This is a genomic window from Methanoplanus limicola DSM 2279, assembly GCF_000243255.1.
Classification (GTDB): Archaea; Halobacteriota; Methanomicrobia; order Methanomicrobiales; family Methanomicrobiaceae; genus Methanoplanus; species Methanoplanus limicola.
Genome location: NZ_CM001436.1, coordinates 2897175 through 3012517, shown reverse-complemented (window position 1 = coordinate 3012517; position 115343 = coordinate 2897175). Strand labels below are relative to the sequence as shown.

Genomic DNA, 115343 nt, shown 5'->3' with positions numbered 1-115343 from the left:
GGCACCACGATTGTCATGTCAACCCATGACATGCTCCAGGGCCAGAGACTTTCAGACAGAATCGGTGTTATGATGGATGGAAGATTCCTCCAGATTGCAGCTCCGGATGAGATATTTTCAAGACCTGGCAATGAGAATGTTGCACGTTTTATTGGAATAAATAATGTCTTTTACGGGACTGTCAGGGAAAAATACGGCGACGGGGTCAATGGCATCTTAAAATCCGGAAATGTGAGTCTTATCGTTAAAAGTGAATTTAAATTCGGTGACAGGGTAGCATTCTGCATCAGGCCTGAAGAGATCACTGTTCATAATCACAGGGCAGAACCTGTAAAGGGCAGGAATATACTGGCCGGGAAAATTTCCGGCATTCACCGGCAGGGAAGAATGATGTACGCTGATATTGATGCCGGGATAAGAATCAGTGCCATGGTAACCTGGGAACAGTATGAGGGCAGTGGATTTGAAGAAGGAGATGAAGTTATGATCTCATTTAAACCGAGGTCCGTTTTTGTTATGGGTAAGGTGTGAATATGCCCCATTTATCCCACTGTAACATTGTTTCAAAAAATTTTGAATAAAAAGTATATAATTGGTAAACAATCTAAAATTTACATCATGAAAAAGTTTATGGGATTTTTTCTGGTTGCTGCACTGATATGTGCAACAGTCATGATGTGTGGATGCACAGGCACAGGAGATAACACTCCGGCCGTGACACCCACAGAGGCATCAACGGCACAGGCAACTGCGCAGCCAACCGCTGCACAGGAGACATCTGAAAAGAGTACTCTTAAGGTATTCCATGCCGGAAGTCTGGCAAGCCCTATGGAGCAGATGGAAGCGGCTTACGAGGCTGAATATACTGATGTTGATGTGCAGCTCTACTCCGGCGGCAGCACAAAGCTTGCAAAGGAGATAGTCGAGCTTGGAAAGGTAGCTGATGTCTATGCATCTGCTGACTATTCATTAATTCCGGGCCTGATGGTCCCTGACTATGCAGACTGGTATGTTACATTTGCAAAGAACAGAATGGTTCTCTGTTATACGGACAAGAGCAAATATGCAGATGAAGTAACTGCTGACAACTGGTATGAGATTCTCGGAAAGGACGATGTCGCATGGGCATTCTCAGATCCAAACCTTGACCCGTGCGGTTACAGGTCACTTATGGTAATTCAGCTTGCTGAGGTAAACTACAATGACGATATGATCTTTGACAACCTTGTCGGAGCGAGAAGCGGCATTTCACACTCATTTGAAGACGGAGTGGCCACTATCCATGCAAAAGATCCGGCACCTGTTTATCCGCTCTCAATAGATGAGAAGAGTGTAAACCTCATTGCAGGACTTGAGGCAGGAAACCTTGACTATGCATGGGAATACATGAGCGTTGCAGAACAGAATGCAGATTCCGGTGTTAAATACATTGAACTTCCGGAAGCAATCGATCTCTCATCCATCAGCTATGCAGATGCATATGCAAAGGTTCAGATCGAGACCGAAGGCGGAATGATGGTAGGAAAGCCTATTGTATATGGTGCTACTGTTCCAACAACCGCAGATCAGCCTGAAAACGGAGATAAATTCGTTGCTATGCTCATCGGTGAGACCGGACAGAAGATCATGAAAGATGCAGGACAGCCTCCGATTGTTCCTGCAACAGGATTCCTTGATATTCCTTCCTCACTTTCAGCACTTGTTGAAATGAGCAGCTAAACCAAATTCTTTTTTTATCATGTCTGCGAAATTTCCCCGCCCGGACAGTTGCATAATCTCTTTCTCACTCATCGGCGGGCTTGTTGTATTCCTGACAGTTCTCTCCCTTCTCAATATCTCCCTTGCACAGCTGGGTGATATTCCGTATCTCATCTCCGTTGCTTCTGAGTCAAAGGTGATTGACTCTGTCCTTCTCACCCTTGGTGCAGGTCTGAATACGGTAATACTGCTGCTGATTTTTGGAACACCGCTTGCATATGTCCTTGCAAGAGTAAACTTCAGGGGCAAAGGATTTATTGAAGGCCTTGTTGATCTCCCGATAATGCTTCCCCATACGGTTGCAGGGATTCTTGTATATATTCTCTTTATGAGGAGGGGAATTATCGGTGAGCCTCTCGGAACGCTTGGCTTTGTCTTTGAGGATGCATACCCGGGAATTGTTGCTGCCATGTTCTTTGTCTCCTCGCCGTATTCAGTACTTTAAACTTAGACGATCATTAATATGTTCGAACCTACAATATTAAATTTAAAATACTCTCTTAAATTGCCCAAATCACAGTATTGGTCCTAAATTCCCCGTTTTTTTGCACAGAGGTCACAAGGCACATTTTGTAAACCTATTTTGATTAACATCACTCATCCCCATTTAGGCCTCATTAAATTCTTCCATTTCTCATCGAGATCAATCTGAAAAGAGTATCTTTGAATTGAAATTGTATTGTTTCCAGTGAAAAAGTTACAAAATTATAGATAGCTACCGCTAAATCGGTCGCAGCTGCATATTCCGTTCATTGAGATGTCAGAATGTCAGCTTATAGCAATTTCATCAATCCTTAATATACGAAAATGAGTCATACTTTCTTCAAATATGATGGCAAGATAATGATTTAAGGGGAATTTGTCCCTGTCTATTACTTTTGGTCCTCTCTGAATCTTTGCAAATCGCTTCCATTTTGTTAAAACCCAAAAATTCTGAATTATGCATGCAATTAGATAATAAAAAAATCTCACCACATGATCTTTGGTGGATGTTCTTACTTTGAATTTATTATTAATGACATATGTTGATTCAATGGCAAATCTATGCCTGTATCGCTCACTAATTGATTGTGGGGAAGTATTAATTTTGTACACAACAAAAGCACGATGAAGAGCACCTTTTTTACCCTTTTTACCTTTCATGTAAATGACACGATCAACAATTTTCACCTTACATTTTAGCTTATTCTTCGATTTGGCGTTTATAACATATTCAAATGATTTTGATTTCTTTCCCTTCAGCTGCCTTTTGAGTTCATCACTGTTCTTCTTAACAGGCACTATGTGAGGAATTTCAGATTCCTTAAGGTAACTGAAGATTTCAGCAGAGTAAAACTCACGGTCAAGCATCAGAGATTTGATCTTGAATCCATATCCATAAATTAAATCAACACAATTCTTTATTGCGGTGAGGTTAGTGGAATCTCTAAACAAAGGAATAACCTGAAGTATAAGGTGCTTATCCATATTTACAACCGAGAATGTCAGGTATCCAACAAAATAATTTGTCGATGCCTTTCTTTTTCCACCTACAATTGGAGATTTAGGATTTTCTTTATCCTTTTTCCCATAATATGGAATTAGCGTTATATCAATTGCAAAATCATACTTCTGACCTTTCTTAAGGATTCCTTTTCCCGCTTTTAAAAGCATTTTTGGAGTATTTAGTGTCAATTCCTCCATATTAAGGCCATGAAGTTTTTTTAGACAAGTCGTATGGGACGGTAGTCCTTCCGTCATTTTTGCAAAACCGGATATTGAGTTATTAGAACATGCCGTAGCGATAGCTCCCCGAATCAACGTTAGACTATCATAGTTTCTGCCACCTGTTAAGGTTACATTCCCCTCAACAAGAGCGCATATCGGTTCAAGGTTTCCAAGCTTATTTTCTTTATTAAGCTCTGATTTGCCTATATTTTGACAATTATTTGCCATATGAGGGGTTTTTGAGAGTATATAAACCCCACCATAAATCAGGCGTACGTCAAAAAAATAAGGTAAATTCTGGCTAAATTCTAAAAGAATTTGGCGATATTGGGGTAAACGCGCAGTATTACGCGCAGTAGTCCATGCGGTTTGTCATTAAAATAGAGAAGTACTTAACTTTCTCAAGTTGGGCAGAAATACTCTGAGCAAAAAATGGGGTTTTTCAGGAAATGTTTAAAGTACTGGTATTACATAAACACAGTCCGGGAGGGTTTTGAAAAGGTGCCCGTACATCTTGAGAATGTGGCCCGGACACTTGGGGCAACGAGATTTGCAGCATTCAGGAAGATTGTCCTTCCGTTAAGTGTAAGGCACATCTTCAGCGGCAGTGTTCTTGCCTGGGGCCGGGCGATAGGGGAGTTTGCAGCAGTAATAATGATAGCATATTATCCGATGATAATCTCAACGCTCATATATTACCGGTTCACAACAAGCGGCTTAAAGGAGAGCAGCACTATTGCATTTATTATAATTGTAATCTGCTTTGTTGTCTTTGCAACACTCAGACTGCTGATAAAACGCTTGGAGGGGTATGATGAGAGAGTCTGAGAGAATGAAGAGGAAAATATCATGATAGAATTTGATAATGTAAACCTCTCACTTGGCAGTTTCAGCCTCTATGATGTCTCAATGAAGATCAATAAAGGCGAATATTTCTTTATAATCGGACCTTCAGGTGCAGGTAAGACAATTCTTCTTGAGACCATAGCCGGACTTCACCTGCCCGATTCAGGAAGGGTTCTGATAAGGGGTGAGGATGTCTTCTTAAAACCTCCGGAGAAGAGGGATATCGCTCTTGTATATCAGGACTATTCCCTCTTCCCGCATATGACCATCTTTGACAATGTCGCTTTCGGGCTCAGGATGGCGAAGAAGAGTAAGGCAGAGGTTAAGGAATCCGTTGATAAAATGCTGAAGCATTTTGGAATCAGCCACCTCAGTAAAAGAAAACCTCTTACCATGAGCGGCGGTGAACAGCAGAGGGTTGCCCTTGCACGGGCACTTATTGTAAATCCTGAAATTCTGCTCCTGGATGAACCGCTCTCTGCAATGGACCCTGTGAACCGTGACCGGTTTATTAAAGACCTTGACAGCATTCACAAAGAGTTTGGAATAACCATAGTTCAGGTGACACATTCAAGAGAGGAGGCGATAGCCCTTGCAGACAGAATTGCAGTTATTGCCGACGGGAGGCTTGAGCAGACCGGAAGTCTGGCTGAGGTATTTAATACGCCTGCTTCTCCTGTTGTTGCCAGAATGGCTGGTATTGACAATATATTTGACGGAATTATTACAGATTTAGGCGGTGACGGCACCTGCACAATTGACATTGAAGGCGTCAGCTTAAGGGCCTCGTATTCAGGATATGTGGGTAATGATGTAAATCTCTACATTCACTCATCCGATATAATCCTGAGCGGGGAGATGCCTCAGAATTCCGGATGTAATATTTTAGAAGGTAAAATTGAGGGAATATTTCAGAGAAATAATTATTTCAGGATAGTTATTGACTGCGGCATATCTGTTTATTCCTCCCTCTCTCCAAGAGAAATGGCCACGAGAAGTTTAAAACCGGGAATGGAGGTTTACCTGACCTTCAGTCCGGATGACATTCATATTACATCTGCCAGAAAATCTTAAAGAAATCTTTACTTTTTTCTTTCGTAAATACTTCGGATGATTTATCGCAGATATTTTTCAAATCTTTGTATCTGACTGCTTAATACCTTTCTTTCTGTATATCTCAATATACGCAAGCAGCATTCCGGTGATGAACGCAACGGTCATTCCGGCAAATGGTGCAAGAATTGCTGTTATTGCAGTCACCATCACGGAGTCTGTATTTGCCGATGCCTTCAGAAGCGGAATTGCGGCAAAGATTAACAGTCCTCCAAATATCCCTAAAGGAATTATGCCAAGCATCTCGGGCTTTGCAAAAAAAAGTGCCATGGCAAGGAAAATTACTCCGGCAATTATATTGCTGCCTCCCGTTCTTGCACCGAAGCGGTGCATTGCCGCCATTCCTCCTGCCCCGTGGCACATTGGAAATCCTCCCAGAGGGCAGGATATCAGATTCATAAAACCTATCGTTTTTGATAAATTATCCGGATTAATATCCTTCTTAAAGAGATCGTGTGCCAGCAGCGATGTTGCAAGAATTGCATTGGTAAGAGTAAGCGGGATCTGGGGTATGACAAGATTCCATGATGAGAATGCAAAGTCGTTTACATCCGGAATTATTATCTGCGGAAGTGTAATAAAGCTCATTTCCGGAATTCCGGCTGTCAGGATTCCTGCTGCAATTCCGATTCCGACCACTATCAGTGCCGAGAGATCAGGAAATGCGGTCTTCATTGTTATAAGGAGGAATATGAGAATTATAATGACTGAAACTGCTGAATAGAAGATATCGTTTACAACAAAATTCAGGGATGTTTTAAGGAGCAGAAGTGCAAGCCCTGCCTGAATTCCCCTGATTACGTTTTTTGGAATCCATTTCTGTACCTTTGACATTCCCCTCAGATATCCTGTTGCAATGAATATTATTCCGATTATTATTCCTGATGCCGCAATCTCAGGAGATGTCAGCCCTTCGGCAATAACTATTGCACCTATAGCCTTCATCGGTTCGACAGGCACGGGAAGCCGGTATAATATCCCGACCAGAGTGTACCAGACGGCGAAAAAGAGTAATATTGTGCCGAGATTTATGTCAGTTACTACTGCAACACCGAATATTATCGGCAGAATTGTGCCGAAGTCACCAACAGAGCCTGCTGCCTCGTTCAGATTAAATCTGATCCCTTTGATTTTATTCAGCAATATTTCTCCTCCCGGATCTGTACCCTGTGTATTTTTTCATTTTTCATTCATCCGCGATAAATATTATTTGTTCTAATTTAACATTTTGTGGTTTAGTGCGTGGAGTTTGTTATTCACTAATGCCAGTCTTTAGGTTTTTAGTTTATTATGGTATATTTTTTTAATTTTTATTTTTATAATGTTAATTTGGTTAACTTAACCTAATTAATTTTAAAAAAATTGTAACAATGTATTTATTATGGTGTTTTTTTAGAAATTTATTGATGAGAAAGGGTTTAATCCGGTATTCAGCAATTGCACTTTTAATTGCTGTTATTATGGTCTGTGGCTGTACATCAGGTGAAGCGAAGGATAACAGGGCAGATACTGGATCTGCTTCGGAAGAGTCACTGATAGTTTACTGCGGTGCAGGACTCCGTGTTCCAATGGAGACCGCTGCGGAGGTATTTGAGGAGAAGGACGGTATAAAGATCAAATATTCATATGGGGGTGCGGCACAGCTGCTCTCACAGATGGAACTTTTAGGAGAAGGAGACCTCTACATGCCGGGTGCAAAGGCATACCTTGACTCCGCGGCAGAGAAGGGCTTTATCTCGGATACCAGAGATGTCGTGTACCATGTTATAGCAATAGCAGTGGAGAAAGGCAATCCTAAGAATATTACATGCCTTAAAGACCTGACCCGTGATGGCGTAAGGGTTGGTATCGGTGAACCTGACGGCCCTGCGGTCGGAAAAGCTGCAAAGAAGATCTTTGAGAAGAATGAAATGTGGGAGAGTGTCCAGGACAATATTGTTGTCCAGTCCGGCACTGTCAATGAACTGCTTGTATTCCTTAAGATGGATCAGGCTGATGCGGTTGTAATCTGGGAAGATCTTTTAAATCCGGAAGATATGGAAATTGTCAATATTCCGGTTAAGGAGGGTTTTGTAAAGGTTGTACCTATTGCAACGCTTGAGTTCAGTGAACATCCTGAGAATGCGGTAAAGTTCATGGAATTTGTATCGTCTGATGAAGGAAAAGAGATTTTCACTAATGCTGGTTTTGATACATACCCCTGTGAAAAGTATGCGGGAGTCCAGTAATTTACTTTTTTGTCAGTGTGGATATCAGGTCAGATTATTTACTGTGTTAATTGAATTTGGTTAATTGTGTGGTGCGTGTAAAAGATTTTTAAAGTTTTAATGGAGAAATTAATTATGAAAAGAGAGCTATTATTGGTTTTTACTGTTTTTGCAGCCTTTGCACTGATTCTTGGTGCAGGCTGTGTCTCCGGAAATTCCGGAGATGAGAAGGATGTGGGGGCACAGGCCTCCGGTGGCGAAGGAGTATCTGAAGAGTCACTTATTGTTTACTGCGGCGCCGGTCTTCGTGAGCCGATGGACAATATAGCAGCGGATTTTGAAGAGCAGGAGAATGTTAAGATTAAGTTTACCTATGGTGGATCTGCCCAGCTCCTCTCACAGATTGAACTCCTGCAGGAAGGGGATGCCTACATGCCGGGTGCAAGATCCTACATACAGTCTGCTATAGACAAGGGTTTTGTATCTGATAGCAATGATGTTGTCTATCATGTAATGACAATAGCAGTTCCAAAGGGCAACCCTAAGAATATTACATGCCTTGAGGATCTCACAAATGAAGGTGTCAGAGTTGGAATTGGCGAACCTGACGGCCCTGCGGTTGGAAGTGCGGCCAAGAAGCTCCTTGACAAGAATGGTCTGTGGGAGGACATTCAGGACAATATCGTTGTTCAGTCGGGAACAGTAAATGAACTGCTTGTCTATCTTAATATGGGTCAGACAGATGCTGTAATCATCTGGGAAGACCTTTTGAATGAAGAGAATATGGAGAAGGTTGATATTCCTGTAAGTTCCGGTTTCGTAAAAGTTGTTCCGGTTGGAATGCTGACATTTACAGAGAAAGAGGATACAGCAAAGAAATTTATTGATTTCGTATCTTCAGATGCCGGGAAGGCCTACTTTGAGGAAGCAGGTTTTGACACTTATCCATGTGATAAGTATTCAGAACTTTAAATTAAAATTAAATTAAACTATTTTTTGGTGCTATTATGGCTTTAGAAGAGGATATTAAAAAAGTTAAGGAGATGGAGATCTGCTACCGCCCAATCGGCGTCATTCATTCGGAGCACACAGTCCAGGAAGACACTCCTATTCAGGGAATATTCAATCCTTCAAAGGGTTATATCGAAGTTTTTGACGAATATACTCCCGGATTAAAGGACATTGAGAGTTTTTCACACCTGATACTGCTTTATCACTTTGACAGATCCACCGGATGTGAGATTGTCCGAAAACCATTCCTTGATGAGGAGAAGGAGAGGGGAATATTCTCTATACGGCATTTTAACAGGCCTAATCCTGTAGGATTTTCAATTGTGGATCTTCTCTCAGTAGAGGGCAACAGGCTTGAGATCGGTGCTGTGGATATACTTGACGGCACACCCCTTATTGACATAAAGCCCTATGTATATCAGTTTGATCACCGCGATGAGGTAAAGAACGGGTGGGTTGATGCATCACACACTGATGAAATCGGTGAGTGGAATGCCACTCCAAAAGGCCTCAGAGATAAGCAGAGGACAAATATTTGAAGAATATCACACGCTGGGATGCTGTAAAGGTATTTTCCATCTCAGCCGCTCTTATTTTAACTGCATTTATTGTTTCTCTGCTGATTCTGATTGTAACTCATCCTAATCCCGGATGCGTTCTGGAATCCCTGATGACTGAGGAGATCCAGTTTGCAATATACCTGAGTCTTGCAACCTCTATAGCATCAACCCTGTTGTGTATTCTTATCGGAGTGCCGGCAGCATACGGGCTTGCGAGGTATAATTTCTTCGGGAAGAGTTTTGTCAATATGATTCTTGACCTTCCACTTGCACTGCCTCCGCTTGTTGCCGGTGTGGGACTGCTGCTCTTCTTCGGGACAACAGCATTCGGCGATGCACTTGAGAGTATAGGGCTTGTATTTGTCTTCACACCGCTTGGAATTGTAATAGCACAGTTCTTTGTAAATCTCCCGTTTATGCTCAGGATTATGAGATCCACATTTGAGGGGATCAGTCCCAGGTATGAGTATGTCGCCCGGACGCTTGGGTGCACCAATGCTGAGAGCATAATCCGGGTTACAATTCCTATGGCTGCAAACGGTTTTTTTGCCGGTGCAGTGATTACATGGGCGAAGGGAATAGGTGAATTCGGTGCCGCACTCATGCTTGCCGGCGCTACAAGGCTCAAGACTGAGACACTTCCGATCTCTCTGTTTCTGAATATGTCATGCGGAGATCTTGAGATGGCTATATCTGCGGCAATCATACTGATAGCAATCTCGATTGTCTCACTGTATGTTTTTGAGATCTATGGTGGATCTGCAAAACTATAAGGGGTTTTAATGATGCTTAAACTTGAAAATATATCAAAAAACCTCGGTGAATTCCGTATCGACAATGCAAATCTTGAGGTCATAAAAGGCGAATACATGGTTATAATCGGCCCTACTGGTGCAGGTAAGACAATTCTTCTTGAAACCGTTGCAGGCATATATCCGCCGGACTCCGGCAGGGTGATTATGAGTGGCCGGGATATTACCGATGTGCAGCCAAAGGACAGAAATATTGCAATGGTCTATCAGGACTTTGTTTTATTTCCGCATCTTACTGTGGCGGCGAATATCGGATTTGGTCTTAAGAGCAGGAAGGTGCCACGCCCTGAGATTGAGGAGAAGGTGAAGGATATAGCGTCTGTTATGGGCATAGATCACCTTCTTCACCGTTATCCGGGAACACTCAGCGGAGGGGAGAAACAGAGGACTGCAATCTGCCGTGCAATACTTATGGAACCTGATATTCTTCTTCTGGATGAACCCCTTAGTGCTCTTGATACCCGGACGAGGGAGAACCTGAGGAGTGAATTAAAGAAGCTCCATAAGATGTTTAATACTACCTTTATTCATATTACTCACAATTATGAGGAGGTATTCTCACTTGCAGACAGGGTTGTCATCATGAATGATGGTGAAATACTCCAGATTGGTGACCCTGATGAGGTCTTCAGAAAACCAAAATCAGAGTTTATTGCATCTTTTGTTGGTTTTGAGAATATTTATCCCTGTAAATGGTTAAAAGATGGCAGTTCTGCGTCTGTGAACATTGACGGTGTGGATTTGATCTCGGAGTCGCATGAGTCTTCGATCACAGGTAACGATGTCACTGCAATCCTCAGGATGGAGGATGTTATTGTCACATCTGAATTACCCGGCGGGGGAGAACCATGCAATATGCTTAAAGGAATTATAGAAGAGATCCGTGACAGCGGGGGTTTTGTAAGGATTACCATCGACGCGGGAATAAAGCTTAAGGCTGTTATGATGAAGAGGGATTTTTTAAGAATGGATCTCTCTGCCGGCGATTCGGCATATGCAGTATTTTCATATGAAGCCCTTCATATCATTCCCTGTGATAAATAAGGAATGAATTCATAACCAAAAGTAGAGGTTAATCTACGGATTATAATGGCTCAACGGAATAATTGGTGAGAGCTTTCAGAATATCAGGATTTATAAATTCACCACATTTTTCCGAAAATTTCTCAGTCATAAGCCTGATCAGAATTTTTGTGCCTTTATCTGTCGTCCATATGCCGACTCTCTCTTCCCTTGTAAGAATCCCTGATTCTTCCATACCGGAGAGTGCCGGAAGCACATAGTAATGAGGCACGTGCAGTCTCTCTGCTACCTCCCTTGTGGTTGGTAATTTTAATTTTATCTCCTTATATTCTGTTTTTATTTGAATTGTTCTTTTATCTGCTATAATTTCTGCTGAGGCATTTAATATTACTTCACTGTTGATATCCGACATAAAAAAAGGGTTTTAGTGTTTCATGCTGCCGTGCTCTGAATCCTCCATAGGTTCCAGGTACACAATTTCAGCACCAATTTCCTTTGCCATCTGTTCGATTTCGGCTTTCCTGTAGTGGCTTGCAAGGAATTTTACTTTTGGATTGTCTTCGCCTACAAGTGCCATAATTCTGAATCTTGGCTGTTTGACGCCTTCACCAACTTTCTGTCTCTCGCGGACATAGATTTTCATTTTTTTACCTCCTTTATCAGCTGATATATCAGCTGGTTTACAGAACATTACTTATCTTTTGTAGTATATTAATATTTGTATCACATGAGTAAGAGAAAGGAGATTAAAAACAAACTCCAGGGTGAGACCCTGGTACGCAAGGGTCTGATGCATGAGAGATCCGGGGTTGAAACTATCAGGATTACACCTGAGCTCAATGTCATTAAAATCGGGGGGCATGGTACGATTGACTTTGGCAAAGAGGTAGTTATACCAATTGTTGAAGAACTCGGTGAACTCTCGCGTGAGCACCAGATGCTTGTTGTTACCGGAGGGGGAGTAAGGGTCAGGCATATCATGGACATTGGCATTGATCTTGGGATGCCCACCGGAATTTTAGCTGAGCTTTCCGGAACGATAAGCGAACAGAATGCTCTTATGCTCTCTGTTCTTATGGCAAAGTATAATGCAGTTAAAATAAGCAATGATGATCTTCTGGACATCCCAATGCTTTTAAGTCTTGGACAGGTTCCGGTTATGAGGGGAACGCCAATTTACAGTTTCTATGAAACCCCTTCCGCGGTTGGGCCGATTCCAAGCCACAGAACCGATACAGGTGCTTTCCTTGCTGCTGAGGTAATGGGAGCAAAGAACTGCATTCTTGTCAAGAATGTTGACGGGCTTTTTGATAAAAATCCACTTATGTACGATGATGCGGAGCTGATTGAAGACATCAGGGCAGAAGAAGTCCTTGAGATGAATCTTGAAGATCTCGTGCTTGAAGAGGCTGTAGTCGATATGCTCCGGTATTCCAAGAATCTCCATGAGGTAAAGATAATAAACGGTCATGTAAGGGGCAATATAACAAAAGTTCTGAACGGCGAGAAGGTTGGAACAGTAATCCGGCAGTGATCCTGAATTTCCGGAATCCAGATGGGTGGATTTGTCTCTCCTGAATTCCGGACTTATTTTTAGCTATAAAAATTTTTTAGGGATATGTGAATTTTTGAATGCGGTTCTCTCCATCATGCAGTTCTGATTTTATTCTGTCAATCGCATTCTGAACCGCCGCAAAACCTTCTACTCTGTGTTCTGCCGCGACAGCGATGTATGTGATGTCATCGCCGGCATTTATTCTGCCGGAATTGTGGTGAATGCGGGCACCTAGTATCCCTTTTCTGCTTTTAATATCCTCAGTCACACCTGAGATTATTCTTTTAAGTTTATCTGTATCGTTAAATTCAAGGAAGGGTGTTTTTTCTTCTCCGGTAATCTCCCTGACAATTCCGTTGAATGTAATTATGCAGCCTGTTTTCGGGAGTTCGGTATTTTCCTTTAAATCCCTGATAATTCCCTGCATAGTGAAGAAGTCATCAAATCTGTCAAGGGATTTTACAATCTCTGATACATCCGGATTTTTGAGTATACAGTTTTCCGCGTTGAGTTCTCCCAGGCAGACCTTTCTGAAACTGAACTTTTTAAAGCCCTCAATGACCGCATATTTTATTCCTGCATCAGAATAATGTCCGAGTATTTTATACAGGTCATTTTCACCAGAGTATGTTACTGATTTATTACTGTCTATTCCTGCAACAAACTTTGCTCCGTTCTCAAAATGCCCGGTCATATCCTTTCCGGGATTTAAGTCGTAGGTGTGGTGTCCGAGATGCTTTATGACGCCTGTCTTTCCGGGGTATTTATCCTCAAGAATTTTTACAAGTTTTTTTATCAGTACTGTTTTTCCTGAATTGGAATATCCCGCGATGTGAATTATTTTCATCTGTTCATTACTGTATGTCTGCCGGAATAAAAAATGAATTACCTGATTATTGTCATTACTGCTTTGTCTGCTGAAGAAACTGCTTGAAAATCCTGTATTTTCTGCTTATTTTCCTGGAATAATGGATATATGGTTATTTTTTTTATGAGCGCATGGTGTTTTTCAGTTTAACGCTTTTCATTGTCATAAAGAGTATTACTATATAGCATAAATAGTACCACTTACCCTCAAATCTCAATGATATAGATTTTATTAATTAAAATTTAGTTGATCTGGATTGTATTTTTTAAAAATTATATTGGTAATTATTAGGAATGCTTATATCCGGAGATATGTTAATGTACGATTGTCCCATGCGGGGACGTGCAGTAGTGAATATCATCAATTTCCGGCGGGTAACAATCCGTCGTTGTTCAGTGAAAGTAATGCATTGCACTTATAGGGTATAGGAGGAAAAATATGGCAAAATATTCCGACACAATTGATCTTTATTCAGACGATGGTAAACTTCTGAAGAGTGGCGTTGAGTTAAATAAGATAAGTCCGCTTGTAAATCCGGCAACTCTTAAGCTCATCGACCTGACAAAGAGAAGCATTGCAGTTAACCTCGGTGGTATCGAGGCAGCTCTTAAATCCGGTAAACTCGGAAAGGGCGGCAAGATTCTCGGACGTGAACTTGATCTGCCAATTATGGCAAACAAGGACGCAGTCATTGCAAAAATTAAGGAATACGTGGATGTTGAAGGCGAAGAGACAACAATCCGCGAATTCAAGGGCGGAAACCTGCTTCTTGTTGAAGTACCAAAGGCACGCCTGAATGCAGCATCCACATACGATGCATCAATCACAGCAGTTGCAGCAGCAACAACATACGCAATTGTCGATGAATTCGGCGTTGATATGTTCGATGCATCAGCTGTCAAGGCAGCAACATTCGGTGCATACCCACACACAATGGATATGGAAGGTGCACTTGTATCATCAGTTCTTGCAAACCCGCAGAACAATGAAGGTCTTGGTTTCTCACTCCGTAACATCGGTGTAAACCACTTCGTTATGATGACAGGAAGAAATGCAATGCAGGGTGCAGCACTTGCATCAACCCTTGAGACAGCAGGAGAGTTCGAGATGGGCGGTGCAATCGGTCCGTTCGAGCGCCACATGCTTCTCCAGTACGCATACCAGGGTCTTAACGCAAACAACCTTGTATATGACCTCGTAAAGGAGAATGGTCAGACAGGAACAGTAGGAACTGTTGTCCAGTCACTTGTCGAGAAGGCAATTGAGGACAAAGTCATCGTCCCGGGAAAGAAGGGCGGATACTTCCAGTTCTATGACACAAAGGATCCAATGCTGTGGAATGCATATGCAGCAGCAGGTACACTTGCAGCAACCATGGTCAACTGTGGTGCAGGACGTTTCGCACAGGCAGTTTCATCAACACTGCTCTACTTCAACGACCTGCTCGAGCACGAGACCGGTCTCCCATCAACCGATTTCGGTCGTGTAATGGGTACAGCTGTCGGTTTCTCATTCTTCAGCCACTCAATCTACGGTGGTGGAGGTCCAGGTATCTTCAACGGAAACCACGTTGTCACACGCCACGCAAACGGCTGTGCAATCCCATGTGTAGTTGCAGCATGTGCACTTGATGCAGGTACACAGATGTTCACCGCAGAGGGAACATCAGCAGTTATGGGCGAAACATACGGTCAGATCCCTGAGTTCAACAAACCAATGGATCAGATCGCAAACGGAGTCTGAATAGATCACATTTAGGTTTGGAATGACTGAAAGCCAGAAAGTATATCCACAATGCAGGGTAGTCCCTCTCCGCATGCTGTCGCCTGATACCACTGAAATCTTTCTTGATAAGGTGGTAAAGGTCAAAGGAATCAGAAGGATGACCATAAACGGTCCTTCTCTTCCAAAAACCGTTCCTTACGGTCCTGCACGCGGAAAACCCAATCCCAACACCAACCGGAGAACAATTCAGGTCGGCGACTCTGAGGTTGAACTCAGGGTGCAGGCAGGAATGTTTGTCTTTGAACTTGAGGATGAAGGTGTAACTGAGAATATCAGGGCTGTCTGTGATGAAGTATTCACAAAGTTCCCATATCAGCTTCAGGTCGGAAAATATATGAAAACATCTCCGACACTGTCTGATTACTGTAAATATGGTCCTGATGCTGACGAAAAGATGGTCGGACTTTCCGACCCGAGGAAAGACGGGCCGGTAATTATACAGGGTTTAAAATAAATGCCTATAGGTCGTGTTACCCAGATTGTTGACTGCCGCGAAAGTATGGGTATGGGCAAAGGTGGCGGCCTTGCCCAGAGAGGTACGATATCCGAGTGCCGCCATCCGGATGTAATAGTCGTTGGCATGTCTCCGGGAAGGCGACACGTAACAAAACCTGTCTGCGATATAACATCAGGCCTTAGAAGAGAGGGTGTTGAGTTTTCGGTCAGCACTCTTGTCTTAAACGCCGGAAGCGGCGTACCCCCGGATGCCCCGGCGATAGCCGGTTCGGTTCTGGGGGCATATTTCGGCCTGAATTCTAAGGAGATTGCACAGATTGAGCAGCATAAGGTCGCAATTCTTCATCACGGCAATGTGAGATCTCATGTCGTGGAGAAGGTTCGCTTTATTCTCGAGAGATGTGATACTGATGCAATTGTTGTATCTCAGGCGCCTGTAGATTATGAAGACCTCGCAAAAGCAGGTGTAAAAACCGCTTATGTGATGCCGTCACCTGAAATGGTGAAGACAAAAGGCAGGGTCGTCCGCATCGTCAGCGGAGTTACAAGGGGACAGACTCCCACAAGGGAGAAACTGGCAGAAGTTATTTCGGCTGTAATGAAATCAATGAAACAATAATTTAAAGGTGAAATTAATATGGCATATACACCACAGTATGGGCCAGGAACATCTATTGTCGCTGAAAACAGGCGCAAGCAGATGAACCCTGCAGTCCAGCTTGAGAAGGTTCGTGAGGTTACTGACGAAGATATTGTTCTTATCCTTGGTCACCGTGCACCAGGATCAGCATACCCGACAGCACACCCACCACTTGCAGAGCAGCAGGAACCAGACTGCCCAATCAGAAAGATTGTTGCACCAACAGAGGGTGCAAAGGCAGGAGACCGCGTACGTTACATTCAGTTTGCTGACTCAATGTTTAACGCACCATCACAGCCATACCAGCGCACATACTCAGAGTGCTACCGCTTCCGTGGCATTGACCCGGGTACACTCTCAGGACGTCAGATTGTAGAGTGCCGTGAGCGTGACCTTGAACAGTACTCAAAACTCCTCATGGAGACAGAGATGTTTGACCCGGCACTTGTAAGCTGCCGTGGTGCAACAGTTCACGGACACTCACTGCGTCTTGCAGAAGATGGTCTTATGTTTGATATGCTCCAGCGCTGTATCTTAAAAGATGGCTCTGTCAAGTACGTCAAAGACCAGATTGGAGAGCCACTCGACCGTGAAGTCGATGTCGGCAAGCCAATGGACGAGGAATGGCTTAAAGCACACTCAACAATCTTCCACTCACTTGTTGGTGTCGCATACCGTGATGATGCAGAATATGTTGAATATATTCAGCGTATCCATGCACTTAGAACAAAATACGGCTTTATGCCAAAGGAGGAGTGATTTAGATGGGTAAAATTGAGAGATCACAGAAACTTTTCCTTGATGCACTTAAACAGAAGTTCCAGGGAGAAGACGTAGAATCAGTAAAGACAACATTCTACAACTTTGACGGTGTCCGCCAGTCCCCACGTAAGCGTGAGTTCATGGAAGCAACAAAGGCTGTCGAAGCAAAGCGTGGAATGGCCATGTATGATCCAGAGCACTGCCACCTTGGTGGTCTGCCAATGGGTCAGAGACAGCTCATGACCTACGAAGTATCCGGTACAGGAACATTCGTAGAGGGTGATGATCTTCACTTCGTCAACAACGCTGCAATGCAGCAGTTCTGGGATAACATCCGCAGGACAGTTATTGTCGGAATGGACCTTGCACACGCAACACTCCAGAAGCGTCTCGGAAAGGAAGTTACTCCTGAGACAATCAACGAGTACCTCCACATCTTAAACCACGCAATGCCTGGTGCAGCAGTTGTTCAGGAACACATGGTTGAGACACACCCTGGTCTTGTCGATGACTGTTACGTAAAGGTATTCACCGGTGACGATGAGATGGCTGACGACATTGAGCCACAGTTCCTCATTAACGTTGAGAAGCTCTTCCCTGCTGAGCAGGCAGAAGTTCTCAAGGCAGAGGTCGGCAAGTCAATGTACCAGGCAATCCACATCCCGACAATTGTCTCAAGGACATGCGACGGTGGTACAACCTCCAGATGGTCAGCAATGCAGATCGGAATGTCATTCATCGCAGCATACAGAATGTGTGCAGGTGAAGCAGCAGTCGCAGATCTTTCATTCGCAGCAAAACACGCCGGTGTTGTTCAGATGGCATCCCACCTTCCTGCACGCCGTGCACGTGGTCCAAACGAGCCTGGTGGAATTAAGTTCGGTCTCTTCTCTGATATCATCCAGACAAACCGTACCCATCCAAACGACCCTGCAAAGGCATCCCTTGAGGTAGTCGGTGCAGGTACAATGCTCTTCGACCAGATCTGGCTCGGATCATACATGTCCGGCGGTGTCGGATTTACACAGTATGCAACAGCAGCATACACTGATAACATCCTCGATGAATTCACATACTATGGTATGGACTACATAAAGGACAAATACGGCGTAGACTACACCAACCCTGACCCCGCAAAGCTTGTCAAGCCAACACAGGAAGTTGTAAACGATATCGCATCCGAGGTTAACCTCAATGCAATGGAACAGTACGAACAGTTCCCAACCATGATGGAAGATCACTTCGGTGGTTCACAGCGTGCCGGTGTTATGGCAGCAGCATGTGGTCTGTCCACATCCATCGCAACCGGAAACTCAAACGCAGGTCTGAACGGATGGTACCTTTCAATGCTCATGCACAAGGAAGGATGGTCACGTCTCGGATTCTTCGGATACGATCTTCAGGACCAGTGCGGTTCAGCAAACTCACTCTCAATGGAACCAGACCGTGGTCTCATTGGAGAACTGCGTGGACCAAACTATCCAAACTATGCAATGAACGTCGGTCACCAGGGAGAGTATGCAGCTATTGTAGGTGCAGCTCACTACGGACGCAAAGATGCATTCTGTTTCAACCCGCTTGTTAAGATCTGTTTTGCAGATCCATCACTCGGTTTCGACTTCGCAGAGCCACGTAAGGAATTCGCAAAGGGAGCAATCCGCGAGTTCATGCCAGCCGGCGAGCGCTCACTGATCATACCTGCAAGGTAAGATCACCCCGAATATTTTTTTAATTTATTTTTATTCCGGTTATTTCCGGAATTAATTATATTGTTATTATTTCATGGAATTTTCAGATTATTTTATAATGCATAACCTTACTTTAGGAATAACCGGAATGAAATGGAGATTATTTCTAAGCGTGGATTCTGATCGCACTACATAATCTTTAAGCAAACTTTCCGGATAATTCCTGAAAGTTTTGTATAAGTCTATAATTTTCAATCTTTGCAAGGGTGTTCTATGCCTGTGTATTCCGGATTTTTAAATTGTCTTTCTCTTTGCGCTCTTTTATCTGTGTGGCTGGATATTATTCCGGTTTTAATTTACCTGAATTTAATCACATAATATTTTATCTCCCGGGACGGTTTTGGATTGTAAAAAAAGCGCAGATTTTTTTGTAAAATGGGGTTGTATGAGCATAAATTTCTGCTCAAATAACTTTGAATTAAAACAAAAAAGTCAGGTGTATTCTTTTATTTTCCTCAAATACTCATATTTTGCTTATTTTTTCCGGCAATTCTTTCGAAACCTTTAATTAAATACTAAACGACTTTAATTTGAATCCAAAAGGGTTTCGTGTATACGTGTATCTCTGGTGCATGTGGCACTCAGGAGGATGCCTGAATGGAAGAGTTACTGTTTGGTATCGGCATTAGTGCCGTTGCAGGCGCTCTGGCCACCGTTTCCGGTGCTGCGGAAGATACTGAGTCTGATATCGGTTCACAGGGTGACCCGAATTCACAGGTTCAGCTCGCTCCGCAGATGGGATATATTCACCGTATATATAGTAAAGCTATATCCGGTGAACCCCCAGCATACGGACTTTGGTGCGCTCTTGGAGCAGGCCTTGCTTGGGCTTTGATGGCGATAAATTATAATCCGGTACTTGCGATAGTCTTAGGATCAGCTATAGCTGTATTTGTACAGGGTGTGTATGCAACTACAGCATATCTGGGAAGGACTGCAAGTCTGGCAAAGTTTGAACAGCCGGTTTACATCGACCTTATTAAGTCGGTTACAACCGTGACTATGGCGCATGCATTCGTTGCTATCTTTACATGCGTATCAATGTGTTTCCTTATGGTAAACGCACTTGGACATCCGTTCCCGCTTCCATTGCTGGGACTTGTCTGGGGTATCGCTCTCGGTGCAGCAGGTTCTGCAACCGGAAATCCGTTCTACGGAAAAGAGCGCCAGTACCAGACACAGGCCTTTGGAGCAGGTGTACCTATCTCAGCATCCGGTAACATTGTCCGGTATGCAGAGGCAGGACAGCGCAGTTCGCTTGACAACGGCTGGTTTACATCTAAGATGGGCGGCCCGGCATCGGGTGTCTGTTTCGGACTTATTGTGTTCCTTGAACTGTGGCGTACAATCTTCTTTGAAGAATTCGCAGCAGGGTGGGGTGCAGTAATTGCCGGTATCGTGCTTATTCTGATCTTTATGATCATTGACAGATTTGTCGAGACATGGGCACGCAAGACCTATGGACCATACACTGAAGAGAAATCCGAGGAGGCCTCATCATGAGCGCACTTGGCGGAGGTTCCGGTGGTGGAGAGGGAATTAATCCTGTAGGAACAGTAGTCGGTATTGTACTTCTGCTTCTCTCAGTCGGAATAATTTTCATTGTATCACCAGGGATGGCACTGATGTCTCTTATCGGAGTTATTATCGGCGGTCTTCTCATCGGTTTTGGTGTCCACTTTGTTCCTGTCGGAGGAGCTCCGGCAGCTATGGGTCAGTCACCCGGTATTGCAACCGGTGTTACCATGCTTGCAGCCGGTGCAGGTCTTGCAGGCCTCTTTGGCGGAGCATGGGCGGCAGAGCTTGGTTTAGGCGTTGCTCTTGCCGGTGGTGCAATAGGCGGCGGTCTTATGATGGCTATCACATGTCTGATGGTCAATGTAGTCTACGTCTATGCAATGGGTATTCCAGCCGCATCCGGTAAGGTTGCAAAGGACCCAATCACAGGAGACACTTTTGAAGCATACAAGTCACAGGGAACTGAAGGACACGGTCTTCCGTTCATTTCATACGTCGGTGGTGTCATCGGCGGTGCTCTCGGTGGTCTTGGCGGAACACTCATCTATCTCGAACTTCTCGCAGTCTATGAGGAATTCCTTCCAACTGCGCTCAATGCGCCTGCTGAGCAGATTCTTCCGCTCGCAGTAAGTATGGCAGGAGTTTTTGCAATCGGTATGTTCCTTGTAAATGCTGTAATTGCAGCATACAATATTACAGGTACAATCGAAGGTCCTCATGACCCTAAGTTTAAGAGATTCCCGCGTGCAGTCATTGGATGCGCAGTTGCTTCAGCAGTCTGTGGTCTTCTGGCAATTCTGGTAGCAGTAATGTGAGGTATGAAGTATGTCAGTAGAAATTACAGCCAGTGAAGGTGGAATGCCGCACAACAAGGTCATGATGATCGGTCTTGTCGGTGCAGTAGTCTGTCTTTATCTTACATACCTGAATCAGATGGCCGGAACAGAGATGTTTTCATTCTTTGGCGGAATCGCAGCAGTACTTGCACTATGGTGGGGTACAGACACTATCAAGCACCTTTGCAGTTATGGTCTTGGTACTGGTGTCCCTTCAGCAGGTATGATTGCACTTGGTTCAGGTGTAATAGCAATGGTACTCAGTACAAAACTGAGCGCAATGGGATTTGTATCATCTCCGCTTATCATCCCTGTCGGATGTGTAATAGTTGCAGCAATTCTTGGTGCAGTTCTCGGATACATTGCAAATAATATTGTGAATATGAATATTCCTGTGATGGTTGTATCACTCGCCGAACTCTGTATTGTCGGTGCTATCACAGTTCTTGGCCTTTCAGCAATGGCTGGCGGAAGTTTTGTCTTTGCAGATCTTATCACAGGCTCAAAGGAATTCTTCGGTGTTGCAGTCCCTGACTATCAGGCATCTGTAATTGGCGGAGGAGTCATTGCAGTAATATTCATGCTCGGTGGTATTGCAGTTCAGCATGCATTCAATGCATGTCTCGGACCTAATGAATCACAGGACAGGACACTTATGCTTGCAGCGGAGTGTGGATTTTTAAGCATGATTGCTGTGTCAATTATGTCTTTTGCATTCATCTCAATGACGGCAGCAGTTGTTTCATTTATCGTTTCCGTAATCGGATGGGTTTATACATACAACCAGTATCTTGTCCTTTCAAAGCGTGATGCATTCATGTGGCTTGATGCACAGCCTATTCGTGAGAAGAAGGAGGCCTGAAAATGGGATACGTACAAGTTCTCCCTGAATATGGTCTTGTTGCGGACCCCATTATAGGTCTTGTGACTACCGCAGGCGCATCACTCGGACCGGTTATTGATGAGGTTGAGAGACTTGAGAAGATCACAGATGATGTGGTTAACATGCTCTCCGGAGAAGGTTCATTCCTTTCGTCTTTCCCGAACAGGGAAAAGTCCCTTATCTATGCCGGTGGTGTGACTGCAATGTGGTACGGTATAGCAGTTGGATTATTTATTGCAGGTGTGGTTGCACTTGCATTGCTCTGAGGTGAAAAAAAATGGCAGATAAAAGAGCTCCGGCATCCGGATGGCCAAAAATCCAGGGTGACTATCATGCAGGCAACGCAGAAAGCCCTGTAGCTGTAGTTACTGTTGGATCACACCTTGATGAGCAGGGTATCTGTGACGCAGGCGCTGCAATATGTGGTTCCTGTAAGACAGAGAACCTCGGTCTTGAGAAGATCGTTGCAAATGTGGTTGCAAACCCGAACATAAGGTTCATGGTTACCTGCGGTACTGAGGTTAAGGGTCACCTTTCCGGTCAGTGTCTCCACGCTCTTCATGCAAACGGTCTTGAAGGCGGAAAGATTGTCGGTGCAAAAGGTGCTATTCCTTTCATTGAAAACCTCACTGATGAGTCTATCCAGCGCTTCCGTGACCAGATTGAGATGGTTGACATCATGGAATCTGAAGACATGGGTGCAATCAAAGCCAAGATCGATGAGCTTACAGCCAGAGATCCGGGCGCATTTGATGGTGAACCTATTGTCCTTGAAGTCAAGGAAGATGATGGCGGTGCAGCCGGCGGAGAAGGTGGCGTAGAGACACCAATGACCGCAGAGCTTGCTCTCATTCATGCAAGACTCAAGACAATCCAGATGATGGTCACAGACATTGGATACCGCAACCGCTTTGCAGCGGGTGTCTATTCAGGTAAGGTTGAAGGACTCATGATCGGTCTGATCGTGTCATTTGCCCTGCTGGGCTTCCTTTTAATGGGGTGATATAAATGTCAGATGAAGAAAATTCAGGTCCGGCAACAATCAGAATGGCGGCAATTAAGGACATGATGGAAGATATTGAATTCAAGGCTCAGGTACTTGCCAGAACCAACAAACTCGAGTCAAGTATTATGACTTCCGGAGGAGTTGGTTTTGGTGTGGGTCTTATCATTTCACTTGTTCTTGTACTTGTACCGGTATTTCTGATGGGAGGCATTTAAGATGGCTGACAAGAAATCTCCTGCTTCAGGATGGCCAAAGATCCAGGGTGATTATCACGCTGGTGATGCGGAAAGTCCTGTTGTTGTGGTAACTGTCGGTTCACATCTTGATGAACAGGCCGTCTGTGATGCAGGTGCTGCAATGTGCGGTTCCTGTAAGACAGAGAACCTCGGTCTTGAAAAGATCGTTGCAAATGTAATTGCAAACCCTAATATCAGGTTTATTATCACCTGTGGAACTGAGGTTAAGGGTCACCTTTCCGGCCAGTGCCTTATTGCGCTTCACGCAAATGGTCTTGAAGGCGGAAAGATTGTCGGTGCAAAGGGAGCTATCCCGTTCATCGAGAACCTTACTGATGAAGGGGTCCAGCGTTTCCGTGAGCAGGTCGAGATAGTCGACATCATGGAATCTGAGGACATGGGTACAATCAAAGCAAAAATTGAAGAGCTGAAAGGAAGAGATCCTGGCGCATTCGACGGCGACCCGATAGTTATCGAGGTCAAAGAGGATGGTGCCGGCGGAGACGGTGCACTTGCTGCAACCGCAAATCCACAGTTCCTTGAAGTCGAATCACGCCTCAATGAGATTGAGAAGAGGCTTGAGTTCGCAGACGCGGAAATTGCACAGCGTGTAGGCCGTAAAGTCGGAAGGGATATCGGTATCCTCTACGGTCTTGTCGCAGGTTTGATTGTATTCATGATGTTGCTGGTATTACTCCCGAAACTTATGGCAATGATATAAGGAGGAGTGACAAAAATGTTCAAATTCGAGAAAGAGCAGACGGTACACGACTTTAATGGTACCAAGATCGGCGGGCAGCCCGGAGAATATCCGAGGGTGCTCGGCGCTTCCATCTTTTATAACAAGCACGAGACAGTTATTGATGATGAGAAGGGAATAATTGACAAGGATCGTGCAGAGGCTCTCTGGAACAGGTGTCTTGAACTCTCTGATATTACAGGAGTTCCACACTTTATCCAGATCATCTCTGAGACATCGGAAGCATTTGAGAGCTATTTCAGCTGGTTTGATTCAGTTGACAACAAGACCGCGTTCTTAATGGATTCTTCAAATCCTCCGGCACTTGCACATGCATGTGAGTATGTAACAGAAGTCGGTCTTGCAGACCGTGCAATCTACAACTCCATCAACGGTTCAATCGGCCCTGAGAATATCGAGGCTTTAAAGAACAGTGATGTCAATGCAGCTATTGTTCTTGCATTCAACCCTGGTGACCCAACCGTCAGGGGACGTGAGGCAGTACTTGCAGAGGGTGGCGTTGCAGGTCAGGAAAAATCCATGCTTCAGATTGCAGAAGAGTGCGGAATTACACGCCCTATTCTTGATACCGCAGCAACACCGCTCGGTATTGGTTCAGGCGGTTCATTCCGTGAGATTCTTGCATGCAAGGCAATCCATGGTCTCCCAACCGGCGGTGCATACCACAACATGACAGTGTCATGGACATGGCTTAAGCGCTGGAGAAAGAATGTTCTTGCTGAGCAGTATGTCGGCAAAGATCTTCTTATGGAACAGATGTCACACCACCACTTTGGCGGATTCGAGGGTATCAGGCAGACTGCATGGGCAGCACCTGACATTGGCTGTAACATTATGGCTGCAACCCTTGGTGCAGATCTTATCATGTACGGACCTATCGAGAACTGTGAAGGTGCATCCACTGCAATCGCATTCTCAGATATCGTACTTGCTGAGGCAGCCAAGGAGTTTGGCCTTGAGCCACAGGTGGATACACATCCACTCTTCCATCTGGTATAAAACCCTAAAAAATATTTTTTTAGTTTTTGAAAATCAGATAATTAATTATCTGAATTCCAAAAAATTTGTATCCGGAATTTTGATGAGCCGGGTGCAGCTGTTTTTTCTGATTGCTAATATTGTGCATCTGCTTAATTTTATTTGATCATTTCCCGACAGTAATGTGTATCTTTTAATTGTCTCCGGGGCTATTATCTCATCTGAAGGAAGAAAATTCCGAAATCTGGTGGGAGGTCTTCATCACATATGAAGGGAAAGATGCGTGGAATCCGGAGTAATAACTTATCTGAATCAAAGGAAAAAGAAGAGATTGGAGTATTCCGGAGAAGAAGTTCTTTCAGGAAAAAGCTGATTCTTGCGGACAGAAAATTTTCATGGCTTTTATTTGTAATGACATTTCTTGCGTTTGTCACCGGATATCTGCTCACAAGAACCGAAAGTCAGCCTGTTCCAACAGTTGTTCATGTGATTCTCTCAGTTTTATTTGCAGTACTGCTTCTGTATCATGTTTATGTATATACTTTCCTTGTAAAATATAACTGGAAAAAGGGCTTTAATTCTCTTTTAGTGCGAAAAATATCAGGGATTTCTTTTATTATCCTGGTATTGAGAGTGTCGGGTATAATTATTTTAATCTCAGGTTTATTTGTATTTATAAGCGGATTTGACTATTATTTTGTTTTGAAGGAACCATTCAGCCTTTCAAATCATGTTATTGCTGACAATATTTTTTATATAGCATTTTCCGTTCATATGGCTGCGGGCCTAAAACTGTTACTGCACAGAAAGAAAAAATCCTCCTTTGTTCAGAACCTCTCTTCATTTCTGTTCCTGGCGGCTCTTCTTCTTGCAGCGTTTGCGTTTGAATCCGGTTTTGTGTATAATCTGACTGAAGAGCCGGGTAATTCTGTTCAGATCGACGGGGTTGTTTACAGTGTCGATTCTCTCTTAATGTCACAGTCAAGGCCTGACATCTTTCAGGAGGGTAAGTATTCCATGTTTGATGCTCTTGTAATGGTTTCTGACAAGAAAGGGCTTGATCTGAAGTATCATTATGACCCGGAGATGGAGACAAATGTAATAGATTCTCTTAAAGGGAGCAGGAACTGGTGGTATGAGGGATATTATGACGGCGGTTATACATCTGTCCCTTTTGGAGAGATAAATTACCAGAGAATGGATGAGTACCCGTGGAAGGAGGGTGCAATTCTTAGAATGGTGAGGGTAAGTCCGGATGAACTGGAGGAGAGATATGAGGTTTTCAGAACCGAAATTATGCGAAAGGATGAGAACGGGGGCAGGGTTATCATTCCGCGGGTTATCATTGAGGGAAGGACGAATATCTATAATTATGGTTCAGTTGAGGTTTATGCCCATAATCTCAGGAATGACACCTTCAGGGACGGTGTTGTGACAGCGATTGATGCTGTTATGACACTTGGTGATCTGGGATATCTCAGTTATACGCTGAAATGGTATGACAGCATAGGAACGGCGGAGGTTGTAAGGAGCTACTTTGTCGAGAGCATTGACAGAGATTCCGGGTATAACAGGTGCGGGTTTGTGTACGAATGCGGTGAACCCGGATATGAGTTCTTTAAAGGGAATCATATCCATATTCCGTCTGACTGGAGGGTACTTAAGTCTCCCGAATACCTGAAGTATTTCTGGATCTGCATATAATCCCGGGGCTGAATTCGCTTTTTTATCTGATTATATGGGGTATTGTATCCTCTTTGTCCTCCGGATTTCTGCTGAATACAACAACGGATGAATTTCTGTCACCGATGTTTGTTATACTGTGGGCAACAAACGGCTCTATGTGGATTAATCTGCATTCTCCGGATTTATCATCAGCATCCAGAATAATGTCAGCTCTCATCTTTTCTCTCTCCTCTTTAATTTTATCCCCAATCTTATTTTCTTCCGTAATTTTACCGGTACTTACTTTTCTTACAGTTTCTTCTTCTACTTCTTCTCTTTCTTTGTCAATCCATTCGAGAGAGAGAATAATCTTTCCGGAGGTGATGGCAATCCATTCCTCCTTTTTTCTGTGGTAATGGTTGGCCCTCGACCTTCCCGGACTGACTGAAACAATATATGTATGAATGCCGGTGAAAGGTTCGTCATCATATATATCTGAGACAAGTTCACAGAGCCACCCGTCTTCCCTCGCGTGTTTTTGCCTCCTTAGGCATATGCCGTCTGTTAAAAAATCGTCTGTCAAGAGACCATCCTGTATACTTTATGCTGCTTATTATTCTTTAATTCCATGAATTTCATTATTATTGGGTTATTTTTTAGTATTTAAAAGAATATCTGCGTATTTCTGAATGTTGCAGTTAATCCCTCCGGATGTGTTTTTCCTGCCAAAATTCCGGATTAAAAAAGAATTGTTTATATAGATCCGGATACAGATATTATAGAGCACCACGGTGTTAAAGCAGGGCTCGTGGTCTAGCTGGTTTATGACGTCGCCTTGACACGGCGGAGGTCTTGAGTTCGAATCTCAACGAGCCCACTAACATTTCTGTTTTTGATTTTTCTTTCAGTTCTAAAATTGTACATCCCCTGATCTCTTTTATCTTTCTGTTCTGCATTCCGGACTGTCGGATGCCTGAATTTATATGCACCGAAAATTCTCTACATTTCTGAAGTTAATTGCACACATTTCCTGTTTTAGATTATGTAAGTCTTATTTCCAATCCGGTATAAGAGAAATACATGGATGGAAAGTTCGGGTTTTTTCTTATTATGTGCCTCTTCCTGATGATCACCGCCTGTGGGTGTATCTCAGAAAAGACAGCCGATAATACATATGCTAAATCTCCGGACGCCGGCCTGAAAACTATAGGCGGCCTGTACAGGTTTGACTTATCAAATACGATTTCAACGCCATTATTTTCAGACGAAGGTTCTGTTATCCGGATTTTTCACCCGGAGGATATTATGAATCTGGGGTATTATGTCAGCAGCAACTTCAGCCTCGGCCTTGTAACTATACCTCCGGGAAAAGGAACACCGCCACACAGGCTTATGAATACATCTGAGATGATCTTTGTTACCGGAGGAACTGCGCTCATAAAAACTCCCGGTTCTGCTACTGAGGTGAATACCGGAGATGCGGTACTTATCAGGGAAGGCACACTCCAGTCGGTTTACAACAATAAATCCGGAGATCTTGTCTATCTGACATCAACAGAACCGGTATATGATCCTCAAAATGAGGTCCTGGAAACAGAACTGCCCGTTGAAGCCCGGAATGATGAAAAGGACTCTTCCGGAGGTGCTGGCGGGATTATAGTTACCGATCTCTCTGAAGGAATAGAATGGGACTATGACTCCGGAACACTCATATACACCATATTTAATGCAGAACTAATGGCAGACAGGCACCCTGACCTCCCTGTGGATTACAGCCTTGCATATGCAGAATTAATTCCGGGCGGAAGAATTGATGAGAATACACTTTTAGGTGCATCAGAACTGATATATGTCGTAAGCGGAAGCATCTGCCTGAATAGTTCCGGAGGCATTGAAATATGCGCAGATGAAGGTCAGGCTGTATATGTCCCGTCAGACTGCCCGAAGTCATACCGTAATTCCGGGAATAAAAACGCAGTAATCCTTTCATATGTAGATCCTTCATGGAAACCGGAGATCACAGTTATGCGGTGAGATCATCCATATATAATATCCATTAAAAAGGCTTTTTTGATAATGCCTTCATATATATTTCAGATATGAGGTTTAATCCCGCCAATCGGGATAGACCACGAATATACAATTAATCTGTGATCAAATGAAGATACTTTTTGTAATCTGCGGTGAGGGTCTCGGCCATGCCTCCCGTTCATCAAGACTTGCACGCTACCTGAAAGGATTCGGGCATGAATGTCATCTTGCTTCATATGGCAAAGCCTATGAATTTATAAAAAATCAGGGTGAGTTCCACGTCATAGAGACCTTCAGGGAAGTTGAGCTTGACGGTGAAAACGGGTATTTCAGCCTTTCAAAGACATTATGGTCCTCAAAAAGTGTACCAATTGCTCTCGCACGTTCTTTAAGGCATGTCAGAAAACTGATCATCGACAATTCCATTGACCTTGTCATCTCTGACACAATGTATGCGGCCCTGACTGCTGCAAGGCTTGAGAGGGTGCATTCGCTCTTCATCACAAACCAGAACCGGTTTGCAACCGCATCTGACAACAATTCAACATACTGGAGCGTCCTTGGCAGGATCATTGAGAAATATCTTGAAATCCCTGACAGCGTTATTGTTCCGGATTTTGCACCGCCGCATACCATCTCCGGTTACAACCTTGAGATCGAAGAGGAGGATAAAGACCGCTATAAATTCGTCGGTCCTCTAATGGACATTGAGCTTTCGGATTACAGCTTCTCAAACGGAACAATATTTGCTTCATTCGGCGGAGAGCCGTTTAAGATTCCGATGTACAGTATCTTAAAGGAAATTGCGGAGGAGAGGCCCTTTCAGACCTTTGAAGTATTTTCCACTTCCGACGGTCTTCCTGAGGAATCTGATAACTTCAAAACATTCGGTTATGTATCTGACATCTATGAACACCTCTCAAAGGCAAGAATCGCAATAGTTCACGGCGGCCTGACAACCCTTCACGAGGCTCTTTTATTCAGAAAACCCTGTGTGATGATAATCGATCCTTACCACCCGGAACAGTGGAATAACGCCCGTAAGATTGAGGAGATTGGGGCAGGAATCATCATCGAGGGCAATAAACTCACAAAAGAAAGGCTTAATGAGGCAATAGACCGGGCGCTTGGCATGACTGCCCCTAACTACAGCTCAATCTTTGCTGAACAGGACGGTAAGCACAACATCCACGTCCTCATTGCAAATATGGAAAAGAGGGGCTGATGGCATATTTATCTCCTGCCGGTTCTCAATAATAACATGCTGCCGGATATATTTACTTATCCGGCATAGGATAATGGTTCTCTATGAATAAGGATTCCGGATATTTACTAATTACAATAGCATCACTGACGGCTGTATCGCTTCTGATAATTATGCTCGCAGGTTTCATCTACCCCGGAGGTTTTCATATTCTGGGCATAACTCCGCAGAGCACATATGAATACACCGTCTCGATAGATACTGGCGGGGCAGTGGCTGAAGACGTTGAGTTATTCATACCTCTCCCTTCACTGAGTGACAGATCTCCTGTTGGTGCGGCAATACTTGAAGGTAAAGGGACAGGTATTCCTGCCGGATGGGATATCGAACTCTTCGGCTCCAAAGGTAGTACTATGCTTAAGATAACGGCTGATGAGTTAAGAACAACTGATTTTGGAATAAAAGTTTCTGCCGGAAGTCTGATTGATACAGAAAATCCGGTAGGTTCTGCATATACCCTTTTACCGAAAGAGGATATTGAGGTCTTTGGATCCGCAATAAAATACAATACTTACATCTATGCAGAATGCAGCTCCGGTTCAGATGCCAGGATTGACATTGGGATTGAGCTTACCGGAAAGAATAGCTGGGACTTCTTCTCTGAAAAGTCCAATTCTTTCACCGATACTGTAAGCCTGAGCCTGAACCCGCCTGTGAAAGGATGGTACCCGTCATCCGGAGATCTGGTGGCCGGAATCGGTGACTATAAAATAATCTAACCCTTTAATTATGTCCATTTTACCTGATGACGGATATCTTATAATAGTTCACGGGCCTGAACCCTTTGACCGGGGTGATGTATCGCAGATAATCTCCCTTATTGGAGATTATCCGGTGAGAGTTGTCGTTGCCGGAGTTATGGCCGGCACAGCAGCGGAAGAGTCAGGGCTTGAATATGAGTGGCCGGGTAAGAAACCTTCTGAAATTCTGGATGGCATATCAGAAAAACCAGGTGTATTTCTTCTCAACCGTGCAAAATGTGAAACCTCAGGGAGAGTATTTGGCGAAATAATATCCGGCCGTCTCGGAGGCAGGGGTTTTATCCAGGCCGAGTGCACGCCGGGAATTGTATATATTTGGGGCGGCGGCGATGAAGAGACTGCCGGGCGGCTCTCATCCCTGACCGGATTTCCGGTAATGAAAAGAGAACCGTTAACACCTGCCCCTGTGGATTCAGTTTCCGGTAATACAGTTTATACGGAAAGGCCTCTCTCCGGCTCCGATAATCTGCATCCGGAGAAAATTCCGGAGGAGAGGGTCATTCGCGGGCTTCTTCCCGGAGAACCCGTATTTTTGAACGGAACTGTGATCGGCCGTGCAACCCGTACTGAGGCTGTGATCAGTTATGACGGCAGAGAACTGACGGCAGTATCGGGCATTGAGTTCAAAGCGCATGGTATCGAAAAGCTAAAGCCTGAACCCGGTTTCAGGCTTGGGGATGCATGGGTAAAGAGCGGGCCTGTCCGCACCAAAAAGCCGCTAAAAGGCGGTACAGGAAGAAGTTTTGGCAAAATTATTCTGATTGATCACGATGCCGCAGCTCTGTACAGAATGATCAGGGACGGGGAAATCTGCGGTGTGATTACAGTCGGGGACGACACAACGGCAGTATGCGGGAATATATGCTCATATCCTGGAATTCCGGTTATCGGCATCACTGACGGTGACTCAGACGGGATCATCGGGCATAACTATCCGGAAAATTCAGTTATATTCAGGTGCAGGGGTATGCGTGATGACGATGCCGGCAGATACCTTGGCAGAAAACTGGACCTTGAAAGGGAATATTCATGGGACGAACTCTGCTCTCTTGTTGCCGGACTTCTGGGTAATTTTGCCGATATAGTCGTGGATGAGAGATAATTTGGGAACTCAGGTATGCAATCAGCGAATCTCTGCATAAAGTGCAAGGGCAAAGGTCTCTGCGGCCTCTCGAAATGTCCTGTAATGAGCCGTTTTTATGCCCGGAGAGATACAAAACCTGTCAAAGAGTATATGGGTGAAAGCCCGTCTGTCTTTGTAGGTTCAAAGAATTATCCCGATGTCTCCGGAGGCCCTCTGCTCTCGCGTGAGAATGACAACCCTGAGCACTGGGTCTCCGGCAATTACTCAATAGATGACATTGTCAGGATAAGATCCGGGACAATCAGGGGTAATTCCGGTGAGAAAAACCTCAGCGGTTCAATTCAGGAGATCGCCCTCTCGTCAAGGCCGGTTGATGTTGAGGTGGCTTTTGTAAAACCTGTCCGTTTTGATCTCCGCTTTGATGGTGTTTTGGCCCCTGTAGGACTTTCAGGTGTTGTATCTGATATGTCTGTCATTGACAACGCTCTTGTCCCCCGGGTTGTTGACAGAATTACCTCGGATACTGACCTGAAGGCTAATGACGCCATCGCTGAACTGTACAGGGGTGGCACTGATCTGCATTATATCCAGAATCTTCTCTCGTCAGGACTTTTAGGGGTTAAGAGGCGTATCGTTCCGACAAGATGGAGCATAACCGCAGTTGATGATACCATCTCCGGAGTTCTCAAAAAGAATATTTCCGGTTACCTGCCCCTCGAAGAGATCAGGGTTTTTAACGGGTGCATTCATGGCAATAATATGGCGGTTATGCTCATTCCCGGTGACTGGCGCTATGAGATGACTGAAATATGGGAGAAGAGCAGTCTCTGGTCAGGGAGTGAATCTGCAACAATAGTCTCCGACTCTGAAGGGAAAAAGAGAAAACAGGGCTATTCCCCGATTGCAGGGGCCTACTACTCTGCCCGCCTCGCTGTGCTTGAATATCTTGAGTCGGTCAGAAGGTCTGCCCGCGTTATAGCTGTAAGGAGAGTTACGGGGGAGTACTGGGCGCCGCTTGGCACATGGGTTATACGTGAGGCTGCAAGGAAGGCAATGAAGGGGAATTATATGACTCCGGCGGATCTCAGTGAAGGTATAAACATTATCAGCAGTTTATCCGGCGGCGATAAATGGCTCCCTTACAGCAGTCTTATTCCTGAGATTAAGACCCAGAAGACACTTTTTGATTTCTGACCGGAAATTTCCGGCGAATTCCTGTGGTAACTTTTTTGCTATATGCTGGCGGAATTAAAAAAAGGTTATTTTCTGGAGATAACGGCCATTGCCGCAAGTACGCCTATCAGGCAGATTATTCCTGCAATCCCTGACTGTGGTGTCGCTGTCGGGGTTGCCTCTGCTGCTGTGGTCTCCTGAACCGGTGCAGCAGCAACCGGGTTTACCTCTAATATATAGGTGGATACTGCCTGAGGGCCGCCCATCATCATAGGTGCATCAGGGTTGCATGTGGATGATAAACCCTCGCCTTTTACAAACTTTATGTAGAGTTCAAAAGTCTTTGGTTCATCGGTCACATCTGCAAAATGTCCCGGAAGAAGAGTGGACTCTGACAGGATATTCCCGTCTTTTGAGACTGTAACTGCAGCTGATGATGCTGTGCATGTTGTGCCGCTGCATTCCGCACAGTTGGGGTCAGGCTCTGCTGTCACTGCAAATCCGTCTGCAAGCGGTTTGAATATCATCCTGTCAATGTCACCGACTATTGCACTGATCTCTGCATCTCCTGAGATTTTGTCTATCTTTGCAATGCCGAGGTAATCACCGCCTGTGCCGCCAAGAATTATATACCTGACCGGATCTCCGGTTTCAAAGATCTCAAAGGCTTTTGAATCCGGAGCATTGCCTGTTACTTCGGTCTCGGTTGCCGGTATCCATTGTTCGTTTGGTGTTGAACCTGTGTAGGATATGGTGAACTGATACTGGGAACTTATATTGATGGTTCCGGCACTTTTGTCCATTGAGGTTATGGTGCCCATCCCGTTGACTTCCTGAATTACAGCTGATGCGTTGCCTGTAAGGCAGAACAATGCAACTGCTGCGACCAGAAATGCCTTTATTAAGCTGCTTTTAATCATGAGAATTTCTCCTGAATTAAAATAGAGGTGATTTGGTATTAATATACCCCGTTATGTTCCGGGTAATTATTTTATGCCACGTTTGTCATTCTGTACTGTGAATCTTTCGTTGATGGAAGAGATCGTCTCGATCTCATCTATACCTTTGTCATCACGCACTCTGATAAACCTCGGAAAACGCAGGGCATAGCCTGATTCATAATTGACACTCTTCTGAATCTCGGCATATCCTACTTCAAATACAATCTCCGGCTCAAACCTGACGAACTTGCCTGATTCTGAGATGACACTCTCTTTAAGGCTGTCATAAATTAAAGCCAGCATCTCATCAGAAATTCCGGTTGCGACCTTTGATACCGGATACAGTTCGTCGTTCTCATCCCGACACGCAAGGAGGAATGAACCAAAGAGGCCTGCGCGCTTACCTTCGCCCCATTCAGCACCGATTACAGCAAGGTCGATCGTATCAACCTCCGGCTTTATCTTAATCCACTCCCTGACCCTCTGCCCCGGAGTGTAGGCGGCTGAGAGCGACTTGACCATTATGCCTTCATGCCCTTCGTCAAGTGCATCTCTGTAAAATTCCTCTACTTCTGCAATGTCACCGGATACAATCTGCGGAGCGATATATTCCCTCACATTCTCCTCAAGAATCCTTCTTCTCCCGGTGAACGGTTTCTCTATTAAGGATTCGTTGTCAAGCAGAAGAATGTCAAAGACGTTTGGAATCAGACGGATATTTTCAACATGGGCCTCGATATCATGTCTGCGTCTGAATCTTTTAAGGACATACTGAAACGGCATCGGTTTTCCGTCTTTAACTGCAATGATCTCTCCGTCAAGGATGACATCATGCTCTGTACAGTTCATCAGGAGTTCTGATATGTCAGGCATTGCATCGGTGACCTCCTCAAGTTTTCTGGAGTAGATCTTAAATTCATCCCCTCTTTTATGAAACTGAAACCTTGTCCCGTCATATTTGAACTCGGCGGCAATACTGCCCTGCTCCCGGATCATCTCAGCGATGGTGCCCTGCTTTGCAAGCATCATCTTTACAGGACGGAAGAGTTCAATCTTAACCTCCTCAAGCGCCTTTTCTCCTCTCTTTGCAAGAAGGGCGACCTCTCCAAGGTCGTTCACCGCCTGGTATGCGTGTTCAACGAGCGCTGCCGGAACAGAAAATGCCTTTGCAACGGCCTCCCTGACATTTCCGTCACCAACCCCTATTCTCATCTCACCAAGCATAATTCTTGCAAGATAACGCCCTTCAATCGGTTTTGCATTGGCAAAAAGGCGCTTTACAAATTTCAGTTTCTCCTTCTGGGACCTGGAGCCTTTTACCTCTGAAATGGCTTTGAAATCAGAAAAAACACCTGAAAGTTCGAGTGTGTCACTGAAAAATGAGGTCTGCTCTTTCTTTGCAAGAAGGTTTTCTACCGCTTTTCCTACATCCCCTCCGGTGTTTATTTTCCTGATGACATAGTCCCTGTTTTTTCCGATGACATATGCCACCGATTCATAGACGTGGTTCGGGCCGATGCCGATCTTATCCTGACTGTAATCCGGAAAAACCCTTCCTGTGATAAACCTGAGAAACACAGGCATGTCCTCATCTGAAAGGCCTGGCAGTTTTTCTGCGATGAGATCTATCATCTCAAGCCTTCCGGAAATTGATTCAAGGGTGTCGCAGAATTCTGAAAAATCAATGAAATTCATGGCAATTTATTTAATTCAGTTTTATTGTCTCTGCCGGGCAGTGCTGGTGGGAAATTCCTATGCCTGCATTGCAGGAGTTCTCTTCAGCTGCATTTTGTGCCAATTCAAGGGCAATTTCCGGTTTGTTGTTCTCCTCTGAGAGGTGGGCAAGGATGATATTTCCTGAATCGCGGCAGTATTTCTTTATGCATTCCGCAGCGGCGGTATTTGAGAGATGGCCTCTCTTTGCATCGGCTATTCTTGCCTTTAAAAATGCAGGATACGGGCCGTTTTTAAGCATCTCCGGGCAGTGGTTGCTCTCAAGGACAAGTGCATCGGCAGTACTGAGATATCCGCCTATTCTTGCGTCAGTCTTTCCTGTATCTGTGCATAGTGCGAAGGTGAGATCGCCGTATTTTATCCGGTATCCGCATGGATCCATTGCGTCATGGAAGGTGGAGAAGGCCTCGATCTCAAAATCGCTCACTGATTTTATTTCCCCGGTTTTTATTGTCTCGTAATCCAGTTTTTTATCCGACTTTCTCTTCTCATCATACTCCCACAGTGTGCCCTGTGTCCCTATTACGGGAATGCTGAGTTTCCTCGATAACACATCGACTCCTTTTATGTGGTCCGAATGTTCATGAGTCACAATAATTGCTTCAATCAGGTCTCTGTTGCAGCCGGACTCCTCAAGCCTCTTAAATGTCTCTTTTGCACTCAGCCCGGCATCGACCAGAATCGCCCCGGAATCTCCCTCTATATATGTACAGTTCCCTTTGCTTCCGCTCGCAAGGACGGTGATCTTCATTCCTCTATTACTTTGTCACAGGATTACAAAACTGATCTCATTCCGGAACAATTTCCTGTTCTTCCCTGTATGAATGGTATTATGTCTCTTTTCTCCACTGAACCGTGGTTATTCATTCTTATCTATCCCCAGTCTGACCAGTTCCACAAGAACAGGGGCTATGGTCCCTGAATGTATGCACCTTTTCACAAGTGCGGCAAGCTTTTTGTTGTAGTGGATATGTGCCATCTGAAATCCCGACAGAAAACCAAAGCACAATGTTACAACTCCCAGAAAGATAAAGCCTATACTGTCCATTTTTTCCTCCTCAGGCAATCTCCTGCATTTCATCTATAATCGGTTCAAACGAGTCGTCATCCCTGCACCTCTCTATTGCGGATTTGAAGCGTCTGCTGAAGTAATAAGACATTATGTAATACCCTGCGATGAATCCCACAATAAAGAAGATAATCACTGCGGCCAGTCCTATAATTATATCTTCCATATCTGCCTCTTCTGATTAGACTGACAATCTGTATTCAAATATTATAAATACCAATGTTCATATCAGTGAAACCGGCAAAAGTTCCCGGACTTTCTGATCTGGTCCCTGACATTCCTCAGAATTCCGGGTGTATCCCGGATAAGATAAGGTTCAGGCCGGGAGCAAACATTTACAGTGTTCTCTCCTTTGATAAGACATCTGTACAGTTTTCACTGCCTATTCTGGTAAAACCGGGTTTTATTCCGGAATTTTACGGATTCAGTCCTGAGGGTTATGACGGTTTTACAGCATCAGTAATTGAGCATATCAAGAGATCTGTTCCAAAAGACGAAAGACTGAGGGCACTTGGCGGCCTTGATACAGTTCATCCTGCTCATTATTCTGTCAATACTGAACCTGTGACAGTCATAAAGACCAGCCATGGTTCTGGCCAGAGGCTCTGGATGGCCGGTGCGGATAATTTTACGGATGAAAAAGGGCTTCATCTGACTGTACGCGGTGCTCTGCCGGCAGCGGTTCCGGGCAGTGACCGTGCCCTCAGGCAGTCGTCCGGATATTCCGGAGATCTTAAAGAGACTGTGGCCTCGCTGGTGGACGGCCTGCCTGATGCTGTAGCCGGAATTCCGGTAGAGAAAGCTGAAGAAGCCGTCAGTATCTCGGTTGACCAGAAGAAGGCCCGTTCACTGCTCGCTGATCTCGGTCTTGTCTCATTCATTGCTGACGGTTCGCTCCCGGCGAGGCATTTTTCAGATCACAGGTCAAATTTCCGGCTTGCAGGCCCGAAATACGGCGTTAATATCGCTTTCAGGTGCCCAAAAAACCTCTCTCCCATAGAGATTGAATATAAAGAATCAGGTTATACCCTTTCAGGGCTTGGCATAAAGAAGAGTGAGGTTTTTGCAGTTGTAGGTTCAAATGCCGAAGGCAAGTCAACATTCCTTCAGGGCATTATCTCAGGGACTGACGACCATCTCCCGGGAGACGGGAGGGAGGGAATAGTTACGGTCGGGCGTGGAAGTTTTGTTGAGACCGGAGGCAGGGATATAAGCGGGTCTGATATAAGCCTCTTTTTTAAGTCGCTGCCGCCCGGAATTTCGGGCACTCCAAAGCGTGTCTCCGGCACGGGAAGCGGATCTATGGTTATGGCAGCAGGTTTTTCAGAGGCCCTTTCAAAGCAGTCACCGTATATTCTCTTTGATGAGGACAGGTCGGCAACAAATCTTCTTGTGCCAAACTGCATCCAGTGTGAGGATGTCAGTACCCTGACTGATCTCTTAAGGGAGAGAAGGGAAATCTTCTCCGGCACCTCGCTGATATTTGCAGCGGCCACCATGGACCTTCTGATTGCACATTCTGACAGGATAATGAGATTCAATAACCATCGTGCGGACGGAATTTTGGTTGATGAATACAGGAAGAGGCTGCACCGGCATATGACTGAGATCGCTTCATCTCTGATAAATCCCTGACGGTACCGGGCTTAAGAAATACATTCCTTTTGGAGATTTTCTGCAAAGGTTAATTGATTCTGCAAACCAAAAATTCTGCTGGATATGTTAAAAGAGCTTGATGCAGATTCGTGGGTCAGTGAGCGCCGGAGCAGTCTTGATGATGTCAGTGCCCCTGTAAGGGATATTATTGAGAATGTACGGAATAACGGTGACTCTGCCCTTTATGAATATGCAAAAAAATTCGATAAGATAGATCTTGAAGATATATGTGTAAGCCGGGAGGAGATCGACTCTGCATACGAAGAGGCTGATGGCAGGCTTGTTGAATTCCTGATTGAGGCAGAGGCAAGAATCTCGGAATTTCATGAACTTCAGAAGAGGGAGGATCTCTGGCTTAGGGAGGTTCAGCCCGGAATTGTGCTCGGTGTTAAGACAACACCTCTTGAGAGGATCGGCTGCTATGTACCGGGAGGAAGAGCATCTTATCCGTCAACCGCACTTATGACAGCCGTGCCGGCAAGGGTTGCAGGAGTCTCTGAGATCTGCGCATGCACGCCTCCGCCGGGAAATCCCCTAACAATTGTTGCCTTTGATATTGCAGGTGTTGATGAGATCTACAGGGTTGGCGGAGCACAGGCTATAGCTGCAATGGCGCTCGGCACCGAGAGTATTAAACCTGTACAGAAGATTGTGGGGCCGGGCAATACCTTTGTGACAGCTGCAAAGATGATGCTTCGTGATTATGCAGAGATTGACTTTCCGGCAGGGCCGTCTGAGATCGGCATAATTGCGGATGACTCGGCAGTGCCTGAATTCCTGGCAGCTGATATACTTGCACAGGCGGAGCATGACCCGAATTCGGCCTGTGTATTGATCACCACAGACAGAGGTACTGCTGAGGCTACCATTGCAGAATTAAAAGCAAAAGCGGGTATATCTCCACGAAAAGAGATAATTTTTGCGGCTCTTGAAAATTCAGGATATATTATTGCAGACGATCTGGCAGATGCGGTCTCACTCTCCGATATGATTGCACCTGAGCATCTCTCTATTCAGGTACGCGATCCCATGTCTGTGTTAAACCGTGTCAGGAATGCCGGTTCTATCTTTGTCGGTCCGAATACTCCGGTTGCATGCGGGGATTATGCATCAGGCACAAACCATGTTCTGCCGACAGCTGGGTATGCCAGAGTTTATTCCGGGCTTAATGTCTCGCATTTCTGCAAGACCTCCACAGTTCAGATGATTGACAGGGAAGGCCTTACGGAAATCAGTGATATTGTGATCAATCTTGCAGAGGCGGAAGGCCTTCATGCCCATGCCGATTCAGTCCGTGAGCGTTTAAAGCTCCGGAAATAAAAATAATCTGTATGCCGAAAGTCAGATAATGATCTGACACAATTATATCTTTTAAATGGCTGGAGTTTTGAATTATGGCTGAAAGATCCGGAGACTGGTTTTCACAGGCAGAGCGTGATCTGGGGATGGCATCGGAAGCGCTGAAATCCGGCTATTTTGAATGGACATGCTTTATATCCCAGCAGGCAGCAGAAAAAGCAGTAAAGGCGGTCTTTCAGAGATACAACAAAAACGCATGGGGTCTCTCAGTTTCTGATCTATTCAGGGCACTGAATGAGGAGAGAGATATTCCGAAAAATATTGTCAGGAGTGCCCGGCTTTTAGACAGGTTTTATATTCCGGCAAGGTATCCTGATGGGTTTGAGAGTGGAATTCCGGCAGACTATTTCGATGAGGTGGACGCAGAAGATGCAGTCAGTTGTGCAGAAGAGATCATACGGTTCTGTGGAGATATTCTCTCTGAATCATGTTCTGATTGAAAAAAGGCTACAGGAGAGAGTTGATCTCCTCTCTAAAGATGCTGATGTCAGAAAAATTGTGCTTTTTGGTTCATTTGCAACCGGAAGAGCAGTACCGGGAAGTGACCTTGATATTCTTATTGTACTGAAGAAAAGTGATAAGAAGCTAATTCCCAGAATTGAAGATTATCAGGAGATTTTTTCAGATATGGGCATAGCGGTGGACATATTTCCTTATACAGAAGATGAGCTTGATAATCCGGTTGCCAAAAACGCCCTTAAAGACGGAAAAATACTATATCAGGTCTGATGCTGACGTCAGTTTATTTCTTTCAGTCAGGGTCTGAAACTATAGTCCGGCTAAAAAATATTTTGTTGTATATTCTTTCAAAAAAGGTAATCGTCCTTCTCTCGTTTTTTCTCCTCAAGGTATTCAAGTGACTCACTGAAATCGTCATCTGATCCTTCTTCCTCTTCTTCTCTGACTGCTGAATTTCCGTAAATGTCATTCCCCCTGCTCTTTGGTTCTCTCTCTGGCTGATATTCTCTCTCATTGTCCGGTTCATCTGCATAATCAGCATAACCGGTATCTTCAGCTTCAGCACCGGTACTGATTTCATCCGGAATTTTGGCAGGGAATGGTGCAGGGTATTCTTCCTTATGCATTGTGCCTGAATATACAGGCATCTTCGATTCCCTGTTATTCTCCTGTATCTTTATTACTGCCGCACCGACATCTCCGATAATCTCTGAGATTTTCCTGCGGTCGTAAAATATTACTCCTTTTGAGAGAATGGAGCTGCTTTTATCGCCCGGAATTTCATTAATTCTCACTTCAAACCTGCCCCTGGAGAAGACTGTCGGGATAATAATCAGTATTATTCCTATGACGGCAGGAAGGACATATACCGGGAGTACAGGCGGCGTTATCTTTTCAATGAGTGCATATGCGGAAGAATATGGCCTTAAATACAGGTACGCTGCACCGGCAATGAATAACAGGCCTGCAATTATTCCCGGAAGAGATGCTGCACCCAGTGTCTTTGATTCTATGCTTTTTACATCATGGATGTTCATCTCTGCGGCAAGGGAAATTTTCCCCTCTTTTGCTGCACTTCTGTTCTGTGCGAAGAGAATCAGCCTTTTATTTGTCAGGGCTAAATATGAGGCGGCTTTTTGAGGATATGCCATTCTGAACGGGCCGTACTGGCGTACAGTAACTTCCCTTTCAGACATTTCAATAAAATCTGATACCGAAGACATTACAGAAGGAAATTACGGCAGACTGAATTAAATCATTTTCTGATCACCGGTTATGCACAGGTCTATGTAAAAAAATGTGACGGATATTTTTTTCTGTGAAAATCAGCGCACTATATTGTAATGGGGTTTTGTGTATTCAGTATTGTCCCTGAGCATGACCTCGTTTATTTTTATGCTCAGATCTTTCAGACTGCTCATAACTATCAGTTCATCTGAGACTGTGTACAGTACATCGTCCATGTACAGTGACCTTCTGACAACCTCCGGGCCGCTCCGGTAATATGAATTAATTTCAGAATCACCCTGCTTTACCTTTCCTTTCAGGATAAAACCACTTTCAGGGGATATTCCGAATACATACGCCCCGTTGAATATCTCCCTTGTATATGACTTCTCATAGTTCCCGTACATACTCTCATCTATCGGGACATCTGCAATCTCCCATACAGGGAGGACGAGGATATTCTTCTCTTTATCAAAGAGGAGTGCTTTATGGTCCCTTAAAGCCTCTGAATCAGAACCATAATCACCGATCTCAACGCTGTCGGTCAGTGCCGGACTGTTGACATCCGTTACATCGAATAATGCAACCTTCAGTCCTGTTGCACTTACACCTCCCCACTCGTTCTTTTCAGCGGATTTTCCTATGCCGATAATATGGTCTTCATCATAGGGGTGGAGATAGTCTGAATATCCGGGTATCTTCAGTTCGCCCAGAATTCCGGGCTTATCCGGGTTTGACAGGTCGATTACAAAGAATGGGTCCATCTCCTTAAATGTTACAAGGTACAGCCTGTCTCCTGCAAACCTTGCTGAGTATATCCTCTCATCAGGTGCAATGTATTCAAGTCTGCCTCTTATCTCCAGTTCGGGGTTTAAGACATAGACAGAGTTGTACATGCTGATCTCTCCTCCGCCGTAGTTGTTTACTGTGGCAGCCACCCTGAGGTTGTCGTTGTATTCATCCAGTGACCACTGGTTTAAAAGCCTGCCCGCCACTGTTCCGGTGGACTTATATTCAATGTCTCCCTTTCCGATTGAAAACCTGTGTATGACACTTTCAGGGCCGTTGCTCCCGGTTTCACCGTCTGCGAGCATGCCGCGGTAGTATGGTGTATTCTTTATATAGCTCAGGTAGATGTTCTTAGCTGAGACATACATCGTATCGTCCCATCCAAGAAGGAAGGATTCCGTATCTGCAACTTCACTGCCGGAAGTATCGAAGGATGTTATGGTGTACATCACAAAGCTGCTGTACGGAACCGGGGGGCACCAGATCTCCGGTCTGGATACAGCTGTACTGTCCACTTTGACAACCGGCATTTTAGAGTCATACCTGTTTACAGGCTTTTTTGTTACCGCGTAAATCCATCCGTCTGTCATACGCGCATCGCTGTAGCTTCCGGGCATTGTTATCTCATGTAAAATTTCCGGTGCAGAACGGTCTGATATGTCGAAGATGTATGCCTTTGCTGCATCCTCTGTCACAGGTACCGGGACGGAACTGCCCTCAGGCGTTATCCATTCCTCTTCATAACCGTCTGCAAAGACCACAAGACGGTCACCTTTTAGGAAGAGATCGGCAGTCCTGTATCCGGGGATTTTTGTCTCCGATAATATGCCTGATTTTTCTGCCGGATATGCATCAACTATTGTCAGAAGGCTGTCTTTTAGAATGTAGATGTACTTCCCGTCATTTTTGAGGTAATCAGCTTCATCAACCCCTCTGACCTGTACATTTGTCTCCGAGTAAACGGATGCGCCGCTTCCGCCCGCAACTGTGCCGGGCAGGCTCTGAGCGACTGCCGGCGGCACTGTATCCTGCACTGCGTATTTTATCATCGAATCTCCTGAATCCATTCTGCCTGATGATAAGGATTCTTCGGCCATTACGTCATCAGCAAAGAAGACCCTATCTGGATATTCGTATCTGCTGTATGAATAATCCTGGCTGTATTCTTCAAGATATTTTTTCAGTCCGTCTTCATCTGTAACTCTGATGAGGCCGTTCTCATCATCACCGTATGGCCCCGGATAGAAGAGAAGGACATATGCAAATATTCCTGCTACTGCAATTATGCCTGCAATGAGAAGTATCATCACAATTTTAAATCCCGTTTTCTTTTCCATAATTCTGTCTCACTCCTGCACTGATCTGTTGAGGTATCTTATGGATCTTTCCGGTAATTAATCTGGCTTTGACTTCGAAAATTCCGGAAGTTATGGGGGTCAGGTTCTCTTTTTGGGCGTAAAAAGCAGGATATTTTTAATTAAAAAAGGCTTGACTGACCTTTATTTGGTTTATTGTCATCCGGTTCTTCTTTATTGTGCGCCGGACTCTTATCGTCCGGTTTTATTGTTCTCCCTGTAACTGAATCTCTTTTTTTATGAAATCTGTAGAGGTTTGAATTCACAGGCTTGCACCACCCGAATTCACCCTCTTTAATATCTTTGAGCGTTGAACTGACCTCATTTAACATGGCACTGATATTGTCGGCATGGTGGACAGTCCACGCCTCGGTGCTCTGCGGCAGTACATCTCCGTATGTGCCGTGATGTGACTGGATTATATGCAGGAGATGGTAAAATGCGTCTTCATCTGTGTACGTCCTGAATTTTGATATTCTCTCTATTGCGGGGCTGATATGCCCGATCAGTGAATATGCGGGGCATGGCTTATATGAGATGCCTGACTTCTCAAATGTATCTGCCTTTCCTATATCGTGAATGAGCGCTCCGGCGATGACGATGTCCCTGTCGATATCAATTCCGGGCAGCGAGTCTGTAATTCCGGCTGCTATCTCCACAACCTCGAGGGTGTGGTGGGCAAGTCCTCCATAGTAGGCGTGGTGGTTCTTCTTCGCCGCCGGTTTTTCATAAAAGCCATCTGACGTTTTTATGGCTTCTCTGACTATCTTTCTTATCCCGCTGTCCTTTATGCCGGAGATATGCTTTTCAAGCTTTTTCTTTGTCTCATCCGGATCCACGGGCGAATAGATATAGTCCCTGATATTAAGGTTATTTTCGTTCTCCGTGTATGCCAGAAATTCTATGCCGGAATTTACATGAATCTCCATTGCACCGTTATATTCCCTCACTTCCCCGGCAATCCTGTAGATATTTCCCTCAACAATCAGTTCGTAATATCTTTCTATCTCTTCCTCACTGCTGCCCCTGTTGCCCCAGATCTTGCAGTCTCTGGTTCCTGTCCTGTCTGATATTGTGCATGTTATAAAAAGTCCGCCGGTTTTTGATTTAATGGACGGATTTTCGATGAGGAAAAGTGAATCTATCTTCTGTCCAACCGTTATCTCTTCAATATAGATATTTTTCATTGCTGATCTTTTCCTTTTTATCCGGATTTATTTCTGGTGCAGATCAGTCTGGGTAACTAATTTTATGGAGATAATCCAAGCCTCATCTTAAAGAGCCTTATAATCATTCCCGCACCGTCTGCCCGTCCGACTGAAGTCTCCTCCCGGTTCTCCCAGACAATGGGGACTTCTTTTATGCTGTATCCCTTCTTCTTAAGCCACCAGAGCAGTTCTGCATCATATTCAAATCCTTTTGTCTTCATATCAGGCAGAACATCATTCAGTGCTTCTCTTCTGAATACCTTGGCGCCGCACTGTGTGTCACTGAAACTTATATTCAGAATCAGTCTTATTGCAATATTGAAAAGGCGGCTCTGAATTCTTCTCGAAAGTGGCTGCTTTACAACAACATCCGAATCTTTCATCCACCTCGATCCAATTGCACAGTCGTAATCTGAGAGATATGAAAAGAGCCGGATCATCTCACTTTCGGAGGTAGAACCATCGGCATCTGTAAATCCGACATACTGCGTCTCTGAGTTCAGGATTCCGGCAGTTATGCCCCCGCCTTTTCCAAGCCTTTCGTTGTACTCGAGGCAGATGATCTCCGGTGATCTCTCTTTTCTCCTCTCTGAAAAACTCCTGATAACATCAGGTGTCCTGTCAGTTCCGTCACAGACAAAGATTATCGTGCCTTTGAAAGATGATAATGAATTAAGAAAAGGCATAATCCTCTTCTCTTCATTGTATGCCGGAACAATGATTGTGCATTCTTTGGCCTTAATATTCTGCATAAGTTTTCTTTCAACTCAGCAGCCGAGTTTTTCAATAATTGCTTCGGCAAATTCCTTTGAGGCTGTCGGATGGTTTGCTGTTATTATATTCATATCTAAGACTACCGGAATTTTGAGGTAGTTTGCCCCGCCTTCTTCGATGAGCTTTAATGATGCAGGTGACTCAAAGACTGTTGCCTGACGGCCCTTCAGGAGTCCTGCGCGTGCCAGAATCACCGGTGCAAGGCATATTGCGGCAACAACCTTCCCTGATTTTCCAAACTCTTCAGTGAGGGTTTTCAGGTTGTCATCCGACCAGAGGAAATCACTCGCACCAAGTCCGCCTGTAATTACAAGTCCGTCGTAATCTCCCTCTTTTGCGTCCTTAATCGCAAGTCCTGCCTCAATGATTCCCCCCATCATACCTTCGCATTCCCCGGCCTTCGTTGATGCTACATCATACTCAATTCCGGCCTCCTCAAACATTTTTGCAGGTGTTTCAAATTCCTCTTCCCTGTATCTCTTAGGTGCTACCACCATCAGCAATTTCATACAGGAAATGTGAGGCTTAAAAAAGTATAATATTACTGATGTTTCTCCAGGTGCTGCCTGAGCATTGTGTCAGGTTTGCATCTGTCGGCAATCTCAAGTGCCCTCTGCCTCAGTTCATTGTGTTCAGTCCTGCACGCCTCCGGTACATCGGCCTTTCTCAGTATCTGTGAGGTGTTTTCGGTTATCTGAATCAGTTCGGTTGCGATAACTGAATTGAGCCACAGCAGATCTTTAAGCATCTGTCTCTCTTCGTCATTCATAATTTTCATATAATCCTGTCCGGGAAATAAATTTCCGGTTTGTTATTTTATTGGAATCAACCGAAAATGCCATTTTATCCGGGAATATAATGATCCGGGAGAGATGGTTTACTATATGTCATATATTGAAGATATTAAATCAAAAGGCAGTGCTGCAAATCCGTATTTTGGCCTGATGGGTATAAATGTGCAGGATTTTGGCAGCGGGGAGGCGAAACTTGCCATGGAAGTCAGGGAAGATATGTTAAACGGTGCAGGGTGGCTTCAGGGTGGAGTATATGTCTCACTGGCAGATGAGGCAATGGCGCTTGCGATATTCACCGAACTTGAGGAAGGAAAAGGCATTGCCACTGTATCTGAGTCCACAGATTATTACAAAGGCCTGAACAGCGGAGTTCTGACTGCGAAGGCCAGAATTATTAAGCGGACAAGGAAAATTATCTTTGCTGAGGGTGTAACATGCTCTGAAGATGGCAGTACAGTATATTCAAGGACTTCAGCTTCTTTTCTGATTACGGGCTAATATCTGACAATACTCTGTTATTTTTTCCGGATTCATTCCTGCGGGTACATGGATTATTTCATGAATATTGTGACATTTTTATGATTCTATCTGCCCGGAAATTCTTATTTCAGATGGGTTCATCAACGAATTTATCTGTAAAAAAAATCATATCTATGAGTAGATTTAATCCGGAAATCTGATGATTCAGATTCCGGTTTGCAGTAATTATTTATGGACATATTGTGGACATTTCGTTTCTGCTAATATTTATGGAGAGGGTCATTTGAAGTATATAATTGTAACCGGCGGAGTTATGAGCGGTCTTGGTAAGGGTATCACTACCGCATCGATAGGAAGAATCCTTAAAAACAGGGGCTACAGGGTTACTGCGGTCAAGATAGACCCTTACCTGAACATTGACGCAGGAACTATGAATCCGGCGCAGCACGGAGAGGTTTTTGTTCTTAAGGACGGTGGAGAGGCCGATCTTGATCTTGGCAACTATGAGCGTTTCCTTGACATAAGTCTGACATCTGATCATAATATCACAACCGGAAAGGTGTACCAGACTGTTATAGAGAAAGAGAGACGCGGTGATTATCTCGGCGGAACAGTTCAGATAATTCCTCATATAACCAATCAGATCAAGGAGTTCATCACAGGTGCAGCTTTCAATTCCCTTGAGGACGGAGCGACTGCCGATGTATGCCTGGTAGAGGTCGGCGGAACTGTAGGTGACATTGAGAGCATGCCTTTCCTTGAGGCTGTCCGTCAGATGCACGGTGAAATCCCTAAAGATGATATTGCACTTGTCCATGTCACCCTTGTACCTGTTGACAATATGGGCGACCATAAGACAAAGCCAACCCAGCATTCAGTAAAGATGCTGAGAGAACTTGGTATTCACCCGGACATCATAGTCGGAAGAAGCGATGTTGTGATGGGTGTCGGAACCAAGAAGAAGATCTCACAGTTCTGTGATGTATCACACCGTGCTGTCATCTCTGCTGCGACAGCAGCCGATATCTATGAAGTGCCGATGGAGATGGAGAAGGAAGGCCTTGCAGATGTCTTAAGGGATCTTTTGGCACTTGAGAAGAGGGAGGCGGACAATGAATGGTACAGGGTTGTCAGCAGGGAGTACACCAACCGCGCGTCAGTTGCAATCGTCAGCAAATACGGCATTGAGGATGTTTACCTGAGCATAAAAGAGGCACTGCGCCATGCAGGAAGGCATCTCTCAACCGAGGTGGACATCCACTGGATTGATGCAGAGTCATATGATGAGAGTGAGCTTGCCGAGATGGACGGAATATTAATCCCCGGAGGATTTGGTAACCGTGGTATTGAAGGAAAGATCAACGCCATCAGGTTTGCAAGGGAGAATAATATCCCATTCCTCGGACTCTGCCTTGGTTTCCAGATGGCAGTCATAGAGTTCTCAAGAGATGTCCTCGGCTGGGAAGGTGCAGGTTCTGAGGAGATGGGAGCTGAAAAGAATGTCATTGCAATTCTTCCTGAACAGGAGGACGTAACCGATCTTGGCGGCACTATGAGGCTTGGCGACTGTGATGTCGATCTGATGCCCGGAACTATGATTGAAAGTCTTTACGGCAGCAGAAAGATCACCGAGAGGCACAGGCACAGGTATGAGGTGAACCCTGAATATATCGATGAGATCGAGAGTGCCGGCCTGAAATTCACCGGAAGATCCGGCAACAGAATGGAAGCCTGTGAACTTCCGGGCAGCGATGCCTTCTTCCTGGCAACACAGTTCCACCCGGAATTCCGGTCAACTCCGACAAGACCCTCACCGCCGTACCTTGGATTTGTTGATGCATGCAAAAATTACAGGATGAAAGAGGAGTAAAAGGTCTTCCTGAAAATAACCTGAATAGAAAAATACCGGAGAATAATTATGGTAAATACAGAAAAATTCATTGAAAGTGCAATAAAGGAAATCCGTGAGAAAGCAGACGGAAAAAAAGTTGTGATGGCGCTATCCGGGGGGGTAGATTCATCGGTATGTGCTGAGCTTGCAAGGCGTGCAATCGGTGAAAACCTCATCTCGATATATGTCGATACCGGACTTATGAGAAAAGGGGAGACTGAGAGAATTAAGACTCTCTTCTCTGATCTCAATCTCGATGTGGTCGATGCCGGGGATGAATTTATCAATGCCCTTAGGGGTGTCAGTGATCCTGAGGTTAAGAGAAAGATCATTGGTGAGAAGTTCATCAGGATCTTTGAGCGCGAGGCTAAGAAGACAGAGGCTGAATATCTTCTTCAGGGCACGATATATCCTGATGTCATTGAGAGTGAGGGCGGTATTAAGAGTCACCACAATGTAGGAGGACTGCCATATGATATTGCATTTGAGGGCCTCATCGAACCTCTGATTGATCTCTATAAAGACGAAGTCCGGGATGTTGCAGGTGCCCTTGGGCTTCCTCTTGAAATTCAGCACAGGATGCCCTTCCCGGGGCCCGGCCTTGCAGTGCGCTGTGTAGGTGAGATTACTGAAGAGAAGATTGAGATTGTACGGGAGGCAAACGCAATTGCCGAGGAGGAACTTGTTGAGAAGTTCAGGCCCTGGCAGTGCCTTGCAGCAGTAATCGGTCTTGGAACCGGTGTTAAAGGTGACGTAAGGCTTCATGGATGGATTGTCTCAGTAAGGGCTGTATATTCAAGGGATGCCATGACAGCAGACCCTGTGGAGGTGCCCTGGGAGACACTGCATCGTATTGCAAGCAGGATCACATCCGAAATTCCGGGCGTGTCAAGGGTTGTCTATGATATCACTCCAAAACCGCCCGCAACGATTGAATACGAGTAAATATGTGGATTATATCCGCTATTTTCTCTCTTTATGTGCGGGGTTGATGTCCGGAATGTTATCCGGACTTCGGTTTCAATTAATAGCCCTGTCAAAATTTAACTGATGTTTAACCAAAATTTAATCCATATCTGATGTGAATTGGAATGAACACCGGAACAGATAATATTCCGGGATTTAAAATATATCTATATAATTATTCAGTCGTGATCATGAATGACAAATAATCCGGACTCAAAGGAACTCGACAGCCGCTACTTTATGCAGGCATTTAAGCGCAATCTGAAGATCGTTAAAGGTAGTGGCTCATATGTCTGGGATGATGAAGGGAAAAAATACCTTGACTGTGTTGCAGGCATTGCCGTATGCAGTACGGGGCACTGCCACCCGAAGGTTGTCGAGGCGATATGCAGTCAGGCAAAGGAGCTGATTCATGTCTCCAATCTATATTATGTCCCCAATCAGGGCGAACTTGCAGAAAAGCTTGTGGAGATCTCCGGGCTTAAAGGCGGGCGTGTGTTTATGGCAAACTCCGGCGCTGAGGCTAATGAGGCAGCCTTAAAGCTTGCACGAATCAGAACCGGCAGGAGTAAGTTCATCTCATTTAAGGATGGTTTTCACGGAAGAACCTGCGCTTCACTTGCAGTGACCCACAAGCCGGCTATACGTGAACCCTTCGGGCCTCTTCAGCCGTACTGCGACTTTGTGGATTATGGCGATCTTGAAGCCTTAAAAGAACTGGCAGGCAGGGATACTGCGGGTATTTTTGTCGAATGCATCCAGGGCGAGGCAGGAGTTATTCCGGCACCTGAAGGTTTCCTTAAGGGAATCAGGGAGATCTGTGATGATACCGGTGCTCTTATGATTACGGATGAGGTCCAGACCGGAATGGGAAGGACCGGCAGCTGGTTTGCGTACCAGAATGCCGGAGTAAACCCGGATATTGTCACCATTGCAAAGGGCATTGCCAGCGGATTTCCGATGGGTGCTATAGTTGCACGTGAGGGCCTCTCCTTTAATCCGGGTGAGCATGGCAGCACCTTTGCCGGCGGACCGGTAGCATGCGCAGCAGCTCTTGCAACCATAGGTGTAATCGAGGAGATCCTTCCCCGGATTCCGGAGAAGTCGGAGCGGTTCAGAAACAGCCTCTCCGCTTTGAACCCCCGTGTTGAAGGGCTTATGATTGGCATATCGGCCGGTGAGGACAAATGCCCGGGAGTGCAGCAGAGGTGCCAGGAGAAGGGCGTTCTTGTCAACTGTGCAGGACATGGCAATCTAAGGCTTGTTCCGCCGCTGACAATATCTGACAGTGAGATCGATATTGCTGCTGAGGCGATTAATGCGTCATTTGATTAGGGAAGTTTATTCTGAAGGCGGATATGTCTTTGCAACAAAAGCGGCAGATATAGCCCGCAGTGCCGGTTATGAAAATCCTGCAAAGCTTGCCAGCAATGAAAATCCATATCCTCCTTCTCCTCTTGCGATAAAAAAAGCCAATGCGGCTCTTGAGGGGTGCAACCGTTATCCTGATGAGAAGATGAGGGAGCTAAAGGATGCACTTGTCAGGAGGCATGGTGATTACACATTCGTAACCGGGGTTGGTATGGATGGCGTAATAGAGACCACTTTAAGGGCACTCATAGATCCGGGTGACAGGGTGTCGGTCTCAGTTCCGACATTCTCTTTTTATGGTCTTGCAGTGAAGGCGCAGGGCGGTGAGTCTGTCGGTATCGGGAGAGAGGATGATTTTACGGTTGATCCTGGGTTATTCATCCGGAAATCTGAGGGCTGCAAGGTCTCATTTTTATGCACTCCGAATAACCCGTCCGGAACAGTGACACCTCCTGAAACAGTTGAGGAGATCCTTGAGGGTATTGACGGACTGCTCTTCTTAGACAATGCCTATGTGGACTTCTGTGATACTGACTACCGCTATCTGATGAAGAAATATGACAACCTCATAATCGGAATGACGATGTCAAAGGCATATGGTCTTGCAGGTATGCGGGTCGGCTATGCCTTCATCCCGGAATGGTTTGAGGAGTACTATAACAGGGCGCAGACACCTTTTGTGATTAACTCCGTATCGGCGGCAGCGGCAACCGGTGCCCTTGAAGATCCAGCATATATTGAGGGTTATGTATCATCTGTAAAGATGTGGCAGAAGAGGTTTGAGACCGAATCTAAGTTTAATTCAGTGCCGGGCGGTGCAAACTTTGTTATGTTTGATGTCTCTCCATACAAAGGCGATGAGATGGTTGAGATGCTTGCAGGGAAGGGAGTTGTTGTCAGATCGTGCACCAGTTTTCCGGGACTGGGTGATAACTACATTCGTGTCAGTATAGGGAAAGACTGGGAGTGTGAGAGGTTTTTGGAGGTGTTTAACTCGCTATGATGGCAGCTGTTACCGGGACTCCGGGAACGGGCAAGTCAACCGTTGCAGATATTCTCAGGAAACGCGGGTATTCTGTCATTCGGCAGAATGATACCATTAAACCCTATATCATTGAGAGAGACTCTGAGAGGGATGCAGATGTCATTGATGAGGATAAGTGGTATGAGGAGTTTGGAAAACCCGATGCGGTCGTTGAAGGGCATCTGACACATATTCTTGATGCAGACCGTATTGTTATTTTAAGGCTCAGGCCGGATATCCTTTCAGAACGGCTGAAGTCCCGTGGGTATCCGGATGAGAAGATTCGTGAGAACCTTGAAGCCGAATGCCTGGATACAGTATTAATCGAAACACTTGATATACATCCGGAAGAACATATTCTTGAGATTGACTGTACTTTTCTGACGCCTGAAGAGACAGTGGATATTATTGAAGAGTTTCTGGCCGGAAAAAGGGGTTATTCCTTTGGGAATACTGACTGGTCGGATTATATAGGTACACTGTTATGACACTTGACAGCTTCAGACCAAAGGTGAAGGGAATTATTGAACCTGTGGCGAGGGTATCTGTCCGTATCGGCCTGAGGCCGGATACGTGCACAGTTATCGCTTTCATTGCTTCAGTGGTTGCCGGATATGCCTTTTATCTCTCGGCTGTATTTGCGGGTGTGATATTTGTCTTCCTGAATGCCTTTTTTGATGCGATTGACGGTGCTATTGCCCGTGAGATGCATATTGCAAGCCTTAAAGGGGATTTCCTTGATCATGTCCTTGACAGGTATGCTGATATTGTGATGATCTGCGGAATCTTCGCAGGCAGTCTTGCGCCCTGGACGGTGGGCGTTTTTGCGCTTACAGGCGTAATTATGTCATCATATCTGGGCACTCAGGCACAGGCTGTTGGTGCGGGCCGTTTTTATGGTGGAATTTTAGGACGGGCTGACAGGCTGGTTCTTACAATAGCAGCCGGGATAATATTTATTGCATTTCCGGGTTATATTGCCGGCCTGAATGCCTTTGGCTGGCTGATGGTGATATTCGGTCTGCTTGGGCATTTTACAGCTATTCAGCGTTTTGTTCATGTCTGGAATAATATCTGATATATTCCTCAGGTGAATTTTACTTCATTTACTTTTTTGTAAATATAACATAATTTTAATATGATCCGGATAGATCTTTAAATCAGGCAAAGGTGTTTCGGATGGGGTTTTGTTAAATGAAAAAAATAGCTATAGCTGCGCTTGGGGAAGGGACATTTAAGGATGAAGTCTCCCCCGTATTCGGGAGGTCACCGGTTTTCTGTCTTGCTACTGTATTATCCGGAGATCTGGTCAGTTTTGAGTCGGTAAAAAATTCTGCCGGTGATATTCCCTGTAGTGCAGGTGCTGTATCGGCGAAGGTTCTGGCAGATCTTGGGGTTGACTGTGTGATTGCCGGAGGTTTTGGTCCCCAGTCATGCGGTGTCTTCAGGGAGTGCGGGGTCGTTCCATATGCTGCCAGTGGCTGCAGGATTTCTGAGGCCCTTGAGAGATACCTTGCCGGTGATCTCCCGTCATATGATTATTCAGCTGTTGCAGGGGATTTGTCCGGCAGAAATAATGTTTCAGGCTTTTATTTTGGGCGCAGGGGCGTGAAGCCTACTCAAAGGTCGCATGTGTGTGGCAGATGCGGCTATATTGCCGGAGAAAGGATGGAAAGAGGGGATAAGTGTCCTAACTGTGGTTTTATGTCTTTTTAATCTGTTCTTTATCTTCAGCTTTTCCTGCTGAGTATGTTCAGGATATTTTCAATGTAGTAAAGTTCTCCTTCAATTCCGGTTATTGGTGCGTTGTGGAGTGATATCTTCTCCCTTGAAGGGAATGTTATTCCGAAGAATCCGGCGTCCGGGTATTTTACAGATTCAAATGATGATCCAATGATGAGATCAGGTTTTTCGTGATTAAGAATCTCTGTGATGACTTTAAGGTCATTGACATGACCTTTTCTGTATCTATTGCTCTCCTGATCTTCATATTCCAGGATATTATCCAGTCTGTGCTCTCCGGGTGACGGAATATTCCTGTGTCCGGTGCAGAGGATCTCAGCGTCCAGATAATCCTGAAGTATTTCTTCTGTATATTCTGCATAGGCTGCTGTGGCAAATATTGCAGTTGAGGGCGGATCGTTTTTCCTTAAGAAGCGGTCACAGGCTTTGATGATATTCTCTTCTGCGCTCCCGGCTTCTTCCAGTACTTTATCTGTATTACTCTGCGGTATCAGCTCTCCGAGTGCTTCAAAAGCCCTGGTGGTATTCTTTATCCCAAGCACTGAAAAATTGTGTCCGGCGCCTGATACTGCATAATCCGGGTTTGCTGTAATGCTGAGTTCAGAGGGATTTTTTACTGAATCATAAATGTCAGATGAGAGCACAGCCGCAGCCGGGACCTCTGCAAGTGAGAGTAGCCTTCTGCATTCGTTTAAATTTCCGGTATGAAACGGCTCAATGGAACATATGCCGTCTATGTTAACACCTTCTCTGCCGGTGTCTGGTGTTATTCCTATGGATTCTGCCGATTTTTTATACCCGTAATCAAAATCGCCGCAGTATCCCGGAAGGTCAATGAAGAGGGTGTTATAGTTGCTGAGAAAGCCGGTTATGTCATCTCCTGTCAGTGACGGTACACACGTGTTGATGACTGCGAATTTATCGTATATGCCGGAGAGGCCATCTATTATCTCTTTTATGCGCTCTTCTGTGCCGAATATAATTTCATCCTGCACCAGAAATGTGCTGCTTAAGGGATCAGGTATCGCGAGTTCGGCAAAGTAGTAGCATCCGCTTGAACCGTTTATGACTACCCCCAAATCTTTGATTCCGGCAAGGAAGGATGCCGCACCTACCATGGCGCATGGCCAGAGGGGATTGAAACATGCGTTATGGCCGGCATTGTTATTATTCTGCATTCCTGAGAAACCTCCTCCACTGATGAAGCATTCTTTTAATTCCTGTACTCCCAACCGGGGCTGAGAATGGTATCGGGATTTCAGTGCCGTCATCGTCAACTTTTATTCCGAAATATTCTGACATCTCACTTAGGATGTCGTAATCTGCATTCTGAAAGCCGAATGAATCAAAATTGATAGTTTTGCCCTTTATGTCACTGAACTCTTCTGTTATTGACTGCTGGTATTTTTCTTCTGCCCTCAGGGCATATTCGGGGTCTATTTCCAGGTGTTCTGCTATTTTTTTTATGAACTCAATGGTGCCTTTAAATCCGGCAGGGAATTCTTCTATATATTTTAGCCCGGTCTTTTGGGTGAAATGATCTGTTATGTTGTCCGGAAATTTTTCTCGGAATATGTTTAAGTCTGCGCGTTTCATATTCCGGATATCATCTACTGTTGTGTGCCTTGCAAGGCGTATGTTTATTCTGACACTCAGGAGTTTTAAGAGTCTTTTCAATTCTTCATAGTTCTCGTCTATGTCAGATTCGAGGTTTTTCTCTCCGATTATGTTCACAGACGGAATTTTGGGTTTGCTCTGTTTTTTGAGAACGGCGCTTTCATCTTCGGCAATCAGGGCGGATACTGCGAGAAGTGCCTCTTCAAATCCGCTGGTGAATGATCCGCCGAGGAATCCTGCTGTATTCACCGGAATTACAGGGACTGTAGTGAATTCCCGGCATACATCTTCTATAGAGTCGCCTATTGTTGCTGAGACGCAGGTGCCGATGACAAATACTGCCTTTGGGTTGTATGCCAGTGCTTTTTCTATGGTGTCAGAGAGTTTTTTTTCACCGCCGAATATTATATCGTTCTCTCCCAGTTCACTTGAGAGCATGAACGGAACATCATAATATCCGTTGTACATCAGGGCTGAGTAGAAGAATGCTGATGACTGGTGGGTGCAGCCCGCCGGGCCGTGGATTATTGTTATTGCGTCATCAACAAATGCAGTTATTGAGAGTGCACCCTGTATTGTGCAGCCTTCATGCCTTGATATATCTGAGTGCGAGGGCTTCAAGTTCATCCATCTCAAGGGGGGTAGGTGTTTTGTCTGCCGCAGGTCTGTTATTGATTATTTTATCTGCAAGTTCTCTGTACACTTCTGCCTGTTCTGATTCCGGCGCATATTCAAGAACTGTTCGTTTGTTTACCTCGGAGACTCTGACGGTTTTGCTTCTTGGTATGAAGGCTATCATCTCGGAGTTTATGCTTCTGGCAAATTCTTCCACCAGTTCTCTCTCGCCCTCTATGTTGGCTGAGTTGCAGATGACCCCGGCGAGTCTGCACCGGTTCTTTGACCTCTTTGAGAGCCTTGCAATTGCCTTGCAGATGTTGTTGGCGGCGTAGAGAGCCATGAAGTCTCCGGAGGTTACAAGATATACCTCCTGAGCGTAACCCTCACGCATGGGCATTGCAAAGCCGCCACAGACGACATCTCCTAAGACGTCATATACGATTATGTCGCCATAGAGTGCTTCGAGTTTTTCAAGGAGCTGGAAGGTGGCTATGATGCCGCGTCCGGCACAGCCGATTCCGGGTTCAGGGCCGCCGGCTTCTACGCAGCGGATGTTGTTGTAGCCTTTGTAGACTATCTCTTCTGTGGTGAGGTTATTTTCGCCGTTTTCCCGGATGAGATCGAGAACGGTTGGTATCCATTCCCCGCGCATGAGCATCCGGGTGCTGTCGTGTTTTGGGTCGCAGCCTATCTGGAGGATGTCGAGGTTTTTTTCAGATAAAGCGGCGGAGAGGTTTGCTGAGGTTGTTGATTTTCCTATTCCGCCTTTGCCGTACAGGGCGATCTGTTTCATTGTATAGTGGTTTGTTTTGAAAGGGAAATATGGTTGTTGATATTATATTTTTTTGGGTGTGTCAATGTTGGTTTATTTCTCCACAATTTTGTTGTTCAATAATAGATGATGGCAGAATCTGTGAAAGTACTGTGTTTCAACTCACATGGTTAGTTCTTGGGAGAGTTCATCTGAGTAGTTTCCCTGCGATTAGACTTATTCTTTTTTTCTATTTTTAATGACTTTTGCGGGGATGCCTCCTACAATAGAATAGGCAGGTACATTTTTTGTAACAACTGCACCTGCTGCAACAATACTTCCTTCTTCAATTGTAACATCTTTGGTTATAGTTACATTAGAACAAATCCATACATTATCTTTTATTTCTATCTTACCTGATATGTGTCCTTGTTCATTTATGTTAACATTAATATTTTCATGGTTGTGATCTGCAGCGCGGATAACAACATTAGGCCCAATTAAAACATTGTTACCTATACTTATACTTCCATTGGGGCATGGATCTATGGTAACATTATAGTTGAATGAGCAATTGTTTCCAATAGAAACTTGTTTAGGGCAATAAATTTTTAATAGTGGTGCTGATCTGAAAAATCCACATTTTTTGAGTTTCTTTTTGTAATATGCGCATCTGATGTCAGAAAAAAGTTCGGTATCTGGGGATAAAGTAATAATGTGTCTTAGTACTTCTGAAAAAAAATCAGTTATCATTTATCATCTCCATGAAATTTTCTTAATATCTTCTTTGAGCAGCTTAAATTTCAATTTTTTCTGGTGTGTCTGTTCCATTTTAAATTGGTTTGTTTTAGGAGGGAAATATGGTTGTGGAATTTATGGGTTTTTAGGTGGGTTGAGTCTGGTGTGCTCGTTTTGGTGTTTATGTGTTTTTAACAGGTATGCTTTATCCGGCATCTGATTAAAATAACATTATTTGCATATATTTAATACAGGTTTGTCCTTTAATGTCTGTAATCAGTGATTCTATAAAGATAATGCGTTACTTATTCAGCCCCTTTAAAAAGCTGATTGTTATATATCTTATTTTGGTTCTTATTCTGAGTGCTCTTGAGGTTTTCCGTATCTCACTTGTATATCCGATAATTAATTATGGTCTTGGGGTTGAGAACCAGCCAAAACTTCTGGATGCATTTTATGATTTTTTACTGCCGGAATCTGTTAATCCGTTTATTGCATCGGCTTTTCTGTTGCTGATTACTACTGTGCTGATTGCCGGCGTGTATGCAGTTGCTGCATATGGTGGCGCGTATCTGTTCTCAACTGTTCGTGATTCTATAGACAGAAGGGTGTTTTATACAATTCAGAGCCGGCCTTATAGTTATTTTGCCGGCAAGAAGCAGGGAGATCTTCTGTATGTCGGGCAGGGGGCGGTTAATGAGGGGAGTCAGGCTGTCAATATGTTTGTGGAGTTTATAAAAAGTATAATGCTCTCCATAATGTATCTGGTATTTCTGTTTTACTTATCCTTCTGGCTCACTGTTGGTGTAATTATTCTTGGTGTGTTGTATGCTTTTGTTATTAAGAAGCATCTGTTTTCTCGTGTTTACCGGAATTCCGGTGAAGTTAATATAGCTTCTATGCAGAAGTCTGTTGTTTATCAGGAATTTATCTCCGGAATAAAGACGATTTTTATTACAGGTTCTATTAGTTCATGGCGGGAGAAATATGAAACTGCTATAAGCAGACTCTTTAAAGCCAATCTTAATGTTAATGCCTTGAGCAAGGTTCCAATGATTTCAAATGATTTCATAATGTTTGCAATCATTGCGCTTGGTGCAATATTACTGTATGTCTTTACTGGGGGGGATTTTATTGCTTATATTGGGATATTTGGAACTTTTATGCTTGGACTTTATAGACTTGTTCCTGCTCTTACTCAGGTGCAGAGTAGTCTGACAGGTATTGTGAGGTATCTTCCGGCACTTGAACTTATCCGGGATATTTTAGAAACTCATGAATCTAAAGATCCTATGGAATCCAATGTTTCAGAACGCCCCGGTAATAATGAATTCAGTTTTAATGACAGGATTGAATTCCGGAATGTTTCGTTTAGATATGGTGATAGTTCTGAGGAAACTATTAAGGCTCTCTCTTTTGAGGTGAAGAAGAATACGAAGGTTGCAATCGTTGGAAGTTCCGGTTCGGGTAAGACAACAACTGCAAATCTGCTGGCACTTCTGTATAGTCCAACATCCGGTGGAATCTATATCGATGGTGTTAATCTGAATGAATTTGATCCCAAAAGTTATCTGATTAGTCTTGGATATATTGGACAGGAGACATTTGTTTATCATGATACCATTAAGGAAAATATCAGGTTTGGTCTTGATTGCAGTAATGAAGAGGTAATCCGGGCTGCAAAACTTGCTGATGCTCATGAATTTATAATGGCTACTAAGGATGGTTATGACACAATAATTGGTGATCAGGGGATAAAGTTATCTGGCGGGCAAAGGCAGAGGGTTGCAATTGCAAGGATTATTCTCAGGAATCCGGAAATTCTGCTTCTGGACGAGGCTACAAGTTCATTGGATAATATTTCAGAGCAGAGGATAATGGAATCTGTGAACAAACTTTCAGAGAATATGACAGTTATAACTATTGCTCATCGTTTATCCACAATTCATGATGCTGATGTTATTTTTGTGATGAAAAATGGAGTTTTGGTTGAGAAAGGTAATCACGAGGAACTGATTGCGCTGGGTGGGGAGTACAAGAGACTTTATATGAGTCAGAAAAGGGATTGATTTGGGTTTAATTTTTGGTGATATTACAATTATTTGTAATTGTATTTTGTGAATGATTTGTGGATAGTATATTATCCTATTCAGTTTTTAGGTGAAATTATGGGTTGTGAGGGTAAAAATAGGATTATTTTGATATATAGTACTCATTTCAAGTTGAATAAGGTTCAAATTAGCTATTTTAGTGATAATGAGAGTTATTGGCTATACTTTGGCAGGGATTATTTAAAGTTTAAAGAATATGAGTTTTATTTTAAGGATAAATTTGAATTAATCGAAATTTCAGAGAAACTCGACAGAATATCAGATCGAATTCGTGATGATTTTAATCACTATATTGATGATGTTAACCGGAATAATAATGATATATTTGAATGGTGGTTTACGCCGTTATCCTCAAGAAATATTTATCTGAGTGAAGTATTTCAAAATGTCTGTTATTTAGAGCTTGTAAAGGAAGTTTGTAGTAATTATCCGGGTAAAAAAATAGTAATTGTTGTTGAGTCATATTCTACTGGTGTACTCATTGAAAAATGGGCTGATGATGAAAATATTTCAGTTATATCAATATCAAGGCCATATCGTGGTAAATTCTATTTCTTATGGCAGGCATTTGCTGAAATAGGGAAATCTATATTAAAGGCGTTTATTAACTTCACTTTTGCAAAAATATCTAAAATAAGTTTTAAAAGTAACAGTAAGAAGAATAAAAATATAAGTTCTTTCTTAGATGGTAAAACTGCTTTAATAGATTTGTTTGTATATGAATCCAATTTTGCTGAAGACGGTTCTTTTAATGATCGTTATTTCCCAGGATTAGAATCCTATCTAAAAAAAAATGGATATAACGTGATTTATCACCCAACTTTGACTGAAACAAAATTGAATAAGTTAAATCTGTACAAAAAAATCCGGGCAAATGATAGATTTTTTATTATTAAAGAAGATTATTTAACTATTTTTGATTATTTAATGTCTTTAAATATGGCTGTTAAAGCAGTAACTTTTAATGAAAAATTACCTTATTTTAGAGATATTGATATTTCATTTGCAGATTCCTGTGATAATAAATGGGTCTGTTTTGATGGAATATTTAAGAGTATCTTAGTATATTATTTATTTTTAAGATTAGGAGATGTATCCAGGGGTAAAATTGAACGAATAATCTGTTGGCATGAGAATCAGTTGCAGGATAAAGCACTTTGTCTGGCAGTTAATAATGTATCTCAAGTTATAAAAATTATAGGAGTTCAGCATTTTATACATTTCTCAAATTATCTGGGATTATATCCACTTGATTCTGAATACGAATCTGGATTGCTACCTGATATTATTCTCACCACGGGGGTTAGAGAGAGCATTAAAGTTAGGAAGTACCTGACTCATGTTCCTGTAAAGACAAGTCTGGCATTGAGGTATTCATACTTATTCAGAATTCATAATCAGAATATGCCTATACCTGGTAGCATTCTTCTTTTGCTTCCTGGAGATAAGAATGACGCATTTGAAATACTGATAAATGTTTGTGATATTCTGGACGGATTAAATGGTGTATTAAATGTCTATTTAAAATCTCATCCAGATCACGGGAAAAAAATTATATTGGCTTTCTTGGATATCCTAAATGCTAAAGGCATGTCGGGGAAATTTGAATTTAAAGAAGAGAAAAATGAAGTTCTTCTTAAATCAGCAGCAGTTGTAATCTCAACAGCATCTAGTTCGATTGTTGAAGCTGCTGTCCTTGGTATTCCTACAATTCTGCTGGCCAAATACTCTGCGCTGAATTTAAATCCGTTTGAATATTCTGATTTGAGTTTTGTATCCATCTGTTATGATAGTGATGAATTCAGAAAATCACTGAATAAATACTTACGGTTGTCAACAAAGGAAAGAGAAAAATTACTGATTTTTGGGGAGGATATGAAGAAAAAATTCTTCAATCCGGAAGATGCGGAAGAAATGAGTTATTTTATAATATGATCTTGATGGATTTTTTATCTGGATTCCTTGGTATCATTTCTTTTTTGCAACAGCCATCATATGTGAACTTAGTCCAGCTTCTTGGAGGAAAGTCTGGAAGTTATCCTTTATCTCCTGGTCAGATTCAATTAATTTTCTGATAAATGGATCCTTTATATCTGATAATTGCTTGGATACTATATCAACATCGAGTTTTCCAGGTGTTGTGATCTCACATACCTCAAAACCATTTCTCTCCAAAAGAATTGAAAGGGATTTTTTTGTGAAAAAATTTAAATGGTGAGGTGGATGAATGCTGCTTGATTTATCCTGCAGTACTTGGAGATCAAACCCATCCCATGTAAGAGTTGTGATTATCAAAAGCCCCTCCGGTGAGATAATCTCACTACATTTTTGGATAAATAATTCCGGATTATGAAGGTGCTCCAGCAATTCAAATGATATGGCACAGCTTATATCCATACCTTCAAAATCACTATTATAAACATTTTCTATAAATTTTGGAACTGTTTTAAGTCCTTTTTCTATACATATCCTATTTAGAGAATCTGAGGGTTCGATCGCCACAACAGTTGTACCTTCATCGGCCAGCAACTGTAGTTCCTCACAAAAAACACCATATCCTGCCCCGATGTCAATAATGGATGTATTATTTGTATCACCCAAATATTTGTCCAAATACCTTTTAACAAGTTTTGCCTTGGGTTTTATGATAAGCTCTCTTCTGCTGGATTCTGTTTCTTTGTAAAAATTTGTGGCCCAATACTTGACGGATGGAGAATTACTGTAGTAATCACTGAAGGATTCGGGTGTAGGTCTTGGATTTACATATAATGTTTTGCATTTATCGCATTCCTCATAATCAAAGCCATATTTACGAAATTTGAACCTACTATTTTCTCCCTTGCAGGCGGGGCAGGATACATAGTAAAATGGCTTAGTCAAAAAATAATTATTAACATCTTTTTTGGCAAGAGCAAGGTATTCATCAAATATTTTTCTAGGTCTAATATCCTCTTCTTTCATTAGTTACTTATATCGATCCAAATTATTTTATTTGTTTTGTTAGGTTTAATACGTTATTCTTTCTTGTCCTGTTTTTTGATGAGTTTTGATGAGAATAATTCTAAGGAAAAAGAGATTGATTGATTGGAGAGTTCTATAACAGTTTAAAGAGCTCATTTAACATTTCATTGCCTTCAGGATTATCATTTTCTGCAATTCTGATCTTATCCCAGTATTTCTCAGGTAACCTAAGATAAAGTGGAAATGTCCTGACTAAACCTTTTAGCATCATTTTATGCTCTTTAGAAAAATTTAGGATTGAAGTCTCGTTAAGAGTGCCCTCTGTTACTATAAATTCATCGTCTATAAGGCCTTCATTAACGCAAATTTCATGCAGGAAGCAACCGTGATACGGTTCAAAAAGAAATATGTTGATATCCAGTTTTGGATGTATATCCAGTAATTTTCTGTTTGTATTTATCGTATCAAAAATAAGCTCTCTGTTTTCATTTGGAAATCCAAATATATTGTTTATTGAGGCTCCGATCTCTAGTTCACTTAGTATGCTGATTTTTTCGTAAAAGTCCTCATTGCGGTATCTTCTCCTGAGGAAATTTTTTCTGAAATTTTCGTTTCCGTGCTCCAACCCCATTGTCATCCAGAAAAGTCCTACCCTCTTAAGTTCGGAAAGTCTGTCTTTGTTTATTGTTTCAATTCTGGTTTGTATCCAGAAGGGAAGTCTTATTTTTTCATATTCATTGATAAACATCTCAAAATCGGCATCAGTGAGATCAAGGAAGTTTTCACTGGAGAAGTAAATGAATTCAGGTGAATATTTGTTTACTTGGTAATGAATCTGCTTGATAACCTTCTCCATATCCATGTTTCTGTTATATTTGTCATTTACATTCTCCCTGTAAATCTTCCTGAGTCTAGGGGCCGCACAATATGTGCAATTATAAAAACACCCGCGTGATGTTTCAATGTTTATCATCTTATAAAAATGGCCTTGCATTGGTTTATAAAAAAGTCTTTCATCGAATTCGCTGAAATCCGGAAAAGGGAGGGTATTCACGTCATGAAGTTTCAACTGGCTATTTTTAATTATTCGATCCTTTTTTCGTATCCAGAGCCCATTAATATTATCATAGCTTTTTCCTATGGCTATTCTGTTTGCCAGTTCTGAAAGAGAACTTTCACCCTCACCGATGCTGATAATATCAAAGAGACTGTCTTCAATCAACAGTTCGGGGGCCAATGTAGGTAATATACCTCCTGCAATAAGGGGAATTTCAGGGAATTCTTCCTTAATATAACCTGCTAGAATTCTGCTTTGTGTGTAATTCGGCTCTAGTATTGAAAATCCTATAATGTCCGGGGAGTAATCCTTGATTAATGAGTATAGGTCATCTTTTATTGTTGTTTTATTATCTTTTATTGCATCATCATTGGCAATTTGTTTTGAAATTTTCCTTTTTGCGCGAGTCACGTTTTGATCCTTTTCAAAAGAATTATCATCAGCAATTTCAGGGTAAAAACTGGTTTCAAATATTTTTACAGAATGACCTGCCTCCTTTAGAACGGCTGACAAGGAGGCAATCCCTACGGGGAGTCCTGTTACTCTGTAATATGTTGGGTATATGAACAGGATTTTACATTTTTTCATATTAATATATTAATGCTTTTGACCTTAATTATTTAGTGTATAGTATGTCCTCATATAAGTCACTTTTAGCGTGAAGTCATCAATATTTCATTTTTGAGTATTACTCCCCAATAATCCCACACCCCACAACAGATCGGAACCTTTATATACTTTCGCGCGCCGCTTCGCGGAACCTGGAAATATGAATCATCAGCAAAAAGATGATAACAATTCCCTGAGGAATTGGCAGGAGAAATTACTCCCTCCTGAAGTTATTATGGAAAAAGCACGCAGTACCGGATTTATTAAGAGGATGAAGAAATTAGATCCGACATATCTCTTATACGTCCTTATTTTTGGGATCAGTAGTCACTGTAAACCTACACTTGAAGAAATTCATCGTGACTATCAAGACCTGGGTGGGAAATCTGCAGGGACAAAAGAGATTAGATATCAGAGTTTTCACAATCGTTTTGACAGTAATATGGCTCTTTTCTTACGAGCGATGCTGGATCACTATATCAATATAACCTTTGCAGATTCACCTGCAAGATTAAAGGGTCCGGTTGGGATCCTGAAAGATGTCTTGATACAGGACAGCAGCATCATTCGACTGAGCAAAAAACTTGCAGAGGAATTTCCACCGGCAAGATCACGAAGTGAAGCTGCTGGATTGAAAATTCATGCAGTATATAGTGCTGTATCACATTCACTTAAATCCTTTGAAATTACTGATGAAAAAACGCATGACTACAAGAAAATCAGGATTGATGGGAACATAAAAGACGTTCTTTTCCTTTTTGATTTAGGCTATTATTCGCATTATGTTTTGGCAAACATCAATGAAAGAGGAGGATTTTTTGTTAGTCGGGTCAAGAATTCAGCCAAACCAAAATTAAAAGAAATTGTATCAGAATCTAAGATTTTTGATAGTTTTTTTGAAAAAGGAATGAATTTAGGTGACTTTCTTGATAGAATTCCAAAAAGCGGTGAAATTGAGCTAATATGCACCTTTACCGGAAGAGATAAAGAAAAACCATGGGGCAAAAAAAGAATTAATGCAGATTTCAGAGTCGTCTGTTTCTGGGATGAAAATGACAAGATTTGGCATAATTATGTAACAAACTTACCTGGTGATGCTTACAAAAAGGACGAGATTTATCAGCTATATCGGTATCGATGGATAATTGAGCTGTTATTCAAGGAGATGAAAAGTGACTATGATCTTGGGAAATTTCTTTTAGCCAGGGAACCGCTTGCTCTGATCCATGTCTATTCTATGTTAATAAGGCTTGTTTTGAGCAGAAATCTGTACAAAAAAATGGTAGCATCACTTGATGAAGATGAAAAACCTCGTTATGGTCCATTGTTATGGTCTAAAGTTTTTGCAGAGAAAGCTCACGAGTTCCTGAGTATCATTGATCAGAGTATCTTTGGAAAAGAGAGTGTTGGTGAAAGATGGAAAAAACTTGGAAGATTCATTGCGGCGACTTGCATGTAGCCGACATAAAGGATACGACCGAATTTCACTCAAATATGTTGGCTTTTAAAGAGTAGAAGTCAATCCAACAATATTTGAGTCGTTAGCCTTAGCGATAGCTGTATTCAAAAATTCTAAAAATACGTTTAATATGCCATTATTTTACATTTGACATAATACAGCTTAGAAAATGGCTTGAGATAGCAACATTTTACCTCTTATTTCCTAATCTGCGCGAAGTATCTTCTTTTAGAATTTCTAAATCCTGTTAATTTAATCGGAAAATGTTACTAATTAATACGTACACTCAAAAATGTATGCAATTTTTCAGTCCAGATCCCTTAAACTGACTTATATGAGTATGTCCTGTTAACCCAATTTCCACTTGGATAGACTCAAGAAGAATCTCAATGCCGGAAAAAGGCAAATTTATTCTAATGAGTGCAGTTGAATTTGGTCATTATAATGGTTGATTTTATATTTGTTGTTATGAGTATTTCCTGAATAATTCGTCATCTTTCATTATCTCTTCAACATGCATCAGGTCTTCTATTGTATCAACACTATATGTTTCGTAAGGAGTTTTCACCATTTTGACTTTATAGCCATGTTCAATTGCCCTCAGCATATCAACTGATTCTATAATTTCCAGAGGAGTTGGAGATAGTTTAGTATATTTGAAGAGGAAATCCCTTCTGAAAGGAATGATGCAGACCTGTTTGAGGCCGACAAAATCGCTGGATCCCTTTTTCCTAGAAGGTATCGGTTCCCTTGAAAAATACAGTGCGAAACCATCTAGGTCAACAACTACCTTGACTTCGTTGGGATCTTCAAAGTCCTTCTCATTATTTATGTCAGCCATTAGATTGGAACATACGATTGCTGAATCGCTTAACAATGGTTCTAGGGCCTGATCGATCATTTCAGGAAAGATCAGGGGTTCATCTCCCTGAATATTTACAATAATGTCTGCTTCAATATTCTCTACTGCTTGAGCAATCCGGTCTGTACACCTCTCATGGCAGTTTGATGTCATTATTGCCTTTCCGCCAAATTCTCTAACTGTTTCGTATATCTCTTGGTCGCATGTGGCTACATAAAGATCATCAAGTGTAAGGCTCATAGCTGATCTCCTGTATACATGCTCAATCATTGGTTTTCCACATATTGGTACAAGTGGTTTTCCCTGAAATCTTGAAGAACCCATCCTTGCTGGGATAATTCCTACAATCTTCATTTTATATCTCCTTTATGAAATCTATTTCTGAGAATAAATCTCCTTTGATCTTTAAGAGATCTCTCCTTGCATAATCTGCGATGAATAATGAATCAAGGCTGTATGCCAGGAAACAGTAACCCTCTTTGATCTTGTCAAATACCATCTCTGGTTCCAGCGGAACAACATGAAATCCAGCGGCAATAGTATCTTTCTTCTCTATAACAGTCTTGATCTTTTCCATAGCCTGAAGGTAACGGGGATGCTCAAATTCCCCGGGTACACCAAGTGATGCGGAGAGATCATAGGGGCCGACAATAAAACCGTCAACACCCTTAACTGCAATTATTTCCTCCAGATTTTCAACGCCCAGAATATTCTCTATTTGGATGATGACTATGCTGTTTTCATCATTCCATTTTTTATATTTTTCAAAATCTAGACCATAACCCTGGGCTCGTGCAAGACCCACTCCTCTGTTCCCATTTGGTGGGTATTTAACTGCATTTACTGCATTCTTTGCTTCCTGAACGCTGTTTACTTGTGGGACAATAACACCGTGTGATCCAGCATCCATTACTCTCTTAATCAGGTTTGGATCATTGGATCCAACTCTTACTAGGGGTACGCATCTCGATAGTTCTATTGTCTGGATAAGGTTTTGTGCTTCTGCAAGAGTTATGGCACTATGCTCCATATCGATTGTTAACCAGTCAAATCCTCCCAATGATAATATTTCAGCAATTGAAGAGTGACCGATCGTAATCCATGACCCAATAGTAACTTCTTTGGATTTGATTTTTTTCTTAAGCGTAGTAATAGATTTCACCTCTAATTAATCTTTTTCACCTTTTAAATCTTTATCTACGGCTTTCAGGCATTCCAAAATACCCTCTGATATATCTACATATGTAGGCAGGTTTATCCTGATTGGGACATCAGATTCATAAGAATAAGGTGTTACAACGTAATGGCTGTTGTTAGCCGTTTTTTCATATTTTATCGAGATATCTTTTCCTATGATCTCCTCGATCATCTTGAAAAGTTCTTTTACCATCATTCTCTGGTGTCCTGCTAGCATTACAACCGTGTTGGCGAATTGCTGTTCTCGTGCAATTCTGACAGATTCTCTTGATGCATCTAATATGTTGATGTATTCACGCAGTGAATCCGGAGAGCTGGTGTATGTATACTTTCCGGTTAACAGAAGTTGCTTGCATAGGCCGTATATGAAATTCCAATGGTTTGCTTCTGTTCCGTAAAGACTTCCGTATCTTAGAATAGTATATTCGAGTCCAAACTCTTCATAATATGTTTTACAAAGTGATTCTCCCGCTTTTTTGGAGACACTATAAAAAGAACCGTGGTTTCCTGCGGAATATACTGAGCTTGCAAATAAGAACCTTTTGACACCACATTCTCTTGCAGCCTGAAGACATCTTGTAGTTCCTAAAACATTAATCTCCATTGTTTTTTCAGGGATATTTCTGACAATATTTATGTCCGCAATTGCAGCCGTATGAAATACCAGATCGCATCCTTCCATTGCTTTTTTCAGTCCTGATTTATCAAGAATATCTCCTTTTACGTAAGTTAAGAGATTATTATCATTATTATTCTCTCTATTATTATTGCTGTAATTTTCCTCCTGTTCCTCTATTATATCGTATGTTACTGTTTCTATATTCTGTTTTAGCAGTTCATTAACAATATGTCTCCCCAGAAATCCTTTGCCGCCGGTTACGAGTGCTTTCATGGATTAATTCCTTTAAATGCATTTATTAAATTTTCAATTGCTTCTTTTTCCATTTCTTCGCGTGATTCTTTCGTATTGGAAGCAACATGCGGAGTTAGTATAATCTGAGGATAATTTTGTATCTGATCCTCTATTATAGTATCATATACGTCAAGACCTGCACCTGTAATAATTCCTTTATCAATTGCGTCAAGGAATGCTTTTTCATCAATCAGTGAACTTCTTGCGGTATTGATTAATATTGCACCTTTTTTGAAGTGCTCAAAAGATTTTTTGTCTAATATTGGCGATTTGTCATCTTTGGGCGGCATATGTAAAGTAACAATGTCGGATTTTTCAAGCAGTTCATCTATTGAGGAGTAATTTATCCAGCCATTGTAAGTTTCTTTCTCCTTAAGATAAGGATCATAGTAGCCAATTTCACATCCGAAGGCTGAAAGAAGTTTTCCAACCGTACGACCAATTCTTCCAAGACCAATAATTCCAATGGTTTTTCCGGAGAGCAGTTTTCCGATAAAGGTGTTTGCACTGATTCTATTGTCTTTGAGATTATAGGTCACAATATTTTTGCAAATATCAAGGATTAATGCAATTGTATGTTCGGCAACTGCCTGGGTTGGAGCATTTGGGGTATTGCATATTATTATATTTTTATCTGAAGCTGTATTGAGGTCAATATTGTCAAGGCCAACACCTACACGTGATATTACTTTTAACTTATCTGTTGAGTTTAAAACATTTTTATTGTATGGCTCAGTTCCGGCAATAGCAACTTCGGCTTCCTTAATTGCACTGATAACTTCTTCTTCTGAAAGTCTTTTATTAGTAATATTTATGTAATTCAAGTCAAAATTCTCTTTAATTTTATTGAATAAACAATAAGAAGAATCAATGTTTCTTATTGTAATTGCGATTTTTGGCTTCATGGTAACAATAATATTCTATAATTTTCAATAGGCAATAATATGTAATATCGCTTTTCATCAAGTTAATTCTTTTAAATAACAAATGTTAATCAGGTTTTATTATAGCTGTAAATGTGTATGGTTTGATTTTGTCTACTCTTTCCAATTTAAAACCCGCTTTATCATATAATTTCTTGATGTTCGTTCCGCTTCTCTGATATCCATGGAATTTTCCAAAATATTTGTTGTCTTTTGAATAATTTGTAATTAGATTTCTTTTTAATGCACCACCAATTATCTTTGGGTAACTAATTATGGGGATTGATGTTCTAAAATCAATAATTTCTTGGACTCCTTCATTTTTTAATTGAATCAATAGTTTAATGAATTCTGAATCATCCATTACATAAGCTGAATTTTGGAAATAGGCTATATCAAAGATTGTGTTGTATTTGTTGGAAAGGTATTTAATATTGTCCGTGAAGAAGTCAAAATTCTCTGAAAAAATATTTTTAAAGTATCTTTGAGATAATGATATGTGCACTTGATTAAAATCTGTAGCAAAAATATTACACTCATCTGAAGTAGAATAACTTAGTAGATGTTCAATGACACAACTTCCTGAACCAAGAGATAATATGTTGTTATAATTATTATCCTCTATTCTCTGAACGAGATAAGGTATTGTGCACAATTTAATTGATTGTTTTGATAAAAAATTATATAATAATGATTCATAACTATTTATTTCGTAATATCCTTCCATATTGGATACGTTATTTATTTCCTCTTTTGAAAATCTTTCATTTAAGATATTTGAATTCAAGTATTCTGATTTGTGTTCAAGTGTATACATTTTAAATTTCATCTAAATTCTCTTTAATTGATTATTATTATGACTTAATAATGATTCTTGATGTAAATAAAAAGATTGATTTAATATAGTGTGTTCAATAATATATGGATATTATCCCTGTATCACGTCCTTCCTTGGGGGATGATGAGCTAAATGCAATAAAACCTGTTTTCGAAAGTGGATGGCTGGGAATGGGTTCACTGGTCTATGACTTTGAAGAAAAGCTAAAAGATTTTATTTCTGCTAAAAACGTAGTGTGTACAAATACCGGAACTACCGCGCTTCATCTTGCGCTTGAGAGTATTGGTATTTCAAAAGGAGATGAGGTTTTAGTTCCATCATTTACGTTTATATCAACTATTCAGGCAATATCAGCAACCGGAGCAAAACCGGTTTTTTGTGATGTCAGAAGAGAAGATCTGAATATTGATCCCAGTGAAATTAAGAATAAAATTACTGAAAAAACAAAAGTTATTATGCCTGTTCATTATCGTGGTTTACCATGTGATATGAATATTATAAATAAAATTGCATCTGAAAATAATCTGAGGGTTATTGAAGATGCTGCACATGCATTTGGTTCTTCTTATGATGGGAAAAAAATAGGTTCTTTTTCAGATATTGCATGTTTCAGTTTTGATCCGATTAAAAATATTACCTGTGGTGAAGGCGGAGCCGTTGTTTTTCAGGATGATAATTTATTGGAAATAATCCAGCAGAAAAGAATTCTTGGTATTGATAAGGATACCTGGAGCAGGTATAAAAATGAGAGGAGCTGGTTTTATGATGTGGTGACACAGGGATACCGCTATCATATGAGCAATATAAATGCAGCTATTGGTCTAGTTCAGATTGAGAAATTTAAAAAGATGAATGAAAGAAAAATATTTGCTGCAAAGAGATATGATGCTGCATTTTCAAATATCAAAGGAATTACAATATTGAGAAATGATAACTATAATGATATTGGTTTATTTACTTATGTAATGCTCATTGATAATAACCGTGACAAACTTATGGAGTATCTCAATAGTAAGGGTGTTGGTTGTGGTGTTCATTATATTCCGAGTCATCTGTTTTCGTACTATAAATCTGATAATGTAGATCTCCCTGTAACAGAAGAAATTTATGAAAAAATTATTACTCTTCCATTGTTTCCTGATATTACTGGTGGGAATATTCAACGAGTAATTGATGTTGTCTGTGAAGGTATGAAGATATTAAACAAATAATATGGCTCCTAAAGTAAGTGTAATAATTCCTGTATATAATGGTCAGCAATATATCGGGAAAACAATTGAGAGTGTTATAAATCAGTCTTTCAAAGAGTGGGAAATAATCGTTGTAAATGATGGTTCTACTGACAGAAGTTCTGATATTTTACATGATTATATTTTAAAACTTGGAAATAAAATCAGAGTTTATAATACTGCTAATGGAGGGGTAAGCAATGCCAGAAACCTTGGAATAAAACTTTCTGAATCTGATTATATTTCCTTTTTAGATCAGGATGATTGCTTTGAAAAGACCAAATTAGAGAAGCAGTGTAGTTTTTTAATTAAAAATCCGGATGTCTGCCTTGTTTATTCTAATTATTCAATAATTGATAATAATGATAATATTACTAAAAATAAGATTTTTGAAGATTCCGCATTAAAAAAGGGTTTTATTTTTGATGATCTTCTTTATTTTAATTTTATTGGAATATCTACTGTTATGGTTCGCCGCTCAGTAATGAACAGGGTCGGAGGTTTTAATTCTGATTACAGATTATGTGAGGATTTAGAATTATTACTCCGGATTTCTAAAATCTGTCAGATTGACTACATTAATGAATCTTTACTATATTATCGCGATCACTATCAGAGTTTTACCTATAAAAAAATTGATCAGATGATTGCTGAATTATGGAACATACATTCTTTTTGGAGAAATAAGGGAGAAAATATTTTTTTAAAGCATCCTTTAAGAGTTTTAGTATTATATCTAAAAATGTTTAATTTGAAATTAAAATCTCTAATTCATAAGGGCTGACTAAAGCCATATATACTTATTTCTTAAGTACCAGTCTATTGTTTTTTGGATGCCTTCTTCAAAAGTATATTTTGTATTCCAATTCAAATCTTTTATTTTATCGCAGTTTACAGAATATCTAAAGTCATGGCCGGGTCTGTCTTTAACAAACTGAATAAGATTTTCAGGTTTATTTAGACTCTTTAAAATAATTTTGGCAATATCGATATTCCGCTTTTCACACCCACCTCCAATATTATATGCTTCACCTTCTTTTCCTTTTTCAAAGGCAGTGAGGATCCCTCTACAATTATCCTCTACATATATCCAGTCCCTGATATTTTTTCCGTTTCCGTATATTGGGAGTGGTTCATTCTTCAGTGCTTTTAGAATCAATACCGGTATTAATTTTTCGGGATATTGGTGTGGGCCATAATTATTTGAACTTCTTGTAATTATTGTTGGGAGACTGTAAGTTTTATTGTAGGCTGAAACAAGCATCTCGGCACCAGCCTTGCTTGCTGAATACGGGGATGATGGATTAAAAGTATCTGTTTCAATAAAAGAACCAGCGTTTATACTGCCATAAACTTCGTCTGTGCTGATCTGAACAAATCTATCTATGTCGTTTTTTAATGCATAATCCAGAAGTGTATTTGTACCTAAAATATCTGTAATTACAAAATTATTTGAGTTTTCAATTGATCTGTCAACATGAGTTTCTGCTGCAAAGTTGAATATTATATCGCACTTTCCTGCTTTTAAAATATCATTAGGATTGCAGATGTCCCCATGTATGAATTCAATTTTCTCTCTAATATTTTTAAGATAATTTATATTTCCTGCGTAAGTGAGTTTATCAAGTACAGCTATCTCTTCATCTGGATATTGGTTTACGAGGAGTTCAACAAAATTTGATCCAATAAAACCAGCACCCCCGGTCACTAACATTCTCATAAAATGTCACCCGTGGATTTTTCCGGAATCCATTATCCATTTGTATGGGATGTCAGGAGCGTCCGGAGGAAGGCGGTATTCATCAGGTTTTTCATAGTTGTAAGGTTCTGTCGGAATACTGATAATTAATGCTTCATCATTTGAGATACATTTCCAGCCGTGATACACGCCCGGTGGAATAGCAATTAGCATAGGATTGAAATCGCCTATATGGAATTCGTTAACTTCTCTATAAGTATCTGAATTTTCCCTTGTGTCATATAGAACAACTTTAATCTGTCCCTTTACACAACATACAAAATCTGTCTGAATTTTATGGTAGTGCCAGGCCTTTACAACACCCGGATTATTGGTTGTCAGGTATACCTGACCAAAATTGTCAAATATTTTTTCGTCATTGCGCATGATTTCCATTAGTCTTCCTCTTTCATCAGGAAGAAATTTTAGGTTTTTTGTGTTTACTCCGTCGATCATAATATTACCTGTGAATTGTCTCCAATCATTAGAGATATTTCGTCTGATTGTTTATTGTTTTTATTAATGCTGACTGATTTACCAATTAAACTTTTAGATATTCTATTTATATCTATAATTTTTGCGTTCTCCATTACTATTGAATCTTCAACATTTGTATTTTCAATTGTAGAATTATCTCCTATGCTGGTATAAGGCCCTATTATGGAATTATTGATTGTACAGTTTTTTCCTATAATCATCGGTCCAAATAACTTTGAATTACCTTTAACTATGGAATTATCGCCAATTATTACTTCACCTGCTTTGGTACTGTCAATTATTTCTCCTTTGATATTTGTTTTGATTGTATCCAGAACCAGCCTATTTGCATCAATAATGTCTTCAGGCATTCCGGTATCTTTCCACCATCCTGTAACTCTTTTATACCGGACCGTATAATCCTGTTCTATCAACCAGTGGAGGGCGTCTGTAATTTCAAGTTCTCCTCTCCATGATGGTGTAATATTTTCTATTGCATCATATATCTTTGGTGTTAATCCGTAAATCCCTACTATTGAAAGATTTGTTGGTGGGTTTTTTGGTTTTTCAAGGAGTTTTACAATGACTTTGTTTTGTTCATCCACAAGAGCAACTCCATACTGTGTAGGATCTTCAACCTCTGTAAGGAGAATGCTGGCATCAACATTGGATTTAACGAAATCTTCTACGAATTCTTTGCTTCCCTCTTTTAGAAGATTATCTCCAAGGTACATTACAAAATTTTCATTTCCGGTAAAATCCTTTGCAATTTTCACTGCATGGGCAAGTCCTCTTGGAGCATCCTGATAAATGTATGATATTTTTGCATCCCATTTTACTGAAGAAACAGTTTCAATTATTTGTTCTTTATTTGGTCCAACAATTATTGCAATATCATTTATGCCCGAATCTATAAGGTCTTCAATGACGTAGAATAATATTGGTTTATTTGCAATAGGAATTAGCTGTTTTTGCTGGGAGTGGGTAAGTGGTCTTAGTCTTACTCCATGACCTCCAGAGAGAATTAGGCCTTTCATTAAATTATATTTGATAATATGAGATATAAGTATATGAGTTGGGAACTTTTTAAGTGAAGAAGATAACTTCTATATGTTATCCATTCTAAATATCAGAGGGATAATGGTTGAAAATAATATTAAGTTTTTGAATAATACCTCAAAATCTATTCGTAAAAAAGTTATTGAAATGACTGCTTATGTGGGTGGTGGTCATTATTCAAGTTCGCTATGCTGTGTTGATATTCTGATTTCATTATATTTTAATGAAATGAATGTAGATCCAAGTAATCCGTCAGATCCCGACCGAGACAGATTTATTTTAAGTAAAGGCCATGCTGCTCCGGGATTGTATGCCACTCTTGCAGAAAAAGGTTATTTTCATTCTGATGAGTTGTTAACATTAAGGCAATTAAACAGCAGATTACAGGGCCATCCTGTCAAAAGTTATAATTTGCCAGGATTAGACAGTTCTTCCGGTTCTCTTGGACAGGGAATTTCCGTTGCTGTGGGAATTGCCCTTGCAGGCAAGATGAATAATAAAAAGTACCGTGTTTTTGTATTGTTGGGGGATGGTGAGTGTCAGGAAGGTCAGGTGTGGGAGGCAGCAATGTCTGCGGCTCATTATGAATTAGATAACCTTGTTGTAATTATTGACAATAACAAATTGCAATCGACAGGATCAATTGATGATATAATGTCCTTAGGAGATATTAGTTCATGCTGGAAGTCACTGGGTTGGAATATAATTGAGATAAATGGGCATAATTTTGATGAACTTCTTAATGCTTATAAATTTGCAAATGAATCAAAGAATAAACCAACACTTATAGTTGCCAATACTGTAAAGGGTTGTGGTATTCCGTTTATTGAGGATAAAATTGAATATCACACCAAACCTTTGACAGAAGAAGAACTACAAGAAGGCATTTTGTATCTGGAGGGACGGTACTAATGTACGATCTAAATAATTGTAATAATAATCGAGATGCCTTTGGTAATAAACTATGTGAACTTGGTAAATTAAATGAGGAGATTGTTGTTCTGGATGCCGATTTATGTTCTTCAACTAAAACAGATATTTTCCGGGATAAATTTCCCGATAGATTCATAAATGTTGGTATTGCTGAGCAAAATATGCTGGATATTGCTGCCGGGATGTCTCTTTGTGGAAAAATACCCTTTGTAACAACATTTTCAATATTTGGATGCGGAAGAGGATGGGAGCAGATCAGAAACACCATTGCACTTGATAAATTAAATGTGAAAATGGTTATGACTCATTCTGGTCTTAGTCTTGGTGGGGACGGGGTTACACATCAGTCACTTGAGGATATTGCCATTATGAGGGCAATTCCAAATATGCATGTAATTATACCCGCAGATCCAGCAGAAACCCGATCTGTAATTGAATTTGCTGTAGATTATAACGGTCCGGTTTATGTCCGATTATCACGCAGAAAATCTCCTAAGATCTTTGACGATGATTACAAATATAATCCAAAAGAATATCCAATCCTAAAAGACGGAACTGATATTTCCATATTTACAACAGGTAATATGATAAGAAAAGCTCTTATTGCAGCAAAAAAGCTTGAAAATGAGGGAATTTCGGCAAAAGTAATCAATGTTCATACAATTAAGCCACTAAATAAAGAACAGATTATTGATATCGCCAAAGAAACAGGGCACGTAATCTCATTAGAGGAACATAATGTTATAGGTGGTTTGGGATCTGCTATAGCCGAAGTCTTAATTCAGAACTACCCAGTTCCAATGAAGATTCTTGGAGTTAATGATATGTACGGAACTTCGGGGAAAGTTGATGAGCTATTTGTACATTTTAATCTTACATCAGAGACGGTTATTGAATCAGCAAATGAACTGCTTAAATTTAGGTGATATAAAATGAAATTTTTTCTTGATACAGCAAATTTGAATGAAATCGAAAAATATTCTCATATCATAGACGGAGTTACAACAAACCCAAGTCTTCTTGCAAAAGAGATGAAAAGTTCCAGCCAGAATGATTTACTCAAAAAAATCTGCGACACCGTAAAAGGACCTGTCAGCCTTGAAGTCATCAGTCAAAATTGTGATGAAATGATAAAAGAGGCATTAGAACTATCTTCCATTGCAGATAATGTTGTTGTTAAAGTTCCGATGACACCTGATGGATTAAAAGCAACCAAAAAACTGAGTGAAATGTGTGTCAAAACAAATGTCACCCTTATTTTTTCTTCAAATCAAGCTCTTCTGGCTGCCAAGGCCGGTGCAACTTACGTGAGCATTTTTGTCGGAAGACTGGATGATATTGGATATTCTGGTATTAATATAGTAAAAGAAACTGCCAAAATCCTGGAAAATTACAATTTTGATTCAGAGATAATTACTGCCAGTATCAGAAACCCGATGCATGTTCTTGATGCAGCATTATCGGGTTCTCATGTTGCTACAGTTCCGCCAAATGTATTAACATTAATGTTTAACCACAATCTTACGGATGCGGGACTCCAGAAATTTATGGATGACTGGAGATCTGTAAAAAATAATTCTAATAATGATTTGTGATTACTATGGATAAAAGAATAATAAATCACATATTGGAACATAAAAAAGTAATTGATTCAATTATTTCTGATAATGTACTATTGGAGAATATAAAACAATCATCTGCTCACATAAAAAATTGTTACACTGGCAATGGTTGTGTATATCTATTTGGGTGTGGTGGTTCTGCTGCAGATTCACAGCATATTGCAGCTGAATTTATAAATAAATTAAATTTCTGGAGGAGAAGTCTTCCTGCACAGGCCCTCACAACTGATACTTCTATTCTTACTGCAATTGGGAATGACAGTAGTTTCGATGAAATATTTTCACGTCAGGTAGAAGCCTATGTCAATAAAAATGACGTAGTTATTGGGATTAGTACAAGTGGAAGGTCAAAATCTGTAATTATTGGATTAGAAAAAGCAAAAGATCAAGGGGCAGTCACGATATTATTTACTGGGTCTAATACTGATTATACCTCTGATCTGGCTGATATTGTTCTTAATATACCTTCAAATGTGACTCCTATGATTCAGGAAGCACATATAATGGTTGCACATATTATCTGTGAAATTGTGGAGGATGACTTATTTGAAAGATGAAATTCTAAGTAAATTAAAGAAAATTCAATTGCTTGTTCTTGATTTTGATGGGGTTCTTACAGACAATAGAGTATTTGTAGATAAAAACGGGGTTGAATCAGTAGCATGTAATAGAAGTGACAGTTTGGGTATTGAATTATTGAGAGAATCAAAAAATATTGATACTATTGTAATATCAAAAGAAAAAAATGCTGTAGTTAAAGCTAGATGTTCAAAACTATCAATTGAATGTTATTCGGGCATCAATGATAAACTGGAACTTTTAGAACGTATCTCAAACGATAAGAATATTTCACTAATTAATATTGCTTATATTGGGAATGATTCTAATGATGTTTCATGCATGGAAAATGTAGGAATAAGTGTGGCAGTTAATGATTCTCATGAAACAGCAATCAGCGTTGCAGATATTCTTCTGAATAAAAAGGGAGGATATGGTGCAGTAAGAGAATTTATTGATATGCTATTAGCTCAATAAATAAGTAAAAGAATTCTCAAAGGTTTTGAATATGTCAGTATATATTATTGCAGAAGTAGGAATTAATCATAATGGTGACGTTGAAATCGCAAAAAAACTAATTGATGCTGCGGTCGAAACAGGTTGTGACGCAGTTAAATTCCAGAAACGTACAATAGAAACAGTATATTCCGAAGATGTACTTAATTCAGCAAGAGAAAGTCCCTGGGGAACAACCCAGCGTGAACAGAAGGAAGGTCTTGAGTTTAGTAAAGAAGAATATGATGAAATTGACATTTATTGTAAGCAAAAAGGAATAGACTGGCTTGCATCAGCATGGGACATAGATAGCCAGTTGTTTCTGAGACAGTACAATCATAAATTCAATAAAGTAGCATCCGCAATGCTTACAAATATTCCTTTGATTGAGAAAATCGCTGAAGAGAAGAAGATGACATTTATCTCAACAGGGATGAGCACCTTTGATGACATTGATAATGCTGTAGATATATTTAAAAATAATAACTGTCCTTTTACTCTTCTTCACTGTGTTTCAACATATCCTTCAGCTGATGATGAAATCAATTTGTCTATAATGAATATTTTAAATGATAAATATGGGTGTCCTGTTGGATACAGCGGACATGAAGCTGATATTCTTCCGTCAATTATTGCTGCTGCTCTTGGCGCAAGCGTAATAGAACGACATATTACACTCGATAAATCTATGTATGGCAGTGATCAGGCAGCATCAATTATAAAGGAAGAATTAAGAGAAATGAACCAGTCAATAAGACGTATTCCTGCTATTATGGGAAGTACAGATAAAAAAGTCTCAGAACGTGAAGCAGGTGTTGCTAAAAAACTGAGATATTTTGAAGATAACTAAATTTTAACAAAAAAATACAGGAGCTCAAAATGGAATGTATTCTTTGTAAGAACAAAGATTTATCAATAATTTCACAACGTTTAAGGGGTGGGCCGGGAATTGTCTATTATTGTGATAAGTGTAAAATTGGAATCCTTAAAGAAAGAAAAGATGATTCTAAATTATTTTATGATGAGGAATATAGAAAACGTTTTGGTCCGGATATCGAAACTACTTCTAATTATGATGATATTTTTAATTCATATGTAAATTATCAAGAAAATCGACTTAAATTATTAAAACCTCTTATTAATTCTAATATGAGGTTATTGGAAGTTGGATGCTCAACAGGTCATTTTATTTACAATATAAAACCTTTCCTGAAAGATGTAATTGGGGTTGATTATGATTCCCGTGCAGCTGAATTTGCAAGTAAAGTTTGTAATTGTAAAACCTATGGTTGTGATTTAAAAGATTCAGGTTTGGAAAAAAAATCTTTTGATATTGTTTGCGCGCTGCAGACTCTGGAACATGTTGATGAGCCAATTGAGTTTTTAAAACTGCTTAAATCCTATATTAAACCAAAAGGTAAAATAGTGATAGAAGTCCCTAATTTGTTAGATCCACTATTGTCATTGTTCAATAATGAACAATATCATAATTTTTACTTCCATGAAGCTCATACATTTTATTTCACTCCGGATTCATTTATGCAAGTCATGAGGGCCGCAGGATATAATGGAGATATTTTATTTTTCCAGGACTATAATTTTTTAAATCACCTAAACTGGATATTATTGGGTAAACCTCAGAAAAGTTGCCATATGGGATTAAGTGAACCAAAATTTCCAATTGTGGATACAGTTGATAGCTCTATAAAAGATGAATTGAATCTTCTCATTAGTAATTTTGATAAAGATTATAAGAACATTCTTGCAAAATATGGGGTGACCGATAATATGATGTTTATTGGGGAACCTATTTAATTATTTTAGATTTATGTGTTGGTTTGTATGTTTGCATGGCAATTATTGTAATGTACATTAGTTATAATTGATAATTAATTTAGATAAATAATAAAATGAATAAATTGTGATTTCTGTGAAAATTGTTAATGAAGTGTGGGCTGTAATCCCAGCAAGAGGTGGCTCTAAAGGTATTCCTAAAAAAAATTTAATTGATTTGAATGGTTTCCCTTTAATAGCATATTCAATAATGTCTGGGATAAATTGTAATGAAATAACCCGGACAATTGTTTCTACTGATTCTTATGAGATTGCTAATGTTGCAAAAAAATATGGTGCTGATATTCCTTTCCTAAGGCCAAATGAAATTTCAACAGACACTTCCCAGGATATTTATTTTATTCTGCATCTCCTTAACTGGTATATAGAAAATGAAGGTATAATTCCAAAATATCTTGTAAATCTGAGGCCTACAACTCCACTCAGAAATCCGGGTAAGCTGTGTGAAGCAATTAATTTAATTAAGAATGATAAAGATGCAACTTCGTTGCGTTCAGTTCATGAATTATCTGAACCACCTCAGAAAATGATGAAATTTAATGGGAAATATCTTGATGGTTTTTTCCCGGATGACCCGCGCCCGGAATATTATAATTTACCAAGACAATTTTTTCCAAAGGCATATCATCCAAATGGATATATAGATATTTATTTGCCTAATTTAGTTCTTGATAATTATTCACTCTATGGGGATAAGGTTCTGGGTTATATTACAGAATATGTTGAAGAGATAGATACCATTCAGAATTATGAGAATCTTAAGTATCATCTTAAACAAATCAAATATGATCTCTAAAAATTTATGAATAATTAATGCTAGAGCTGATAATATGGCAGAATATATGTTTAACCAAAATCCTGTGGATGTTTCTGAAGTGGATACAAAATATCGTCAGATAAAAACAAAATTACCTGTTCCTGATTCAATTGTTTTATTGGAGGTACTAGATAAATATGAATGCAGATCTATGCATGGTCAATATCCAATTATCTGGGATAAAGCCAAAGATTTTCAGGTATATGATAAATATGGTAATTGCTGGATAGATTTTACTTCAACAATATTTGTTGCAAATGCAGGGCACTCTAATCCTGCCATTAAGGCTAAAATTAAAGAAGTTATGGATTCTGATCTACTTCACAGTTATACCTATATTACGGAAATCAGAATTAATTATCTGAAAAAGTTAATCGAATTTGTTCCAGAGTATCTTGAAAAAGCATTTCTTCTCTCTTCAGGCACTGAAGCAACAGAGTGCGCATTAAAATTAATTCGAATGCACGGAGCGAAAATTGGAAAAAGAAAAGGCGGAGTTGTCTCTTTTAATGGGAGTATGCATGGAAGGACACTGGGTGCCCAGATGCTTGGTGGAAATCCTGAATCCAGAAGCTGGATAGGCTATGAAGATCCAAACATTCACAGGCTTCCTTTTCCATATCCTTGGTTAGCAGAATCTATAGGTGATGAAGATAATTTTTGGAAGTCTAAATTTCATGAAGATATTAAGAGCCTTATAACTGCGGGAGTTGATCCTAAAAAGGATCTCGCTGGTTTTATAATTGAATCATATATTGGGTGGGGAGCTATTCTTTTACCTAAGAGTTATATTCAGGAATTAGTCAAATATGCAGGAGAAAACAAAATACTGGTTGTTTTTGATGAAATTCAGGGCGGATTTGGCAGAACTGGGAAACTTTTTACCTACCAACATTATGAAGTTGAACCTGATATGATCTGTTGTGGTAAAGGAATAAGTTCATCACTTCCACTTTCTGCTGTTATTGGCAGAAAAGAAATTATGGACATTCCGGAGATTGGATCTATGAGTAGTACCCATTCTGCAAATCCTCTCTGCTGTGCTGCGGGTTTGGCGAATATAGAAGTAATTGAATCAATGAATCTCATTGCTGAAGCTAAAAGAAAGGGAATCCTCTTATTTGAAAGATTAAATCAGATTAAAGCAAAGTATCCTGATTATATTTCATATGTTCTTGGTGATGGGCTTATAGCTGGTGTAATTTTTATCAATCCGGAAACCGGCGAACCGGATTCAGAGATTGCAAGTCGAATAGCTGAAAAAGCAATGCAGAAAGGATTACTACTGGTTCATACTGGAAGAGAATCAATAAAAATTGGTCCACCACTTACAATTACTGATGATGCACTTTATGAAGGTTTGGATGTATTTGAAGAATCAATTTTTGAGATTATTTATGAGTAATTATTATGATTAAAAATATCAGACATTTTGGGATAGTAACTAGAGATATAAATAAATCACTACAATTTTATCAGAAATATCTGGGATTTACTCTCTCTAAAAAAACTGAAGAAAAGGGAGATTACATTTCAAAGGTTCTTGGTATTTCTGGTGCTGATATAATTACTGTTAAATTATCAGTAAAAGGAGGAGATGTCCTAATTGAATTGATTCAATTTATACATCCACATGATCGAAGTGAGAATAGAGTAAAAATTAATGGAATTGGCCCTACACATATTGCATTTACTGTAGATGATATAAAATCACTTTATTATGAATTGTCCGGAAGCAATGTTGAATTTATAAGTGAACCTGAATTATCATCAAATGGTGATGCCATAGTTGCATTCTGTAGAGATCCTGATGGGACATTTATTGAGTTTGTAGAATTAATATAAATTTTATGTGGTGAATATTTTTGAATAAAATTGGCATTATGCAGGGGCGCCTCTCATCACCAGTAGATGGAAAAATACAATCTTTTCCTGTTCATTCGTGGAGAGAAGAGTTTTTCCTTGCAAAAGAGGCAGGACTGGATTTAATTGAATGGATCTATGAAAAGGAAACTCAAACTGTAAATCCAATTATTAATTATGATGGAATAAAGGAAATAAAGAAGCATATGCGTGAAACATCAGTCGATGTCAGATCAATATGTGCAGATTATTTTATGAGTGAATTTTTGATTAATTCTCAATCAAAACCGATATTAAACAATATTAATCATTTAAAATGGTTAATCAAAAGAGGAGATAAGCTCTCTATTGATTATATAATCCTTCCTTTTGTTGATTCATCCAGATTAAAGTCACAGGAAGACATCAATATTCTAATTCAGATTTTAGAAGAAATTATTCCTCTTACTGAAGAGTTTGGAATTGAATTACATTTGGAAACAGATTTGCCACCAGATATACTTAATGGAATTTTTGGGAAGATTAACCACCCACTTATAAGATTAAATTATGATATTGGAAACAGTGCGTCTCTTGGATATGATCCAAATTTAGAATTAAATTTGTTATCACAATGGGTGTCAAGTATTCATGTAAAGGACAGATTACTACATGGAACCACGGTTCCACTTGGAAGTGGTTCAGCAGATCTGCCATTGTGTTTTGAATTATTAAAGAAAATTCACTATTCCAGAAATTTTATACTTCAGGCTGCACGTCAGAATGAAATGTCTGAGATAGAACTTGCTATGAAAAATAAAGAATATGTGATTCATTTACTCTCCGGTGCAGGATTTAAAATTTGAAACATATATTTAGTTCTGAGGACAAACAATTATGGTAATAAATACATAATTTACGACATGTCTAATTTGATCGGAAAAATTGCATTAGTTTCTGGTTCCAGCAAAGGAATAGGAAAAGCTATTGCTAAAAAACTTCTTGAAGAAGGCGCTATTGTTTATATAACAGGAAGAAATGGTAAAGATCTAAATGATACTTTTTTAGAATTTCAGAGTATTTCATCTGAAAGGATAAATCAATTTTGTGGGGATTTAACAGATATTGACAATATTAAAAAACTTATGCAGGTTATAATCAAGAAAAATGGTAGACTGGACATACTTGTTGCAAATATTGGGTCCGGTCGTTTTTCTTCAGGTTGGGACATTTCCGATGAAGAATGGGAAAAGTGCATGGAATTAAATTTATTTTCATCCATCAAAATAACCAGAGAGGCCATAAAAATCATGGAAAAGAATGGGTCCGGAAATATAATTATTATGTCGTCTATTGCGGGTTGTGAGAGTATTTCTGCACCAATTACATATTCTACTGCAAAAGCTGGATTATTGGCTTATATGAAAAGTACTTCACATACAATTGGTTCATCAGGTATTAGAATAAATGCAATCTCTCCAGGAAATATATATTTTAAAGGCGGAACATGGTACAATAAAATGCAAGAAGATGAAGAAAAAACTATTCAATACATCAGTGACAATGTTCCGCTTCATAAATTTGGAATTCCGGAAGACATTGCTGAAGTGGTATGCTTTCTGGTTTCTGAAAAGTCTCAGTTCATTACTGGTGCTAATTTTGTTATTGATGGTGGACAGACAAGGTGTTTATGAGGTAACAAAATGATTACAAATACAATCAATAATTTCAAGTTAGATGGTAAAATTGCGGTTATAACTGGTGGGGCCGGATTTCTTGGAGAAAAACATGCCGAAGCAATACTTGAAGGAGGAGGTATACCAGTTTTAGTAGATATTAATGAATCTGCCGCTAAGAAAAAAGCGGAAATGTTATCCAAAAAATATGATTCAGAAGTTCACTGGTTTATTACAGATATCACAAAAAAAGAAAGTATAATCAATCTAAATGATTCAATTATCTCTGAAGTTGGATATGTGGATATTCTTATAAATAATGCTGCAAATGATCCCAAAGTTGATGCAGGAAAAAATCCGGGATGGAGCAGATTTGAGAATTTTCCTGAAGAAAACTGGGATTTGGATTTTGCAGTTGGATTAAAAGGTGCATTCTTTTGTTGTCAGGTAATAGGGCAAGAAATGGCAAAACGAAAACAGGGGGTTATTTTAAATATTTCCTCAGACTTAGGAATCATTGCACCAGATCAAAGTATTTATTCCATTAATGGATTATCTCAGGATTTACAACCAGTAAAACCGGTTACATATTCGGTAGTCAAACATGGTTTAATTGGTCTGACTAAATATCTTGCCACTTATTGGGCAAGGGATGGTGTACGTGTCAATTCACTGTGTCCTGGTGGAATATATAATAAGCAGCCGGAAAGTTTTACTGAAAAAGTTGAAAGATTAATTCCGATGGGCAGAATGGCGAATGCCGATGAATATAAATCAGCAGTAATATTCATGGTTTCTGATGCGTCCACTTATATGACTGGTTCAACTATAATTGTTGATGGTGGAAGAACATGTTGGTAGGATTTAGGCTGTCTGGTTTTTACTAAATGGGATTTTCATGTTTTTGGTTACTACGGCTGATCAACGATTCTGGAATACTGATGAAGATATATTATTCCTTGGAGAATGGTGTAAAATATATGACCAGAAAGATGTATGGTCAAAATTAAATTCCAAAGTTCTTCCATATCATTGGGATGATAGGAATATATTATATGATGACTATTTATATCTGGATTCTATATATGAGAGATATCTAGACTGTTTAGCAAAAAATTTGAATGAACTACATAATACAAATTATTCATTAAATTACTGGCGTATTGTTGTAGGACCATGGTTATACTATTTTATAGAAATATTATATGATAGATATCTTTCATTAAAAACAGCATATGAAAGTGGACTTGTAACAAATACATGGATATGTAAAAAAGATACGAATAATTGGATACCTGATGATTTTGAAATGTTCCAAAACTGGTTTTGCTTTGATAAATATAATTTTTATTTGTATAGTCGAATTGTAGAAACTCTTAATTTAATCTCTTATGAAAAGTTAGATGTTAAAATTGAGCCAGATAATAATATCATTTGCTCAAGTAGTGAAAATAAAATAAAAAAATTAGCAAAGAGAATAAATGTAATATATAATGATTTTTTTTCGGAAGGATTTAATAAAATTGTATTTGTGGATAGTTATCTAAGTAATTTAGATATTATAAAATTACAAATTTTGCTAAGACAAATTCCCTGTCTATATGAATCTGGCAATATTTACATGAATTCATCTACATTAAATTCTAAATTGAGAAGAAAAATTAAATTTAATAGTTGTAAATCAGAATTTGAGTTGCTGTTAAATAAATTAATTCCTGAGAATATGTTAAAAGCATTTATTGAGAGTTATAAGAGTTTTCACGAAATGTCTCTCGAAGTATATCCAAAGGATCCAGAAATAATTTTCACTGCTAATGCCTATTTAAGGACAAGTTTTTGCTTTTGGGCTGGATATTCTAAAGAGAAAGGTGCTAAAGTAGTAGGTACTCAACATGGTGGACATTATGGGAATGGTCTCTGGTCAGCATCTGAAGATCATCAGATAAAGATTTGTGATAGATATTATTCATGGGGTTGGGAAGTAAAGGGGGAAAAAAAAGTAATCCCATTACCAACAGGCAAATTTAATATTTTTAAATGTAATGTTAAACCAAATAGATATGGAACTATACTTTGGATCGGTATGACCGTTCCACGTTATTCTTATTTCATGTACAGTGCATCGGTTGGTCCGCATATGTTAAATTATATTGAAGATCAATTTAAGTTTTACAATTTTTTATCAGATCAAGTTCATGATATCATTTACTTGCGTTTATATCCATATGATTTTGGGTGGAATGAAAAGAATCGTTGGGTTGATAAATATTCAAATATTAAAATAATGGGTGGTAATATGTCTTTTGTAGAATCTCTAAATAAAAGTCGTCTGGCAATATGCACTTATAACGCAACAACATATCTTGAAACATTTGTTGCTAATTTTCCAACCATAGTATTCTGGGATCCATATTACTGGGAATTACGACCATCTGCTCAGAAATATTTTGATCAGTTGCGAGAAGTCGGTATTTTTCATGAAACCCCTGAATCGGCAGCTAAAATGGTAAATGAAATATACAAAGATCCATTATCCTGGTGGAATAAACCTGAAGTGCAGGAAGCAAAAGATGAATTCTGCTATCAATTTGCAAGAACATCAGATGACTGGATGAAACAGTGGAAGAATGAGTTTAAAAAAGTCCTTAAAGAGATTAATATGGAATCAAAGTAGGAAATATTTTGTTTGAATTTTAGTAATGGTACCATGATCCTAACTTTCATCGCAGACGCCCGGACAATCCACACTCAAAGATGGGTTGAATACTTCGCAAAAAACAAAGATAACGAAGTACACCTGATTACATACGACCCTGCACCGGAGAACTTTATCAAAGAAAACCCGGAAATTACCGAGCACATAATCCCCGGAAAATTCAACAACCTCTACCTGGACTTCTGGCCGCGCCATCTAAAAATCCAGAAACTAGTAACAAAAATAAATCCGGATTTAATCCACGCGCACTTCATCACAAAGTACGGCTTTCACCTCCCGTCCGGAAAAAAATACCCTACAGTAGTATCTGCATGGGGCGACGATATACTCATTCTGCCACCTCAAAGCAGAATTATTCACCAATTTACAAAAAAAATACTGAATCGGGTAGATCTGATATATGGCGTTTCCCACGACATCAACAGACATATCATAGAGGACTTCAGAATTCCAGAGGATAAAATCAAATACCTCCCCTTTGGCATTGACACTAAAATGTTCTCGCCCTCTGAAAATTCCGGAAAATTCGATGAAGATCACACAGTCATCTTCTCAAACCGTGGTTTTTATCCGGTATATGACATGCCAACCCTCGTAGAAGGCTTTGAAAAGGCATACAAGATTAACAAAAATCTCAGGTTATATCTCAAGGGTGACGGCCCGGAACTGCCTAAAATAAAAGATCTCGTCAAAACTAAAAACCTCTCAGATGCTGTAAACTTCCTGCAAAGAACAGAATATTCACAGGTTCCGGTTGATCTAAACAAAGCAGATATATTTGTAACAACAGCAGTATCAGACGGAACACCTGTATCACTACTCGAAACAATGTCAACAGAAACTCCGGTGATTGCAACAAACATTGGCGGAGTTCCGGAATGGATAACCGACGGCGAAAACGGAATACTCGTCCCGCCAAAAGATCCGGATGCCCTCTCCAGGAAGATCCTCCTCCTTGCAGGAGATAAATCCCTCAGAAACCGGCTTGGCAAAAAAGCACGCAAAACAGTTCTTGAGCGCGGGGACTGGTGGAAGCTAATGGCAGAAGCCGAATCGGATTACAGAACCTTAATTGATAAATATAATCAATAATTTAAGGATATCAAATGAACTGGCAGGGAAAAAAGGTACTTGTGACCGGCGCAGGGGGTTTTATCGGAAGCCACCTTGTCGATAAACTGGTCGCACTCGGAGCAGATGTCACTGCATTTGTTCATTACAATGCGCGCAACGACTGGGGAATGCTGGAAGAGAACTATTCTGAGAACGATGACAGAATTTCGGTAATCTCAGGCGACATTGCGGACGGGTTTGCCGTTGATGATGCAGTAGCCGGAAATGACTATGTATTCCATCTTGCCGCGCTGATTGGAATCCCGTATTCCTATGTCGCGCCCGAATCATATGTCAATACAAACATCAAAGGCACGCTCAATATCATGCAGGCATGCAGACAACATGATGTCAGCAGAATAATTCATACCTCAACAAGTGAGGCCTATGGCACTGCAATTTATACTCCGATAGATGAGAAACATCCCCTTCAGGGCCAGTCTCCGTATTCTGCAACAAAAATAGGCGCTGACAAAATTGCGGAGAGCTACTTCTGTTCATTTGAACTGCCTGTTTCTACGATAAGACCTTTCAACACATTCGGACCGCGCCAGTCAGCCCGTGCTGTAATTCCGACAATAATATCCCAGGCACTTAAATCAGACAAAATACACTTAGGTTCACTCACCCCTGTGCGTGATATGAACTTTGTATATGACACTGTAAACGGATTTGTTAAGATGGCTGAATCAGACAATGCCATCGGAATGACCATCAATGTCGGCAGCGGAAGGGGCGCTACAATCGGTGAGATTGCAGATATAATTCTTCAGAAGATAAATCCGGATGCTGAAATCATCTGCAAAGAGGAGAGAGTCCGTCCGGAGAACAGCGAAGTTATGGAACTTATCTGCGGCAATAAACTTGCAAAGGAAGTATTTGGCTGGACTCCGGAATACACTCTTGAAGAGGGTCTTGAGATCACAATTGAATGGATAAGGAAGAATCTTGCATGCTACAAAACTTCCCGGTATATAATATGAGGATCTAAGATGCAGGCAGTTATACTTGCGGGCGGGAAGGGCAGGCGACTTAGGCCATATACAACCGTTCTTCCAAAACCTCTCATGCCGATTGGTGATTATCCAATTCTGGAGGTAATTCTCAGGCAGCTTGAGTCATCCGGATTTAATGATGTAATTATCTCAACCGGATATCTCCACGAGATAATCCGGGCATATCTTGAATCTGCAACAGATCTGAATCTCAGTGTCAGGTACAGCCACGAAAAGGAGCCACTTGGGACTATTGCGCCTCTGCACCTGATAGAAGATCTTGATGATAATTTTCTGGTGATGAACGGAGACATACTGACTGATCTGAACTATTCACACTTCATGAATTACCATAAAGAGAAGGGCGGACTTGGCACTGTTGCAACTTACAGGCGTGATGTCAATATTGATTTTGGTGTATTGAAGCATGATAACAGTTTCAGGATCAATGAATTCATTGAAAAACCGACATATCACTTTGAGGTAAGTATGGGCATCTATGCCTTCAGAAAGGAGATGCTTGAATTTGTTCCAAAAAACAAACCCTTTGGCTTTGACAACCTGATGCACTCATTTATACAGAATCAATCTCCGGTATTCAGCTATCCATATGATGGTTACTGGCTTGATATCGGACGTCCGGATGACTACGAAAAGTCAATAGAAGAGTTTGAGAAATACAAGGATAAATTCCTGCCATGAATAGCCTCATGAAGGTATTGATCACAGGTGCATCCGGCTTTACCGGAAGATATCTGATTAAGCATATATCTGAAAAATGTGCATCAGCAAAGAACAGACCGGAAATATATGGTCTGTATAATTCATCCAAGCCAAAATCCTCTGAAAGTTGCAGATTCATAAAGGCTGATATCTGCAATGTTTCAGAAATCGAAGATCTGATCTCGTCAGTAAAACCCGATTATATCATACATCTTGCAGGTGAACGCAGAGGCAGTTATGAAGAGCAGTTCAGACTGAATGCAGTCGGAACAGTCAACCTTCTTGAAGCTGTAAGGAAGCACTGTAACAAATCCCGGATTCTTGTGGTAAGTTCATCTGCCGTCTATGGCTATGCCGGAGAAATGCCAATATCAGAAGATAATCCCCTTCGTCCTGTTGGTGCCTACGGTGTCAGCAAAGCTGCGGGTGAGATGGCGGCCCTTTCATTTACAAGACAGTACGGGATGAATATTACGGTGGCACGCCCGTTTAATCTCTTTGGTCCGGGGCAGAATGAGGATTTCGTCACCGGAAAAATAGTGAAATATACTGGAGAGATCATTGCCGGCCTGCGGGAATCCTTTGACCTATATTCCCTTGATTCCGGGCGTGACTTTGTGGATGTCCGTGATGCTGTGAGGGCCTACTGGGATATAATCTCATCACCTGTATTTGAAGAAAAATGTCGGGGTGAGGTGTTCAATATTGGTTCGGGTGATGCTTTTACAGTCAGGGATGTTATTGTTGCACTTGAAATAATAACTTCTCATAAAATTACAGTTAATCTGCCTTCAGAGATATTACCGGAAATAGTGCCCACGCAAAAAAGTGACATCACTAAAATAAAAAATACAGTTGGATGGGTTCCGGAGTATAACTTTGAGAAAACTCTTACTGATATGCTGAAAGAATATTGACGGGTTCTCAGATGACCCCCATATCAATGAGCCTGTCCGGCAGGTAATCTTTCGTTAAAAATATCAGATATTCCGTCTTACTTCTTCATAATCCTCGCGCGATAACTTCACCTGTTTCAGTATCACTTTGGTAAGACCAATGCCAAGCTTTTCATTATCATGCACAGGCACCACAGTTCTTCTTCCGTCCGGGTGAATATATCTGATGTGGACTGCCGGACTGGTGAACTCTGATATATCCCAGCCGTTCCAGAATCCTGCACATCTGCTTTCCGGTAACCGGAAGAAGTCTGCTCATGCCTTAACCTTAATCTCAACCTGCTGAAGCCCGATAAATTTCATCGGCATAATATCTGCCAGATCTTCCCCGGCATCAATACAGGCATGAATTGCTTCCTCTATTCTCTCCATCGCCTGTGCTATGGTGTTTCCCTGTGTGTAGCAGCCTGGAATGTCCGGAACCTTTGCCACATATATTCCGTCCTCATCCTGCTCAATAAGAACGGTTAAATTCAGGAGATTATCTTTCATTTCAATCACCAGTATTATGGTGTATTTAGATATTAATCGAAGATAATAATGTCTGTATGAGACAATATTTCATATTACCCCCATCTCACTCAGCCTGTCCGGCAGATAATCCTTCGTCACAAAGTCAAGCCCCCGGCTCGCAAAAGCCTGCTGTTCTGACTTCAGTCCAAGCTTAAGCTGCAGATTTATCTCCTTTCTCCAGTATTCAGTGTCAAACCTTGGATCAGTAAGCTCTGCTTTCAGGGCAGCAATATCCCCTTCCGTAAGCTTGTCTGCCGGAAGGTCATAATTGCTTATATCAGAAGGCTGAACGCCGATAAACTGCGCCCCCGGAGTTGCAAGAATCTCTGACATATGCGCCGCCTTAATTGAACCATATGCAATACTTGCAAAGATCCTGTATGACCAGGGATCACCGTCAGTGAATATAACCACCGGAAGTCCAAGCTCTGAATTAAGCCTCTTTAAGACCCTTCTTGTAGAGCGGGCCGGCTGACCCTTAAGATGAACCAGAACTGCATTATGCTCTTCATCGAAACCGTTCTCCATAAGACGGGCATACATACCTCCGGTCTCCATCGCAATAACAAATTTGGCATCATGATCTATGAGTTCAAGGTTGTTGACATTGTTCGGAATCGGGTAGCCTGCCTCGCCGACATCCTCCTGGCAGTGAATAATCTTCTCCCCGCGCCTCGTCTGCTCCTTTATTCTGAGTGGGCCATATATAGCTGCACCGTCCTCCTCGGGCCGGAGATGAAATGCCTCCCTTGAAAGTTCAGTTATAATTTCAAGGTCTTCAACAAGCATATTACTTTCATCCTGCGCGGAGAACTTTGCCCTCTTCCATCCTTCAGAGATGTAATACATCTCTCTCAGGGTGGATGACCGGTTATCAGCAATCTGATTCTTTAAAAATCCGACTACATGAGCCATCTTCAGGAGGTGTAGCGCGCTCTTGGCCGATGATGCCGACCTCACAGTTTCACGGTTCCCGTACTTCCAGACCTCAGAATTTTCATCGTACTCAATATTCTTCTTGGTCCTTGTCGGAAGCGAGATGTATGGTATTGTTGCAGAGGAGATCTGGTCATACCATTTCCCTGCAATATTTTTAAGCCGCTTTGTTGCCTCTTCATCAAGTTCTTTCTTAAGCATCAAGATCCACCACCACGAGTTTCTTCCCGTCCACTCCGCGTACATCAAGTGTCCCGCTGCCTGTACCGGTATATGTAGCCTTCCATGCAGATTCCGGTTCAATCTCCGCCTTCCACAGTTTATTGTATTCGCTGCCGATAACATCGGTAAAATCGGTCTTTGGCTCTGCATCTGCTGCACTGTCCTCAGACATATTGTAAACAGTTACAGAAACCGGGCTTCTTGTGTGGTTGCTTACCGTTATTTCAACGATCCCGCCGATTGTCTGCTTCTTTGCAACGACCTTTCTCATAATCTGCGCTTCAAGAGGTGATACGTCAGGTACGGGCTTTTCAACAATTTCAGACACTTTGGCAGCAATGTCTGGCAGCAGTGAGCAGACAGCACGCGCTCTCTCTTCCTCCTGTTTGTTCTTATCCCTCCTGCTCAGGAAGTTCTTAAGCTCCCTGCCAAGGTCCTGCATTACAAGGACAATCTCTTTTTCGATCTCATCAATGGCAGCAACTGCATCCTTGCTCTCAGATGTGAACGGGACATTCGTTGATGCCACATGAACAAGAATCATCACCGGCCCTGTGGGAATCCCCTGTTGTGGGAGATTATATGACTTCCAGTTCACCTGTGATACGGCGTTTGTAATTGCACATGCACCCTGCTGATAGAGGAGTGGTACACGGTTTGCAAACCTCATAAGGGTTGCAGAACCTTCGGATTCAAGTTTTCCGCCGTATCCTATGGCTGCCTCAATGATAAACGGATTTCCGGAATAGACCTGGCTTTTTCTCGTCCTTGATTTAACAAAGTCAAGTTCAAACTCCTTGTCTATCCCCTTTATGATCATCTCCTCACCTATAGGTGAGAGGCACTGGGACGCAGGGGGCGGAGGCACACTTACGGTCTGCATCGCCGATAGGAGGCTTTTTAATTCCTCAATCTTCAGCCCGGAAGTCTTCCTGCTGTTTTTCAGCCCGGAAATTCCGATTATCTCATCGGCATTCTTCTCTCCTACACGGGAAAATCCGTCGATCAGAAATTCTTTGAGTTTTTTGTCACTGAGTGCCGCCATTCTCTTTAAGAGGCCAAGTTCAATGCCGTGAGGGTGAGGCGCAATGGCCTTTGGTGCGACAATAATCTCATCGCTCGCCCTCTCAAAATTGTGCAGATCGCCGTCAATATCCGCCCTTATTCTTGCATGCGGGTTTACAACTGATGTGTATCTGAGATAGTCCAGAAGCCTTTTTTTGGCGGCAAGGGAGCTTTTGAATTCGATCTCAATTCTTGTCCCGTGCATCCTGTCCCATACAATCTCCTCCTGTTTAACAATCTCAGGTTCATTCGTCTCTGTCTTAATGAGAAGTTCAAATCTGTGTGCAGGACTTTTATGCCCTGTTCTTGAAGTGACCACAGCCGGAATTCCGGTGGTCAGCTGCGCGTAGAGCACTGCTGCGGATATTCCTATACCCTGCTGACCCCTTGACTGCCGGATCTGGTGAAAGCGTGATCCATAGAGCAGCTTCCCAAAGACAAAAGGCACCTGGGCAGGTGTAATGCCCGGGCCATTGTCCTCCACAATAATCCGGAAGACATCCCTGTCAGTCTTCTTAACTGCAACATAAATGTCCGGGAGGATCTCCGCCTCCTCACATGCATCGAGTGAGTTGTCAACCGCTTCTTTGATGGTTGTAATTATTCCCCTTGTCGGAGAGTCAAAACCAAGAAGATGTTTGTTCTTCTCAAAGAATTCTGCAACACTTATGCTGCGCTGTTTAGATGCTAACTCTTCGGCGAGATCCAATGTCTAAACCACCTCTGATACAGCATCCACGGGTGATATCTCCTTCTGCTCCCCGGAAGTGAGATCTTTTAAGGTTATAAGTCCTGATTCGCATTCCCTTGCGCCAATCAGGGCTACATATGATGCAGTCTTTGCCGCGTATTTCATCTGTGCGCCTATTCCTCTCTCAAGGAGATTAATTTCTGCGCGTATTCCTGCCTTTCTGAATATTCCGGCAACCTCAAATGCCCTTGAGGCAGCTTCCGGTGTGTAGGCAACCGCTACTACCGGTTTTCTCTCTATAGCAACTTCACCGAGTGAGACCATCACCCTGTCAAAACCTATCCCGAATCCGCAGGATGCAACGTCCTCTCCACCAAAGAGGTGGGCAAGCCTGTACGAACCCCCGCCGATAATCTGGTTTTCGGCACCGAGATTGTCGGCAAATCCTTCAAAGACCATGCCTGTGTAATAGTCAAGGCCCCTCACAATGCCCAGATTCAGCCTGTAACTCATTCCTGTATGGTCAAGGATATTTAGAATATCTGCCATTCTCTTCGATTCAGGAAAGTCGCCGCAGATATCCATTGCCTCTTTTAAGGTTGAGCATTCGACAAGATTTTTCAGTTTATCATACAGTTCAGGTCTTCCGGCAGAATTCAGATATTCTGTTAGTCCATCAAAATTCTTCTTATCCAGAAGGGCCATAACCTTCTTTCTGTCGTCTTCGGCAAGATCTGAGAGAATATGTTTCATCGGTGAGAGATGTCCGACATGCATCTCAAAATTAACTCCTGTGGAACTCAGTATCTCATAGGCCAGCAGGATCATCTCGGCATCTGCCGCCGCTGTGTCTGCACCTATTAACTCCGCACCAAACTGCCAGAACTGCCGGTATCTTCCTTTCTGTGGCCTTTCATACCTGTAGCAGTCGGAGAGGTAACACCATCGTACAGGTTTTGACAGGACTTTTCCTTCACTGACATACATCCTGAGTACTGCGGCTGTGCCTTCCGGACGAAGTGCAAGTCTTCTGCCGCCTTTGTCCTCAAATACGTACATCTCCTCTATTATTCCCTCGCCGGATTTTATTGTATATAATTCCGAGGACTCAAAAGTGGGTGTGCATATCTCCCTGTATCCGAATGAGGATGCAACGTCCCGCATCTTTCTCTCGACTTCTCTTCTCTCTTCCATCTCGTCAGGAAGGAAATCTCTCGTTCCTCTTGGCTTTTTAATCATTATATTGCTCCTGAAATCTCTGTTATTTCCTTATATTCACATTACCAAGGATTCTGTCAGTCATTGTGGATGTCTTTGACCATATTTTGTCCTTTTCCTTCTCAATTCTGCCCTGAAAGAAGATAGCTATCAGAACTAAAATGAGGGAAATAAGTTCCTCGCCCCTGAGGGCAAACAGAACGCCTGTCAGGGATAATGCTGTGTAAAAAACACCATAATATGCTGCCTTTCTGTATCCGGGATAACCTGTCCTGTAAAATATTCTTGCATCCCTCAGCCACAGGTAAGTAACCACGGCTGCACCGAAGACTGTCACATAGAGAAGATAACTGTATGTCATGCCAATACTTATTATTCAACCCCAAACCATATGTTAATTATCCGGATGAATTCGAATAATACTTTAAGAGGAATTTTAAAGGAATTTGAGGCTGGCAGGATCTCAGCTGATGCCGCTGAGGAACTGATTGACGGCCTGAGAATAGAAAAGATAGGTAATATTGCCAATATAGATCTCGGAAGGTCTGTCAGGTGCGGTATGCCCGAGGTAATTCTGGCTGAAGGTAAAAGGACAGAACACCTCACTGAGATTGTGGAGAAGATACTTCCTGTATCCGGAAGATGTCTAATCACAAGAGTCAGCAGAGATCAGGCAGATGTTCTTATTAATATTTCAGAATCTCTTGCTTTTTTCTCTTCATATAATGAAACCGCATCCACCGTTTTCATATCCAGAGAACCTGACATCGAAAAGTCGGGCGGGCGGGTTGGAATCATCACTGCCGGAACTTCAGATCTAAGGGTTGCAGAGGAGGCAAAGGTTATTGCCGAAGTTATGGGGTGTGAGGTTAAGACCGCATATGACGTAGGCGCCGCCGGTATCCACCGTCTTTTTCCGGCGATAAAAGAGATGCTTGATGTTGATGCCTATGTCGTCTGTGCAGGGCGTGAGGGCACACTTCCGACTGTAATCGCCGGACTTGTTGACAGACCTGTTATAGGGGTGCCTGTAAGTGTCGGGTACGGTTATATGGGTCAGGGGCAGGCCGCACTTGCCGGTATGCTTCAGTCATGCGCTGTTTTGACAGTGGTGAATATTGATGCAGGATTTACCGCCGGGGCATTCGCCGCAAGGATTGCAAATATGGCTGGTGAGAATCGTGGTTAAGAGAGGGTTTTATATCGGGCGTTTTCAGCCGTACCATAACGGGCATCAGTCTGTACTTGAGGCCATCTCAGATGAAGTCGATGAGATTATAATCGGGGTAGGCAGTGCCCAGATGAGCCATTTTGTCAATAATCCCTTTACTGCCGGTGAGAGGATTATGATGATCACAAGGTCGCTTGACAAGCTGAAATGCCCGTTTTATGTAATTCCGATAGAGGATGTCCAGAGAAATGCCTTATGGGCTGCGCACGTAAAGTCCATGTCACCCCCGTTTGATGTCGTATTTTCAAGTAATCCTTTGGTTGTTGAACTCTTCAGGGAAGAGGGTACACTGGTAGTCTCTCCTGAAATGTATGAGAGGGGGACGCATAGCGGTACCGAGATCAGGCGCAGGATGCTCATGGATGAGAACTGGCAGGAGCTTGTACCGTCAGTTGTTGTTGATATTATTGAAGAAATAGGCGGCGTCCGTCGCCTGAGTCAGATCTCAAAGAAAGACTAAAAAAGAACTAAATAGGCTTTATTATGGCAGGTTTTTTAAGTAAAATTTTTTCAAAGAAAGAGCCGGAATCTGAGGTTATTGAATATTTCTCACTTCCGGAAATATTTGCAGAGGCTGAAAGGGAGGCCGGGGAGAGTATCCGCAGGGCTGCAATGTCTGCGGCAGGTAATGCCGGCGACTCACTTGAGTCGATAAAAAAATCCCTTGATATTCTTGAGAAGGCAGATTTTTCAGATGATGCCCATCCAAACAAAAAACTTCTCAATGTCGCAAGGAATTCAAAACCTAAATTTATTGATTCAATGAGAAGGGCAATCGGGGCCGGGATTTCAGATGATCCTGATAAGGTCTATGATTCAATGATCTCGTTTGTCAATGAAGCTGCAAAGATTATGCGGAGTAAGGGCCGGTATCTTGGTGCTGTCTTTCCTGAAGAGATGAAGGCTGTAAAATCCGGAATTGACTCTGTAGGTAAACTTATCAATAAAATGACTGAAGATGTCAAAATTCCTGTGGATATGAAGGAGAAGTCCGGTATTTCAAAGGGGAAGTATAATTTTATTGAGGATAAATACGGTCAAATACGGAGATATAAAGAGAAAATTTCAGAATCGGCAGATAATATCTCTGAACTGAGAAGAGAGATAAGCGATATTGAATCTGTAATGGAGGGCCTGAAGAACTCGGCTGAATTTTCAGAGGAGGCAGATTTAATCGGGCGGCTTGAAACGCTTGAGATGAAATTTTCTGCTGCTGAGAACTATTACGAAGCCCTCATAGCCTCTACCGGAAATGTCTTCCGGAAATCCTCCTATCAGTTCTCAAGGGACAATAATAAGGAGATGGCGGGCAGGGTTGATAATCTGATTGACATTCTCTCTAAGAAGAATGATAAATGCAGACTTATGGGCGAGGCAGTTGAGTTGTACATATCTGTTTATCCGTCCCTTGCCTCCGTATTTGATGCAAATCCTGATGTCATCAAGAACAAGACCGAAGAGGAGTTATTCTCATCTCCGGGTGTCTTCCCGGAGAAGCTTAAATCATGCTGCAATGAACTGAAGTTATCTCTTGATGAGATTGCAGCAGTTAAAAAAGAGGGAGAAGGTTATTCTTCCGGCAGGGAACTTGATAAACTCTCAGTAAAGTTTGAGATGAATACTGAAGAGATCACAAAGCTTGAGGAAGAAACTGAATCACTGAAATTCCGGATTGAAGAGGCAGAAAATGAAATTCCTGAACTTATGAAAGAACTTGAACTTTCCCTGAATGAATGGCGTAAAAGTCCGGTTGAACTGAAGTTCTGATCTGGCTGTATTCCAATTTATTTTTATAATCCGGATTTAAATCATTAGTTTCCAAAAAAATATTCTCTGAATTTAAATAGTTCTTATAAAGGGTTTTGCCGGTCAGATAATTTTCAGAGAGAATCAAAGGATACAGAATTGAATGTATCTGCCATCTCTGAGATCTCTTTTACTCCGAATGCAGTCTGGACAGATCCAAGCTCTATCTCATTTGCGCATGAACAGACATAATCAATAATATCTATTGACAGCTCACGTTTCTGCTTGCTCTTTCTCATCTGATCTACTATATGTGACAGTTTCTCAGGGTCTTCCATCCTAAGTTTGGCCAGGCTTATGACACACATATATATTCTTGTCAGATTCCTGTCAGTACCGGTGATGCAGTCAAAGAAATTTTTTATCACCTGTGCCTGATAGATCTCGCCTGCCATATTAAATATTTAATATCTTTTCTCTCTATTTAGGTTTTTCCACATATTTTCGCATACGTTTGTCTGACGATTCATCTGTTTCCTCTTGTCCCTTATCATTCATCTGTCATTTCTTATTCCCCATATCTCCTATTTATCCTTCTCTTCCTCAATCTTCCGGGTTAAACCTCTAATCTTTTTTCCAGGATATTTTCAGATTAAAGGAGTCTTCACAGATATGATAATAATGGATGCCTGCTTTACTCATGATCCCATCAATTTCATGGCCTGTATATGCTGCTCTGACTGATGACTCAAAATTTTTGCGGGACTGGTTTCTCATCATACTCTTTTCTTTCTGAATGAATTTTGGCAATATATTTCTTTTTAAATCAATAATTATGGCAGAAGAGGATTTTTTAAGTATTCTGTCAATGCCGGATATCACATTCACAGGGTCTTTCCATTCATGAAGTGAGTAGGCAGAGAAAGCACCGTCAAAAGTATTCCGGCAGAAAGGCATCTTCTCTGCATCCCCTTGTATTAGTGAATATCTACCTTCCTCTCTGTAATTGTCAGAAGCGGCCCGTGCAATGGCGATCATATTCCGGTTTATATCAATTGCAACCAGTTCTGAATCAGGTCTGACTTCTCTGCTTCCCAGCCATTCAAGGCCAAGATAACCCGGTCCAGGGCCGACCTCCAGGACAGTTCCGTGATTTATCCCCGCTTCTGTTACTCCTTTGAGGGGGATCAGACCGCGCTTCAGAAGAGATTCCTGCAGAGTTCTGTATTCCGCTGCTTCTTCTGCTGAAAAGAGATCTTCAGTTATCTCCGGAATTCTTGCAGGATACATCAGATCTGATAGTTGATTCCGGTCAGTAAAAAATATACTGCCGGAATTATTCTGCTGATCAGCCCGGCATTCATCTGAAAATAAAATATTTGTCTTTTTTCCGGATATTATGAATTCTCCTGATGATTATCCGGAATAACTGTGGTTTACGGCAATTCAGGAGTTATTTCTTTGTTGATACAATTTTTATTATATCGCCGTCCTTAAGCTCATGAGTCTCTTTGATGCGCATCTTTGTCTTTGCATCTACTGCATACAGAAATCCGTCACCGATATCAGTATGGACCATATATGCGAGGTCATGAGGATTGCTCCCTTTCTTCATCAGAAATGCGTCCGGAAGAATTCTGTCCTGGCCGTCACAGTACTTGCTCTCGTCCTCAACCGGAAATACCACAATTCTGTCTAAAAGATCAAATACGGCACTGTTGATCGTCTGCTGGACACCTGTGCCGCCTGCCTTTTTCATGAAACCTCTTATGGCCTCAAGGCCTGCGTTCTGCGCTTTGCTCAGTTTTTCCGGATTTAATATTGTAAAATCAGAATCTCCCGGCACATAACTGGTAAACCCTGCTTCAGTAGCCTTCCTTATTGCAAGTTCCCCTGCCGCGCTTGCTATTGATATCTTCTCCTCATCTTTTAATTTCGCGATAACTTCATCGGATGCACAGTCTGACTTGTTTGCAATGACAAGGAAGGGTTTTGATGCAGATACCAGAGATTCACAGAATTTTACAAGTTCATCATCTGTGCAGTTCTTCAGGTTAACTCCTGAGTCGTTCTCTGCGCGTACTACATCCTCTTCAGTAACTGAAAGGCCTGCAAGCTGCTCGGCGACTGCATTAGTTATTGAAAATGTCCTTGCCTGTGATGATCTCTGAAGCCTCTGCCAGTTCTTCTCCAAAAGACCATAAACCCACATCGTCATCTCATGCTCAATAAAGCCGATGTCGTTTAAGGGATCATGGCTGCCCGGGTCAACCGGATTTCCCTCTTCATCTGTCCCTCCGCTTGCATCGATTATATGGAGGATTGCATCCGCTTCTCTGAGGTTGTCAAGAAACTTATTCCCAAGTCCTTTGCCCTTATGTGCATCAGGAACAAGGCCTGCAACGTCAATAAGGCCGATCTGTATAAATCTGACCCCGTTAATGCATGCTTTGCAGCCTTCAATTCCAAGCTCTCTGCACGGGCAGTCTATTCTTACATACGCGACACCCTTGTTGGCATCAATTGTTGTAAACGGATAATTTGCAATCTCTGCCGGAGCCATCGTTGCGGCTGAATAAAAAGTTGATTTGCCGCAGTTCGGTTTCCCTGCAATAGCCAGATTTATCATATTATTACTCCTTTGTACTCTTATATTGCCTGATTATGATTAATCGAACGGTTATGAATTATTATAATGTTGTAACAATTATCTGCACCACTGCATTTTCTTTCCTGCCGGCAATCTGTTTAATTTGATGTCCGGGCATAATCTTTTCTTCCGGGCGTGATACTCATGGAAATTATATATCCGGTGCAGTTGATAATTTCTGTATGAGTTATACTGCAAAAACCACATACTATTTCGATGAACCCGGCCCGTCTAATACAAAAGACTGTGCTTCTTTTGCAGTGGAGCGTGCAGAGGAACTTGGAATAAAGACAATTATTGTCGCAAGCACAAAAGGCGGCAGTGCAGAGATATTTTCTGATGCAGTAAAGGGTACAGATATCTCCCTTATTGTTGTTACGCATGTTGTTGGCTTTTCTGCTCCCGGAGTCTGGGAATTCCCGAAAAACTTCGCAGATAAACTTGAAAGTGAAGGTGTGCGTGTAATCAAAGGCACTCATGTCCTGTCAGGACTTGAAAGAGCAATCTCGGGCAGAGCAAAACTTGGCGGTTCTTCAAGATCAGAAGCCATAGCAGAAGCACTCAGAAGGACGGTCGCTGTCGGTCTTAAAGTTGCTGTAGAATGCACACTCATCGCCGCAGATCAGGGTGAAATTCCGGTTACTGACGAAGTAATTGCAGTTGGAGGAACAGCCACAGGTGCGGATACGGTGTGCGTAATCAGACCCTCGCATACTTCCGGATATTTCGATCTTCAGGTCCGTGAGATCGTAGCAATGCCGAGGAATCGCTGAATATGGGATTTGAATCTCTGCATGAAGGATTAAAACTCCTCAGGTACCCTGTTATCTGGATTGCCGGAATAGTTTCTGCGATATTTGCTTTTATGACGATGTGGTTCTCAATGACAGAAACGCTCTCGTTTTATGGCGATAAGGTGCTCATGATGTGGCTTGTGGCAATGCCATTTTTTATAGCTGCAACCTATGGATCGATAAAATCCGGAAATTATTCTCCTGCGGCTTACTTCAGGGAAGGGCTGAGATATTATTTCAGGGTACTACTGCCGGCAGTCTTCATATCATTCGCTGCATTTCTCTTCATCTTCATAGTGATGATTCCCGGGAGTCTTGCAGGATCTTCAGGTCAGATGCTCTCTGTAATATCCGGATTTATATTCTTCATCCCATGCCTTATTCTGGTATTCTTTTTTGATACAGCAGCAGTATTTTCAGATCTTAAGGTATTTGAGTCTATTAAGAAGAGCATCACCGGAGTGATGCTAAAACCCTTCAATGTCGCGGGTTTTTTTCTTGTTCTTATTCTGCTCTCTCTTGTTCTGGTATTCGGACTTGCAATTGTCTGGTCAGGTCTTCTTGCAGATGAGCTTATGCCGCTGACAGAGATGTCAGCCGAAGAGATGAGTGAATATTCGGCAGACCCTGAAATGTTATTCTCAATGCTTGGAGATACGGGTATTATGGTCACTTCCTTAATTTACTCTGTCGGTTCAATGCTGATAATTTCAGTGATGCTGCCTTTTAAAGCGGTATTTTACAGGAAATATCTTGAAGGTGCAGAGATTCCGCTTGTCATTTCACCTGATTCCCCTGACATTGCGGCAGAAGAAGGTATTGCCGGACAGGGAGAATATGATGAGAAGGGAAGATGGTATAAGTACTCCTGACGGAGTGCACTAAAATTTCATTTTAAATTTTTATCTGATGCGTAAAGGTTTTGATTTCCTGTCCGGAATTTTGGTTATTATTCCGGGTTGCCGTAAAAAATAGCTGAGCACATTTCATCACTGCACTTTTTGTATTGCAGCTCTGTTATCATATGTAAAAGGCCATAGCGAAGAGTCCGCCGGCGAGTGTGCAGGTAATATTTGTCCCTGCATTTCCGATAATTCCTCTTCTTTCAAGGGTTGCGCCGATAAAACTGTCCACATTTGTCCCGACAAATCCTGCGGCAGTGCCTGCAAGCACCATCTCAGGCGGAATTGCGCCCAGCATAAATGCGATAATACAGACGATAAATGCAGCAAGGGTTGCTGCAACCTCACCAAAAAGTGTCACACCACCGTCTGTTCCTTTAGGGACTTTTTTGAATGAAGTTATCAGGTATGGTGTTTTTCCAAGCATTCCAAGTTCACTTGCGGAAGTGTCAGCCATAGCCGCGGCAACACTGCCGATAAACAGGGCAATATACATAGGTTCGGGAGATATCCCGTAAAGCACAGCAGCACAGAGCGATACAAGTCCGTTTGCAAAAACATTGATAAAACCTCTGACTCCGCCCTTTGATTCTGCAACACCCTCAGATTTCTTCTTTTCATATTTGAACTTTGTAAACCCTGCCCCAAGTATAAAAAAGGTGAGCATTACCAGAAACCACCTTACATCAGCAAAGACTATTATCAGTATTCCCATAAGGGCTGCGCTCAGTAGTCCTGACATATCTGCCGCCTTCATCTTGTAGGAGATAAAGGCAAAGATAAATGAGATGATTATTGCAGACATCAGGAGATCGAAATCCACGAAATATCTGAGGTCATAGAAGAGATACATAGTCATTGCAGTGCCGAGGCACTCAATCATAATCGTATCTTCCCTTCCTTTTAATATTGATTTTAATAATGCAGCCACAACAACCCCTGTAATCGGAGTAAGCAGGTTGAAGTAGCCCAGATAATAGGATGCAAAGACCGCGCCTGCGCTTGCGACAACGAGATATGCAAGATATGAATAATTATCGTCCCTCGGCCAAATTCTGTAGGCAGCCTCGCCAAGAATCACAATTGCAAGAGTGGTGAGAAATACAACAGCCGGAATGATATTAATGCCGTATAACAGGGCTACAATACTGATCCCTATTGCCGGGTATCTTGTATTCCGGATGAAATAAAATACTCCGCTGATGAGAATTGTAATTAATGCAAGTATGAACGGTGGCTGTACAAAAGGTGCGATAACGATTGCAATTGCGGATAATATTGCAACTACCCACATATCCGGCCGTTGAAGCATATATGTAGTAATTTTGTATTTTATCCTTAATTATACTGACCTGATTAGTGAATGGCTGTGATTTCTCCTGTAATTGGTTCTTTTATTTCCGGTGCAGACCCGTATCATTCTTTTAATCATCTTATGTCTGCCATTACTGCGGCAGATCTTCGATTAGTATATGAGATAATAGAGACAAATTTTTAGGAAATGTCTGATACCGGAGAAATACCAAAAAATTACGATCCTCTGGAGGTAGAGGAGAGGTGGCTTGGAATATGGAAGGAAGAGAATTATTATTTTGACAGAAATTCTTCAAAGCCGCGATTTATAATAGATACCCCGCCGCCTTACCCTACAGGAAATTTTCATATTGGTAATGCCTTTAACTGGTGTTATATCGATTTTATTGCCCGTTATAAGCGTATGAACGGCTATAATGTCATGTTCCCGCAGGGCTGGGACTGCCACGGACTTCCAACTGAAGTGAAGGTTGAGGAGACTCATGGCATCACGAAAAATGATGTTCCAAGAACAGAGTTTCGTGAGATGTGCCGTGAACTGACCCTGGAAAATATTGAAAAGATGCGCAAATCCATGCGCAGATGCGGTTTCTCAAACGACTGGAGCAATGAATACATTACAATGCTCCCGGAGTATTACGGCAAGACACAACTGTCCTTCCTGAGGATGTTTGAAAATGGTGATGTTTACCAGAGTGAGCATCCTGTAAATTTCTGTACCCGCTGTGAAACTGCGATTGCATTCGCTGAAGTATCATATGAGGACAGGACAACAAAACTCAACTTCTTTGATTTTGACGGTGTTGAGATAGCAACAACAAGGCCGGAACTTCTTGCCGCCTGTGTTGCAGTTGCCGTTCATCCGGATGACAATCGCTATTCCGAAATCTCCGGTAAGACACTTAAAGTTCCAATCTTTGGCCATGGCGTAAAGGTAATAGAAGATGAAGCTGTTGACCCTTCCTTTGGTAGCGGTGCGGTTATGATCTGTACCTTTGGAGACAAACAGGATGTCCACTGGTGGAAGAAGCATAACCTTGATCTCAGAAAGGCAATTGATCTTAAAGGCCGTATGACTGCTATTGCAGGGCCTTACGCGGGCATGACCTCTCAGGAGTGCAGGAATGGTATTCTCTCCGAGATGGCGGAGAAAGGCATATTAAAGAGACAGGAAGATCTCGAACAGCGCGTCGGAGCATGCTGGAGATGCAAAACTCCGATTGAAATCCTCTCCGAGAGGCAGTGGTTTGTAAAGGTGCACAATGATGAGATCCTGAAAGCCGCTGATAAAATCCGGTGGACGCCCGAGCATATGAAGATGCGCCTTGAAAACTGGGCTTCACAGATGGAGTGGGACTGGTGCATCTCAAGGCAGAGAATCTTTGCAACCCCGATTCCGGTCTGGTTCTGCAATAAATGCGGGGAAGTCATGCTGCCTGATGAAGAGGATCTCCCGGTTGATCCAACGGTTGACAGGCCAAAGAGACCATGTCCAAAGTGCGGCTGCACTGACTTTTCCGGTGAGACTGATGTTTTGGATACCTGGATGGATTCATCAATATCTGTCCTGAATATTACAGGCTGGGACGGTAAGTCTGTACCTGAATATTTCCCGGCACAGATCCGCCCGCAGGGGCATGATATCATCAGGACATGGGCATTTTACACAATTCTTCGTGCAGGGGCACTGACAGGAGGAGGTCATCCGTGGGATGAGATCCTTGTGAATGGTATGGTTCTTGGTGATGATGGCTTTAAGATGTCAAAGAGCCGTGGAAATATCATTGTGCCGGAGGAAGTGCTCTCAAAACACGGCGCGGATGCCTTCAGACAGTGGAGTGCAAGCGGTGCTGCAACGGGACAGGATATCGTGTTCTCATGGAATGATGTCATCGCTGCGGCAAGGTTCCAGACAAAGATGTGGAATATCACAAGGTTTGTCATTATGCACCTGGATAAGGCAGAAGAGGGAATGATCGCAGACAGGCCGACTGTGCTTTCAGACCGCTGGCTTATGGCAAAACTTTCATCTGCAATATCCGAAGTCACAGAGTCGATGGACTCTTACCAGTATGACCGGGCTGTAAAGACCATCCGTGAGTTTGCAAGGGAGATCTTTGCAGACAATTATATTGAGATGGTTAAGGGACGCCTGTATGGCAGCGGTGAAGGTAAAGAGAGCGCACTTTTTGCCCTGAAGACATCGGTTGATGCGTTGTGCAGAATGCTTGCCCCGATCACTCCGTTCTTTGCAGAGGAGTGCTACAAGCATCTAACCGGCGGGAAGGAGAGTGTCCATGAACGGACCTGGGTTGACTATGAGTATTCTGATTCGGATGCTGAAGTACAGGGAGATCTTCTTGTAAGGGTTGTATCAGAGGTCCGACGTTATAAGCATGACGAAGGTTTTGCACTGAATGCCCCTCTGGGACATATTGTGGTGTATTCTCCGTATGAGATAAATGACGGCGGCGATGCGTCATCTACTCTCAATGCAGATGTTGAGTGGAAGTGCGAGAAGCCTGAACTCATAAAATCGGTATCGGATGTAAGATTTAATTTTGGACTTATCGGGCCTAAGTTCAGAAAGCAGGCCAATGCATATATGAATGCTATAAGGGCACTTACAGAGGATGAGAAGATTACGCCTCCCAGGACTGTAATTATGGATGGCGTTGAAACTGAGGTTTTAGAGAATTCCTTTGAGCCTGTATATTCATACAGTGTTGCGGGTGAGAAGGTTGATCTCCTGACACTGACTGATGATGTTATTCTGACTGTTCAGAAGAAGGAATAATTATTTTTATTTTTGGAACTGTTATCTCTGAACTCGTATGAGAAGTGAGATAAAGTAAACCGGTTAAAGGTACAGTGAGGTAATATTATATCCGCAGCGAGTAAAAAACAACTGGGAAAACTTAACAAAGTTAAGAAGGCAAAGGCAGAGGAACTCGCAAAGCAGGTGGCTGCGGGCAGTCAGGCTGCAAAGAAGAAACTCAAGAAGCTTGAGAAAAAGATCAAATAATCTGATTTGAATTACATTTTTTTTTATTTTATTTTTTTAACTGTTTTCTTCCGGGTTTATAGGTATTTTTCATTCCTGATTCATACTTTGACCACAGCCTGTCAAAGGTTCTCAGGTTGGATTCCGCTTCATCTGAATAACCCGCAATCTCTTTGAATACGGGATCTCTTAATTTCTGCGGGTTTTTCTCAACAAATTTAATTATTTTATACAATGATGTCCTTATTCCGCCTATAGATCCATGAATATTATTTAAGAATTCCCGGTTCTGGACATACTCCCTGTACATCTCTTCTGAATCCCTCTTTGCTTCTTCAACGGAAGTTATATCCTTTATCACCGTAATCACGGCCGAGACCTTATTTTCATCCTCTTCAAAAACCGGCAGATAGGTATAACTTATTATAAGAGTCCTGTTTTTACCGGAAAATTTTCCTATTCTGTTCCTGTTATGTCCGGTTCTGAATATATCTTCATAATCTCCAATATTTAGCAGTTTTGAGAAATTTCCGGTCTCATAGAGTGGTCTTGTGAGCTGAAATTTTGTAATATTTAATTTTTTTGCAATTTCAGCAAATTTATTATTGTATTTTATTATTTTATAGTCCCGGTCAACAGCAAAGAAGATCTCGTCAATATTTTCCATAAATACAGAACAGATTTTATCTGTGTGTAACTCCCCGGATAATCCGGAATCCTTCTTCTCTCTTAAGATTATTATCTGCTCTTCAAAGTTGGTTCTGTATGATAATGTAAATCCGGAGTTTATACTCACATTTTCCAGAGTGCCGTTATTTTTTCTGAATTGGATCTTATCAGGCCATACTGCAGTTTCTTCTTCTGATTCAGATGAATATTCCGGGGTATTGAAAAAATTTATAAGTTTTCTTCCGACAATCTCATTTTTTTTATATCCGGAAAAAAACTCCATCTCATGGTTTACCCTTGTAATTGCTCCGCGCCGGTTTATTGTGAGTGCAGGTTCATTTATTCTGTCAAGGGCCGCCATTATAGGATCTGTATTTGAGGTCTCAAGTCTTTTTATGCGGTCACGCTCCGCTTTATTGATTTTAAGGGCAACACCAAGACTGTGGAGTATTTCCTCTTCTGAAAAAGGCTTTATCAGTATCCCGCAGGGGCCAATTCTCTTCAGTTCATCTGCAATACCTTCATTACTGGAGTTTATTATGAATATTACAGGTTTTTTGTGGTTGCGGATTATTTTTTTACCGGCATCAAGGGGCGATATTTTTCCGACTATATCAGTATCAATAATCAAAATGTCGGGTTTTTCCCCGGCTGTCCGAAAGATCAGGTCACAGCTGTCGATGGATAATGCAAGTACCTCATAATTATATTTCCTGAGGGTCTTTTTCAGTTCCATTGTGGATTTTATATCTTCCACTGCCATCAGGACTTTTTTCAGTTTCTGCTCACCCCGTGATCCTATTGTCAGATATTATTTGCTCTGAATGGTAATAATTGCTAACGATTTTTTCCAGATCTGTGTATTTTTTTATCTGGCCGGCAGGAATTTCTATCTCTTACCCTTCTGCTTATCCGGCATCTGCCTGATGCAGTCTGCCACGAATTTAATTATCTCTTCCCTGTTTTTCAGAGCGTCAATTAATATGAATCTTTCAGGGTCTTTCTCTACTATCTCAAGGTAATTGTTCAGTACCTCTCTGAGTACATTTCCGCATTCAAAATGTTCAGGCTTTTCACGGTCTTTCTTCAGCCGTGCGAGTGCTTCTTCAACAGGCAGCACAAGAAGAAATGTCCTGTCCGGTTTTATTGTCCAGCCCTCATGGACATCTTTTAACCACTGCATAGGTTCAGGGAGTATCTTTTTGAGTGTGACTGCCTGGTATGCAAATCTTGAATCGGTGTACCTGTCAGATATTATTATTCTGTTTTCCTTCAGTGACGGCTTTATAACCTCTCCAAGATGCGCTGCATGATCTGCACAGAACAAAAGTGCTTCTGCAACAGGGTCGATATTCTCTGCAATCCCGCGCCTCACCTGTTCACCAATCCATGTCGAACCGGGTTCTCTTGTATATACCACATCAAGATCGGATAATTCAGATTTTAAGCCCTCAAGCAGGGACGACTTCCCGCTGCCGTCGATGCCCTCAATTGTAATCAGCAAATTCTGCCCTCCTGAACGTATTTTAGGGGAACTCTGCCTTTGTGGACTGCAGTTGCTATGATTGCGCCGTTAATTCCGGCATCCTGAAGCCTTAACAGGTCCTCAACTGAGTTTACACCTCCGCCGTAGAGTAGTGTCCCCTCATATGCACTTCTTACCTCCTCAATACTGAGGCTGCCCATGGAATCCTCTGCACCCACACTTGAGAGGTTTAAGACAATAAGGCCCTCAAAACCGGCTTTGGAGGCTTCTTTCAGGACTGCTGCCGGATTTTTTCCATCCGGAAGCGCTCTTCCGTCCTTCACAACAACGCTGAAATAATCAAAATCAGTGTAATCCTCAGGATTTCCTCTGCATGTCTCGGTGGAAATTACATTTTTTATCCATGGTTCTTTCAGTGCTTCTGAAGGAGTTTCTGCCCCGCGGTTGAGATAGGAATACTCTCCACAGTCCCTGCATGAAAGAACTGCTGAATTGTTGTCACTATCTCTGCATATTCTGTCAAGATCGGCCAGATATGGATATTTGACCTTCAGTTCAGTCAGATATTCTGAAGGTTTTGTGCTCCCGGCAAGCCCCCAGTCAAGAGGTTTGTAGATCTCCCTTCTGCCCTTATAGCCATGAACGACCTCTCCTCCTTTAATATCAACGGCAAGAATTATTTTCATTATCAGGAATTATTTATCCGGAGAAGGCATCAATTTTATTTATTTTAAAATAATTAGAATTATGTGTCTATATGGGCTGAAAAATGAGGTTAATACAAAAATCACTATTATGTGATATAACCAAATTTTATTATGGATTTATTGGTCAGTCCAAGCAGTGTTGCAGAGGCAAAATATTCACTTGCTGCAGATATTGTTGACGTTAAAAAACCTTCTGAAGGTTCATTAGGTGCAAATTTCCCGTGGGTTATCTCAGAGATTAAATCGCTGAGTGAAAAACCGGTCAGCGCGGCAATTGGTGATTACAGCTTTAAACCCGGCAGTGCTTCCCAGTCTGCTTTCGGTGCTGCAAGCGCAGGCGCTGATTATGTTAAAGTCGGCCTTATGTTTGAGGGGGAAGGGAACGCGCTTGAGTTTATTGAAGCGGTTGTAAAAGGAGTGAAGTGGAGATTCCCTGAAAAGACAGTAGTTATTGCATCTTATGCTGATTACGACCGCGTTGATGCAATTTCTCCGTTTGAGATGGCTCCGCTGGCAGCAAAAGCCGGTGCAGATGTCGCTATGATCGATACTGCGGTAAAGGACGGCAAAGGTCTCTTTGATTTCCTGAGTGAATCAGAACTTACTGAATTTACGGAGATGAACCGTTCCCTTTCATTACAGACTGCGCTTGCAGGTTCACTAAAGTTTGAAGATATTGAAACACTAAAGAAGATTAATCCGGAAATTATCGGGGTCCGTGGCATGGTATGCGGCGGCGACAGAAGTGCGGTGATAAAACCTGAACTTGTTGAGAAAGCTCTAAACCTTGTAAGGTGATTTTTAGGTAAGTTATGTACAAAAATAAACTTGAGATGGAGACCGGATATACCTTTGACGATGTTCTGCTGATTCCTGCTGCATCGCAGGTTGAACCAAGTCAGACAAATATTAAGTCCAGATTCACCCGTAACATTGGTGTAACAATACCCTTTGTTTCTGCGGCAATGGATACAGTCACTGAGTCGGGGATGGCAGTTGCGCTTGCACGTCTGGGCGCTATTGGTGTCATTCACAGAAATATGGCTCCTGATAAGGAAGTTGAGGAGGTCCGGAAGGTCAAGCAGGCTGAAGATTTCATTGAACGCAATGTTGTTACGGTTGATATTAATTCCACAGTCTCTGATGTTGACTATCTGATGAATGAGAATAATATCAGCGGTGTGCCTGTTATTGAGAACGGTAAGGTCGTTGGTATTGTCAGCCGCAGGGATCTCAGGTGGATTGCGTCCAAGAAGGGCGCTGAAAATATCCGGACAGTGATGACTTCGGGGCCGATCACTGTCAATGAGGACATTTCACTTGAGGATGCCATTGAGGTTATGTACAACAATAAAGTTGAGAGACTTCCTGTGACATCGTCTGACGGCGGAATACTCGGTATCATGACCATGCAGGATCTTCTTGAGAAGAATCAGTATCCTGATGCGAACCGCGATAAGGATGGCAACCTGAGAGTTTCTGCAGCTGTTGGTCCTTTTGATTTTGAGAGGGCAGTTATGCTGGATGAGGCTGGCGTTGATGCACTTGTTGCTGACTGTGCTCATGGGCACAATCTCAATGTCGTAAAATCAATAAAGGAGATCAAAGGAAGTGTCAAAGCTGATGTTATTGCCGGAAATATTGCAACATCTTCGGCTGCTGATGCATATTCCGGTGAGATAGATGCCCTTAAGGTTGGTATCGGCCCTGGTTCAATCTGTACTACGAGGGTTGTTGCGGGTGTAGGTGTCCCACAGATTACTGCAATTGCTTCTGTTGCACAGGCATGTATGGAATATGATGTTCCTGTAATTGCAGATGGCGGTATCAGGTACAGCGGTGACGTTGCAAAGGCAATTGCGGCAGGTGCCGAATGTGTTATGCTTGGAAGTCTTCTCGCCGGTACAGATGAGTCTCCCGGCAGGATTATTGCAATTAAGGGAAGAAGATATAAGCAGTACCGCGGCATGGGTTCACTTGGTGTGATGACCGGCGGTCAGTCAAGTGACCGTTACTTCCAGAAGAAGGGTATTGGGCAGACAAAGTTTGTTCCTGAGGGTATTGAGGGCGCGACACCGTATGTCGGTGAAGTTTCGGATATTATCTATCAGCTTACCGGCGGTCTTAAATCTGCTATGGGATATACCGGCTCTGCAAAAATCAGAGATCTCCGTGAAAATGGAGAATTTATCAGGATAACATCTGCCGGACAGGTGGAGAGCCATCCGCATGATATTCTGATTACAGATGAGGCACCAAATTACAGGTTGCCTGATAACAAATAAATATATATATTGTTTTTCTTAACATTTGGTAAATATGTTGGAAGGTGATGAGGTATCCCGCCTTCTTGATATTCTCGGTAACAGAAACAGGAGAAGAATTATTCAGCTCTTAAGGCAGAAACCCTGTTTTGTTACCGAGATTTCGGACAGACTTATGATAAGTCCGAAGGCCGTAATAGAGCATCTCCAGATTATGGAGAGGGAAAGTATCCTTATCTCACATGGTGATGAGGTTAACAGGAGGAAGTATTACCATCTGTCGAGGGATTTCCGGATTACTGTGAATATTGAGGATCTGGTGGCCGCGGGTCATAATTTTGAGAATGAAACTGAAGATTTTAAGTTGACTCTCTTTAATAAAACCGGAATTATTCGTAAAATGGTGAAATCGCGTGACGAAATCCTTGTTGATCTCGATTACCTTGAGAGGGATATTGAGAAAAAAATACGCGATTTAAAGGTTTTCTGCAAAGAAATAATTAATAGTGAGGCAGAGTTTAATCTTATAACTGCACTGGCCGGATATGATATGTCTGTTGAGGACCTGGAAGAATTCTGTGGTATTTCCGGTGACGATCTGATGGTTTTACTCAGAAAACTGACTGAGAATGGTATTGTGGAGAGATCAGGCGACCTGTATAAATTGTGTGGTAATTATGAAACGTGAACCCAATGATGATATTTTAAGAAATTTTGCAAAGGCGATGGAAGATATAATTAGCAGTCTTCCGTTCTCGGAGAATGCCCGGTTTTTGGGCTGCACAATAATTACCGGTAATGGTGGAGAGCCCTTTGTTTTCCGTTCTGATGATGAAGATGATTTAGGCGATGATGAAGGGGTTGATTATGAAGTGATTGACGGTCCTGAGAAGATATATGTGACTGTGTCTCTTCCTTCTGATATTGTTGATCTGCCTGATGTTGATATCCAGCCTGAATTTATTAAAATAATCGTTGATGGTGTGGAGGTCAGAGTTGATCTTCCGTGCAGTATTGATGCCGGTCAGAGTAATTTTGTGGCTAAGAACGGGATACTGGATATTGTATGTGCGAAAGCACAGTAATCACTTTTTTTTAATTTCAGTCAGTATATTTTTTATACATATGTCTTCATGCAGATGTTTTTTTCTTGTTTTTTCAGATAACTCATTAATCAGATGAAAACCAATACTATGCGGATATTTAATGCAAAGTTTACTTGGTTTTAAAGAAAGAAGATATATCGAAGAATTAAGAATTATTACAAGATCAACTGCTCTTGACTGCGTTATTGATGAACCTTTTGACAGAATAATATATGTGATAAAGAAAGGCGATATGGGTATTGCAATCGGTAAAAACGGTGCCAATATCAAGAAGCTTCAGAAGGTGCTTGGCAGAAGGATTGAGATGGTTGAACATGATGAGGATATCTGCTCTTTTGTCAGTAATGTTCTCAAGCCGGCTGTTGTAAAAGATCTCTGTGAGGATGAGGGGGGCAATGTTATGATTTCGGTTGTATCACGGTCTGATCTTGGTATTGCAATAGGTAAGGGTGGCTGTAATGTTGAGAAAGCGAGAATTCTTATACAGAGATATTTTGGAAAAAGTATAGGTGAAATACGTCTTGTACCGGAGGTGAAGTGTGAGGACTGATATTTTTGATGAATTATGGCAGATTATGTGTGATCGGGAGCTAAATCCTCCTGAAAAAAGTTATATTGTTGATATTCTCCGTCACAGGAAGGGTATTGATAAAGCCCTTGAAAAGGTCGGTGAGGAATCTGCGGAGTTTATAATCGCAGCGAAAAATCCGGATTATGATCAGAAGGTCTATGAAGCAGCTGATCTGATCTTTCATCTTATGCTTGCACTGAAAAGAATTGGGGTCGAATTTGAAGATGTTATCTCAGAACTTGAATCCCGCAGGAAGTAATTTTTTCCTGTTTTTAATTATTTTAATCTGATTTTTTTAAAATTCTGCATTTTTCCGGATTTTTATGCGTTTTAATGTCGTTTTTGACGTAAGTTAAATTACTTATGAGGATTTTTTTACATTCTGTGTTGTGTACTCTTTTGTCTGTTTACTTATTGGGTGTTATTTGCGCGAGTGATCAAAAGTTCATGAAATAACGCTGTTCTGCCGTTTTTTTCCTGTGGGTGATCCTGTTTGTCTGTTCATTTTCTTAATTTCCTGCAAGGGTTTATATGTGGCGGCATACAACATTGTAAGGCCGAAGTATTCCGGTGACAGACGCCTCAGGGTGGCTGCAACTGTGGATTCGGGAAAGCCTGTAAGTTCTTTTACAGGTGACTGCAAAGCAAAAAGTGGATTCGCTGAATTATGCGTTCCTCTGCTTTTCAAAGAAATCGCAAAACAATGTGTTTATATAACAATAAACCTAACATTGTTACCTCGATTCTTAGATGGAGAACCGAAAGCACCCGGATGGGGGTGTCGGTTCTGACGTTGGCACTGACAATGCGGAAATTTGTTTAATAACCGCTAATTCCTTTTAGATAAACTAGTGAAAATATCGATAGTGTGCCGAAGTGTAAGTACTTCAAACAATTAATTCTGGTTGATC

General features: G+C 41.6%; 122 protein-coding genes and 1 tRNA gene (1 of these 123 only partly in view). 78 read left to right on the top strand and 45 right to left on the bottom strand.

The features are described from left to right. The 3 genes from METLIM_RS14435 to METLIM_RS14425 all read left to right on the top strand — a co-directional run. Positions 1–531: the end of an ABC transporter ATP-binding protein gene (locus METLIM_RS14435; protein WP_004079653.1), read on the top strand. It extends 552 nt beyond the left edge of the window; 531 of the gene's 1083 nt are visible here — the last part of the coding sequence; its start codon lies beyond the left edge, outside the window; it ends in the stop codon at positions 529–531. 99 nt (positions 532–630) lie between these two features. Further along, positions 631–1719, top strand: coding sequence for a tungstate ABC transporter substrate-binding protein WtpA (gene wtpA / locus METLIM_RS14430; protein ID WP_245543552.1), 1089 nt, complete (start codon positions 631–633; stop codon positions 1717–1719). A 19-nt stretch (positions 1720–1738) separates the two neighbouring features. Beyond that, complete coding sequence (locus METLIM_RS14425) at positions 1739–2203, top strand: hypothetical protein (protein ID WP_052300934.1); 465 nt, start codon at positions 1739–1741, stop codon at positions 2201–2203. A gap of 323 nt (positions 2204–2526) precedes the next feature. On the opposite strand, the gene METLIM_RS14420 is transcribed toward METLIM_RS14425, so the two are convergent. Then, the gene (locus tag METLIM_RS14420; RefSeq protein ID WP_004079651.1) at positions 2527–3693 is read right to left on the bottom strand and encodes a transposase; all 1167 of its coding nucleotides are present in this window, start codon (positions 3691–3693) and stop codon (positions 2527–2529) included. 204 nt (positions 3694–3897) lie between these two features. Between METLIM_RS14420 and METLIM_RS14415 the strand changes: the two genes are divergently transcribed. Continuing rightward, a complete protein-coding gene (locus METLIM_RS14415) occupies positions 3898–4293 on the top strand; it encodes an ABC transporter permease subunit (RefSeq protein WP_083824974.1) in 396 nt (131 codons plus the stop codon). 21 nt (positions 4294–4314) lie between these two features. Next, on the top strand, positions 4315–5385 hold the full coding sequence (locus METLIM_RS14410; RefSeq protein ID WP_004079650.1) for an ABC transporter ATP-binding protein: 1071 nt from the start codon (positions 4315–4317) through the stop codon (positions 5383–5385). A gap of 57 nt (positions 5386–5442) precedes the next feature. On the opposite strand, the gene METLIM_RS14405 is transcribed toward METLIM_RS14410, so the two are convergent. After that, the gene (locus METLIM_RS14405) at positions 5443–6567 is read right to left on the bottom strand and encodes a putative sulfate/molybdate transporter (protein WP_004079649.1); all 1125 of its coding nucleotides are present in this window, start codon (positions 6565–6567) and stop codon (positions 5443–5445) included. Between the two features lie 263 nt (positions 6568–6830). Between METLIM_RS14405 and modA (METLIM_RS14400) the strand changes: the two genes are divergently transcribed. The 5 genes from modA (METLIM_RS14400) to METLIM_RS14380 all read left to right on the top strand — a co-directional run bounded on the left by modA (METLIM_RS14400) (position 6831) and on the right by METLIM_RS14380 (position 11058). Beyond that, positions 6831–7652, top strand: a complete 822-nt coding sequence (gene modA, locus METLIM_RS14400; RefSeq protein WP_004079648.1) for a molybdate ABC transporter substrate-binding protein — start codon at positions 6831–6833, stop codon at positions 7650–7652. Between the two features lie 114 nt (positions 7653–7766). Then, positions 7767–8603: a molybdate ABC transporter substrate-binding protein gene (gene modA, locus METLIM_RS14395; protein ID WP_004079647.1), complete on the top strand. Its 837-nt coding sequence runs from the start codon at positions 7767–7769 to the stop codon at positions 8601–8603. Between the two features lie 35 nt (positions 8604–8638). Beyond that, the gene (gene tsaA, locus METLIM_RS14390; RefSeq protein WP_004079646.1) at positions 8639–9181 is read left to right on the top strand and encodes a tRNA (N6-threonylcarbamoyladenosine(37)-N6)-methyltransferase TrmO; all 543 of its coding nucleotides are present in this window, start codon (positions 8639–8641) and stop codon (positions 9179–9181) included. Continuing rightward, positions 9178–9975 (top strand): ABC transporter permease, encoded by a 798-nt coding sequence (locus METLIM_RS14385; RefSeq protein ID WP_004079645.1) that lies wholly within the window; start codon positions 9178–9180, stop codon positions 9973–9975. Before tsaA ends, METLIM_RS14385 begins: the two co-directional genes overlap by 4 nt. A 9-nt stretch (positions 9976–9984) precedes the next feature. After that, on the top strand, positions 9985–11058 hold the full coding sequence (locus METLIM_RS14380; protein ID WP_004079644.1) for an ATP-binding cassette domain-containing protein: 1074 nt from the start codon (positions 9985–9987) through the stop codon (positions 11056–11058). Positions 11059–11098: 40 nt separating this feature from the next. On the opposite strand, the gene METLIM_RS14375 is transcribed toward METLIM_RS14380, so the two are convergent. Then, positions 11099–11449 (bottom strand): hypothetical protein, encoded by a 351-nt coding sequence (locus METLIM_RS14375; protein ID WP_004079643.1) that lies wholly within the window; start codon positions 11447–11449, stop codon positions 11099–11101. Positions 11450–11461: 12 nt separating this feature from the next. Further along, positions 11462–11680 carry a hypothetical protein gene (locus METLIM_RS14370; protein ID WP_004079642.1) on the bottom strand — a complete coding sequence of 73 codons (219 nt, stop codon included), beginning with the start codon at positions 11678–11680 and terminating at the stop codon, positions 11462–11464. Positions 11681–11764: 84 nt separating this feature from the next. Here METLIM_RS14370 and METLIM_RS14365 point away from each other — a divergent pair, with 84 nt between their 5' ends. Further along, positions 11765–12571, top strand: coding sequence for an amino acid kinase family protein (locus METLIM_RS14365; RefSeq protein ID WP_004079641.1), 807 nt, complete (start codon positions 11765–11767; stop codon positions 12569–12571). A 76-nt stretch (positions 12572–12647) separates the two neighbouring features. Here METLIM_RS14365 and mobB read toward each other — a convergent pair whose 3' ends face one another. Next, positions 12648–13439 carry a molybdopterin-guanine dinucleotide biosynthesis protein B gene (mobB, locus tag METLIM_RS14360; protein WP_004079640.1) on the bottom strand — a complete coding sequence of 264 codons (792 nt, stop codon included), beginning with the start codon at positions 13437–13439 and terminating at the stop codon, positions 12648–12650. 459 nt (positions 13440–13898) lie between these two features. On the opposite strand from mobB, the gene mcrB reads away from it, so the two are divergent. The 14 genes from mcrB (at position 13899) to METLIM_RS14290 (ending at position 26772) form a co-directional block, all read left to right on the top strand. Then, the gene (gene mcrB, locus METLIM_RS14355) at positions 13899–15203 is read left to right on the top strand and encodes a coenzyme-B sulfoethylthiotransferase subunit beta (RefSeq protein WP_004079639.1); all 1305 of its coding nucleotides are present in this window, start codon (positions 13899–13901) and stop codon (positions 15201–15203) included. A 22-nt stretch (positions 15204–15225) separates the two neighbouring features. Then, positions 15226–15699, top strand: a complete 474-nt coding sequence (gene mcrD / locus METLIM_RS14350; RefSeq protein WP_004079638.1) for a methyl-coenzyme M reductase operon protein D — start codon at positions 15226–15228, stop codon at positions 15697–15699. Then, positions 15700–16320 carry a methyl-coenzyme M reductase I operon protein C gene (gene mcrC, locus METLIM_RS14345; protein ID WP_004079637.1) on the top strand — a complete coding sequence of 207 codons (621 nt, stop codon included), beginning with the start codon at positions 15700–15702 and terminating at the stop codon, positions 16318–16320. 18 nt (positions 16321–16338) lie between these two features. Next, on the top strand, positions 16339–17100 hold the full coding sequence (gene mcrG / locus METLIM_RS14340) for a coenzyme-B sulfoethylthiotransferase subunit gamma (RefSeq protein ID WP_004079636.1): 762 nt from the start codon (positions 16339–16341) through the stop codon (positions 17098–17100). 5 nt (positions 17101–17105) lie between these two features. Next, the gene (gene mcrA, locus METLIM_RS14335; protein ID WP_004079635.1) at positions 17106–18812 is read left to right on the top strand and encodes a coenzyme-B sulfoethylthiotransferase subunit alpha; all 1707 of its coding nucleotides are present in this window, start codon (positions 17106–17108) and stop codon (positions 18810–18812) included. Positions 18813–19448: 636 nt separating this feature from the next. Next, positions 19449–20354: a tetrahydromethanopterin S-methyltransferase subunit E gene (gene mtrE / locus METLIM_RS14330; protein WP_004079634.1), complete on the top strand. Its 906-nt coding sequence runs from the start codon at positions 19449–19451 to the stop codon at positions 20352–20354. Beyond that, positions 20351–21184 carry a tetrahydromethanopterin S-methyltransferase subunit D gene (gene mtrD / locus METLIM_RS14325; RefSeq protein ID WP_004079633.1) on the top strand — a complete coding sequence of 278 codons (834 nt, stop codon included), beginning with the start codon at positions 20351–20353 and terminating at the stop codon, positions 21182–21184. Before mtrE ends, mtrD begins: the two co-directional genes overlap by 4 nt. A gap of 10 nt (positions 21185–21194) precedes the next feature. Continuing rightward, positions 21195–22067, top strand: coding sequence for a tetrahydromethanopterin S-methyltransferase subunit MtrC (gene mtrC / locus METLIM_RS14320; protein ID WP_004079632.1), 873 nt, complete (start codon positions 21195–21197; stop codon positions 22065–22067). Between the two features lie 2 nt (positions 22068–22069). Further along, complete coding sequence (gene mtrB / locus METLIM_RS14315; protein WP_004079631.1) at positions 22070–22354, top strand: tetrahydromethanopterin S-methyltransferase subunit MtrB; 285 nt, start codon at positions 22070–22072, stop codon at positions 22352–22354. 11 nt (positions 22355–22365) lie between these two features. Further along, the gene (gene mtrA / locus METLIM_RS14310; RefSeq protein WP_004079630.1) at positions 22366–23091 is read left to right on the top strand and encodes a tetrahydromethanopterin S-methyltransferase subunit A; all 726 of its coding nucleotides are present in this window, start codon (positions 22366–22368) and stop codon (positions 23089–23091) included. A gap of 5 nt (positions 23092–23096) precedes the next feature. Continuing rightward, positions 23097–23309, top strand: coding sequence for a tetrahydromethanopterin S-methyltransferase subunit F (locus METLIM_RS14305; RefSeq protein ID WP_004079629.1), 213 nt, complete (start codon positions 23097–23099; stop codon positions 23307–23309). 1 nt (position 23310) lies between these two features. Further along, the gene (gene mtrA, locus METLIM_RS14300) at positions 23311–24051 is read left to right on the top strand and encodes a tetrahydromethanopterin S-methyltransferase subunit A (protein WP_004079628.1); all 741 of its coding nucleotides are present in this window, start codon (positions 23311–23313) and stop codon (positions 24049–24051) included. Between the two features lie 15 nt (positions 24052–24066). Continuing rightward, the gene (gene mtrH / locus METLIM_RS14295; protein WP_004079627.1) at positions 24067–25089 is read left to right on the top strand and encodes a tetrahydromethanopterin S-methyltransferase subunit H; all 1023 of its coding nucleotides are present in this window, start codon (positions 24067–24069) and stop codon (positions 25087–25089) included. 246 nt (positions 25090–25335) lie between these two features. Further along, complete coding sequence (locus METLIM_RS14290) at positions 25336–26772, top strand: cytochrome b/b6 domain-containing protein (protein ID WP_004079626.1); 1437 nt, start codon at positions 25336–25338, stop codon at positions 26770–26772. A gap of 22 nt (positions 26773–26794) precedes the next feature. On the opposite strand, the gene METLIM_RS14285 is transcribed toward METLIM_RS14290, so the two are convergent. Continuing rightward, the gene (locus tag METLIM_RS14285; protein ID WP_004079625.1) at positions 26795–27316 is read right to left on the bottom strand and encodes a cupin domain-containing protein; all 522 of its coding nucleotides are present in this window, start codon (positions 27314–27316) and stop codon (positions 26795–26797) included. 219 nt (positions 27317–27535) lie between these two features. Here METLIM_RS14285 and METLIM_RS14280 point away from each other — a divergent pair. The 6 genes from METLIM_RS14280 (at position 27536) to METLIM_RS14255 (ending at position 33067) form a co-directional block, all read left to right on the top strand. Continuing rightward, a tRNA-Val gene (locus METLIM_RS14280) sits at positions 27536–27610 on the top strand. Between the two features lie 203 nt (positions 27611–27813). Further along, positions 27814–28767 carry a cupin domain-containing protein gene (locus METLIM_RS14275; protein ID WP_004079624.1) on the top strand — a complete coding sequence of 318 codons (954 nt, stop codon included), beginning with the start codon at positions 27814–27816 and terminating at the stop codon, positions 28765–28767. Between the two features lie 124 nt (positions 28768–28891). Continuing rightward, a complete protein-coding gene (locus tag METLIM_RS14270) occupies positions 28892–29989 on the top strand; it encodes a glycosyltransferase family protein (RefSeq protein WP_004079623.1) in 1098 nt (365 codons plus the stop codon). A gap of 83 nt (positions 29990–30072) precedes the next feature. Next, complete coding sequence (locus tag METLIM_RS14265) at positions 30073–30747, top strand: hypothetical protein (RefSeq protein WP_004079622.1); 675 nt, start codon at positions 30073–30075, stop codon at positions 30745–30747. Positions 30748–30757: 10 nt separating this feature from the next. Beyond that, positions 30758–31891: a DUF2117 domain-containing protein gene (locus METLIM_RS14260; protein ID WP_004079621.1), complete on the top strand. Its 1134-nt coding sequence runs from the start codon at positions 30758–30760 to the stop codon at positions 31889–31891. A gap of 15 nt (positions 31892–31906) precedes the next feature. Beyond that, entirely contained in the window at positions 31907–33067 is a 1161-nt protein-coding gene (locus METLIM_RS14255) for an Nre family DNA repair protein (RefSeq protein WP_004079620.1), read from the top strand. A 65-nt stretch (positions 33068–33132) separates the two neighbouring features. Here METLIM_RS14255 and METLIM_RS14250 read toward each other — a convergent pair whose 3' ends face one another. From METLIM_RS14250 to METLIM_RS17025, 5 genes are all read right to left on the bottom strand, one after another. Further along, positions 33133–33966 carry a hypothetical protein gene (locus METLIM_RS14250; RefSeq protein ID WP_004079619.1) on the bottom strand — a complete coding sequence of 278 codons (834 nt, stop codon included), beginning with the start codon at positions 33964–33966 and terminating at the stop codon, positions 33133–33135. A gap of 66 nt (positions 33967–34032) precedes the next feature. Next, the gene (locus tag METLIM_RS14245; RefSeq protein WP_004079618.1) at positions 34033–35682 is read right to left on the bottom strand and encodes an ATP-dependent DNA ligase; all 1650 of its coding nucleotides are present in this window, start codon (positions 35680–35682) and stop codon (positions 34033–34035) included. Positions 35683–35692: 10 nt separating this feature from the next. Next, positions 35693–36472 carry an MBL fold metallo-hydrolase gene (locus METLIM_RS14240; protein WP_004079617.1) on the bottom strand — a complete coding sequence of 260 codons (780 nt, stop codon included), beginning with the start codon at positions 36470–36472 and terminating at the stop codon, positions 35693–35695. A 108-nt stretch (positions 36473–36580) separates the two neighbouring features. Further along, positions 36581–36769, bottom strand: coding sequence for a hypothetical protein (locus METLIM_RS14235; protein ID WP_004079616.1), 189 nt, complete (start codon positions 36767–36769; stop codon positions 36581–36583). Between the two features lie 10 nt (positions 36770–36779). Next, complete coding sequence (locus tag METLIM_RS17025) at positions 36780–36956, bottom strand: hypothetical protein (protein WP_004079615.1); 177 nt, start codon at positions 36954–36956, stop codon at positions 36780–36782. Positions 36957–37021: 65 nt separating this feature from the next. Between METLIM_RS17025 and METLIM_RS14230 the strand changes: the two genes are divergently transcribed. The 4 genes from METLIM_RS14230 (at position 37022) to METLIM_RS14215 (ending at position 40534) form a co-directional block, all read left to right on the top strand. After that, positions 37022–38425, top strand: a complete 1404-nt coding sequence (locus METLIM_RS14230) for a P-loop domain-containing protein (RefSeq protein ID WP_217177986.1) — start codon at positions 37022–37024, stop codon at positions 38423–38425. Between the two features lie 84 nt (positions 38426–38509). Beyond that, complete coding sequence (hisD, locus tag METLIM_RS14225) at positions 38510–39766, top strand: histidinol dehydrogenase (RefSeq protein WP_004079613.1); 1257 nt, start codon at positions 38510–38512, stop codon at positions 39764–39766. A gap of 74 nt (positions 39767–39840) precedes the next feature. After that, on the top strand, positions 39841–40245 hold the full coding sequence (locus METLIM_RS14220) for a HEPN domain-containing protein (RefSeq protein WP_004079612.1): 405 nt from the start codon (positions 39841–39843) through the stop codon (positions 40243–40245). Beyond that, positions 40211–40534, top strand: a complete 324-nt coding sequence (locus METLIM_RS14215; protein ID WP_052300933.1) for a nucleotidyltransferase domain-containing protein — start codon at positions 40211–40213, stop codon at positions 40532–40534. Before METLIM_RS14220 ends, METLIM_RS14215 begins: the two co-directional genes overlap by 35 nt. 77 nt (positions 40535–40611) lie before the next feature. Here the strand turns inward: METLIM_RS14215 and METLIM_RS14210 are convergent, their stop codons facing one another. From METLIM_RS14210 to METLIM_RS14185, 6 genes are all read right to left on the bottom strand, one after another. Further along, positions 40612–41460, bottom strand: a complete 849-nt coding sequence (locus METLIM_RS14210; RefSeq protein WP_157202329.1) for a hypothetical protein — start codon at positions 41458–41460, stop codon at positions 40612–40614. Between the two features lie 129 nt (positions 41461–41589). After that, positions 41590–43617 (bottom strand): beta-propeller domain-containing protein, encoded by a 2028-nt coding sequence (locus tag METLIM_RS14205; RefSeq protein ID WP_004079609.1) that lies wholly within the window; start codon positions 43615–43617, stop codon positions 41590–41592. 140 nt (positions 43618–43757) lie between these two features. Beyond that, positions 43758–44822 (bottom strand): 3'-5' exoribonuclease YhaM family protein, encoded by a 1065-nt coding sequence (locus tag METLIM_RS14200; protein WP_004079608.1) that lies wholly within the window; start codon positions 44820–44822, stop codon positions 43758–43760. A gap of 62 nt (positions 44823–44884) precedes the next feature. Continuing rightward, entirely contained in the window at positions 44885–45595 is a 711-nt protein-coding gene (locus METLIM_RS14195) for a dolichyl-phosphate beta-glucosyltransferase (RefSeq protein ID WP_004079607.1), read from the bottom strand. A 15-nt stretch (positions 45596–45610) separates the two neighbouring features. After that, on the bottom strand, positions 45611–46114 hold the full coding sequence (locus METLIM_RS14190) for a DJ-1/PfpI family protein (RefSeq protein WP_245543551.1): 504 nt from the start codon (positions 46112–46114) through the stop codon (positions 45611–45613). 44 nt (positions 46115–46158) lie between these two features. Continuing rightward, the gene (locus METLIM_RS14185) at positions 46159–46395 is read right to left on the bottom strand and encodes a hypothetical protein (protein WP_004079605.1); all 237 of its coding nucleotides are present in this window, start codon (positions 46393–46395) and stop codon (positions 46159–46161) included. A gap of 106 nt (positions 46396–46501) precedes the next feature. Between METLIM_RS14185 and METLIM_RS14180 the strand changes: the two genes are divergently transcribed. From METLIM_RS14180 to METLIM_RS14145, 8 genes are all read left to right on the top strand, one after another. Continuing rightward, a complete protein-coding gene (locus METLIM_RS14180) occupies positions 46502–46909 on the top strand; it encodes a PaaI family thioesterase (RefSeq protein ID WP_004079604.1) in 408 nt (135 codons plus the stop codon). A gap of 265 nt (positions 46910–47174) precedes the next feature. After that, entirely contained in the window at positions 47175–48761 is a 1587-nt protein-coding gene (gene pyrG, locus METLIM_RS14175; protein ID WP_048146417.1) for a glutamine hydrolyzing CTP synthase, read from the top strand. Positions 48762–48809: 48 nt separating this feature from the next. Then, positions 48810–49727, top strand: a complete 918-nt coding sequence (gene guaA / locus METLIM_RS14170; RefSeq protein ID WP_004079598.1) for a glutamine-hydrolyzing GMP synthase — start codon at positions 48810–48812, stop codon at positions 49725–49727. 216 nt (positions 49728–49943) lie between these two features. Continuing rightward, positions 49944–51083: an aspartate aminotransferase family protein gene (locus METLIM_RS14165; protein ID WP_004079597.1), complete on the top strand. Its 1140-nt coding sequence runs from the start codon at positions 49944–49946 to the stop codon at positions 51081–51083. Then, entirely contained in the window at positions 51067–52122 is a 1056-nt protein-coding gene (locus tag METLIM_RS14160) for a pyridoxal phosphate-dependent aminotransferase (RefSeq protein WP_004079596.1), read from the top strand. The genes METLIM_RS14165 and METLIM_RS14160 overlap by 17 nt, the downstream gene beginning before the upstream one ends. Continuing rightward, complete coding sequence (locus METLIM_RS14155) at positions 52119–52631, top strand: adenylate kinase family protein (protein ID WP_004079595.1); 513 nt, start codon at positions 52119–52121, stop codon at positions 52629–52631. Before METLIM_RS14160 ends, METLIM_RS14155 begins: the two co-directional genes overlap by 4 nt. Continuing rightward, complete coding sequence (locus METLIM_RS14150; RefSeq protein WP_004079594.1) at positions 52628–53221, top strand: CDP-alcohol phosphatidyltransferase family protein; 594 nt, start codon at positions 52628–52630, stop codon at positions 53219–53221. Before METLIM_RS14155 ends, METLIM_RS14150 begins: the two co-directional genes overlap by 4 nt. A gap of 116 nt (positions 53222–53337) precedes the next feature. Beyond that, positions 53338–53859, top strand: coding sequence for a NifB/NifX family molybdenum-iron cluster-binding protein (locus METLIM_RS14145; RefSeq protein WP_004079593.1), 522 nt, complete (start codon positions 53338–53340; stop codon positions 53857–53859). A gap of 14 nt (positions 53860–53873) precedes the next feature. Here the strand turns inward: METLIM_RS14145 and METLIM_RS14140 are convergent, their stop codons facing one another. The 4 genes from METLIM_RS14140 to METLIM_RS14125 all read right to left on the bottom strand — a co-directional run bounded on the left by METLIM_RS14140 (position 53874) and on the right by METLIM_RS14125 (position 57625). Continuing rightward, a complete protein-coding gene (locus METLIM_RS14140; RefSeq protein WP_004079591.1) occupies positions 53874–55064 on the bottom strand; it encodes a nitrogenase component 1 in 1191 nt (396 codons plus the stop codon). After that, the gene (locus METLIM_RS14135; protein ID WP_004079589.1) at positions 55054–56130 is read right to left on the bottom strand and encodes a nitrogenase component 1; all 1077 of its coding nucleotides are present in this window, start codon (positions 56128–56130) and stop codon (positions 55054–55056) included. The genes METLIM_RS14140 and METLIM_RS14135 overlap by 11 nt, the downstream gene beginning before the upstream one ends. Further along, positions 56090–56914, bottom strand: a complete 825-nt coding sequence (gene cfbC, locus METLIM_RS14130) for a Ni-sirohydrochlorin a,c-diamide reductive cyclase ATP-dependent reductase subunit (protein ID WP_004079587.1) — start codon at positions 56912–56914, stop codon at positions 56090–56092. The genes METLIM_RS14135 and cfbC overlap by 41 nt, the downstream gene beginning before the upstream one ends. Positions 56915–57109: 195 nt before the next feature. Continuing rightward, positions 57110–57625 (bottom strand): acyltransferase, encoded by a 516-nt coding sequence (locus METLIM_RS14125; protein ID WP_004079586.1) that lies wholly within the window; start codon positions 57623–57625, stop codon positions 57110–57112. Positions 57626–57876: 251 nt separating this feature from the next. Here METLIM_RS14125 and METLIM_RS14120 point away from each other — a divergent pair, with 251 nt between their 5' ends. Beyond that, positions 57877–59679 (top strand): ABC transporter ATP-binding protein, encoded by a 1803-nt coding sequence (locus tag METLIM_RS14120; RefSeq protein WP_004079585.1) that lies wholly within the window; start codon positions 57877–57879, stop codon positions 59677–59679. A 99-nt stretch (positions 59680–59778) separates the two neighbouring features. Beyond that, positions 59779–61656 carry a hypothetical protein gene (locus tag METLIM_RS14115; RefSeq protein WP_004079584.1) on the top strand — a complete coding sequence of 626 codons (1878 nt, stop codon included), beginning with the start codon at positions 59779–59781 and terminating at the stop codon, positions 61654–61656. 33 nt (positions 61657–61689) lie between these two features. On the opposite strand, the gene METLIM_RS14110 is transcribed toward METLIM_RS14115, so the two are convergent. Both METLIM_RS14110 and METLIM_RS14105 read right to left on the bottom strand, forming a co-directional pair. Next, entirely contained in the window at positions 61690–62682 is a 993-nt protein-coding gene (locus METLIM_RS14110; protein ID WP_004079583.1) for a class I SAM-dependent methyltransferase, read from the bottom strand. Positions 62683–62815: 133 nt separating this feature from the next. Then, positions 62816–64327: a B12-binding domain-containing radical SAM protein gene (locus METLIM_RS14105; protein WP_004079582.1), complete on the bottom strand. Its 1512-nt coding sequence runs from the start codon at positions 64325–64327 to the stop codon at positions 62816–62818. Between the two features lie 181 nt (positions 64328–64508). Between METLIM_RS14105 and METLIM_RS14100 the strand changes: the two genes are divergently transcribed. Then, positions 64509–65807, top strand: a complete 1299-nt coding sequence (locus METLIM_RS14100; protein WP_004079581.1) for an IS4 family transposase — start codon at positions 64509–64511, stop codon at positions 65805–65807. A gap of 466 nt (positions 65808–66273) precedes the next feature. Here METLIM_RS14100 and kdsB read toward each other — a convergent pair whose 3' ends face one another. The 5 genes from kdsB to METLIM_RS14075 form a co-directional block, all read right to left on the bottom strand. Then, complete coding sequence (gene kdsB / locus METLIM_RS14095) at positions 66274–67023, bottom strand: 3-deoxy-manno-octulosonate cytidylyltransferase (RefSeq protein ID WP_004079573.1); 750 nt, start codon at positions 67021–67023, stop codon at positions 66274–66276. A 1-nt stretch (position 67024) separates the two neighbouring features. Next, entirely contained in the window at positions 67025–67831 is an 807-nt protein-coding gene (locus METLIM_RS14090; RefSeq protein WP_004079571.1) for an HpcH/HpaI aldolase family protein, read from the bottom strand. Positions 67832–67837: 6 nt separating this feature from the next. Further along, on the bottom strand, positions 67838–68758 hold the full coding sequence (locus METLIM_RS14085; RefSeq protein WP_004079568.1) for an NAD-dependent epimerase/dehydratase family protein: 921 nt from the start codon (positions 68756–68758) through the stop codon (positions 67838–67840). Then, complete coding sequence (locus METLIM_RS14080) at positions 68755–69684, bottom strand: NAD(P)-dependent oxidoreductase (RefSeq protein ID WP_004079566.1); 930 nt, start codon at positions 69682–69684, stop codon at positions 68755–68757. The genes METLIM_RS14085 and METLIM_RS14080 overlap by 4 nt, the downstream gene beginning before the upstream one ends. 85 nt (positions 69685–69769) lie before the next feature. After that, positions 69770–70519, bottom strand: a complete 750-nt coding sequence (locus METLIM_RS14075) for a hypothetical protein (RefSeq protein WP_157202328.1) — start codon at positions 70517–70519, stop codon at positions 69770–69772. 134 nt (positions 70520–70653) lie between these two features. On the opposite strand from METLIM_RS14075, the gene METLIM_RS14070 reads away from it, so the two are divergent. Both METLIM_RS14070 and METLIM_RS14065 read left to right on the top strand, forming a co-directional pair. Continuing rightward, positions 70654–71751, top strand: coding sequence for a DegT/DnrJ/EryC1/StrS family aminotransferase (locus METLIM_RS14070; RefSeq protein WP_052300932.1), 1098 nt, complete (start codon positions 70654–70656; stop codon positions 71749–71751). A gap of 1 nt (position 71752) precedes the next feature. Next, positions 71753–72553: a glycosyltransferase gene (locus tag METLIM_RS14065; protein WP_004079559.1), complete on the top strand. Its 801-nt coding sequence runs from the start codon at positions 71753–71755 to the stop codon at positions 72551–72553. Here the strand turns inward: METLIM_RS14065 and rfbB are convergent, their stop codons facing one another. The 3 genes from rfbB to METLIM_RS14050 are packed head-to-tail and all read right to left on the bottom strand — an operon-like array spanning position 72554 to position 75021. Continuing rightward, positions 72554–73489, bottom strand: coding sequence for a dTDP-glucose 4,6-dehydratase (gene rfbB / locus METLIM_RS14060; RefSeq protein WP_004079557.1), 936 nt, complete (start codon positions 73487–73489; stop codon positions 72554–72556). Positions 73490–73495: 6 nt separating this feature from the next. Beyond that, positions 73496–73963 carry a dTDP-4-dehydrorhamnose 3,5-epimerase family protein gene (locus tag METLIM_RS14055; RefSeq protein ID WP_004079556.1) on the bottom strand — a complete coding sequence of 156 codons (468 nt, stop codon included), beginning with the start codon at positions 73961–73963 and terminating at the stop codon, positions 73496–73498. Then, entirely contained in the window at positions 73960–75021 is a 1062-nt protein-coding gene (locus tag METLIM_RS14050) for a glucose-1-phosphate thymidylyltransferase (protein ID WP_004079554.1), read from the bottom strand. Before METLIM_RS14050 ends, METLIM_RS14055 begins: the two co-directional genes overlap by 4 nt. Before the next feature lie 103 nt (positions 75022–75124). On the opposite strand from METLIM_RS14050, the gene METLIM_RS14045 reads away from it, so the two are divergent. The 18 genes from METLIM_RS14045 (at position 75125) to METLIM_RS13960 (ending at position 91304) form a co-directional block, all read left to right on the top strand. Then, positions 75125–75955, top strand: coding sequence for a transketolase (locus METLIM_RS14045; RefSeq protein WP_004079552.1), 831 nt, complete (start codon positions 75125–75127; stop codon positions 75953–75955). Then, positions 75955–76902, top strand: a complete 948-nt coding sequence (locus METLIM_RS14040) for a transketolase family protein (RefSeq protein ID WP_004079550.1) — start codon at positions 75955–75957, stop codon at positions 76900–76902. Before METLIM_RS14045 ends, METLIM_RS14040 begins: the two co-directional genes overlap by 1 nt. Positions 76903–76908: 6 nt before the next feature. Then, on the top strand, positions 76909–77571 hold the full coding sequence (fsa, locus tag METLIM_RS14035) for a fructose-6-phosphate aldolase (RefSeq protein ID WP_004079548.1): 663 nt from the start codon (positions 76909–76911) through the stop codon (positions 77569–77571). 5 nt (positions 77572–77576) lie between these two features. Further along, positions 77577–78155: an SIS domain-containing protein gene (locus METLIM_RS14030; RefSeq protein ID WP_004079546.1), complete on the top strand. Its 579-nt coding sequence runs from the start codon at positions 77577–77579 to the stop codon at positions 78153–78155. Then, positions 78145–78633, top strand: coding sequence for a KdsC family phosphatase (locus METLIM_RS14025; RefSeq protein ID WP_004079544.1), 489 nt, complete (start codon positions 78145–78147; stop codon positions 78631–78633). The genes METLIM_RS14030 and METLIM_RS14025 overlap by 11 nt, the downstream gene beginning before the upstream one ends. A gap of 31 nt (positions 78634–78664) precedes the next feature. Beyond that, a complete protein-coding gene (locus tag METLIM_RS14020) occupies positions 78665–79501 on the top strand; it encodes an N-acetylneuraminate synthase family protein (RefSeq protein ID WP_004079542.1) in 837 nt (278 codons plus the stop codon). Positions 79502–79530: 29 nt separating this feature from the next. Further along, positions 79531–80466, top strand: coding sequence for a class I SAM-dependent methyltransferase (locus METLIM_RS14015; RefSeq protein WP_004079540.1), 936 nt, complete (start codon positions 79531–79533; stop codon positions 80464–80466). A 115-nt stretch (positions 80467–80581) separates the two neighbouring features. Continuing rightward, entirely contained in the window at positions 80582–81301 is a 720-nt protein-coding gene (locus METLIM_RS14010; RefSeq protein ID WP_169312407.1) for an acylneuraminate cytidylyltransferase family protein, read from the top strand. Between the two features lie 34 nt (positions 81302–81335). Then, entirely contained in the window at positions 81336–82727 is a 1392-nt protein-coding gene (locus tag METLIM_RS14005; protein ID WP_004079537.1) for an aspartate aminotransferase family protein, read from the top strand. A gap of 5 nt (positions 82728–82732) precedes the next feature. Then, a complete protein-coding gene (locus METLIM_RS14000; protein WP_004079536.1) occupies positions 82733–83167 on the top strand; it encodes a VOC family protein in 435 nt (144 codons plus the stop codon). 20 nt (positions 83168–83187) lie between these two features. Beyond that, positions 83188–84030 carry a sugar phosphate isomerase/epimerase family protein gene (locus METLIM_RS13995; protein WP_052300931.1) on the top strand — a complete coding sequence of 281 codons (843 nt, stop codon included), beginning with the start codon at positions 83188–83190 and terminating at the stop codon, positions 84028–84030. 57 nt (positions 84031–84087) lie between these two features. After that, complete coding sequence (locus tag METLIM_RS13990) at positions 84088–84858, top strand: SDR family NAD(P)-dependent oxidoreductase (protein WP_004079531.1); 771 nt, start codon at positions 84088–84090, stop codon at positions 84856–84858. A gap of 9 nt (positions 84859–84867) precedes the next feature. Then, positions 84868–85701, top strand: a complete 834-nt coding sequence (locus METLIM_RS13985) for an SDR family oxidoreductase (protein ID WP_004079529.1) — start codon at positions 84868–84870, stop codon at positions 85699–85701. Between the two features lie 43 nt (positions 85702–85744). Continuing rightward, the gene (locus METLIM_RS13980) at positions 85745–87514 is read left to right on the top strand and encodes an LIC12162 family transferase (protein WP_169312406.1); all 1770 of its coding nucleotides are present in this window, start codon (positions 85745–85747) and stop codon (positions 87512–87514) included. 33 nt (positions 87515–87547) lie between these two features. After that, complete coding sequence (locus METLIM_RS13975; RefSeq protein WP_048146059.1) at positions 87548–88648, top strand: glycosyltransferase; 1101 nt, start codon at positions 87548–87550, stop codon at positions 88646–88648. Between the two features lie 14 nt (positions 88649–88662). After that, positions 88663–89652, top strand: a complete 990-nt coding sequence (locus METLIM_RS13970) for an SDR family NAD(P)-dependent oxidoreductase (protein ID WP_004079525.1) — start codon at positions 88663–88665, stop codon at positions 89650–89652. 9 nt (positions 89653–89661) lie between these two features. Beyond that, positions 89662–90366: a nucleotidyltransferase family protein gene (locus METLIM_RS13965; protein WP_004079524.1), complete on the top strand. Its 705-nt coding sequence runs from the start codon at positions 89662–89664 to the stop codon at positions 90364–90366. 8 nt (positions 90367–90374) lie between these two features. Continuing rightward, positions 90375–91304, top strand: a complete 930-nt coding sequence (locus METLIM_RS13960) for an NAD-dependent epimerase/dehydratase family protein (protein ID WP_048146058.1) — start codon at positions 90375–90377, stop codon at positions 91302–91304. A 63-nt stretch (positions 91305–91367) separates the two neighbouring features. Here the strand turns inward: METLIM_RS13960 and METLIM_RS17220 are convergent, their stop codons facing one another. From METLIM_RS17220 to METLIM_RS13930, 7 genes are all read right to left on the bottom strand, one after another. After that, positions 91368–91469, bottom strand: a complete 102-nt coding sequence (locus METLIM_RS17220; protein ID WP_245543550.1) for a hypothetical protein — start codon at positions 91467–91469, stop codon at positions 91368–91370. Further along, entirely contained in the window at positions 91462–91602 is a 141-nt protein-coding gene (locus METLIM_RS17215) for a type II toxin-antitoxin system HicA family toxin (protein ID WP_217177984.1), read from the bottom strand. Before METLIM_RS17215 ends, METLIM_RS17220 begins: the two co-directional genes overlap by 8 nt. Next, on the bottom strand, positions 91599–91835 hold the full coding sequence (locus tag METLIM_RS13950; RefSeq protein WP_004079522.1) for a type II toxin-antitoxin system HicB family antitoxin: 237 nt from the start codon (positions 91833–91835) through the stop codon (positions 91599–91601). Before METLIM_RS13950 ends, METLIM_RS17215 begins: the two co-directional genes overlap by 4 nt. 69 nt (positions 91836–91904) lie before the next feature. Continuing rightward, complete coding sequence (locus METLIM_RS13945) at positions 91905–92993, bottom strand: DNA topoisomerase IV subunit A (protein WP_004079521.1); 1089 nt, start codon at positions 92991–92993, stop codon at positions 91905–91907. Next, entirely contained in the window at positions 92986–94788 is a 1803-nt protein-coding gene (locus METLIM_RS13940; protein WP_004079520.1) for a DNA topoisomerase VI subunit B, read from the bottom strand. The genes METLIM_RS13945 and METLIM_RS13940 overlap by 8 nt, the downstream gene beginning before the upstream one ends. 3 nt (positions 94789–94791) lie before the next feature. Next, entirely contained in the window at positions 94792–96009 is a 1218-nt protein-coding gene (hisS, locus tag METLIM_RS13935) for a histidine--tRNA ligase (protein WP_004079509.1), read from the bottom strand. Positions 96010–96031: 22 nt separating this feature from the next. Beyond that, entirely contained in the window at positions 96032–96349 is a 318-nt protein-coding gene (locus tag METLIM_RS13930) for a hypothetical protein (RefSeq protein ID WP_004079508.1), read from the bottom strand. 45 nt (positions 96350–96394) lie between these two features. Between METLIM_RS13930 and larB the strand changes: the two genes are divergently transcribed. Genes larB through METLIM_RS13915 form a run of 3 tightly spaced genes read left to right on the top strand, consistent with a single transcriptional unit; the run spans position 96395 to position 98986 of the window. Further along, complete coding sequence (gene larB, locus METLIM_RS13925) at positions 96395–97177, top strand: nickel pincer cofactor biosynthesis protein LarB (RefSeq protein WP_048146411.1); 783 nt, start codon at positions 96395–96397, stop codon at positions 97175–97177. Next, the gene (locus METLIM_RS13920; protein WP_004079504.1) at positions 97170–97679 is read left to right on the top strand and encodes a nicotinamide-nucleotide adenylyltransferase; all 510 of its coding nucleotides are present in this window, start codon (positions 97170–97172) and stop codon (positions 97677–97679) included. The genes larB and METLIM_RS13920 overlap by 8 nt, the downstream gene beginning before the upstream one ends. A 23-nt stretch (positions 97680–97702) precedes the next feature. Further along, on the top strand, positions 97703–98986 hold the full coding sequence (locus METLIM_RS13915) for a hypothetical protein (protein WP_004079502.1): 1284 nt from the start codon (positions 97703–97705) through the stop codon (positions 98984–98986). Between the two features lie 113 nt (positions 98987–99099). Here METLIM_RS13915 and METLIM_RS13910 read toward each other — a convergent pair whose 3' ends face one another. From METLIM_RS13910 to METLIM_RS13900, 3 genes are all read right to left on the bottom strand, one after another. Beyond that, positions 99100–99420, bottom strand: coding sequence for a hypothetical protein (locus METLIM_RS13910; RefSeq protein WP_004079500.1), 321 nt, complete (start codon positions 99418–99420; stop codon positions 99100–99102). 169 nt (positions 99421–99589) lie between these two features. Further along, positions 99590–100255, bottom strand: coding sequence for a class I SAM-dependent methyltransferase (locus METLIM_RS13905; RefSeq protein WP_004079498.1), 666 nt, complete (start codon positions 100253–100255; stop codon positions 99590–99592). A gap of 163 nt (positions 100256–100418) precedes the next feature. Further along, a complete protein-coding gene (locus METLIM_RS13900) occupies positions 100419–101594 on the bottom strand; it encodes a redox-regulated ATPase YchF (protein ID WP_004079497.1) in 1176 nt (391 codons plus the stop codon). Positions 101595–101797: 203 nt separating this feature from the next. On the opposite strand from METLIM_RS13900, the gene METLIM_RS13895 reads away from it, so the two are divergent. Next, positions 101798–102388 (top strand): pyruvate kinase alpha/beta domain-containing protein, encoded by a 591-nt coding sequence (locus METLIM_RS13895; RefSeq protein WP_004079495.1) that lies wholly within the window; start codon positions 101798–101800, stop codon positions 102386–102388. 2 nt (positions 102389–102390) lie between these two features. Then, positions 102391–103281, top strand: coding sequence for a DUF7847 domain-containing protein (locus METLIM_RS13890; RefSeq protein ID WP_004079493.1), 891 nt, complete (start codon positions 102391–102393; stop codon positions 103279–103281). 148 nt (positions 103282–103429) lie between these two features. Here the strand turns inward: METLIM_RS13890 and METLIM_RS13885 are convergent, their stop codons facing one another. After that, complete coding sequence (locus METLIM_RS13885) at positions 103430–104605, bottom strand: TIGR00297 family protein (protein WP_004079492.1); 1176 nt, start codon at positions 104603–104605, stop codon at positions 103430–103432. A 207-nt stretch (positions 104606–104812) separates the two neighbouring features. On the opposite strand from METLIM_RS13885, the gene METLIM_RS13880 reads away from it, so the two are divergent. Then, complete coding sequence (locus METLIM_RS13880) at positions 104813–107422, top strand: valine--tRNA ligase (RefSeq protein ID WP_004079490.1); 2610 nt, start codon at positions 104813–104815, stop codon at positions 107420–107422. A gap of 256 nt (positions 107423–107678) precedes the next feature. Here METLIM_RS13880 and METLIM_RS13875 read toward each other — a convergent pair whose 3' ends face one another. From METLIM_RS13875 to METLIM_RS13865, 3 genes are all read right to left on the bottom strand, one after another. Beyond that, positions 107679–109061 (bottom strand): PAS domain-containing protein, encoded by a 1383-nt coding sequence (locus tag METLIM_RS13875; RefSeq protein WP_004079488.1) that lies wholly within the window; start codon positions 109059–109061, stop codon positions 107679–107681. A gap of 126 nt (positions 109062–109187) precedes the next feature. Continuing rightward, complete coding sequence (gene tmk, locus METLIM_RS13870; protein ID WP_004079486.1) at positions 109188–109802, bottom strand: dTMP kinase; 615 nt, start codon at positions 109800–109802, stop codon at positions 109188–109190. After that, entirely contained in the window at positions 109796–110470 is a 675-nt protein-coding gene (locus METLIM_RS13865; protein ID WP_004079484.1) for a HisA/HisF-related TIM barrel protein, read from the bottom strand. Before METLIM_RS13865 ends, tmk begins: the two co-directional genes overlap by 7 nt. Positions 110471–110602: 132 nt before the next feature. Between METLIM_RS13865 and METLIM_RS13860 the strand changes: the two genes are divergently transcribed. From METLIM_RS13860 to hisE, 6 genes are all read left to right on the top strand, one after another. After that, entirely contained in the window at positions 110603–111289 is a 687-nt protein-coding gene (locus METLIM_RS13860) for a (5-formylfuran-3-yl)methyl phosphate synthase (RefSeq protein ID WP_004079482.1), read from the top strand. Positions 111290–111303: 14 nt separating this feature from the next. Beyond that, positions 111304–112776: an IMP dehydrogenase gene (guaB, locus tag METLIM_RS13855; RefSeq protein ID WP_004079479.1), complete on the top strand. Its 1473-nt coding sequence runs from the start codon at positions 111304–111306 to the stop codon at positions 112774–112776. A gap of 34 nt (positions 112777–112810) precedes the next feature. Then, entirely contained in the window at positions 112811–113443 is a 633-nt protein-coding gene (locus tag METLIM_RS13850) for an ArsR/SmtB family transcription factor (RefSeq protein WP_004079477.1), read from the top strand. Further along, positions 113433–113840, top strand: coding sequence for an alpha-crystallin domain-containing protein (locus METLIM_RS13845; protein ID WP_004079474.1), 408 nt, complete (start codon positions 113433–113435; stop codon positions 113838–113840). Before METLIM_RS13850 ends, METLIM_RS13845 begins: the two co-directional genes overlap by 11 nt. A 121-nt stretch (positions 113841–113961) precedes the next feature. Then, positions 113962–114411 (top strand): NusA-like transcription termination signal-binding factor, encoded by a 450-nt coding sequence (locus METLIM_RS13840; protein WP_004079467.1) that lies wholly within the window; start codon positions 113962–113964, stop codon positions 114409–114411. Further along, the gene (gene hisE, locus METLIM_RS13835; protein ID WP_004079465.1) at positions 114401–114691 is read left to right on the top strand and encodes a phosphoribosyl-ATP diphosphatase; all 291 of its coding nucleotides are present in this window, start codon (positions 114401–114403) and stop codon (positions 114689–114691) included. The genes METLIM_RS13840 and hisE overlap by 11 nt, the downstream gene beginning before the upstream one ends. The last annotated feature ends 652 nt before the right edge of the window (positions 114692–115343 follow it).

Coding starts and splice junctions, on each gene's coding strand:
- wtpA (WP_245543552.1), top strand. CDS start 631: ATGGGATTTTTTCTGGTTGCTGCACTGATATGTGCAACAGTCATGATG.
- METLIM_RS14425 (WP_052300934.1), top strand. CDS start 1,739: ATGTCTGCGAAATTTCCCCGCCCGGACAGTTGCATAATCTCTTTCTCA.
- METLIM_RS14420 (WP_004079651.1), bottom strand. CDS start 3,693: ATGGCAAATAATTGTCAAAATATAGGCAAATCAGAGCTTAATAAAGAA.
- METLIM_RS14415 (WP_083824974.1), top strand. CDS start 3,898: ATGGGGTTTTTCAGGAAATGTTTAAAGTACTGGTATTACATAAACACA.
- METLIM_RS14410 (WP_004079650.1), top strand. CDS start 4,315: ATGATAGAATTTGATAATGTAAACCTCTCACTTGGCAGTTTCAGCCTC.
- modA (WP_004079648.1), top strand. CDS start 6,831: ATGAGAAAGGGTTTAATCCGGTATTCAGCAATTGCACTTTTAATTGCT.
- modA (WP_004079647.1), top strand. CDS start 7,767: ATGAAAAGAGAGCTATTATTGGTTTTTACTGTTTTTGCAGCCTTTGCA.
- tsaA (WP_004079646.1), top strand. CDS start 8,639: ATGGCTTTAGAAGAGGATATTAAAAAAGTTAAGGAGATGGAGATCTGC.
- METLIM_RS14380 (WP_004079644.1), top strand. CDS start 9,985: ATGATGCTTAAACTTGAAAATATATCAAAAAACCTCGGTGAATTCCGT.
- METLIM_RS14375 (WP_004079643.1), bottom strand. CDS start 11,449: ATGTCGGATATCAACAGTGAAGTAATATTAAATGCCTCAGCAGAAATT.
- METLIM_RS14370 (WP_004079642.1), bottom strand. CDS start 11,680: ATGAAAATCTATGTCCGCGAGAGACAGAAAGTTGGTGAAGGCGTCAAA.
- METLIM_RS14365 (WP_004079641.1), top strand. CDS start 11,765: ATGAGTAAGAGAAAGGAGATTAAAAACAAACTCCAGGGTGAGACCCTG.
- mobB (WP_004079640.1), bottom strand. CDS start 13,439: ATGAAAATAATTCACATCGCGGGATATTCCAATTCAGGAAAAACAGTA.
- mcrB (WP_004079639.1), top strand. CDS start 13,899: ATGGCAAAATATTCCGACACAATTGATCTTTATTCAGACGATGGTAAA.
- mcrD (WP_004079638.1), top strand. CDS start 15,226: ATGACTGAAAGCCAGAAAGTATATCCACAATGCAGGGTAGTCCCTCTC.
- mcrC (WP_004079637.1), top strand. CDS start 15,700: ATGCCTATAGGTCGTGTTACCCAGATTGTTGACTGCCGCGAAAGTATG.
- mcrG (WP_004079636.1), top strand. CDS start 16,339: ATGGCATATACACCACAGTATGGGCCAGGAACATCTATTGTCGCTGAA.
- mcrA (WP_004079635.1), top strand. CDS start 17,106: ATGGGTAAAATTGAGAGATCACAGAAACTTTTCCTTGATGCACTTAAA.
- mtrE (WP_004079634.1), top strand. CDS start 19,449: ATGGAAGAGTTACTGTTTGGTATCGGCATTAGTGCCGTTGCAGGCGCT.
- mtrD (WP_004079633.1), top strand. CDS start 20,351: ATGAGCGCACTTGGCGGAGGTTCCGGTGGTGGAGAGGGAATTAATCCT.
- mtrC (WP_004079632.1), top strand. CDS start 21,195: ATGTCAGTAGAAATTACAGCCAGTGAAGGTGGAATGCCGCACAACAAG.
- mtrB (WP_004079631.1), top strand. CDS start 22,070: ATGGGATACGTACAAGTTCTCCCTGAATATGGTCTTGTTGCGGACCCC.
- mtrA (WP_004079630.1), top strand. CDS start 22,366: ATGGCAGATAAAAGAGCTCCGGCATCCGGATGGCCAAAAATCCAGGGT.
- METLIM_RS14305 (WP_004079629.1), top strand. CDS start 23,097: ATGTCAGATGAAGAAAATTCAGGTCCGGCAACAATCAGAATGGCGGCA.
- mtrA (WP_004079628.1), top strand. CDS start 23,311: ATGGCTGACAAGAAATCTCCTGCTTCAGGATGGCCAAAGATCCAGGGT.
- mtrH (WP_004079627.1), top strand. CDS start 24,067: ATGTTCAAATTCGAGAAAGAGCAGACGGTACACGACTTTAATGGTACC.
- METLIM_RS14290 (WP_004079626.1), top strand. CDS start 25,336: ATGAAGGGAAAGATGCGTGGAATCCGGAGTAATAACTTATCTGAATCA.
- METLIM_RS14275 (WP_004079624.1), top strand. CDS start 27,814: ATGGATGGAAAGTTCGGGTTTTTTCTTATTATGTGCCTCTTCCTGATG.
- METLIM_RS14270 (WP_004079623.1), top strand. CDS start 28,892: ATGAAGATACTTTTTGTAATCTGCGGTGAGGGTCTCGGCCATGCCTCC.
- METLIM_RS14265 (WP_004079622.1), top strand. CDS start 30,073: ATGAATAAGGATTCCGGATATTTACTAATTACAATAGCATCACTGACG.
- METLIM_RS14260 (WP_004079621.1), top strand. CDS start 30,758: ATGTCCATTTTACCTGATGACGGATATCTTATAATAGTTCACGGGCCT.
- METLIM_RS14255 (WP_004079620.1), top strand. CDS start 31,907: ATGCAATCAGCGAATCTCTGCATAAAGTGCAAGGGCAAAGGTCTCTGC.
- METLIM_RS14250 (WP_004079619.1), bottom strand. CDS start 33,966: ATGATTAAAAGCAGCTTAATAAAGGCATTTCTGGTCGCAGCAGTTGCA.
- METLIM_RS14245 (WP_004079618.1), bottom strand. CDS start 35,682: ATGAATTTCATTGATTTTTCAGAATTCTGCGACACCCTTGAATCAATT.
- METLIM_RS14240 (WP_004079617.1), bottom strand. CDS start 36,472: ATGAAGATCACCGTCCTTGCGAGCGGAAGCAAAGGGAACTGTACATAT.
- METLIM_RS14235 (WP_004079616.1), bottom strand. CDS start 36,769: ATGGACAGTATAGGCTTTATCTTTCTGGGAGTTGTAACATTGTGCTTT.
- METLIM_RS17025 (WP_004079615.1), bottom strand. CDS start 36,956: ATGGAAGATATAATTATAGGACTGGCCGCAGTGATTATCTTCTTTATT.
- hisD (WP_004079613.1), top strand. CDS start 38,510: ATGTTAAAAGAGCTTGATGCAGATTCGTGGGTCAGTGAGCGCCGGAGC.
- METLIM_RS14220 (WP_004079612.1), top strand. CDS start 39,841: ATGGCTGAAAGATCCGGAGACTGGTTTTCACAGGCAGAGCGTGATCTG.
- METLIM_RS14210 (WP_157202329.1), bottom strand. CDS start 41,460: ATGTCTGAAAGGGAAGTTACTGTACGCCAGTACGGCCCGTTCAGAATG.
- METLIM_RS14205 (WP_004079609.1), bottom strand. CDS start 43,617: ATGGAAAAGAAAACGGGATTTAAAATTGTGATGATACTTCTCATTGCA.
- METLIM_RS14200 (WP_004079608.1), bottom strand. CDS start 44,822: ATGAAAAATATCTATATTGAAGAGATAACGGTTGGACAGAAGATAGAT.
- METLIM_RS14195 (WP_004079607.1), bottom strand. CDS start 45,595: ATGCAGAATATTAAGGCCAAAGAATGCACAATCATTGTTCCGGCATAC.
- METLIM_RS14190 (WP_245543551.1), bottom strand. CDS start 46,114: ATGGTGGTAGCACCTAAGAGATACAGGGAAGAGGAATTTGAAACACCT.
- METLIM_RS14185 (WP_004079605.1), bottom strand. CDS start 46,395: ATGAAAATTATGAATGACGAAGAGAGACAGATGCTTAAAGATCTGCTG.
- METLIM_RS14180 (WP_004079604.1), top strand. CDS start 46,502: ATGTCATATATTGAAGATATTAAATCAAAAGGCAGTGCTGCAAATCCG.
- guaA (WP_004079598.1), top strand. CDS start 48,810: ATGGTAAATACAGAAAAATTCATTGAAAGTGCAATAAAGGAAATCCGT.
- METLIM_RS14165 (WP_004079597.1), top strand. CDS start 49,944: ATGACAAATAATCCGGACTCAAAGGAACTCGACAGCCGCTACTTTATG.
- METLIM_RS14160 (WP_004079596.1), top strand. CDS start 51,067: ATGCGTCATTTGATTAGGGAAGTTTATTCTGAAGGCGGATATGTCTTT.
- METLIM_RS14155 (WP_004079595.1), top strand. CDS start 52,119: ATGATGGCAGCTGTTACCGGGACTCCGGGAACGGGCAAGTCAACCGTT.
- METLIM_RS14150 (WP_004079594.1), top strand. CDS start 52,628: ATGACACTTGACAGCTTCAGACCAAAGGTGAAGGGAATTATTGAACCT.
- METLIM_RS14145 (WP_004079593.1), top strand. CDS start 53,338: ATGAAAAAAATAGCTATAGCTGCGCTTGGGGAAGGGACATTTAAGGAT.
- METLIM_RS14140 (WP_004079591.1), bottom strand. CDS start 55,064: ATGCAGAATAATAACAATGCCGGCCATAACGCATGTTTCAATCCCCTC.
- METLIM_RS14135 (WP_004079589.1), bottom strand. CDS start 56,130: ATGAACTTGAAGCCCTCGCACTCAGATATATCAAGGCATGAAGGCTGC.
- cfbC (WP_004079587.1), bottom strand. CDS start 56,914: ATGAAACAGATCGCCCTGTACGGCAAAGGCGGAATAGGAAAATCAACA.
- METLIM_RS14125 (WP_004079586.1), bottom strand. CDS start 57,625: ATGATAACTGATTTTTTTTCAGAAGTACTAAGACACATTATTACTTTA.
- METLIM_RS14120 (WP_004079585.1), top strand. CDS start 57,877: ATGTCTGTAATCAGTGATTCTATAAAGATAATGCGTTACTTATTCAGC.
- METLIM_RS14115 (WP_004079584.1), top strand. CDS start 59,779: ATGGGTTGTGAGGGTAAAAATAGGATTATTTTGATATATAGTACTCAT.
- METLIM_RS14110 (WP_004079583.1), bottom strand. CDS start 62,682: ATGAAAGAAGAGGATATTAGACCTAGAAAAATATTTGATGAATACCTT.
- METLIM_RS14105 (WP_004079582.1), bottom strand. CDS start 64,327: ATGAAAAAATGTAAAATCCTGTTCATATACCCAACATATTACAGAGTA.
- METLIM_RS14100 (WP_004079581.1), top strand. CDS start 64,509: ATGAATCATCAGCAAAAAGATGATAACAATTCCCTGAGGAATTGGCAG.
- kdsB (WP_004079573.1), bottom strand. CDS start 67,023: ATGAAGATTGTAGGAATTATCCCAGCAAGGATGGGTTCTTCAAGATTT.
- METLIM_RS14085 (WP_004079568.1), bottom strand. CDS start 68,758: ATGAAAGCACTCGTAACCGGCGGCAAAGGATTTCTGGGGAGACATATT.
- METLIM_RS14080 (WP_004079566.1), bottom strand. CDS start 69,684: ATGAAGCCAAAAATCGCAATTACAATAAGAAACATTGATTCTTCTTAT.
- METLIM_RS14075 (WP_157202328.1), bottom strand. CDS start 70,519: ATGTATACACTTGAACACAAATCAGAATACTTGAATTCAAATATCTTA.
- METLIM_RS14065 (WP_004079559.1), top strand. CDS start 71,753: ATGGCTCCTAAAGTAAGTGTAATAATTCCTGTATATAATGGTCAGCAA.
- rfbB (WP_004079557.1), bottom strand. CDS start 73,489: ATGAGAATGTTAGTGACCGGGGGTGCTGGTTTTATTGGATCAAATTTT.
- METLIM_RS14055 (WP_004079556.1), bottom strand. CDS start 73,963: ATGATCGACGGAGTAAACACAAAAAACCTAAAATTTCTTCCTGATGAA.
- METLIM_RS14050 (WP_004079554.1), bottom strand. CDS start 75,021: ATGAAAGGCCTAATTCTCTCTGGAGGTCATGGAGTAAGACTAAGACCA.
- METLIM_RS14045 (WP_004079552.1), top strand. CDS start 75,125: ATGGTTGAAAATAATATTAAGTTTTTGAATAATACCTCAAAATCTATT.
- METLIM_RS14040 (WP_004079550.1), top strand. CDS start 75,955: ATGTACGATCTAAATAATTGTAATAATAATCGAGATGCCTTTGGTAAT.
- fsa (WP_004079548.1), top strand. CDS start 76,909: ATGAAATTTTTTCTTGATACAGCAAATTTGAATGAAATCGAAAAATAT.
- METLIM_RS14030 (WP_004079546.1), top strand. CDS start 77,577: ATGGATAAAAGAATAATAAATCACATATTGGAACATAAAAAAGTAATT.
- METLIM_RS14020 (WP_004079542.1), top strand. CDS start 78,665: ATGTCAGTATATATTATTGCAGAAGTAGGAATTAATCATAATGGTGAC.
- METLIM_RS14015 (WP_004079540.1), top strand. CDS start 79,531: ATGGAATGTATTCTTTGTAAGAACAAAGATTTATCAATAATTTCACAA.
- METLIM_RS14005 (WP_004079537.1), top strand. CDS start 81,336: ATGGCAGAATATATGTTTAACCAAAATCCTGTGGATGTTTCTGAAGTG.
- METLIM_RS14000 (WP_004079536.1), top strand. CDS start 82,733: ATGATTAAAAATATCAGACATTTTGGGATAGTAACTAGAGATATAAAT.
- METLIM_RS13990 (WP_004079531.1), top strand. CDS start 84,088: ATGTCTAATTTGATCGGAAAAATTGCATTAGTTTCTGGTTCCAGCAAA.
- METLIM_RS13985 (WP_004079529.1), top strand. CDS start 84,868: ATGATTACAAATACAATCAATAATTTCAAGTTAGATGGTAAAATTGCG.
- METLIM_RS13975 (WP_048146059.1), top strand. CDS start 87,548: ATGATCCTAACTTTCATCGCAGACGCCCGGACAATCCACACTCAAAGA.
- METLIM_RS13970 (WP_004079525.1), top strand. CDS start 88,663: ATGAACTGGCAGGGAAAAAAGGTACTTGTGACCGGCGCAGGGGGTTTT.
- METLIM_RS13965 (WP_004079524.1), top strand. CDS start 89,662: ATGCAGGCAGTTATACTTGCGGGCGGGAAGGGCAGGCGACTTAGGCCA.
- METLIM_RS13960 (WP_048146058.1), top strand. CDS start 90,375: ATGAAGGTATTGATCACAGGTGCATCCGGCTTTACCGGAAGATATCTG.
- METLIM_RS17215 (WP_217177984.1), bottom strand. CDS start 91,602: ATGAGCAGACTTCTTCCGGTTACCGGAAAGCAGATGTGCAGGATTCTG.
- METLIM_RS13950 (WP_004079522.1), bottom strand. CDS start 91,835: ATGAAAGATAATCTCCTGAATTTAACCGTTCTTATTGAGCAGGATGAG.
- METLIM_RS13945 (WP_004079521.1), bottom strand. CDS start 92,993: ATGCTTAAGAAAGAACTTGATGAAGAGGCAACAAAGCGGCTTAAAAAT.
- hisS (WP_004079509.1), bottom strand. CDS start 96,009: ATGATTAAAAAGCCAAGAGGAACGAGAGATTTCCTTCCTGACGAGATG.
- METLIM_RS13930 (WP_004079508.1), bottom strand. CDS start 96,349: ATGACATACAGTTATCTTCTCTATGTGACAGTCTTCGGTGCAGCCGTG.
- larB (WP_048146411.1), top strand. CDS start 96,395: ATGAATTCGAATAATACTTTAAGAGGAATTTTAAAGGAATTTGAGGCT.
- METLIM_RS13915 (WP_004079502.1), top strand. CDS start 97,703: ATGGCAGGTTTTTTAAGTAAAATTTTTTCAAAGAAAGAGCCGGAATCT.
- METLIM_RS13910 (WP_004079500.1), bottom strand. CDS start 99,420: ATGGCAGGCGAGATCTATCAGGCACAGGTGATAAAAAATTTCTTTGAC.
- METLIM_RS13905 (WP_004079498.1), bottom strand. CDS start 100,255: ATGTATCCTGCAAGAATTCCGGAGATAACTGAAGATCTCTTTTCAGCA.
- METLIM_RS13900 (WP_004079497.1), bottom strand. CDS start 101,594: ATGATAAATCTGGCTATTGCAGGGAAACCGAACTGCGGCAAATCAACT.
- METLIM_RS13895 (WP_004079495.1), top strand. CDS start 101,798: ATGAGTTATACTGCAAAAACCACATACTATTTCGATGAACCCGGCCCG.
- METLIM_RS13890 (WP_004079493.1), top strand. CDS start 102,391: ATGGGATTTGAATCTCTGCATGAAGGATTAAAACTCCTCAGGTACCCT.
- METLIM_RS13885 (WP_004079492.1), bottom strand. CDS start 104,605: ATGTGGGTAGTTGCAATATTATCCGCAATTGCAATCGTTATCGCACCT.
- METLIM_RS13880 (WP_004079490.1), top strand. CDS start 104,813: ATGTCTGATACCGGAGAAATACCAAAAAATTACGATCCTCTGGAGGTA.
- METLIM_RS13875 (WP_004079488.1), bottom strand. CDS start 109,061: ATGGCAGTGGAAGATATAAAATCCACAATGGAACTGAAAAAGACCCTC.
- METLIM_RS13865 (WP_004079484.1), bottom strand. CDS start 110,470: ATGAAAATAATTCTTGCCGTTGATATTAAAGGAGGAGAGGTCGTTCAT.
- METLIM_RS13860 (WP_004079482.1), top strand. CDS start 110,603: ATGGATTTATTGGTCAGTCCAAGCAGTGTTGCAGAGGCAAAATATTCA.
- guaB (WP_004079479.1), top strand. CDS start 111,304: ATGTACAAAAATAAACTTGAGATGGAGACCGGATATACCTTTGACGAT.
- METLIM_RS13850 (WP_004079477.1), top strand. CDS start 112,811: ATGTTGGAAGGTGATGAGGTATCCCGCCTTCTTGATATTCTCGGTAAC.
- METLIM_RS13845 (WP_004079474.1), top strand. CDS start 113,433: ATGAAACGTGAACCCAATGATGATATTTTAAGAAATTTTGCAAAGGCG.
- METLIM_RS13840 (WP_004079467.1), top strand. CDS start 113,962: ATGCAAAGTTTACTTGGTTTTAAAGAAAGAAGATATATCGAAGAATTA.